105 protein-coding genes and 1 pseudogene (1 of these 106 running past the window's edge) are annotated in these 112765 nt (G+C 63.0%); 56 read left to right on the top strand and 50 right to left on the bottom strand.

All coding sequences use genetic code 11. From position 1 onward, the window contains the following. Both AC0L17_RS09615 and AC0L17_RS09610 read right to left on the bottom strand, forming a co-directional pair. Positions 1-297, bottom strand: the 5' portion of a protein-coding gene (locus AC0L17_RS09615; RefSeq protein ID WP_473515631.1) for a dimethylarginine dimethylaminohydrolase family protein. It extends 636 nt beyond the left edge of the window; 297 of the gene's 933 nt are visible here — the first part of the coding sequence; the start codon lies at positions 295-297; its stop codon lies beyond the left edge, outside the window. Between the two features lie 23 nt (positions 298-320). After that, positions 321-1916, bottom strand: a complete 1596-nt coding sequence (locus AC0L17_RS09610) for a zinc-binding metallopeptidase family protein (RefSeq protein ID WP_473515630.1) — start codon at positions 1914-1916, stop codon at positions 321-323. Between the two features lie 75 nt (positions 1917-1991). On the opposite strand from AC0L17_RS09610, the gene AC0L17_RS09605 reads away from it, so the two are divergent. The 5 genes from AC0L17_RS09605 to AC0L17_RS09585 all read left to right on the top strand — a co-directional run bounded on the left by AC0L17_RS09605 (position 1992) and on the right by AC0L17_RS09585 (position 7025). After that, entirely contained in the window at positions 1992-2888 is an 897-nt protein-coding gene (locus tag AC0L17_RS09605; protein ID WP_473510472.1) for a LysR substrate-binding domain-containing protein, read from the top strand. A gap of 179 nt (positions 2889-3067) precedes the next feature. Continuing rightward, positions 3068-4159 carry an ABC transporter ATP-binding protein gene (locus tag AC0L17_RS09600; RefSeq protein WP_287070095.1) on the top strand — a complete coding sequence of 364 codons (1092 nt, stop codon included), beginning with the start codon at positions 3068-3070 and terminating at the stop codon, positions 4157-4159. A gap of 89 nt (positions 4160-4248) precedes the next feature. Next, on the top strand, positions 4249-5361 hold the full coding sequence (locus tag AC0L17_RS09595) for an ABC transporter substrate-binding protein (RefSeq protein ID WP_473515683.1): 1113 nt from the start codon (positions 4249-4251) through the stop codon (positions 5359-5361). A 24-nt stretch (positions 5362-5385) separates the two neighbouring features. Then, the gene (locus tag AC0L17_RS09590; protein ID WP_091599360.1) at positions 5386-6219 is read left to right on the top strand and encodes an ABC transporter permease; all 834 of its coding nucleotides are present in this window, start codon (positions 5386-5388) and stop codon (positions 6217-6219) included. Continuing rightward, positions 6219-7025, top strand: coding sequence for an ABC transporter permease (locus tag AC0L17_RS09585; RefSeq protein WP_091599363.1), 807 nt, complete (start codon positions 6219-6221; stop codon positions 7023-7025). The genes AC0L17_RS09590 and AC0L17_RS09585 overlap by 1 nt, the downstream gene beginning before the upstream one ends. 234 nt (positions 7026-7259) lie before the next feature. Here the strand turns inward: AC0L17_RS09585 and AC0L17_RS09580 are convergent, their stop codons facing one another. Next, positions 7260-8324 (bottom strand): glycosyltransferase family 2 protein, encoded by a 1065-nt coding sequence (locus tag AC0L17_RS09580; protein WP_473515629.1) that lies wholly within the window; start codon positions 8322-8324, stop codon positions 7260-7262. Positions 8325-8856: 532 nt separating this feature from the next. Then, positions 8857-10188 carry a dicarboxylate/amino acid:cation symporter gene (locus tag AC0L17_RS09575; protein WP_027155097.1) on the bottom strand — a complete coding sequence of 444 codons (1332 nt, stop codon included), beginning with the start codon at positions 10186-10188 and terminating at the stop codon, positions 8857-8859. 224 nt (positions 10189-10412) lie between these two features. On the opposite strand from AC0L17_RS09575, the gene AC0L17_RS09570 reads away from it, so the two are divergent. The 4 genes from AC0L17_RS09570 (at position 10413) to AC0L17_RS09555 (ending at position 16121) form a co-directional block, all read left to right on the top strand. Then, positions 10413-12287, top strand: a complete 1875-nt coding sequence (locus AC0L17_RS09570; protein ID WP_473515628.1) for a sensor histidine kinase — start codon at positions 10413-10415, stop codon at positions 12285-12287. Between the two features lie 13 nt (positions 12288-12300). After that, positions 12301-13656: a sigma-54-dependent transcriptional regulator gene (locus tag AC0L17_RS09565; protein WP_473515627.1), complete on the top strand. Its 1356-nt coding sequence runs from the start codon at positions 12301-12303 to the stop codon at positions 13654-13656. A gap of 211 nt (positions 13657-13867) precedes the next feature. Further along, the gene (locus AC0L17_RS09560) at positions 13868-15178 is read left to right on the top strand and encodes a tetratricopeptide repeat protein (protein WP_473515626.1); all 1311 of its coding nucleotides are present in this window, start codon (positions 13868-13870) and stop codon (positions 15176-15178) included. 217 nt (positions 15179-15395) lie between these two features. Then, positions 15396-16121 carry a 3-keto-5-aminohexanoate cleavage protein gene (locus tag AC0L17_RS09555; protein WP_473515625.1) on the top strand — a complete coding sequence of 242 codons (726 nt, stop codon included), beginning with the start codon at positions 15396-15398 and terminating at the stop codon, positions 16119-16121. Positions 16122-16171: 50 nt separating this feature from the next. Here AC0L17_RS09555 and AC0L17_RS09550 read toward each other — a convergent pair. Beyond that, positions 16172-17001 (bottom strand): annotated as a pseudogene (locus AC0L17_RS09550) (NAD(P)H-dependent oxidoreductase). Between the two features lie 92 nt (positions 17002-17093). Here AC0L17_RS09550 and AC0L17_RS09545 point away from each other — a divergent pair. The 7 genes from AC0L17_RS09545 (at position 17094) to AC0L17_RS09515 (ending at position 22999) form a co-directional block, all read left to right on the top strand. Beyond that, the gene (locus AC0L17_RS09545) at positions 17094-18017 is read left to right on the top strand and encodes a LysR family transcriptional regulator (protein ID WP_473515624.1); all 924 of its coding nucleotides are present in this window, start codon (positions 17094-17096) and stop codon (positions 18015-18017) included. 168 nt (positions 18018-18185) lie between these two features. After that, complete coding sequence (locus tag AC0L17_RS09540; RefSeq protein WP_473515623.1) at positions 18186-18722, top strand: Lrp/AsnC family transcriptional regulator; 537 nt, start codon at positions 18186-18188, stop codon at positions 18720-18722. After that, positions 18719-19882 (top strand): saccharopine dehydrogenase family protein, encoded by a 1164-nt coding sequence (locus tag AC0L17_RS09535; RefSeq protein WP_473515622.1) that lies wholly within the window; start codon positions 18719-18721, stop codon positions 19880-19882. The genes AC0L17_RS09540 and AC0L17_RS09535 overlap by 4 nt, the downstream gene beginning before the upstream one ends. A 112-nt stretch (positions 19883-19994) precedes the next feature. Continuing rightward, positions 19995-20783, top strand: coding sequence for an ABC transporter substrate-binding protein (locus AC0L17_RS09530; RefSeq protein WP_023799181.1), 789 nt, complete (start codon positions 19995-19997; stop codon positions 20781-20783). 115 nt (positions 20784-20898) lie between these two features. Further along, positions 20899-21570 (top strand): amino acid ABC transporter permease, encoded by a 672-nt coding sequence (locus AC0L17_RS09525; RefSeq protein ID WP_473515621.1) that lies wholly within the window; start codon positions 20899-20901, stop codon positions 21568-21570. Then, positions 21567-22241 carry an amino acid ABC transporter permease gene (locus tag AC0L17_RS09520; protein WP_473515620.1) on the top strand — a complete coding sequence of 225 codons (675 nt, stop codon included), beginning with the start codon at positions 21567-21569 and terminating at the stop codon, positions 22239-22241. Before AC0L17_RS09525 ends, AC0L17_RS09520 begins: the two co-directional genes overlap by 4 nt. A gap of 29 nt (positions 22242-22270) precedes the next feature. Further along, a complete protein-coding gene (locus AC0L17_RS09515; protein WP_473515682.1) occupies positions 22271-22999 on the top strand; it encodes an amino acid ABC transporter ATP-binding protein in 729 nt (242 codons plus the stop codon). An 898-nt stretch (positions 23000-23897) separates the two neighbouring features. Here the strand turns inward: AC0L17_RS09515 and AC0L17_RS09510 are convergent. Then, positions 23898-24059: a hypothetical protein gene (locus AC0L17_RS09510; protein WP_473515619.1), complete on the bottom strand. Its 162-nt coding sequence runs from the start codon at positions 24057-24059 to the stop codon at positions 23898-23900. Positions 24060-24284: 225 nt separating this feature from the next. Between AC0L17_RS09510 and AC0L17_RS09505 the strand changes: the two genes are divergently transcribed. Together AC0L17_RS09505 and AC0L17_RS09500 are read left to right on the top strand one after the other, a co-directional pair. Continuing rightward, complete coding sequence (locus AC0L17_RS09505; RefSeq protein WP_091600388.1) at positions 24285-24956, top strand: Crp/Fnr family transcriptional regulator; 672 nt, start codon at positions 24285-24287, stop codon at positions 24954-24956. A gap of 154 nt (positions 24957-25110) precedes the next feature. Then, positions 25111-25422, top strand: a complete 312-nt coding sequence (locus AC0L17_RS09500) for a tyrosine-type recombinase/integrase (protein ID WP_473515618.1) — start codon at positions 25111-25113, stop codon at positions 25420-25422. Between the two features lie 187 nt (positions 25423-25609). Here AC0L17_RS09500 and AC0L17_RS09495 read toward each other — a convergent pair whose 3' ends face one another. The 8 genes from AC0L17_RS09495 to AC0L17_RS09460 form a co-directional block, all read right to left on the bottom strand. Then, complete coding sequence (locus tag AC0L17_RS09495) at positions 25610-26311, bottom strand: molybdate ABC transporter substrate-binding protein (protein ID WP_473515617.1); 702 nt, start codon at positions 26309-26311, stop codon at positions 25610-25612. 321 nt (positions 26312-26632) lie between these two features. After that, the gene (locus AC0L17_RS09490; protein WP_287174071.1) at positions 26633-27679 is read right to left on the bottom strand and encodes a glutathione synthetase; all 1047 of its coding nucleotides are present in this window, start codon (positions 27677-27679) and stop codon (positions 26633-26635) included. 14 nt (positions 27680-27693) lie between these two features. After that, positions 27694-29562, bottom strand: coding sequence for a flavohemoglobin expression-modulating QEGLA motif protein (locus AC0L17_RS09485; protein ID WP_473515616.1), 1869 nt, complete (start codon positions 29560-29562; stop codon positions 27694-27696). After that, entirely contained in the window at positions 29559-30386 is an 828-nt protein-coding gene (locus AC0L17_RS09480) for an N-formylglutamate amidohydrolase (protein WP_473515681.1), read from the bottom strand. The genes AC0L17_RS09485 and AC0L17_RS09480 overlap by 4 nt, the downstream gene beginning before the upstream one ends. 129 nt (positions 30387-30515) lie before the next feature. Then, complete coding sequence (locus tag AC0L17_RS09475; RefSeq protein WP_473515615.1) at positions 30516-30917, bottom strand: GFA family protein; 402 nt, start codon at positions 30915-30917, stop codon at positions 30516-30518. Between the two features lie 22 nt (positions 30918-30939). Beyond that, positions 30940-31998 (bottom strand): Gfo/Idh/MocA family protein, encoded by a 1059-nt coding sequence (locus AC0L17_RS09470; RefSeq protein ID WP_473515614.1) that lies wholly within the window; start codon positions 31996-31998, stop codon positions 30940-30942. Between the two features lie 78 nt (positions 31999-32076). Then, positions 32077-32862 (bottom strand): ThuA domain-containing protein, encoded by a 786-nt coding sequence (locus AC0L17_RS09465; RefSeq protein WP_473515613.1) that lies wholly within the window; start codon positions 32860-32862, stop codon positions 32077-32079. Positions 32863-33044: 182 nt separating this feature from the next. Then, positions 33045-34559 (bottom strand): DUF2778 domain-containing protein, encoded by a 1515-nt coding sequence (locus tag AC0L17_RS09460; RefSeq protein WP_473515612.1) that lies wholly within the window; start codon positions 34557-34559, stop codon positions 33045-33047. Positions 34560-35060: 501 nt separating this feature from the next. Between AC0L17_RS09460 and AC0L17_RS09455 the strand changes: the two genes are divergently transcribed. Further along, a complete protein-coding gene (locus AC0L17_RS09455; protein ID WP_287054532.1) occupies positions 35061-35483 on the top strand; it encodes a cupin domain-containing protein in 423 nt (140 codons plus the stop codon). A 153-nt stretch (positions 35484-35636) separates the two neighbouring features. On the opposite strand, the gene AC0L17_RS09450 is transcribed toward AC0L17_RS09455, so the two are convergent. Beyond that, on the bottom strand, positions 35637-37076 hold the full coding sequence (locus AC0L17_RS09450) for an FAD-binding oxidoreductase (RefSeq protein WP_473515611.1): 1440 nt from the start codon (positions 37074-37076) through the stop codon (positions 35637-35639). A gap of 272 nt (positions 37077-37348) precedes the next feature. On the opposite strand from AC0L17_RS09450, the gene AC0L17_RS09445 reads away from it, so the two are divergent. Both AC0L17_RS09445 and AC0L17_RS09440 read left to right on the top strand, forming a co-directional pair. Beyond that, positions 37349-37612, top strand: coding sequence for a hypothetical protein (locus tag AC0L17_RS09445; RefSeq protein WP_473515610.1), 264 nt, complete (start codon positions 37349-37351; stop codon positions 37610-37612). 377 nt (positions 37613-37989) lie between these two features. Beyond that, positions 37990-38289: a hypothetical protein gene (locus tag AC0L17_RS09440; protein WP_091600377.1), complete on the top strand. Its 300-nt coding sequence runs from the start codon at positions 37990-37992 to the stop codon at positions 38287-38289. A gap of 59 nt (positions 38290-38348) precedes the next feature. Here the strand turns inward: AC0L17_RS09440 and AC0L17_RS09435 are convergent, their stop codons facing one another. From AC0L17_RS09435 to AC0L17_RS09425, 3 genes are read right to left on the bottom strand one after another with little or no spacing between them, the layout of a single operon-like run. Beyond that, entirely contained in the window at positions 38349-39638 is a 1290-nt protein-coding gene (locus AC0L17_RS09435) for an NAD(P)/FAD-dependent oxidoreductase (RefSeq protein ID WP_473515609.1), read from the bottom strand. Further along, positions 39635-40348, bottom strand: coding sequence for a methyltransferase domain-containing protein (locus AC0L17_RS09430; RefSeq protein WP_473515608.1), 714 nt, complete (start codon positions 40346-40348; stop codon positions 39635-39637). The genes AC0L17_RS09435 and AC0L17_RS09430 overlap by 4 nt, the downstream gene beginning before the upstream one ends. Beyond that, positions 40345-41373: a type III polyketide synthase gene (locus tag AC0L17_RS09425; protein WP_473515680.1), complete on the bottom strand. Its 1029-nt coding sequence runs from the start codon at positions 41371-41373 to the stop codon at positions 40345-40347. The genes AC0L17_RS09430 and AC0L17_RS09425 overlap by 4 nt, the downstream gene beginning before the upstream one ends. Between AC0L17_RS09425 and AC0L17_RS09420 the strand changes: the two genes are divergently transcribed. Both AC0L17_RS09420 and AC0L17_RS09415 read left to right on the top strand, forming a co-directional pair. Then, complete coding sequence (locus AC0L17_RS09420) at positions 41263-41529, top strand: hypothetical protein (RefSeq protein WP_473515689.1); 267 nt, start codon at positions 41263-41265, stop codon at positions 41527-41529. The two genes, AC0L17_RS09425 and AC0L17_RS09420, sit on opposite strands and share 111 nt — an antisense overlap. Positions 41530-42304: 775 nt before the next feature. Continuing rightward, entirely contained in the window at positions 42305-42973 is a 669-nt protein-coding gene (locus AC0L17_RS09415; protein WP_473515607.1) for a phytochelatin synthase family protein, read from the top strand. A 32-nt stretch (positions 42974-43005) separates the two neighbouring features. Here AC0L17_RS09415 and doeB read toward each other — a convergent pair whose 3' ends face one another. The 10 genes from doeB to ehuR form a co-directional block, all read right to left on the bottom strand. After that, positions 43006-44007: a N(2)-acetyl-L-2,4-diaminobutanoate deacetylase DoeB gene (gene doeB / locus AC0L17_RS09410; RefSeq protein WP_473515606.1), complete on the bottom strand. Its 1002-nt coding sequence runs from the start codon at positions 44005-44007 to the stop codon at positions 43006-43008. A 5-nt stretch (positions 44008-44012) separates the two neighbouring features. Then, positions 44013-45203 carry an ectoine hydrolase DoeA gene (doeA, locus tag AC0L17_RS09405; protein ID WP_473515605.1) on the bottom strand — a complete coding sequence of 397 codons (1191 nt, stop codon included), beginning with the start codon at positions 45201-45203 and terminating at the stop codon, positions 44013-44015. Between the two features lie 38 nt (positions 45204-45241). Further along, on the bottom strand, positions 45242-46234 hold the full coding sequence (gene eutC, locus AC0L17_RS09400; protein ID WP_473515604.1) for an ectoine utilization protein EutC: 993 nt from the start codon (positions 46232-46234) through the stop codon (positions 45242-45244). Then, a complete protein-coding gene (gene eutB, locus AC0L17_RS09395) occupies positions 46231-47223 on the bottom strand; it encodes a hydroxyectoine utilization dehydratase EutB (RefSeq protein ID WP_473515603.1) in 993 nt (330 codons plus the stop codon). Before eutB ends, eutC begins: the two co-directional genes overlap by 4 nt. Positions 47224-47227: 4 nt before the next feature. After that, the gene (eutA, locus tag AC0L17_RS09390; RefSeq protein ID WP_473515602.1) at positions 47228-48004 is read right to left on the bottom strand and encodes an ectoine utilization protein EutA; all 777 of its coding nucleotides are present in this window, start codon (positions 48002-48004) and stop codon (positions 47228-47230) included. A 37-nt stretch (positions 48005-48041) separates the two neighbouring features. Next, positions 48042-48701 carry an ectoine/hydroxyectoine ABC transporter permease subunit EhuD gene (ehuD, locus tag AC0L17_RS09385; RefSeq protein WP_091600368.1) on the bottom strand — a complete coding sequence of 220 codons (660 nt, stop codon included), beginning with the start codon at positions 48699-48701 and terminating at the stop codon, positions 48042-48044. 16 nt (positions 48702-48717) lie between these two features. Then, on the bottom strand, positions 48718-49377 hold the full coding sequence (gene ehuC, locus AC0L17_RS09380; RefSeq protein WP_287174034.1) for an ectoine/hydroxyectoine ABC transporter permease subunit EhuC: 660 nt from the start codon (positions 49375-49377) through the stop codon (positions 48718-48720). A gap of 172 nt (positions 49378-49549) precedes the next feature. After that, positions 49550-50401 carry an ectoine/hydroxyectoine ABC transporter substrate-binding protein EhuB gene (ehuB, locus tag AC0L17_RS09375; RefSeq protein WP_023797848.1) on the bottom strand — a complete coding sequence of 284 codons (852 nt, stop codon included), beginning with the start codon at positions 50399-50401 and terminating at the stop codon, positions 49550-49552. Positions 50402-50495: 94 nt separating this feature from the next. Then, complete coding sequence (gene ehuA / locus AC0L17_RS09370) at positions 50496-51281, bottom strand: ectoine/hydroxyectoine ABC transporter ATP-binding protein EhuA (RefSeq protein ID WP_023797847.1); 786 nt, start codon at positions 51279-51281, stop codon at positions 50496-50498. A 122-nt stretch (positions 51282-51403) separates the two neighbouring features. Beyond that, positions 51404-52789, bottom strand: coding sequence for a MocR-like ectoine utilization transcription factor EhuR (gene ehuR / locus AC0L17_RS09365; protein WP_023797845.1), 1386 nt, complete (start codon positions 52787-52789; stop codon positions 51404-51406). A gap of 90 nt (positions 52790-52879) precedes the next feature. Between ehuR and AC0L17_RS09360 the strand changes: the two genes are divergently transcribed. From AC0L17_RS09360 to AC0L17_RS09345, 4 genes are all read left to right on the top strand, one after another. Further along, positions 52880-53362, top strand: coding sequence for an Lrp/AsnC family transcriptional regulator (locus AC0L17_RS09360; protein ID WP_473515679.1), 483 nt, complete (start codon positions 52880-52882; stop codon positions 53360-53362). A gap of 306 nt (positions 53363-53668) precedes the next feature. Next, entirely contained in the window at positions 53669-55162 is a 1494-nt protein-coding gene (locus AC0L17_RS09355) for an NAD-dependent succinate-semialdehyde dehydrogenase (RefSeq protein ID WP_473515601.1), read from the top strand. Positions 55163-55197: 35 nt separating this feature from the next. After that, entirely contained in the window at positions 55198-56577 is a 1380-nt protein-coding gene (locus AC0L17_RS09350; protein WP_473515600.1) for an aminotransferase, read from the top strand. 158 nt (positions 56578-56735) lie between these two features. Then, the gene (locus AC0L17_RS09345) at positions 56736-57839 is read left to right on the top strand and encodes an alcohol dehydrogenase family protein (protein WP_473515599.1); all 1104 of its coding nucleotides are present in this window, start codon (positions 56736-56738) and stop codon (positions 57837-57839) included. 440 nt (positions 57840-58279) lie between these two features. Here the strand turns inward: AC0L17_RS09345 and AC0L17_RS09340 are convergent, their stop codons facing one another. Further along, positions 58280-59647: an aspartate aminotransferase family protein gene (locus tag AC0L17_RS09340; RefSeq protein ID WP_473515598.1), complete on the bottom strand. Its 1368-nt coding sequence runs from the start codon at positions 59645-59647 to the stop codon at positions 58280-58282. A 144-nt stretch (positions 59648-59791) separates the two neighbouring features. Between AC0L17_RS09340 and AC0L17_RS09335 the strand changes: the two genes are divergently transcribed. The 4 genes from AC0L17_RS09335 to AC0L17_RS09320 all read left to right on the top strand — a co-directional run bounded on the left by AC0L17_RS09335 (position 59792) and on the right by AC0L17_RS09320 (position 61850). Further along, complete coding sequence (locus AC0L17_RS09335) at positions 59792-59917, top strand: hypothetical protein (RefSeq protein WP_287174024.1); 126 nt, start codon at positions 59792-59794, stop codon at positions 59915-59917. Positions 59918-59919: 2 nt separating this feature from the next. After that, positions 59920-61041: an NAD(P)/FAD-dependent oxidoreductase gene (locus AC0L17_RS09330; RefSeq protein ID WP_473515597.1), complete on the top strand. Its 1122-nt coding sequence runs from the start codon at positions 59920-59922 to the stop codon at positions 61039-61041. A gap of 116 nt (positions 61042-61157) precedes the next feature. Further along, the gene (locus tag AC0L17_RS09325; RefSeq protein ID WP_473515596.1) at positions 61158-61376 is read left to right on the top strand and encodes a hypothetical protein; all 219 of its coding nucleotides are present in this window, start codon (positions 61158-61160) and stop codon (positions 61374-61376) included. 114 nt (positions 61377-61490) lie between these two features. Further along, a complete protein-coding gene (locus AC0L17_RS09320; protein WP_473515595.1) occupies positions 61491-61850 on the top strand; it encodes a YybH family protein in 360 nt (119 codons plus the stop codon). 182 nt (positions 61851-62032) lie between these two features. On the opposite strand, the gene AC0L17_RS09315 is transcribed toward AC0L17_RS09320, so the two are convergent. Then, on the bottom strand, positions 62033-62470 hold the full coding sequence (locus tag AC0L17_RS09315; RefSeq protein WP_473515594.1) for a CBS domain-containing protein: 438 nt from the start codon (positions 62468-62470) through the stop codon (positions 62033-62035). 221 nt (positions 62471-62691) lie between these two features. On the opposite strand from AC0L17_RS09315, the gene AC0L17_RS09310 reads away from it, so the two are divergent. Continuing rightward, a complete protein-coding gene (locus tag AC0L17_RS09310; RefSeq protein WP_473515593.1) occupies positions 62692-63129 on the top strand; it encodes a hypothetical protein in 438 nt (145 codons plus the stop codon). A 101-nt stretch (positions 63130-63230) separates the two neighbouring features. Next, complete coding sequence (locus AC0L17_RS09305) at positions 63231-64421, top strand: NADH-quinone oxidoreductase subunit D (protein ID WP_473515592.1); 1191 nt, start codon at positions 63231-63233, stop codon at positions 64419-64421. A gap of 15 nt (positions 64422-64436) precedes the next feature. On the opposite strand, the gene AC0L17_RS09300 is transcribed toward AC0L17_RS09305, so the two are convergent. Continuing rightward, positions 64437-65189 carry a metallophosphoesterase family protein gene (locus AC0L17_RS09300; protein WP_473515591.1) on the bottom strand — a complete coding sequence of 251 codons (753 nt, stop codon included), beginning with the start codon at positions 65187-65189 and terminating at the stop codon, positions 64437-64439. Then, entirely contained in the window at positions 65182-65994 is an 813-nt protein-coding gene (locus AC0L17_RS09295) for a nucleotidyltransferase family protein (protein ID WP_091600389.1), read from the bottom strand. Before AC0L17_RS09295 ends, AC0L17_RS09300 begins: the two co-directional genes overlap by 8 nt. Before the next feature lie 163 nt (positions 65995-66157). On the opposite strand from AC0L17_RS09295, the gene AC0L17_RS09290 reads away from it, so the two are divergent. Beyond that, positions 66158-66442, top strand: coding sequence for an acylphosphatase (locus AC0L17_RS09290; protein ID WP_473515590.1), 285 nt, complete (start codon positions 66158-66160; stop codon positions 66440-66442). Positions 66443-66669: 227 nt separating this feature from the next. On the opposite strand, the gene AC0L17_RS09285 is transcribed toward AC0L17_RS09290, so the two are convergent. Next, the gene (locus AC0L17_RS09285) at positions 66670-67104 is read right to left on the bottom strand and encodes a hypothetical protein (protein ID WP_473515589.1); all 435 of its coding nucleotides are present in this window, start codon (positions 67102-67104) and stop codon (positions 66670-66672) included. A gap of 296 nt (positions 67105-67400) precedes the next feature. Here AC0L17_RS09285 and AC0L17_RS09280 point away from each other — a divergent pair, with 296 nt between their 5' ends. Beyond that, positions 67401-67580 carry a hypothetical protein gene (locus AC0L17_RS09280; protein ID WP_077374092.1) on the top strand — a complete coding sequence of 60 codons (180 nt, stop codon included), beginning with the start codon at positions 67401-67403 and terminating at the stop codon, positions 67578-67580. Positions 67581-67763: 183 nt separating this feature from the next. Here AC0L17_RS09280 and AC0L17_RS09275 read toward each other — a convergent pair whose 3' ends face one another. Next, positions 67764-68696 (bottom strand): GntR family transcriptional regulator, encoded by a 933-nt coding sequence (locus tag AC0L17_RS09275; RefSeq protein ID WP_236377224.1) that lies wholly within the window; start codon positions 68694-68696, stop codon positions 67764-67766. A gap of 140 nt (positions 68697-68836) precedes the next feature. On the opposite strand from AC0L17_RS09275, the gene AC0L17_RS09270 reads away from it, so the two are divergent. Genes AC0L17_RS09270 through AC0L17_RS09250 form a run of 5 tightly spaced genes read left to right on the top strand, consistent with a single transcriptional unit; the run spans position 68837 to position 74213 of the window. After that, complete coding sequence (locus tag AC0L17_RS09270; protein ID WP_473515588.1) at positions 68837-70033, top strand: C45 family autoproteolytic acyltransferase/hydolase; 1197 nt, start codon at positions 68837-68839, stop codon at positions 70031-70033. Continuing rightward, positions 70015-70956, top strand: a complete 942-nt coding sequence (locus tag AC0L17_RS09265) for an ABC transporter permease (protein ID WP_128166591.1) — start codon at positions 70015-70017, stop codon at positions 70954-70956. Before AC0L17_RS09270 ends, AC0L17_RS09265 begins: the two co-directional genes overlap by 19 nt. After that, complete coding sequence (locus tag AC0L17_RS09260; RefSeq protein WP_473515587.1) at positions 70953-71780, top strand: ABC transporter permease; 828 nt, start codon at positions 70953-70955, stop codon at positions 71778-71780. Before AC0L17_RS09265 ends, AC0L17_RS09260 begins: the two co-directional genes overlap by 4 nt. 41 nt (positions 71781-71821) lie before the next feature. Next, positions 71822-73453 (top strand): ABC transporter ATP-binding protein, encoded by a 1632-nt coding sequence (locus AC0L17_RS09255; RefSeq protein ID WP_473515678.1) that lies wholly within the window; start codon positions 71822-71824, stop codon positions 73451-73453. Between the two features lie 7 nt (positions 73454-73460). After that, positions 73461-74213: an MOSC domain-containing protein gene (locus tag AC0L17_RS09250; protein ID WP_473515586.1), complete on the top strand. Its 753-nt coding sequence runs from the start codon at positions 73461-73463 to the stop codon at positions 74211-74213. A gap of 327 nt (positions 74214-74540) precedes the next feature. Here the strand turns inward: AC0L17_RS09250 and AC0L17_RS09245 are convergent, their stop codons facing one another. The 3 genes from AC0L17_RS09245 to AC0L17_RS09235 form a co-directional block, all read right to left on the bottom strand. Continuing rightward, positions 74541-76478: an adenylate/guanylate cyclase domain-containing protein gene (locus AC0L17_RS09245; RefSeq protein WP_473515585.1), complete on the bottom strand. Its 1938-nt coding sequence runs from the start codon at positions 76476-76478 to the stop codon at positions 74541-74543. A gap of 633 nt (positions 76479-77111) precedes the next feature. Beyond that, a complete protein-coding gene (locus AC0L17_RS09240; protein ID WP_473515584.1) occupies positions 77112-78698 on the bottom strand; it encodes an ABC transporter substrate-binding protein in 1587 nt (528 codons plus the stop codon). A gap of 28 nt (positions 78699-78726) precedes the next feature. Continuing rightward, the gene (locus AC0L17_RS09235) at positions 78727-79572 is read right to left on the bottom strand and encodes an alpha/beta hydrolase (protein ID WP_473515583.1); all 846 of its coding nucleotides are present in this window, start codon (positions 79570-79572) and stop codon (positions 78727-78729) included. Between the two features lie 238 nt (positions 79573-79810). On the opposite strand from AC0L17_RS09235, the gene AC0L17_RS09230 reads away from it, so the two are divergent. The 5 genes from AC0L17_RS09230 to AC0L17_RS09210 all read left to right on the top strand — a co-directional run bounded on the left by AC0L17_RS09230 (position 79811) and on the right by AC0L17_RS09210 (position 84423). Further along, positions 79811-80311, top strand: coding sequence for a hypothetical protein (locus AC0L17_RS09230; RefSeq protein ID WP_473515582.1), 501 nt, complete (start codon positions 79811-79813; stop codon positions 80309-80311). A 274-nt stretch (positions 80312-80585) separates the two neighbouring features. Further along, positions 80586-81443: an aldo/keto reductase gene (locus AC0L17_RS09225; RefSeq protein WP_473515677.1), complete on the top strand. Its 858-nt coding sequence runs from the start codon at positions 80586-80588 to the stop codon at positions 81441-81443. Between the two features lie 87 nt (positions 81444-81530). After that, positions 81531-82208, top strand: coding sequence for a DUF6064 family protein (locus AC0L17_RS09220; RefSeq protein WP_236473715.1), 678 nt, complete (start codon positions 81531-81533; stop codon positions 82206-82208). A gap of 216 nt (positions 82209-82424) precedes the next feature. Next, a complete protein-coding gene (locus tag AC0L17_RS09215) occupies positions 82425-83492 on the top strand; it encodes a methyltransferase (protein WP_473515581.1) in 1068 nt (355 codons plus the stop codon). A gap of 319 nt (positions 83493-83811) precedes the next feature. Further along, the gene (locus tag AC0L17_RS09210; protein ID WP_091596573.1) at positions 83812-84423 is read left to right on the top strand and encodes a LysE family translocator; all 612 of its coding nucleotides are present in this window, start codon (positions 83812-83814) and stop codon (positions 84421-84423) included. 112 nt (positions 84424-84535) lie between these two features. Here the strand turns inward: AC0L17_RS09210 and AC0L17_RS09205 are convergent, their stop codons facing one another. The 3 genes from AC0L17_RS09205 to AC0L17_RS09195 are packed head-to-tail and all read right to left on the bottom strand — an operon-like array spanning position 84536 to position 86766. Then, complete coding sequence (locus AC0L17_RS09205) at positions 84536-85177, bottom strand: LysE family translocator (protein ID WP_473515580.1); 642 nt, start codon at positions 85175-85177, stop codon at positions 84536-84538. A gap of 23 nt (positions 85178-85200) precedes the next feature. Next, positions 85201-86121 (bottom strand): dihydrodipicolinate synthase family protein, encoded by a 921-nt coding sequence (locus AC0L17_RS09200; protein WP_473515579.1) that lies wholly within the window; start codon positions 86119-86121, stop codon positions 85201-85203. Positions 86122-86133: 12 nt separating this feature from the next. Next, the gene (locus tag AC0L17_RS09195) at positions 86134-86766 is read right to left on the bottom strand and encodes a LysE family translocator (RefSeq protein WP_473515578.1); all 633 of its coding nucleotides are present in this window, start codon (positions 86764-86766) and stop codon (positions 86134-86136) included. 170 nt (positions 86767-86936) lie between these two features. Between AC0L17_RS09195 and pdxR the strand changes: the two genes are divergently transcribed. Continuing rightward, on the top strand, positions 86937-88445 hold the full coding sequence (gene pdxR, locus AC0L17_RS09190) for a MocR-like pyridoxine biosynthesis transcription factor PdxR (protein WP_473515577.1): 1509 nt from the start codon (positions 86937-86939) through the stop codon (positions 88443-88445). Between the two features lie 180 nt (positions 88446-88625). On the opposite strand, the gene AC0L17_RS09185 is transcribed toward pdxR, so the two are convergent. From AC0L17_RS09185 to AC0L17_RS09175, 3 genes are all read right to left on the bottom strand, one after another. Further along, complete coding sequence (locus AC0L17_RS09185; RefSeq protein ID WP_236473713.1) at positions 88626-88961, bottom strand: hypothetical protein; 336 nt, start codon at positions 88959-88961, stop codon at positions 88626-88628. A 107-nt stretch (positions 88962-89068) separates the two neighbouring features. Then, complete coding sequence (locus AC0L17_RS09180) at positions 89069-90241, bottom strand: acetate/propionate family kinase (protein WP_473515576.1); 1173 nt, start codon at positions 90239-90241, stop codon at positions 89069-89071. After that, positions 90241-92652: a phosphoketolase family protein gene (locus AC0L17_RS09175; RefSeq protein WP_473515575.1), complete on the bottom strand. Its 2412-nt coding sequence runs from the start codon at positions 92650-92652 to the stop codon at positions 90241-90243. The genes AC0L17_RS09180 and AC0L17_RS09175 overlap by 1 nt, the downstream gene beginning before the upstream one ends. A 260-nt stretch (positions 92653-92912) precedes the next feature. Here AC0L17_RS09175 and AC0L17_RS09170 point away from each other — a divergent pair, with 260 nt between their 5' ends. After that, on the top strand, positions 92913-94907 hold the full coding sequence (locus tag AC0L17_RS09170; RefSeq protein WP_473515574.1) for a protein-L-isoaspartate(D-aspartate) O-methyltransferase: 1995 nt from the start codon (positions 92913-92915) through the stop codon (positions 94905-94907). A 201-nt stretch (positions 94908-95108) separates the two neighbouring features. Beyond that, positions 95109-95315, top strand: coding sequence for a hypothetical protein (locus AC0L17_RS09165; protein ID WP_027151394.1), 207 nt, complete (start codon positions 95109-95111; stop codon positions 95313-95315). A gap of 21 nt (positions 95316-95336) precedes the next feature. Here the strand turns inward: AC0L17_RS09165 and AC0L17_RS09160 are convergent, their stop codons facing one another. From AC0L17_RS09160 to AC0L17_RS09145, 4 genes are all read right to left on the bottom strand, one after another. Continuing rightward, positions 95337-95927 carry a DUF1772 domain-containing protein gene (locus AC0L17_RS09160; protein ID WP_473515573.1) on the bottom strand — a complete coding sequence of 197 codons (591 nt, stop codon included), beginning with the start codon at positions 95925-95927 and terminating at the stop codon, positions 95337-95339. 562 nt (positions 95928-96489) lie between these two features. After that, positions 96490-98112 (bottom strand): SpoVR family protein, encoded by a 1623-nt coding sequence (locus tag AC0L17_RS09155; protein WP_091596597.1) that lies wholly within the window; start codon positions 98110-98112, stop codon positions 96490-96492. A gap of 9 nt (positions 98113-98121) precedes the next feature. After that, positions 98122-99432, bottom strand: a complete 1311-nt coding sequence (locus AC0L17_RS09150; protein ID WP_027151392.1) for a YeaH/YhbH family protein — start codon at positions 99430-99432, stop codon at positions 98122-98124. Between the two features lie 19 nt (positions 99433-99451). Next, a complete protein-coding gene (locus AC0L17_RS09145) occupies positions 99452-101401 on the bottom strand; it encodes a PrkA family serine protein kinase (RefSeq protein WP_027151391.1) in 1950 nt (649 codons plus the stop codon). 469 nt (positions 101402-101870) lie between these two features. Between AC0L17_RS09145 and AC0L17_RS09140 the strand changes: the two genes are divergently transcribed. Beyond that, a complete protein-coding gene (locus AC0L17_RS09140) occupies positions 101871-102050 on the top strand; it encodes a hypothetical protein (RefSeq protein WP_027151390.1) in 180 nt (59 codons plus the stop codon). A 35-nt stretch (positions 102051-102085) separates the two neighbouring features. On the opposite strand, the gene AC0L17_RS09135 is transcribed toward AC0L17_RS09140, so the two are convergent. Further along, entirely contained in the window at positions 102086-102523 is a 438-nt protein-coding gene (locus AC0L17_RS09135; RefSeq protein ID WP_091596603.1) for a DUF2267 domain-containing protein, read from the bottom strand. 151 nt (positions 102524-102674) lie between these two features. On the opposite strand from AC0L17_RS09135, the gene AC0L17_RS09130 reads away from it, so the two are divergent. From AC0L17_RS09130 to AC0L17_RS09100, 7 genes are all read left to right on the top strand, one after another. Next, the gene (locus tag AC0L17_RS09130; RefSeq protein WP_473515572.1) at positions 102675-103145 is read left to right on the top strand and encodes a nucleoside deaminase; all 471 of its coding nucleotides are present in this window, start codon (positions 102675-102677) and stop codon (positions 103143-103145) included. Between the two features lie 259 nt (positions 103146-103404). Next, positions 103405-104394, top strand: coding sequence for a cytochrome c oxidase subunit II (gene coxB / locus AC0L17_RS09125; RefSeq protein ID WP_473515571.1), 990 nt, complete (start codon positions 103405-103407; stop codon positions 104392-104394). Continuing rightward, positions 104391-106904: a cytochrome c oxidase subunit I gene (gene ctaD, locus AC0L17_RS09120; RefSeq protein WP_473515570.1), complete on the top strand. Its 2514-nt coding sequence runs from the start codon at positions 104391-104393 to the stop codon at positions 106902-106904. The genes coxB and ctaD overlap by 4 nt, the downstream gene beginning before the upstream one ends. Positions 106905-106911: 7 nt before the next feature. After that, positions 106912-107292 carry a hypothetical protein gene (locus tag AC0L17_RS09115; protein WP_128166553.1) on the top strand — a complete coding sequence of 127 codons (381 nt, stop codon included), beginning with the start codon at positions 106912-106914 and terminating at the stop codon, positions 107290-107292. Then, positions 107289-107912 carry a cytochrome c oxidase assembly protein gene (locus AC0L17_RS09110; RefSeq protein WP_473515569.1) on the top strand — a complete coding sequence of 208 codons (624 nt, stop codon included), beginning with the start codon at positions 107289-107291 and terminating at the stop codon, positions 107910-107912. Before AC0L17_RS09115 ends, AC0L17_RS09110 begins: the two co-directional genes overlap by 4 nt. Further along, positions 107912-108997, top strand: a complete 1086-nt coding sequence (locus AC0L17_RS09105; RefSeq protein ID WP_473515568.1) for a c-type cytochrome — start codon at positions 107912-107914, stop codon at positions 108995-108997. The genes AC0L17_RS09110 and AC0L17_RS09105 overlap by 1 nt, the downstream gene beginning before the upstream one ends. A gap of 64 nt (positions 108998-109061) precedes the next feature. Beyond that, positions 109062-110381: a PQQ-dependent sugar dehydrogenase gene (locus AC0L17_RS09100; protein ID WP_473515676.1), complete on the top strand. Its 1320-nt coding sequence runs from the start codon at positions 109062-109064 to the stop codon at positions 110379-110381. A 92-nt stretch (positions 110382-110473) separates the two neighbouring features. Here AC0L17_RS09100 and AC0L17_RS09095 read toward each other — a convergent pair whose 3' ends face one another. Both AC0L17_RS09095 and AC0L17_RS09090 read right to left on the bottom strand, forming a co-directional pair. Next, positions 110474-111604 carry a GNAT family N-acetyltransferase gene (locus AC0L17_RS09095; protein WP_473515567.1) on the bottom strand — a complete coding sequence of 377 codons (1131 nt, stop codon included), beginning with the start codon at positions 111602-111604 and terminating at the stop codon, positions 110474-110476. Continuing rightward, complete coding sequence (locus AC0L17_RS09090; RefSeq protein ID WP_473515566.1) at positions 111601-112590, bottom strand: sterol desaturase family protein; 990 nt, start codon at positions 112588-112590, stop codon at positions 111601-111603. Before AC0L17_RS09090 ends, AC0L17_RS09095 begins: the two co-directional genes overlap by 4 nt. Between the last annotated feature and the right edge of the window lie 175 nt (positions 112591-112765).

Genomic DNA, 112765 nt, shown 5'->3' with positions numbered 1-112765 from the left:
CAGCTCCGGCGTCGGCTCGTGCCAGTGGATGTTGACGCCGAAATGCTCGTAAGCGGCAACCAGGTCCTTGTGCTGGGCCTGCGCGATCTGGACGTTGCACGGCGCCTCGCGCAGATGCTTGCGCGACAGCGAGCTGGTCGAGAGATGGCGCAGGAAATTCGGCGAACCGAGCAGCACGTCGGTCAGGACATCGGTCTCGTTGGCAAAGCCCCAGGCGGTCAATGGCTTGGTGCCGCCGGCCGGATTGCGGCGCTGCAATGAAAACGGTTCTGCTACGATGCGGTCATGAACGGGCATGGCATTCTCCTGGCTTCGAGTGATCACGCGGCTTGCGGGTTGCCTGGTATCCACCAGTCCCGTCCGCGCGGGGTGGTGACATATTCCGGCCAGCGGAAATGGATCGGCGGTTCGTAGTCGCAAAGCGGCGCCAGCCAAGTGCTGCCACCAATGCCGCCGCCGGTGCGGGCGACGAATTCGTCCATCGCCGCATCGCGGGCCGCCTTGTCTTCCAGCAGGCGAAGAGCTGCCAACGCAATCGTTTTCGACGCGCAGGCAACCATCGGATCGATGGTGGCGGAAATGCCGCCCAGCGCATTCATCGCCCAGGACGGATACGCCTGGCCGTTTTGCGAACGCAGCGCCGGCCGGGCGACATAGAACCGCGCCGTCGGCGTCTGCCACGACATGTCGGTGTAATCGTCGGAGGTGGAATTCAGCTGCGACGGCGGCAAGTCGCGGCGCAGCAACGCCTCCGCCTCCTCAGGCGCAATCAGCTGCTCCAACTCGGCGATGAACGGCTCGTCGGTCGCCGCGCCGCCGGCATTGACCTGGATTTCACGGGCAATCGCCTTGGCCGTCTTGTCCCAGCGCGGTGGCCCAACCGTCGACAGCGCATCGTAGGCAATGTCAGCCATGGCATGGTTGGCAAGCCCCGGCCGCGACTTCGACACCCAGTGCCGCTCATGGCGGCAGCCGCTTATCTTCGCGGCGGCCTCCGCGTTGCGCTCGAGCACGGCGGTGACCTGCTCGGCCATGGCAAGCGTCGGCACGCGGATCATGTACTGGATCTCGGCCAGACCCGCCGGCAGATTGTCGGCGGTCGCCTGCCCCGCGGTCAGGATCGCCTCGCTGATCGACCAGCCGCCCTGATGCGGCAGCATGGAATCACGCAGCGCCTTGGAGGCCATGTACATCATGACAAGTGCGTCGTTGGCGCCGGGCGCCCGCACCGCCGAATGCGCCTGCGGGATCGGAGCGCCATCGCTTGCGCGAACCCAGTTTTCGGGTTCGTCGCAGACAAAGCGATAGATCATCGCATAGGCCGCGCCGCAATGCGTGTCCCAGCGCGCCGTGTTGCAGAGTGGCAGCATGTAGAAAGGATGGAAGGAGATCATGCCGGCGAGGCCATCGTAGTAGCCTTTTGCGGCATGGATCGGCTTCGACCCCCGCACCTTCTCCGCCGGCTCGCCGGTGAAGCGCAGCGTGCCCGATATGCCGTGGCGCTGCATCGCCGCCTTGGTCGCCAAAAGCCCGCCCAGGCTGGCAATGCCGAGGCCGGAATGCGGATCGGTGTGGCCGCCGGCCTCAGCGCCTAGACCCGGACGCGGTCGCTTGACGGTCGCCGCGTCCTGGCAATTGCCCGGCACCCCGTCATACTCGGCATACATGCCGATCGTCGGCCCGGCGCCGTTGGTCCAGTGGGCGCAAAAGGCGGTCGGCATCCCGCCGGAGCCTTCCTCGACCGAAAAGCCCTCGTGCTTCAGACGCTCGACATACCAGGCGGCCGACTGGTATTCGCGCCAGGCGGTCTCGCCGAAATCGAAGATCGTCCGCGTCCACGCCGACAGCGACGGCTGGATGTCGTCCAGACAGGCAAGCGCGGTCGCTTGGGCCGAGGTGGTCACCGGATCCTCCATCGGTCAAAGAAAGCAGTGAAGCGCCTCGCCAAAAAGTGATATGTTTTCCCGGCTCATGCAAATTCGGTTCACCTCTTGAGAATTCCCTCGACTCAGGCGCTGCGCGCCCTCGACAGTTTCGCCCGCCACGGCAGCGTCTGGCGCGCCGCCGACGAACTGCATCTGACCCGCAGCGCGGTCAGCCATCAATTGCGGCTGCTCGAACGCGATCTCGGCTTCGACCTGCTCGAGCGCATCGGCAAGGGCGTGGCGCTGACGCCGCGCGGCCAGCGTTACGCCAGCGACGTGCGCAAAGCGCTGACGGTGCTCGGCGATGCGGTAACGCGCCATGCCGGCACCGGCGTCGGCGGCTCGTTCAGCGTCAGCTGCACGCCGGGCTTCGCCTCGCTGTTCCTGTGCACGCACATCGGCGAATTCCGGCAGATGTACCCCGATGTCGCGCTGCGCATCCTGACGCCGCGGCGGCTGGACGACGTCAGCAATGCCGACGCCGACGCCTTCATCGCCTTCGGCGTCGGCAACTGGCCGAACCGCGCGGTCGAACTGTTGTGCGAGATCTCGTTCACGCCGCTGTGCAGCCCGACGCTGCTCAACAAGATCGGCGGGTTTTCCAAGCCGGCCGACGTGCTGCGCGCCAATCTCCTGCATCTCGGCGACACCGAGGACTGGGCGCGCTGGCTGGCGCTGTCGAAGGTCGAGAATCCCGACACCGAGGGCGGCATCTTCTTTTCCGACATGAACCTGGTTTTTTCGGCCGCCATCGCCGGCCAGGGCATCGCCATGGGCGACGAACTGACCAGCCGCCGAGCGCTGAGCGAAGGCCGGCTGGTGCGCCCCTTCGACATCGCAATCAGTTCGCCACGCTCGTATTTTCTCGTTTCCGAACATGCCAAGGCGGCGCATCCGGTGCTGGAGGCGTTCGGGAGGTGGCTGAGGTCGAAACTGTCGGAGAATAGAATCCATCCGTATTGAGCGGGACGATGAAGCGCCAATCTTCCCCCCTCGTGGGGGAGATTGGCAGCTCGAGCGTCCCGCTCGCCTCTCCCATGTGAACAACAGATGAATCAAATTTGCCGATCAGGCGAAAACTATTCGGTTGCGGTGAGCCGCGGGCCTGCCTACGATTTCAATCACATTGAGGACAAGGCAGGATGCAGCAACCCGGCCGTGCCGCAGAGATCAAGGCAATCGGGATCGGCAAGAGCTTCGGCTCGTTCCGTGCACTGGACGATCTGACGCTCGATATCGGCCGCGGTGAGTTCCTGACTCTGCTCGGGCCGTCGGGTTCGGGCAAGACCACCTTCCTGATGATCCTTGCCGGTTTCGTGCAGCCGACCGACGGCCGCCTTTACAGCGACGGCGTCGACATCACCGAGCGGCCGGCCGAGCAGCGCGCTGCCGGCATGGTGTTCCAGGGCTATGCCCTGTTCCCGCACATGAGCGTCGAGGCCAACATCGCCTTCCCGCTCAAGGTGCGCAAGAAGTCGGCGGCCGAGATCAAGCGTCGCGTCGGTGAGATGGTCGAGCGCGTCGGGCTGAAGGGCCACGAGAAGAAACTGCCGTCGCAATTGTCCGGCGGCCAGCAGCAGCGCGTGGCGCTGGCGCGCGCGCTGGTGTTCGAGCCGGGTGTGCTTTTGCTCGACGAGCCGTTCTCGGCGCTCGACAAGGGCCTGCGCGGCCAGATGCAGGCCGAGATGAAACGGCTGCACCAGGAAACCGGCACCACCTTCGTCTTCGTCACCCATGATCAGAGCGAGGCGCTGGCACTGTCGTCGCGCGTCGCCATCTTCAACCACGGCAAGTTGCTGCAGGTCGGCGCGCCTGACGAGGTCTACGACCGGCCGGCCAACCGCTTCGTCGCCGAGTTCCTCGGCGAGATCAACATGCTGCCGCTGAAGGGCGTGCGCAACGCCGACAACGGCGCCACCGGCCTGTGCGAAGACCGCACCATCACCCTGCGCGGCAATGCAAGCGCCGTCGGCAGCAACGCCATCCTGGCGATCCGGCCAGAATACATGTCGATCGCCCCCGAAGCGACAGCCGGCGAGAACGGCATCGCCGCGACTGCGGTCGCCTCGACCTATCTCGGCGCTGCGACGCGGCTCGATCTCACCACGCGCCAAGGTGCCAAGGTGACGGTCTCGGTGCCGAACGAGGTCGCCGCTTCGGCACTCAGCAAGGGCAATTCCGTATGGCTGACATGGCCGGCGGAAAAAGGTTTCCTCCTTCCGGACGGAGGATGACGACCAGAGTGACGAATGCAAATTCGTACCGACTACCGGGATAAAAACAACGACAAAAAAGGGGAACTGACATGACAAACAATTCAAAGATGAGCGAAACCAGGAAACACTCCATCGAGACACTGTCCGCCAGGGCGGTGCGCGGCGAGATCTCGCGCCGGCAGTTCACGCAGTTGGCCGCACTCGTGCTGGCCGGCACGCCGATGCTGCTGCGCTCGACCGGCGCCTTGGCGCAAGCCAAGGAACTGGTGCTGGTCAACTGGGGCGGCGACGCCATCACCGCCTATGACGCGGCCTATGGCCAGGCGTTCACCAAGGAGACCGGCATCACTGTCAAGATGGACGGCTCCGGTCCAACCGAGGGTGCGATCGCCGCACAGTTCAAGAGCGGCGCTCCGACCTGGGACCTGGTCGACGTCGACCCGTTCTCGGCGATCACACTCGGCGCGCAGGGCATGCTCGAGCCGATCGACTATTCGATCGTCGACAAGAACAAGATGCGGCCTGGCTTCGGCTGGGAACACGCCGCCTCGACCTATTTCTTCTCCTATGTCATCGCCTATGATTCCGAGAAATTCGGCAGCCAGGCACCGACCGGCATGGCCGACTTCTTCGACGTGACGAAATTCCCGGGCAAGCGCTCGCTCTACAAATGGGGCGTGTCGAGCTGGGAAGCGGCGCTGCTCGCCGACGGCATCGCGCCGGCCTCGCTCTACCCGCTCGATCTCAAGCGCGCGCACGACAAGATCGCCGCCTTCAAGGAGAATGTCGTTGCCTATTGGGGTGGCGGCGCCGAGAGCCAGAGCGTGCTGCTCGACGGCGAGGCTTCGATGGCGATCGTCTGGTCGACCCGAGCCTCGCTGATCGAGCAGGATTCCGGCGGCAAGATCAAGTTCATCTGGGACCAGGGCCTGATCTCGCCTGGCGCGCTCGCCGTGCTCAAGGGCAATCCCGGCGGCAAGGACGCGGCGATGAAGTTCATTGCCAGCGCCCAGGATCCGGAGAAGCAACTGATCATGTTCGACAAGCTCGGCCAGGGCCCGGCCAATCCGGCCACCGACGCGCTGATCCCCGCCGACAAGAAGCGCATCAACCCGGTCGACCCCGAAAACATGAAGAAGCAGATCCCGCTCGACATGGAGTGGTACGCCAAGAACTACGGGGCCGCACTCGACGAATACACGAAGATCATCTCCGCCTGATAGACCGGGATAACCGGGGCCGAGATGAAAGCATATCTCTCCGACAGGATGGGCGCGGCGCTGCTGATGGCGCCGCTGCTGCTGTTCCTTGGCGCCGCCTATGCCTGGCCATTCTTCGGCGTCGTCAACTGGAGCTTCACCCTGCCCGAGCCGGGGCTCGGGCAGTATGGCACGCTGCTAAGCGACCCGCTGGTGCAGTCGGTGTTTGTCCGCACGCTGCGCATCGCTGCGATCGTCACGATCGTTTCGGTTGCCGCCGCCTACGCCATCACGCTGGTGTGGGTGCGCGGCACGCCGGCGCAGCGGGTGATCGCCGAGTTCTGCATCCTGGTGCCATTCTGGATCTCGGTGCTGACGCGCGCCTTCGGCTGGGTGGCGCTGCTTTCCAATCGCGGCCTGTTCAACACCTGGCTGCAGGCGATCGGCTTCATCTCGGAACCGCTGACGCTGGTGCGCAACGAATTCGGCGTCATCGTCGGCATGACCCATTTCCTCATTCCCTTCGCCGTGTTTCCGCTGGCGTCTTCGATGCGCAGCCTCGACGACCGCGTGCTGCTGGCGGCGCGCGGGCTCGGCTCCAGCCGCATGCGCACCTTCTGGTCGGTGTTCGTGCCGATGACCCGCTCCGGCATCATCGGCTCGGCGCTCATCGTCTTCGTCTTTTCGCTCGGCTTCTTCGTGACGCCTGCGATCCTCGGCGGCGGCCGCAGCGTTATGGTCGCCGAGCTGATCTATCTGCGCATCTTCCAGAGCCCGGACTGGGGCCTGGGGGCGGCGATCAGCGTCGTGCTGGTGCTGTTCGTCGGTACGCTGATGGCGCTGCTGTTCCGCTATGTCAGACCGAAGCAGCTGATCTGATGCCGACCTACCGCCCCGGCCCCGTCTCGCTGGTCCTCGCCGCACTGGTGGCGCTGTTCCTGCTGTTGCCGCTGCTTGCCGTGATCCCGGTGTCGCTGACGCCGACCCGCATGCTGGCGATGCCGTCCGGCGAATTGTCGCTGCGCCACTACCGGGCGCTGATCGAGGATCCGCGCTGGATCAATTCGATCCTGCTCTCGATCAGGATCGGCGTCGTCAGCAGCGCCTTTTCCACCGTGCTGGCGCTGTGCTTCAGCCTCGGCGTGTGGATGTTCCAGCCGCGCTTCACCGCCGCGCTGGTCGGCTTCGTGCTGCTGCCGATGGTGGTGCCGCCGGTGGTCTCGGCGATCACGCTCTACTTCCTGCTGACCTCGATCTCCGGCGTCTCTTCGTTCTTCGGCTACGACACCTGGCTCGGTGTCGCCATGGCGCATGCTGTGATGACGGTGCCCTTCGCCACGGTGCTGATCCTGGTGTCGCTCAGCCAGCTCGACCGGCGCATCGACCTTGCCGCGCGCGGTCTCGGCGCCACCGTGTGGGAACGCGCCACCCGCATCATCATGCCCAACATCAAATTCGGCATCGTCACTGCCGCCCTGCTGTCCTTCGTGCTGTCCTGGGAAGAGATCGGCGTCACCCTGTTCATCACCTCGGTCAACGCCATCACGCTGCCCAGGCTGATGTGGATGGGCCTGCGCGACAACATCGACCCGGCGATCGCCGCCCTCTCGGTGATCCTGATCATCATCACGGTGCTGGTGCTGGCGGCGCGCAGTGCCGTGGTCAGGCTGCGCGCGGGGCAGTAGGGCGACCAAAGCGGTGCGCATTTCCGCTCGATAGTTGGCGGGACAGCGCCCCCCTCTGGCCTGCCGGCCATCTCCCCCACTTGGGGGGAGATCGGCAGCTTTCGGCGACGGCTCCCTCCTTCGGCGGTAGTGATTGGCGAAAGCGGAGATGACGGCCAATCTCCCCCCAAGTGGGGGAGATGTCCGGCAGGACAGAGGGGGGCGCGAAGGATTGCCAACCTTTGAAAGCTTCTTCTACCCCATTGCGTGGCGAATGGTCTTGGACAGACGGCTCAGGAATGCCGGTCGAGACGATGCGTCGAGCTTCCACGACAGCACCGCCGTCGCCAGGTTCCGCGGCAGCACCCCGACCGACAGGAACCAGGCGGCAAGGACGGCGCGCCGGCGCAGCGACGCGGTCATTTCGAGGCTGGCGACGGCGCCCGCCGCCCCAAGCGCCAGCCGGGAATCATTGGCCACGGGGTGCCGGCGCCTGTCCGCGCACAGCGACGCCAGCCGCTCTTCCAGGTGGACCGGATCGTGGCGGACAGCCTCCGACGGAACGATGGTCAGGCCGATCCCGGAGGCTTGGTCCGACAGCGCCTGCATGCGGCGGAAGTCGTGGGTTACCCGCCAGCGTGCCCGCTCGGCGAGCTTTTCACCGAACACCGAATGGTTGGCGCCGTGGATCCGGTAGGCGCCGACGCATTCGTCGATGGACTGGACGTGTCCGTACATGGGCGCCAGCGTTACAAGGTAGCCATCGGCGCCCTGGCGGAACTCCGCCTCCGGTATAGGCATGATCGATTCGAGGGTTGTGCGATCAAAGGCAAGCCCGCTGGTCACAGTCGTCTGATAGCGGCCCTTGTGCAGGAGTTTCGGCATGACGTCACCGCTGTCGAAGGGCAGTTCGGGCGGCGGAAAGACGTCCTTGATGCGTTGTCGTTCGTCGACGATATGCAGCCTGGACTGCACCTGGGCGGTTGCCGCATCCCAAGTGTCGACGATCCTGGAAACGGCGGTCGGATAAAGAAAATCGTCGGCGTCGAGGAACAGGACGATCTTGCCCGAGCTTGCCGCGAACCCGGTGTTGAACGCCGCCGCATGCCCGCCATTTTGCGCGCGCGGGCAGGCTAGGATCCTGTCCCCATATGATTTCATGATTGTCGTGGAATTGTCCTGCGAGGCATCATCGACGACGATGACTTCGACATCCGCGTAGTCCTGCTCGAGGGCGCTATCGATGCTGCGTTTGAGGAAACGCGCGTAATTGTAGTTCGGAATGATGATGGATACTGGAATCCTCGGGACAGACTGCATCGCATTTGACCTCGCATCTTGCTTTGGTTTCAGCAAACCCGCGCGCGGGCCTGGTTCCTCCTCAAGCGCGTCCCACGAATTCCTGGGAGAAGGCTGGCGCCTTTCGTCAGGACGGGTCACGTCTCTTGCTTTGCGACTTCATGCTGAGGCCGCCATTGCCTTCAAGAGCTGCCGCCGAGATCATGGTCGACGGCAGCAAGGGCTCCGACGGTTCGGCTCGGATGACACGACAACCGAGCCTGACGGAAAGGCTTGGGTCGCGATCAGGTCGGGACCGAAGCGGACAGGCACCTTGAAGGCATGGCGCATACTGGCCTTCAAATGCGGCTGGAGCAAGCCCCACGCCAAGACCAAAGGCTCACAAGCCTGTTACGTCTCAGGCAGCATGCAGCGTTGGAATGGCGCTGACATCCACTTCGCGCTCCGCGTGCCAGGCATCATACGCGGCCGCGACCATCGGCTTACAAGGCCAATCGTCTTTTCCCGGAGCCGGCGAACCGGCTCCGGGCCGTATGGGGGCAGGCCTGATCAGTCACGCAGCCTGCAGCCCCGGCAGCGACAGATCGGCTTCCTCAGGCAAGTCGCCGGCCATCGCGGCAGCGAACCTGGTCTGGTCGAGTTCCCCTTCCCAGCGCGCCACGACCACGGTCGCCACCGCATTGCCGATGAAGTTGGTCAGCGCCCGGCATTCCGACATGAAGCGGTCGACGCCGAGGATCAGCGCCATGCCGGCGACCGGCACTGCGGGCACGACCGAGAGCGTCGCGGCCAGCGTGATGAAGCCGGCGCCGGTGATGCCGGCGGCGCCCTTGGAACTCAGCATGGCGACGGCGAGCAGCAGGATCTGGTCGCCGAGGGTGAGCGGCGTGTCGGTCGCCTGGGCGATGAACAGCGCGGCCAGCGTCATGTAGATATTGGTGCCGTCGAGGTTGAAGGAATAGCCGGTCGGGACGACCAGCCCGACCACCGAGCGGTTGCAGCCGGCGCGCTCCATCTTGGCCATCAGGCCCGGCAGTGCCGCTTCCGACGACGAGGTGCCGAGCACCAGCAGCAGCTCTTCCTTGACGTAGCGGATCAGCGCCAGGATCGAGAAGCCGTTGTAGCGGGCGACCGCGCCGAGCACCACCAGCACGAACAGCAGCGAGGTCAGGTAGAATGTGCCGATCAGCATGGCGAGGTTGGCGATCGAGCCGATGCCGTATTTGCCGATGGTGAAAGCCATGGCGCCGAAAGCGCCGATCGGCGCGGCCTTCATCAGGATGGCGACGAGGCGGAAGATCGGCGTGGTCAATGCCTGCAGGAAATCGACGACCGGGCGGCCGCGATCGCCGACCGCGGCAAGTGCGAGCCCGAACAGCACCGAAAAGAACAGCACCTGCAGGATGTCGCCCTTTGCGAAAGCGCCGGTGATCGTGTCGGGGATGATGTTCATCAGGAAACCGACGATGCTGGTGTCGTGGGCTTTTTCGGTGTAGGTCGCCACTTTTGTGGCATCGAGCGTGGCCGGATCGATATGCATGCCGGCGCCCGGCTGGACGACGTTCGAGACAACAAGGCCGACGACAAGCGCCAGCGTCGAGAAAGCCAGGAAGTAGATCATCGCCTTGCCGGCGACGCGGCCCACCTTCTGCAGGTCGGAAACACCGGCGATGCCGGTCGCCACCGTCAAAAAGATCACCGGCGCGATCACCATCTTCACCAGCTTGATGAAGGCGTCGCCGAACGGCTTCATCGCCTCACCGGTTTCGGGATAGAAGTGGCCGAGCAGCACGCCGGCGGCGATCGCCGCCAGCACCTGCACATAGAGATGCCGGTAGAACGGAAGTTTGCCGCGTGGCGCGGCGGCAGCGAATGCTGTCTGCATGACGTCCTCCATTGTGCTCCGATCGAAAGCTCGACCTCCCGGAGCGTTTGCATTTGACCCAGCAGCCTCGCGACCGCTGAAGTCGTGTTTGCAACTGCCGTGCCAAGTGCGCGGAAAAGAGCCTCTCCCTTTGATTTTATTGAGTATTCCAGAACTGGCAGTTCGTTTCGCACACACACAAAGTGCGGATGTTCGCATGGCCGAATTGTGCTTTGTGCGAAATCATGCACAAATGGGCGATGCTGCAACGCCCCGCCGCTGCCTTGCCGTCGACGCCCGAGCAACTCGGCAGGCGAGCGCGCCGTGCCTGGCTGCTGTTTGCGGCCATCGCCCTTGCGACGGCCACGGCCGCACTTTACGGCGCTGGTCTCTATGGCCGTACCACCGAGCTCAGGGGACTGGCGGCGCAGGGCCGCACCGACGCCAATCTGAAGGTCGCGCTATTGCGCGCCGTTCTGGAAAGCCCGCGCGCCCTGCCCCTGCTTTTGTCGGAAGACCAGCAGGTGCGCGACGCGCTGGCGCAGAAAAGTGCTGCTGCAATCGATGTGCTGAATCGCAAGCTTGAAGGGCTGGTCTCCGGCACCAAGGCCTCGGTGCTCTATGTCATCGGCACCGACGGGCTGGCGATCGCCTCCAGCAACTGGCGCGACCCGAGCAGCTTTGTCGGCAACGACTACCGGTTCCGCGACTATTTCTCCGCGGCGATGCAATCTGGAACCGCCGAATATTTCGCGCTCGGCAATGTCAGCAAACGCCCAGGCCTCTACATCTCGCGGCGCGTCGGCAACGCCGCCGCACCGCTGGGCGTCGTCGTCGTCAAGGCGGAGTTCGATCAGCTCGAGGCCGACTGGCACGAGGTGAACCGCCCGGCCTATGTCAGCGACGAGCGTGGTATCGTCCTGATCACCAGCGTGCGGTCCTGGCGCTTCATGACGACGGCGCCGCTTGCCGCGTCTGATCGTGCCGCCATCCAGAACAGCCAGCAGTTCGGCGATGCACCGCTGATGCCGTTGCCGATCACGCGCCCGCAGGCGCTCAGCCCGGACGTGTCGATCGTCCACGCGGTGACGCCCGGCGGCAGCGACGCGGAATATCTGAGACTTTCAGCCCCGGTTCCTTCGACCCCCTGGCGGCTCGACTATCTCGTCCCGGCCGAGGCGCCGATCGCCGCCGCGGCCCGTGAAATGCGGCTCCTTGCGCTCGGCGTCTTGGTCCCGTTGCTCGGCCTTGCTGCGTATCTGTTGTGGCGCCGGCAGTCGGGACAAATGCGGATCGCCGCCGAACAGGCGGCGCGCACCGAACTCGAGCGCCGCGTCGTCGAACGAACCGAGGATCTGAGCCGTGCCCGCGACCGGCTGCAGGCGGAGATATCAGACCATCGCAGCACGGAAGCCAAGCTGCAGGTCGTGCAGCAGGATCTGGTCCAGGCCAACCGCCTCGCCATCCTCGGCCAGGTCGCCGCCGGCGTCGCCCATGAGATCAACCAGCCGGTTGCCACCATACGCGCCTATGCCGACAACGCCCGCGTCTTCCTCGACAGGAAGCAGACTGCGCCCGCCGGGGAAAACCTCGGTGCCATCGCAGCACTGACCGAGCGCATCGGCACCATCACCGAAGAATTGAAGGCCTTTGCCCGCAAGGGCCGCACCGCCGCCGAGCCTGTCGCATTGCGCGGTGTCATCGAGGGCGCCGTCGTGCTGTTGAGAAGCCGCTTTGCCGGCCGGCTCGACGCACTGGCGATCGACCTGCCACCGCCGAGCCTCAAGGTCATGGGCAACCGGGTCCGGCTCGAACAGGTGCTGATCAACCTCTTCCAGAACGCGCTTGAAGCGCTGGACGGCCGCAACGACGCTCATGTGCGGGTTGCGGTCGAGGAGACCGCGGACGGCGTGATGGTCGGCGTGTCCGATAACGGACCTGGCATTCCGCCAGGGATTCTCAAATCGCTGTTCACGCCGTTCAATACATCCAAGGAAAAAGGCCTCGGTCTTGGCCTTGTCATCTCGAAGGATATCGTCGCCGACTACGGCGGACGCATCGAGGTTTCGAGCGACGGCAGCGGCACCCGCTTCGCCATCCATCTCTTGAAAGCAGCATAGTGGCCAAGGCAGCATGACGAACGACGACGCAGCGCCGGTCATCTTGGTCGATGACGACAGCGATCTCCTCAAGGCCACCGCGCAGACGCTCGAGCTTGCCGGCTTTTCGGTCTCGGCTTTCTCGGTGGCGGCCGAGGCGCTGGCCAGGCTAGACACCGGTTTTGCCGGCGTGGTGGTGTCGGATATCCGCATGCCTGAGATTGACGGCTTGCAGCTTTTCAACCGCATCCTGCGGCTGGACCCGGACATCCCGGTCATCCTCGTCACCGGGCATGGCGACATCGCGGTTGCCGTCAAGGCGATCAAGGACGGTGCCTACGACTTCATCACCAAACCCTTCGCCGCCGACCGGCTGGTGCAGAGCGTGCGCCGCGCCGCGGAAAAGCGCCGCCTGGTGATGGAGAACCGCGCCTTGCGCGAGGCGGCCGGAGAGGCGCAGGACGGCCTGCCGCTGATCGGACAGACGCCGGCGATGGAACGGCTGCGCCGCACGCTGCGCCAGATCGCCGACACCGATGTCGATGTGCTGGTGACCGGCGAGACCGGTTCCGGCAAGGAAGTGGTGGCCAGCCTTTTGCATCGCTGGAGTCGCCGCGCCAAGGCCAATTTCGTCGCGCTGAATTGCGGCACGCTGCCCGAGACGGTCATCGAGAGCGAATTGTTCGGCCACGAGGCAGGCGCCTTCACCGGCGCGCAGAAGAAGCGGATCGGCCGTATCGAGCACGCCAGCGGCGGCACGCTGTTCCTCGACGAGATCGAAAGCATGCCGGTCTCGACACAGGTGCAGATGCTGCGCGTGCTGGAAATGCGCGAGGTCACCCCGCTCGGCACCAACGAAATGCGGCCGGTCGACCTGCGCGTCGTTGCGGCCGCCAAGGTCGATCTCGGCGATCCGCGCCAGCGCGGCGCTTTCCGCGAGGATCTCTATTACCGGCTCAACGTGGTGACGATCTCCATTCCGCCGCTGCGCGAGCGCCGCGACGACGTCGCACTGCTGTTCTTCTACTTCGCCGAGCGCGCCGCCGCCCGCTTCCGGCGTCCGCTGCCGGCGGTGCCGGCCGCGGTGCACCGCCATATGAGGGAGCATGACTGGCCTGGCAATGTACGCGAGCTCGCGCATTTCGCCGAACGCTTCGTGCTTGGACTGGAGGAAGACGCAGGAGTAGCATCCCCTGCCCCAGCCCAGCGGGATGCCGCCATGAAACTGCCGGAACGGCTGGAGCGCTACGAGGCCGACATCATCCGCGAGACGCTTAACCGCAACGAGGGCGACGTCAGGCGCACCATCGAAGCGCTGGGGATTCCGCGCAAGACCTTTTATGACAAGCTGCAGCGCCACGGCATCGTGCGCAGCGAGTTTTCGAGGTAAGGGGGCCGATCGCTTGTGCTGCCCTTCGGGGCGGCCAGATCATCCCTGCCCGTTCGGCGCTGACGGACCCTGAGATTGACGACATCGTCGCCTTCCTCGGCACGCCGACGGATGCGGATCAGGCAAGGCAGTGAGGCGGCCACGCCAGCCGCCACTCGATGACCGATTCACGGCGCAACCAGTGATTGCTCTCTGAAATCGGTTGGTTAGAATGCGCCACGCGTCGCTTGCGGCGGCGCCGAGGGCTTCGATTGGCGGGGTGGTGAAATTGGTTCGAGTGTGGCTCAAGCCCTCATGGTGGGCGCTGGCCGCCGCAATCGTCCTGACGGTTTCGGCCTTCCCGGCGTTCGCGGCCAGCAGCGATTGCATCAGCGATGACGAGGTCGAACTGGCGGTGCGAATCGCCGCCTGCACGCGCATGATCGAGGATACGACGGAGCCGGCCGGCGATCGACAAATCGCGTATGGCAAGCGTGGCAACGCTCTGGTGGAACTTGGCGACTACGACCGCGCCATGGCGGATTTTGATCAGGCGATCAGCCTCGATCCGAACCAGGCCAGAGCCTACAATGGTCGAGGCTGGGTCTGGTTCAGCAGGGGCGACTATGACCGCGCTATCGCCGACTACAACACGGCGATCAAGCTCGAACCGAAAAAGGCGGCGATCTATGTCAATCGAGGACTCGTCTGGAAAAGCAAGGGCGACCTCGACCGTGCTATGGCCGATTTTGACCAAGCGATCCGTCTCGATCCGAAGCTCGCCAGTGCCTACATCGGTAGAGGCATAGCGGGGGCCGGCAAGGGGGACAATGACCTCGCCATGGCCGATTTCAACCAGGCGATCAGCCTCAATCCCAAAAATGTGGATGCCTACAACAGTCGAGGCGTCGTGTGGGCCAGGAAGGGTGACTTTGACCGTGCCATCGCCGACCATAGTCAAGCGATTGCCCTCGATCCCAAGAATACGCTCGCATATTCTAACCGAGGCCTCTCTTGGGCCGCCAAGGGCAATGAGGCGCTTGCGATAGCCGATTGCTCGCAGGCAATCAGCCTCAGTCCGAACGTCGGCCACACCTATGGAGACCGGGGGCTCGTGGAGTTGCTTTTCGGCTTGCTTGCGAAAGCACAGGCCGACATCGAAAAAGCTGCGGCGCTCGAGCCTGGAAATGCCTACCTCGCGATCTGGAGGCACATCCTGGAGCGCAGCAGTGGCGATGACGGCCATTTGCGCGAAGCAGCCAAAACGCTCGACATGACGAACTGGCCGGCACCGGTAGTGCATATGTTTCTTGGTGAACAAACACCCGCCGAGGTGCTGGTAGCGGTTGCCGGAGCGAGCATGGCCACGAAAATCGGGCAGCGCTGTGAGGCGAATTTTTTCGTCGCCGAATTCAACCGACTACAGGGACACAACGAAGGCGCATTGCCGCTTTACCGGCGCGCGGCCAGCGAATGCCCTCAGGACCACATCGAGCGCCATCTCGCCGCCGCCAGATTACGTGCGCTGGACGTTATGCCGTGACAGAAGAATGAGTCCCAGCCGAGACTTGGGATCGGAAAGACAGACGCATCTCCTGCAAGGCGCGCAAGCGCATTGAAGTCCGGGCCGTGGTGCTTGCCTGGCACATTCTGTCACATTGGTTCAGGCTTGGCCGCCCATCTGTCAGGATGATCGCGCGACCAATTACAGTCTTCGCGGCCCTGCGCTAGACTGAGCAACCGCAACCGGGCGCACGTCCATGATTGTCCAGACCTGCATCAATGGCGCGCGCAGCGCCGATTTCCATCCGCAGCTGCCGCTTGACGCGGACGCCATGGCGCGTGACGGCGCGTCCTGCGTGGCCGCCGGTGCGGCCGAGCTGCATATCCATGCACGCGGGCTCGACGGCCGCGAAAGCCTTGCCCCGGCGACGATGGACCGGACCGTGTTGGCGCTGCGCGGCGCCTGCCCGGGAACGCTGATTGGCGTGTCGACCGGCGCGTGGATCGAGAATGATGACGAGCGCACACTTGCGGCGATCGCCGGCTGGAGCGAATTGCCCGACTATGCGTCGGTCAATCTGAGCGAGAAGGCAGCGCCCGAGGTCATGCAAAGCCTGCGGCAGCGCGGCATCGGTATCGAGGCCGGGCTCGCCTCCGTCGCTGATGCCGAGCGCCTGGACCGCCTCGACCATGGCAACCAGGTGCTGCGCATCCTGATCGAGATTTCCGAGCAGGAATTGGACGAGGCGCTGGAAGCCTGCGACGGCATCGCCGCCGTGCTCGACCGCGCCGGACTGCGTCGCGCCATCCTGCTGCACGGCGCCGACGCCACGGTGTGGCCGTTCGTGCACCGGGCGGCGGAACGCAACTGGTCGACGCGCGTCGGGCTGGAAGACGGCAAGGCGCTTCCGGACGGCACTACGGCATCAGGCAATGCCGCGCTGACGGCTGCTGCGGTTGCGATCTTCCGGGCCGGTCGTTGATTCATCCCGTAGGTTTCGGGCGCCTTGCCCGATCTTCTCGGGATGCTGCGTCAGGCCACGTCCCGCAAAGTCGAACGCGGCGTCGCCGATTTCGCGGTTGCGCGATCCTGGTGAAGCGCGAACCCTGCTGCGCCCGGGTCGCCCAGTTCAGAGCGGAGCTGCATGCTCGGGATGTGGTAGTCGCCGCCATTCTGCTGCCGATAGGGAATCGGTCGGTTGTCTCGAGCGTCCGCATCCTTTCGCGCAGCCGCTCCGCGACAGGCTCGAAATCGGCCTCGCCGAAACGATCCACTCTGTAGACAACGAAAGGCGGAAGCACGTCGTAGCCCGGATAATAAAGGATCCCGTGATTGATCGGGAACAGCAGGTCGTCGATCGGGCCGTTGACGCCGCGGGCGGAATAATGCTCCTCCCAGCCGCCGGCGGTCACGATCAGCATCGCGCGCTTGCCGGCGAGCGTTCCCTCGCCAAAGCGGTCACCCCACCGCTTGTCGCTATGCTCGCCGACACCATAGGCGAAGCCGTAGGCGTACACCCGGTCGACCCAGCCCTTGAGGATTGCCGGCATGGCATACCACCACAGCGGGAACTGGAGGATCAGTGTGTCGGCCCACAGCAGCTTGTCGATCTCTGCTTTAACATCTTCGGTTAGCGTGTTGGTCGCAAAAGCATTTTTGGATGCCACAGCCGGCAGGAAGCGTTCTTCGGGCGGCCACGACGGAAAATCGGCACGGTCCACCTCGGATTTCCAGCCATCGGCATAGAGGTCCGATATCAGCACTTCATGGCCCTGGGCCTCGAGTTCCCTGATGGCGACGTCACGCAGTGCTCCGTTGAGCGAACGCGGTTCAGGATGAGCAAAAACAAGCAGGACTTTCATGGGGCCACTCCGATGAAGGATGATGGCACTGAAGGTAGCTAGGCCAGAGATGATCCGCTACATCTTAGCAATGCATAAGATTATGCCGAATAATGGATAGATCTGATGTGACCCTCGAGCGCATGCGCACCTTCGTTCGCGTCGCCGAGCGCGGCAGCCTGTCGGCGGTGGCGCGCGAGCTCGGGGTTGGGCAGTCGACGGTCACGCGGCATTTGCGCGAGCTCGAAGACGCCGTCGGGGTGCCCTTGCTCAGCAGGACCACCCGGCGTGTCACGATGACCGATGAAGGCAGTCGTTACTATGCCGACAGCGTTCAGATCCTGCGCCTCGTCGAGCAGGCCGGCGACGAGGCACGGGGCACGCGCGGCACGTTGGCCGGCACGATCCGGATATCCTGCACGGCGGCGCTCGGGGTCTTGCACGTCAGCCGGCTGATCTTCGCCTTTCAAGACCGCTATCCCGACATCGGTGTCGATCTCAGCCTCACCGACGAGCGCATCGACCTTGTGCGGGAGGGCGTCGACATCGCGCTTCGCCTCGGTCCGCTCACCGACAGCTCGATGAAACTTCGGGCGCTCGGTCAGTCCCGGCGTCTGCTGGTGGCGGCACCGGCCTATCTGGCGGCGCGGGGCAGACCGGCCGTCCCACAGGACCTGCCTGGCCACGAAGGCATCCGAATGTCGAACATCGCGGGAAGCGACACGCTCGCCCTGGAGGGGCCGGGCGGCGAACGCCACGCGGTGCCTTTTGGCGGCCGGTTTCGGGTCGACCATGGGCTTGCCGTGCGCGAAGCCCTCGTCGCCGGTCGCGGTATTGCACCTGCCCATCACTGGCTTGTCGACGATCTCCTCGCCGCCGGCCGGCTGGAAGTGATCCTGCCGGACTACGCCCCGCCTCCCATTCCGCTGAGCATGCTGATCGTCCCGGAGCGCGCCGGCATTGCCAGGGTCCGGCTGCTGGTCGATTTTCTCGCCGAGCGAATCGGCGGCATTCCAGGGATCGAGAAACCGCGTTAGTCGGCATGCCCTCGGTCGGCTGCGGCTGGCAAAACCCTTCTGTCTTCCAGGATGCGGCCTTGTTGACGGCGCCGAACGCTCTTGCGATTTAAAAAGATACACCCTAAGCTGTTTTCATATCAGAAAGAAAATTCGATAAATTCTTTCCATTTATGAAAGCCTGAGTTTTTGCGGGAACATCTCGATCAGACCGACCGGCGACTGGTCAAGCTGCTGTCGCAGGATGCGCAGCTTGGCGTCAATCGCCTCGCCGAGAAGATGGCCGTCTCGGTGCCCACGGTGCGCATGCGGCTGCGCAACCTGCTTGACCGCAACCTGCTCAAGATCGTCGGGCTGCTCAACCTGACCGAGCGCCCAGAATTGATCTCGGCGATCGTCGGCATCAATGCGCAGGGGCGCGGCCGCGCCCGGGAACTGGCGCAGCGCATTGCCGAACTGCCTTTCGTGAACTCGGCCTCCGTGGTCACCGGACGCTTCGACATCATCGTCGACGTGACGGTGGCCGGCGATGTCGCCGATCTCTATCGCGTCACCAGCGAGCTGATCCCCGGCGCCGGCGAGCCGGGGGAAGTCGTGCGCAGCGAGACGTTCGTCGTCATGGCCTCCTGCAACAAATGGGTCAGCCTGCCGGAAGGCTGCTGGTCGGACGAGAGCAAGCGCGACGAAACTGGGCGCGACGAAACTGGGAGAAAGGAAATACCATGAAGATCGCGGTTCTCGGCGGCCTCGGCCTGCAAGGCCGGGCGGCGATCGCCGATCTCGTCGCCAGCGCCGATGTCGAAGAGGTCGTCTGCGTCGATACTGCGCCGAATGGGGCAGCCCGGCTTGGCGGCCTGACCGACCTTGCCCGCGTGCGTTTCGTCGTGCCCGAAGGCGCGATCGCCCCTGTGTTGGCGAATGTGGTGGCGGGTGTCGACGCCGCCATCGATCTGTTGCCGCAGCCGCTGATGCGCGAGGCGGTGCAGGCCGCGATCACGACGCGCACGCCGCTGGTCACCACCAATTACGGCAAGACGATCGCCGACCTTGCCCCCGCAGCGGAAGCGGCCGGCGTTTCGATCATGACCGAATGCGGGCTCGACCCCGGCATCGACCTTGTGCTCTACGCGCGCGCCGCAAGGCAGTTCGACGCCATCACCGCGATCGATTCCTATTGCGGCGGTATCCCCGAGCCGAAGGCGATGGCCAAGCCGCTGTGCTACAAGGTGAGCTGGAATTTTGACATGGTTCTGATGAGCCAGAACCGCGACAGCGTGCTGGTCGAGAACGGCAAGCGGGTCGATGTGCCGGCCGGCCAGCAACATGAAAATCGGTTTATCCATCAGATCGAGATCGCCGGGCTCGGCAGGCTGGAAGCCTTCCCCAATGGCGATGCGCCGCATTATGCCGGCATGCTTGCCGCCGCCAAGGGGCTGCAGCGCTCCGGCCGCTATTCGTTGCGCTGGCCGGGTTGGTCGGCGTTCTGGGCGCCGCTGAAGGAGCTTGGCTTCCTTTCCGAGGACAAGGTGCCCGGCGTTGGCGCCAGCCCACGTGAATTTCTCGGCCGGCTGCTCGGCCCGCAACTGCAATACGGCGCCGGCGAAAAGGACCTGTGCGTGATGCGCAATGTCTTTACCGGCACCCAGGATGGCCGCCGCAAGACGGTGATGTCGGACCTGGTCATCGAACGCGACCTCGCCTCCGGCCTGTTCGGCATGAGCCTTGGCGTCGGCTATCCCGCCAGCATCGTGGCGCAGATGCTGGCGCGGGGCGAAATTACCGAGCCCGGCCTGCTCAACCCGCTGTTGCATGTGCCGGACGGCCGCTTTCTCGATGAACTGGCCAGACGCGGTATACGGGTATCCGAAACGATCGACTGGGACTGAAGGATTTTCGAACGGTGGTCGCCGCCGGCAACGGCGCTGCCGCTCAAAAAGCACCCCAAAGGGGTGGAACAACAAAGTGAAAATAACAAACGACAACAAGGAGGAATGCCCAATGACTATTGCCAAGCTTTTCATCGCCGGCCTTGCGCTCGCCGGTCTCACTGCCGCGGCCAGTGCCGGAACGCTCGACGAGATCACCAAGCGCGGCGAGTTGCGCGTTGCCGTGCAGACGCAGGGACCGCCCTTCTCGCTGGTCGGCGCTGCCGGCGAGCGCACCGGCAGTTCGGTCGAGCTTGCCGAACTGATGGCCAAGGAAATGGGCGTCAAGATCACCTTTTTGGATTTCGATTGGGACGGCCTGATCCCGGCGCTGCTGTCGGGCAAGGCCGATCTTCTGGTCGCCGACATGACGCCGACGCTGGCGCGGGCGATGAAGGTCGCCTTCACCAAGCCCTATATGTACACGGGCAGCACCGTCTTCACCAAGGCCGACGGCAAGTTCAAATCCACCGAGGATTGCAAGGCCAAGGGCACCAAGATCGCCGTGCTGCTCGGCGCCACTGGCGAGAAGGAGGCCAAGAAGGCTTTCCCGGACGCCGACATCAAGAGCTACAAGGGCGGCGGCCCGCTGCTGCTTGACGCCGTCAACAACGGCCAGGCCGATTGCGGCGTCAACGACGTCTCGGCGGTCAAGGGCCAGTCGACCGCCTACCCGGCCGGCAGCTTCACCATCATGCCGGACATGCTGTCGAAGGAGCCGCTGGCCTTCGCCACGCGCTATGACGAGCAGGACCTGCTGACCTGGATGAACCTGTTCCTCGACCAGGTCAGCCTCGACGGCCGCCTGCAGAAGAACCTCGACTACTGGGTCAATTCCGACGACTGGAAGAAGGATCACTGAGCATAGTGAATAGTGAATAGTGAATAGTGAGTAGTAAATCGCTACTCGCTATTCGCTAATCCCTATTCACCATTCACTAATCCCTATTCACTATTCACCATTCACCGCCCCACCCATGCTCGAAAATTTCAGCTTCCGCACCATTGTCGAATATCTGCCCCTGTTCGGGCAGGGCCTCGTCACGACCGTGTGGCTGTCTGTCCTCGCCTTTGCCGGGGCGCTCGCCGTCGGCATCGTGCTCGCCGCCATGAACCTGCAGCGCGGCTGGCTGTTTCGCATCCCGGCCAAGGCCTATATCGACGCGGTGCGCGCCACGCCCTTGCTGGCGCAGCTCTATTTCCTCTATTTCGGCCTGCCCCGGCTCGGCATCATCCTGCCTGAGCTCGTCGTCGGCATCCTTGCTCTGTCGCTGAACAGCGGCGCCTATGTCGCCGAGATCATCCGTGCCGGCATCCTGTCGATCCCGCGCGGCCAGGTCGAGGCAGGCGTCGCGTCGGGGATGACCTATGTCCAGCGCATGCGTCTGGTCATCCTGCCGCAGGCGTTCAAGGTGACGATCCCGCCGCTACTCGGCCAGGCGATCGTGCTGGTCAAGGATTCCGCTCTGCTGTCGCTGATCGCGGTCGCCGAACTGACGCGCGCCGGGCAATTGCTCGCCTCCGACCGCTTCATGCCGGCGGAAGGTTTTATCACCATCGCCGCCTTCTACCTCCTGCTCTATTACGGGCTGAAGGGACTGGCGGCGCTGTCCAGGCGCTGGCTCGGCCTCGCGGGGGCACGGACATGATCTGGCAGCAGCTGCAAAGCCTCGCCGGCAGCTATCCCCTCGCCTTGCGCGGCCTCGGCATGACCGTGATGCTGTCGCTGGTCAGCCTGGTGCTGGGCACGCTGATCGGCTTTGGCCTCGGCATCCTGCGGACCGGCGGCAACCGGCTGATCAGCGGCGTGATCGGCGCCTGGGTCGACCTGATCCGCGGCACGCCGTTCCTGGTGCAGATCTTCCTGATCTTCTTCATCCTGCCGGAACTCGGCATCGAGCTCGACGCCTTAACTGCCGGCATCATCGCGCTGACCAATCTGGCCGCCTGCTTCATCTGCGAGATCGTCGTCGCCGGCATCCGCTCGGTGCCGACCGGCCAGGTCGAGGCGGCGCTGGCGTCCGGTCTGTCGCGCTGGCAGCGCATGCGCCAGGTGGTGCTGCCGCAGGCGATGCGCATCGTGCTGCCGCCGCTGGTCGGGCAATATGTGCTGCTGATCAAGGATTCCTCTGTCGTTTCGGCCATCGGGCTCACCGACCTCACCCGCGTCGGCTGGCTGGTTGTGCAACGCGTGCCGAACGGCCTGCTGGTCTTCTTCCTCGTCGGCCTTGGCTATTTCATCGTCTGCTATCCGCTGATCCTGCTGGCGCGCCGGCTCGAGCAGCGCATGGGTGCGGCCCATGGCGAGGTGCAGTTGTGACGTTGAACCTCAGCAAAAATGGTACCGGCATGATCGAGTTTCGCGGCGTCAACAAATGGTTCGGCACGCTCAATGTGCTCAAGGACATCACGCTCAGCGTCGAGCCACGCGAAGTGGTCGTTGTCTGCGGCCCGAGCGGCTCGGGCAAGAGCACGCTGATCCGCTGCATTAACGGGCTGGAGACGATCCGCGACGGCGACCTGGTGGTCGACGGCCAGCGCCTCGGCGACCCCGCCACCAACATGACGCGGCTGCGCACCGAGATCGGCTTCGTCTTCCAGTCCTTCAACCTCTACCCGCACAAGACAGCGCTCGAGAACGTGACGCTGGCGCCGATCCATGTCCGCAAGGTCCCGCGCGCCGAGGCCGAGAAGGCCGGGCGCGAGCTGCTTGCCAAGGTCGGCCTTGCCGACAAGGTCAATGCCTATCCCGCACAACTCTCCGGCGGCCAGCAGCAGCGCGTCGCGATCGCCCGCTGCCTCGGTATGCGCCCCAAGATCATGCTGTTCGACGAGCCGACCTCGGCGCTCGATCCAGAGATGATCTCGGAAGTGCTCGACGTCATGGTCGCTGTCGCCGAGGAGGGCATGACCATGATGGTGGTGACCCACGAAATGGGCTTTGCCCGCAAGGTCGCCCAGCGCGTGGTGTTCATGGATGCCGGCGCCATCGTCGAGAGCGGCACGCCGGATGAATTCTTCTCGCACCCCAAGACCGACCGCAGCCGCGCCTTCCTGAGCAAGATTCTGCGGCATTAGAGTCAAAACTCAACCAGCTGGCTGTCGCCAATGGCCGAGACGGGTGGGATGCTGCCATTCGTCTCGTCGATGGGAACGAGCAATTAGCGCCATGTTCAGACATTCGCGGTGCTTCTCCAGAGCGGACGTTAGCTCATCGGTAGGAGGCGACCTGCGGACCATGCCTGATGGCAGATGTAGGGAACGGCGTGACCCCCATGCGATGAAGCGGCGGTAGGCCGCCGCTCCGAATTTGAGCGGCCCGTCCGGCAACGCTATAATTGACCGGCAGGGGACGCCTACCCGTTCGCAATCCAAATAGACGTCTTTCAGCTGTTTGAGTGGCATGTCAGCGTGAGCGAGCGCGAGGGACTTGACAACTGACATGATCATTTTGAGATCCTCCCCAGTTCCCGTCGGTCGACATTCAGTCCTTGGGGTCGCAGGTGTAGTGCCGTTCGAAGGTCCGGTCCGCGCGCCGCTGCTTGTCGAAGCCGCGATGTAAGGCTCGATCGCGCGCTCGTGGACCAGCCAAAGGGGATCTCGGCCGAGGCGTAGCTACTGCCGGCGGCCAACCGTTTCGGGATCGAGGCCGAAGCGATCCTGGTGCGCTCGATCATCGTGCCGGCCGCGCCTGCCTCCGCATGACGGATGGCGCGGCTTCGCAAAGCGCACATGATTTCGTCACGTGAGATGCCGATGTCGCCAAGAACGTCATCGGGTAAACGGCTCAACTGGTCCGTTGCCGACAAGAGAGCTTTTCGCTCGGCGCGGAGGCGTAACCACCTGCGAAATGGACCAATGGCGGCAGCATGAATTATAACCATGATCAGATCGTACCTTCATTGATCTGAATTGACCGGTACGGAACGGCGCGAACGGCACTCCGGGCGAGAGCTTCAGCCGTCCGCGAGGCAAGTTAGGCGTAGTGGTCGATGGATTGGTTTTGCCGCGGCGTGCCCATACGGCGGGCGGTGGCTGGCCCCGGGCCACGCATGTAATAAAGCTCCGGGCGGTAGCGCGGCGCGGCGAATTTGCGAAACGCCGCAGCAAGTTTTGTGACGGGAGCCAAGAATTTCATGACCGTCCCCTTTCCCTTCGCCGGCTTGAACACGAGTCGGCGGGCCTGGATGTTGCAAACAAGGATATGCCAGTCGAACCAGGCTCGGCTGTGGGAATTCCCACACCCGGGAGAACATTGGCGAAATCCGCTCCCAGTTTGCATCCCGGAAACGGGGCCTGCGGCCATCAAATTTCCTTGGATAGGGAGTAAGGTGAAGTACACTTGATTGAACAAGAGGCTGTTGTGACAGGCTCTCCGGCCTTCATCTCAAGACTTTGCGATGCCGACCTCGCCGCGCTGACCAAACGGTGGCACGAGCGCAGCTATCGACACAACGAGCTAATCATTTCCCACGGCGACACTGGTCGCGATGTCTTCTTCCTGCTGGAAGGACGGGCTCGCGTGACACTGGTTTCAGCGGACGGCAGGGAGATAGCGTATCGCGATGTCGAACCGGGTGACATTTTCGGGGAGCTCGGAGGCATTGACGGGATTGCACGCTCTGCCAGCGTAGTCGCGCTGGAGGCAACCCGCGCTGCACGGCTGTCCGGCACAGCATTCCGGGATATCGTGATGACCCACCCGACTTTTGCCTGGATGCTGCTTGAGCATCTGTCTGCCCAGCTCCGGCGCATGACCGAGCGGGTATTCGAATACAGCACTCTGGTCGTGCGAAAACGGCTGATCGTCGAGCTCCTGCATCGGGCGGAGAAAGCCGCACTCGTGGACGGCGAGGTGTCCATAAGCCCGGCACCGACGCATTCCGAGCTGGCGGCAACGATGAGCACGCACAGGGAAGCGGTCTCGCGCGAAATGAGCGACCTCGCCAAGAGAGGCCTGATCGAAAAGCGCGGCAGCAGGTTATTGCTGCATGACGTCTCGGCACTACGGGCGCTGGTCGACAAGAAGGAATAGCGAAGGCTGTCGCTGCGGCGGGGGCACCGCACGTTTCATACTCCTCGGCCGCAAGCGATTATTCCTTCCGGCAAACTGCGCAACCTAGCGTGCCAGTGCGCGGGTCGGGCTTTGATCGCTTCACCCGTTGCAAGAATCATGACTCGGCTTCTCGATGCGGGCACGGAACGTCGATCGACCCGATCTCTCTCGTCGTCTCGCGATAGTCCACCAGCCACGCAAGCTGCCGCTGGTGCTGAGCGCCGAGGAGGTAGCGCGGCTGCTCGAAGCGGCGCCGGGGCCGAAATACAAGGCGGCGCTCGGCACGGCCTATGGCGCCGGGCTGCGGGTTTCCGAGGTGGCGGCGCTCAAGGTGACCGACATCGACTCGGCGCGCATGCTGATCCGCGTCGAACAAGGCAAGGGCCGCAAGGATCGCCACGCCATGCTGTCGCCGCAATGTGACGAGCATACCATTTCGCATTGAACCGGGCGACCTGCAGCCGCGATACATCACTGAACGCGAACGGCCTCCGCAAAGAGGCTGTTCGATGCATGGGCTGCTTTTCCGCGTTCCACCCGGCTGAGATGTTGAACGCTCTTTGCCTGCGCGGCTTAGGCGAATGCCTTGGCCGGCTCGGTAGCGCCATATGCGGACGTCGCTCAATGCCGGATTAGGTCTGCTTAGGACGCCGTTCGATGCCTGTGGCCGCGAGGGACTCATCAAGGTTGGGCGAGGACAGGAAGTTCAGCAACTGTCTAGCGGCGCCTGTGTTCGTGGCGGCACTTATGGCGAGGTCGAAGTCGACGTGGCTCTGGAGTTGCACAGGGAAAGGACCAATGAGAATAACGTCAGGGGCGGCAGCGAGGATGGAGGTTACCGGAACAACTGCCAACTCGGCTTCGCCACGAGCCACGCTGGTCGCCGTCTGCCCTCCCAATATAGGCACTAGTTTTGGCCTCACCTCAGCCGCCAGTCCCAGCCGTTCGAGGAGGCCGGTGAAGTAGCCACCGCTGGTTCCGTCGCTAGCGTAGGCGATCGACTTGGCATTCTTCAGGGCGTGCTCGAACGCTTCGATGGAGTCGACGCGGAACTCACGGCCGCCCGCCTTTGCCGCCACGCCCATGCTGATCCGGCCAAATGGCACTTGGCTCCCCGCCAGCACCCATCCGGTTGCAGTCAGGTCCCGAACTAGATTCGGATTGGTGATGACCAAGTCGAAGGGCTGTCCCAGTTCGATCTGAGCCTTCACCGTCGGGTTGAGTTCCCACTTGTTCGCTACGCTGAGCCCAGTCGCCGTTTCGAACGACGCGATGATAGGGAGGACTGCCGGCCGGACCGCAATGGCTCCAAAGAGCTGGATCTCATCGCCCATTAACGCGCCCCTTCTGCGCTGGATGCTCTCTCACCATATACGGAATGTCCGCATCGGGTCATCAGTGCTGGTTGCCGCGAATGTCGGCTATCGGGTAGCAAAACGGGTTGATGAAGGTCGGCTTGGGGTCAGAACTTGCCGTAGAAGTTCTCCGAACGAAGGGCAGACAAGGATTGAACTCGGTCGTTCAGAGTGATTGGATTCTGCCCTAGTCTGGAAAGAGCCGGCCGGCGTCTTCAGCCGAATGTCGCCAGAGGCTCAGTGCGAACCTCAACCCACTTGCCGTCCTAGTTGGCCTGCTAGCCGGCCTGCCTGCATCCCTCAGAGCGTCGCCAGCCGCGAATTTGTCATTGCCGTTCCATAGGCTTGCCGCAGCGTCCGCTTCTCCTCCAGCGCAATGATGACGCTTGTGGCAAAATCCGTCTTGTACATGACGGCGAGCCGTGTCAGCCCGCCTGGCGTGAAGACGTTGATCTCCAGAAGCTTATCCCCGACGATGTCGAGCCCAACCAGAAACATGCCGTCATTGATCAATTTGGGGCGCACCATCTCGGCAATGCCCAACATCGTGCCTGTTACCTTGACTTTGCGGGCTGTTCCGGCGGCATGGATATTGGACCGGACGTCTCCCTTGGCTGGAAGGCGGCGAAAGGCTGCGTAATTGCCGTCGCGCACCAGCGGCAGACCGTTCATCAGGAAAAGACGCACGTCACCAGCCTTGGCCTCCGGAATGTAGACCTGCGCGATGAGATAGCCGTCACCGCTGGCCGCTTCGAAAATCTGGTTCAGGTTGGAATCGGTGGGCGTTGCAATATGGAAGACGTTCTTGCCACCCGATCCTTGGAGAGGCTTGACGATGCAGCCCTTCGAGTGTTTGTCGATAAATGCGCGGATCTCGGTAATGCTGCGCGATATCAGGGTAGCCGGCCTGACCGCCTCGGGAAAAGACTGAAGGTAGAGCTTGCTCTGCGCCTGTCCCAGGCCATCCGGATCGTTGACGACAATCGCGCCGCGAGCCGCCGCGAGCCGCCCGAACATAACGCCTGCGTTGGCGGCCCATGGCCGATCGGTGGCGTCCAGCGATGGATCGTTGCGCAGAAACACAATGTCGATATCGCTTATCGCCAAAGTCTTTTTCTGCTTCGCTGCATCCTTCAGGGCAGCATGCAGTCTGTCGGACGTCTTGTAGGAAGCATCCGGCAGAACCGCTACGCTGACAGCCAGACCGTCATCCGGACGCAGTATGAAGTCGCCTGGTTCAACATAGACAACGGAATGGCCGCGCTGGACGGCGGCCAGCGCCAACGCTGTCGTCGTGTAGGCGGGCGTCTCGCTCTCAATGGAATTGACAAAGAACGCAATGCGCATCGAGGAGACTCCGCTCAAGTTTCAACCATATCGATCGGACCGATTCCCGCCATCGCTTTCTTGAGACGCGGACGCGCCGCGTCGGAAGAGAGGAACGCGGGCTCGAGGCGCGGCGCCCGCAGCAAGCCGCGCGCGTTGAGTTCCTGGATCGCTCCGAAATGCGCGGCGGAGATCTTGCCGATCCAGAACGGCGTGAGGCTGCCGCCGTCCTTCAGATGATCGAGGATCTGCACCATGCCCCGCAGATAGATGGCGTCCTTTGCAAGGCCCCCGCCTCGATAGACACGCAGAACGACGTTGAAGGCGCCGCGATCATCGAGACCGAAATCCCTGTGGAGGATGCGGAAGGTCTCCTCGAATGTTGCTCCGTCGAGCATCGCCTGACAGGCGATAACCCTGGCCGCGATCAGCCTCAACCGCGCTGCGGTCATGCCGCCGACCAGATATTCCGCCAGCACGGCCAGTCCCTCCTGCATGCCCTCATAGCCGGCGAGTCCGTTGCGGAAAATGGCGAGCCCCTGCGCATCGCCGTTGAAATAGGTCAGCAGATGGACACCGATCTCGTGACTGAGCAGCGCAGTCAGACGCTCCGGTGGAAGGTTGGTATCGCGTGAAACCAGCAGCCGGTTTCGAGAGACGAGGAGGCCGGCCGGCAGGTCGCCGCGGATCTCCACGGAGGCATCGAATTCGGGATAGGCTGCCCGGTAGCCGGCGATCATGTCTCGCGCGGCCGCGGCGACAGCGTCGGCGCCCAGGCCCTTCTGCCGGGTGGCCGACGCAACGCTAGGCGCCTTTTCGAGAATGGCGCGTGCTCGCGCCGCCAGGCTCGGCTCGACGCTACCATAGAGAGCTCGTCCGAGTTCGACGAAGCGGGGCGTTTCGCGCGCCGCGAGCATCGACAGCTGGAGATCGAGTTCCTGCTGCTTTTGCGAGAGCAGCGTGGTCAGCAGCGGATCTTCCAGATGATCGAGCGAGACCGAATAGAGCTTCCGTTTCTGGCCGGCGACCTCGAACTCGAGCGGCCTGTAGAGCAGTACGGGCACACGCTCGAAGGCGCCTGCCTGGAATTCCAGCCAGGCTGGTTCGGCATTGATCGGTGTGACGGCAAGCAGAAAATCGAATGTCGACGCGACGTTGTCGATCGCCCGATCAGCGCGCACCACCGCGTCGATATAGGCGCGCCGCCCCAGCGAACGATGGGTTGCCGGCTGTTCCAGCCTTGATGCCTTCAGGAAGGCGCTGACGGCCTGAAGCGCGGAATCGACCATGTTGGCGACGACAAGGTCGTGGAGTTCGGGGTAGACGCGTTTGGTGCCAGGCACCCGGTAAATCGGTGCGAAACGTACCGTCAAGCACGCCGCATCGCCGAGATCATCCAGAAGCCGTGCTTCGGCGCGTGTCGTGGGGTTGAGTTCGTCGACGCGGGGCGTGCGGTATTTTGCTTCGCGTGCGGACGCAGCGGTGGCGAAGCGCTTCAGTGCCGCCTTCTCCGCCGCCGTGTCGCCGCAGGCCAGCGCAATCTCGAAGGGCGGCAAAAACGGAACATCTTCGGTCAGGAACCGGTCTTCGGCCAACTCGCCGATGTCCAGCATGAGGAAGGCGCCGCAGTGCTCGCGCAGCCTTCGCACCACCAGCCGCGCGGCCTCGCGGGCGAGGCCGATGTCGGCCGCGATCAGATAGGACGCGTTGGCGGAGACGGCATGGAATGCCGCATCCTGATGCGACCCAACATGGACACACAGAAAGGGCAGCGGCCGATCCATGTGCAAACGGTTGCCATTGCCGAAATCGCGGCGGATTGGCTTGCCGTCCCGCAAAAGCGCGTCCAGGTCCGATTCGATTTGCGCCAATGGAGGCGCGGGCTCAACGAGCTTGGGCTTCATCGCATGGCCCGCAGCGCCGACTCCAGGACGGGCACCGTAGACGCCAGCATGGCGCGCAGCCGCTCGATTGTTCCCCAGTCGGGTTCGCCACTCCATTCGTCCATGAAAATCTTCTTGAACTCGACGGCGATGGCACACCCGGTTTCCGGAAAATTGGCATGGACGAAACGGGTCTGTTCGCCCTTGCCCTGGAAGGACACATTCTCGCGCACATCAATCGGCTCGCCGTTGAGACGCTGGCCGCGAAGCGTCTCGATGAAAGCGTCGACGACCGGTGCCCAGCGCTCGCGGTCCATGGAAGACGTACCGATGTTGATGTCGGGCGCGACGTCACGGGACGTAGGCATAGCCTCCCGTCCGTCGCGCCGGTGATTATAACTATGGACGTCGATGAGAACGAACCTGCCATGGCGCTTCTCGATACCGGCAAGGACACGGTTCAGCTCACTGTAGAAGGCGTCGTGAAAGGAGAGAGACTCCGTAACGATGTCCTCGTCCGGCTGCTCTCGCCAGACTTTCAGGCCCCAGGACTGGTCCGGCGACCGGTAGACCGCAGCGTCTCGCGCACGGTTCAGGTCCACTTGGAAGCGTGACCGATGAACGATGATCTGGGTAGGAAAATCGGCGATGAAACGCTCGGTGAACGGGTCCTCTTCTCGACGCCGGTCGGGATCGGAGAGACACATGAGCGATCGACAAGCCCTGCCAATGTCGGTGCCGCTGTGGATAGCTGTACCGACTATAGGCGACTCTCCGAGCTTGATCGTCCAGCCTGCCGGTGATCCACCCGGATCATTGTTGCCCGGATCATTGTTGGAAGTCATCGTGTTCACAGTCCATCGAATGCGTGGAGAGTGTGGACGGTTCCAGTTCATCGAACAAGCGATCGTTGGCTCGCCCTGGATCAGCAGGCTGAACCGTCCAAAAACGTCAGCCGAAGGTGGCCGATGGCTTCAGCCGAACGTCGCCAGAGGCTCAGTGCGGACCTCGACCCACTCGCAGCGCCGGCTGTCGTGATAGAAGGACAGGAAGGGCGGCGGGAACGATGGGTCGGCGAAAGCCCCCATCGGAATGGCGATCAGACCGGGCTGGACATCGATCCGGTAATGGACAGTGGTGCCGCAATCCGGGCAGAAACTATAGATGACACGGCCGCCTTCGTCGCCAACGCGCGTGAACTCCGCCGCTCGTCCCTGGATCGACACATCATTCTCCGCAAACCGCGCATTGAAGCTGAACGCGCTGCCGGTGCGCCGCTTGCAGGCCAGGCAATGGCAGACAGAGACGCGTACAGGCTCGCCCGAACAGGTGGCTGACAGCTGACCGCAGGAACATTGGGCGCGGCGCGTGACCATGGCTGGCCCCTTTCAGCGAACATCAATGGGTTTCGGCATGGGTCCTGAGCTCAGCCCTCTTCTCGTCGGAGACGACGGCAAGGTCGAGAACCTTCTGCAATTCGGCCGCGTGGCGGAACGACGGCTCGGCCTGGACGCGGTTGCGCACAGCATCGACGAAGCGCTGGTAGTTGGTCGGCACCGTTCCGGCATCGAGAACCTGCCATTTTGCGTTCTCGATGTCCTCGCCCATGCACGCTTTCAGTTCCGAGTTGGTCAGATTGTGCACGACCTCAATCCCACCCTTGTCACCATAGATGCGCAGCCGCAATTCGTTGAGGTGGCCGGTTGCCCAGCGGCTGGCATGGACGACGCCAAAAGCGCCGTTGCTGAAATCCAGCGCCATGGTGAAACTGTCATTGGCGTCAAGTTCATACTCGCCGATCCGGTTGCCGGGCGCCTTGTCGAAGGACCTGAGGCGGCAGAACACATGGTCGATGTCGAGCGCCGCGCCATAACTGGCGAAATCGAGTATGTGGATGCCGACATCGCCCAGCACGCCATTGGAGCCGTGGCCGCGCGACAGCCGCCACAGCCATTTCGGATCCGTGCGCCAGTCGCCCCAGAACTTGGAGACCAGCCAGCTCTGCAGATAGGATGCTTCGACATGCCTCACCTGGCCGATCTCGCCGGCAAGCACCATGGTGCGCGCCCGCTGCAGCGGGGCGACGTTGCGATAGGTCAGGTTGACCATGTTGATGATGCCGGCTTGCTCGGCGGCATCGGCCATTTCACTGGCCCGCTGGTAATTTTCGGCCAGCGGTTTTTCGCACAGCACCGGCTTGCCCGCCGAAATCAGCATCATGGTGGTCGGATGGTGGATGCGGTCTGGCGTCACGTTCGCCACCGCGTCGAACTTGTCCCATGCGAGCGCGTCTTCCAGCGACGCGAACCGGTTGGGGATTGCGTAGCTGTCCGAAAACTTTTCGACACGCGCGCGGTCGAGATCGACGGCGCCGACCAGTTCGACGCCTTCGATCCTGCTGAACTGCCTGGCGTGTTCCTCCGCCATCCAGCCGGTGCCGAGTATCAGGAGACGCATGATTCTTATCCTTAGGATGAGGCCTTATCTTCTTGTTCGATCATGGATTTTTCAGAACCGAAGCTTCGCGATAGCGGTCTAGCGAAACCCGGCTTCGCCCGCGGCATGGAGCTTTCCGCCGCGCTCGACGACCGGCTCAAGCGCCTTTTCCACCGGCACGTTCGGCGCATCGAGGATGGCTGGATTTGAGCCCTGCGGGTTGTGCGCCCACTTCACCGCATTGCGCAGCACTTTTTGGACATTCGCGTTGTGATAGGTCGGATAGGTCTCGTGGCCGGGCCTGAAATAGAAGATGTTGCCGGCGCCGCGGCGCCAGGTCAGCCCCGACCGGAACACTTCGCCGCCCTGGAACCAGGAGATGAACACCGTTTCCAGCGGTTCCGGCACGGCGAACTGCTCGCCATACATCTCCTCGTTCTCAAGCTCGAAATACTCGCCGATCCCGGCAGCGATCGGGTGGTTGGGGCTCGTCACCCAGAGCCGCTCGCGCTCGCCGGCCTCGCGCCATTTCAGCGTGCAGGGCGTGCCCATCAGCGTCTTGAAGATCTTCGAGAAATGGCCGGAATGAAGCACGATCAGCCCCATGCCTTGCCAGACGCGGCGCGCCACGCGCTCGACGACTTCGTCGGCGACGGCGCCATGGTCCTTGTGTCCCCACCACACGAGGACATCGGTTTGCGCCAGACGGTCGGCCGGCAGGCCATGCTCCGGTTGCTCAAGCGTCGCCCACGATACGGAAATTTCGGGGTCGAGCTTCAGCGCGTCGGCGATCGTTGCATGCATGCCCTCGGGGTAGATCCCCGCCACCACCTCATTGGTCCGCTCATGGATATTCTCGCCCCAAACGACAGCGCGTATCGTCATGACATTCCTCTTGATCGGTTGAAGCCGCCGCCCCGGTCAGGTCAGTCATAGTATCCTCGGCCGGGAATGAAAACGGTTTCGAGGCTGGCTGCTGACAATTGGCTGGAATTCCGGCGGGACAGCGCTCCCCTCTGTCCGGCAGGACAGAGGGGGCGCGAAGGATCGCTACTTCAGCAGCTTGCTTAACCGCGCACGACGAGGCGTTTGATCTTGCCCTTCTTGAACGCGGCGAGGAAGCTGGCGTAGTCCTTGAAGACGACGCAGCCGCTCGATTCCCCGCGGCGGCCGCGCAGCAAGTAGGTGTGCGCAAGAAAGCCGTCGCGGCCAAATTTGTTCTTGCCGTCGATAGGAGTGAGACGCAGCGCCTCCACCCCATGGAAGCGCGATTCACGCAGCCTCAGATCGTAGGTGTGGGGCGGCGTCGGGCCGGCATTCTTCCGGTTGGCGTAGCGCGCCTGGTCGGCCATCGAGCCCAGTCCCGAATGCGCCTCGAGCCGCGAGCCGTCCGGCATATAGACGGTTTTCGCCGAGATGTCGTAGACGGCGACGCCGCTGCCGGGCTTGGTGAACAGGTTGCCGAAGACCCCGCCGCCGCCCGCCGGGCTGTCGGGTTTGGCATAGGCCAGCGTGTCTGCGGCCTTCGACCGCTTGGCCGGCTTGCCCTGGCTGCTTTGCATGCCCCGGCTGCCCTGCATGCCCGGGTTGCCCTGCATGTCCTCTTGCATGCTTGGTTTCGCCGCCGGTGACGAACTCCTCGGCGACAAGGCTGGCGCCCGGGGCATCTCGACCTGCGGCGCGGCGGCGGTCTCCACCCTGTTGGCTTTGGATGGCTGAGACTGGGCTTTGGCGGCCTTCGATGCCTGGACCTTGGGCGCATTGGCCTTGGGTGCCCTAACCTCGGGTGCCTCGACCTCGGGCGCCTCGTCTGACTGGTCGATTTCCGCCTGCGGACGCCAAGTCGGCAAGGGAACGCTGCCGGGCATTGCGTCCTGCGGCGGCAGCGACGCCATCTGCACCTCGCCCTCTTGCGTGGCAGCATGATCGGCCGTCGTCGCCTGCGGCAGCACGTCGATCATCGCTTCCGGCAATGCATTCGCAAGCGCCAGCGCCAGCCGGGAGGATCGGTCGCTTTCCGCAATCTCGGGCCCGAAGCGCACTGATGCGGGACCATGCTGATCGGCCAGGCGCACCGGCTCCGCAAAGCGCTGGTCCGTTGGCAGACTGACGACCGCAAACGGCGCGGCCCCGCCGGAGGCGCGGGCAAAGGCAGCAGCAATCTTTTGCGGCGACAGCGCCGCTTTCGCCACCACGCTGTCGAAGCGCGATTGCGGTGAGATTTCGGCGACAAGCTGCACAGCATCCGGCCGCGCTAACGGCTTGAGACGCGCTACCTTGCCTTCATGCTCGAAGCTCGCGGCGGCGTGCGCGCAGTCGGCATTGCATCGGCCGAGCAGCGACGCCTGACGCTGCCGGCTTGCCAGTGACGGCGCCCACGAATTGGCCCGTGGGTTGACAAGTGTGTGTCGGGGATCGGCGAGCGCCATGGAGCGCGGCGCGAGCAGGTTTTGCGGAAGACTGCTGGAGGCGGCGGTGAGCGAAGTTCCCACCGAATGGAGGCCGGCCACGGTCGCAGCCGACCACAGCGCGATCGCAGCGCCAACAACGGGAATCGCGACCCAGCGCAGGCCGGGCCTCATCGAGGGCAATCCACTATCAGGATTGTCACCCCGGTTATTCAAACGCATCAACGCCATACAACCAAACCTCAATCGGCCTTGCGGCATGCGGGCTCGCAGCCGTCACAATCACAGTCGCCTGGTGCCCCCCGGCACGCTTCACGTCTGTTGCCGATTGAATCAAAAGATGGACAAACTTGGTTAACCAATCCCTCTACCGATCGCCGATCAGGCGAAGGTCTATGTCAAAAAAGGCTCCCTCCAAAACTATGAAAATAGCGGAAATGCCCTCTGTATCAGGCTTTGCTGCCCGTTTTTGCCGGCCGAGTCAAGAAACCGAAAGGACTAGGCCGTGCCTGGGCGGGCCTCAGTTAAAGGCTGTTTCGAGTTCGAAAGCGTCGCATCACCCGTGATCGTCTGCGCGCAGGCTGCGTTGCCGGCGCTGCCTTACAGGTAAATTCGTTTGTGCTAATATACCTTAGTCATGCACATTTGTGCGCGACCAACAAAAGGGAGGATGCGATGGAAACCATGAATCGCAGGTCTGCAATAGCGCTCGGCGTCACTGCCGCCGCGGTAGCGCCTCTATTCGCTTTGGCGAGATCCGCAACGGCCAAGGAGTACGGCCCGAATGAAGGCAAGGAGATTGCGCCCGGCGTCAGACTGGTGGAGGTCGGCACTGGGACCTCCGACATTCCCGCTTACAAGAGCATCTCAATTGTCGACATTGTCTTTCAGCCCGGAGCAGTGGCTCCTGAAGAGGTCATGGACAACGACATGGTCTGCACGATCGCTGCCGGCGAATTCACGATCAAGAAAGCGGACAAGGAATTCAAACTTAGAGAAGGCGACATGTACACTTGCGCCAAGGGCAAGACCGACGGTTCCACCAACACAAGTGCCGTGGTCGGCGTACATCGCATTGCGATCTTGATACCTGCCTAGAACAATTCCAGGAAAAGTGTGCAACGGTTTTCCGCCCGGAATTGCGCAAAAAACAAATAGCTAGAGCGGTTCAGCGAACGGCTCTAGCGCATGACCCGAAAATGAGGCCCGCGTCCTCCGTCGGAGGCGCGGGCCTTGTCATGCCTGCGCAGCCTATGCGGCGCGCTGCGCTTCCATCGGCCGCAAATTCTGGTTCATGCGGAACAGGTTCAGCGGATCATATCGCTGCTTGATTTCCAACAACCGCCGATAGTTGCCGCCATAGGCTGCTTCGACCCTGTCGACCTCGTCCCCGGGCATGAAGTTCACATAGGCCGTGCCGGCGGCATAGGGCTTGGCTGCTTCATAGAGACCCCGCGCCCAGTCGATGCAGGCCTGGTCCATTTCGGGTTCGCGCCAGCGGGCGTGGACATTCATGACGTAATGCGCGCTGCGTTGCGGAAACGCCGTTGCATCCGCTGTCACCCGGCCCGCCGCACCGCCGACATGGCCGATGAAAATCTCGCATTCGGGGCCGGGAAGCCTGGGTATCGCCGCCGTGACGACCTCCACCGCGCTGTCGGAAAGCTCGGTGAAGTCATGGCTCTTCCAATAGTTGCGGGCGCCAGGCGTCAGCAACGGATCGAATGCCTGCTGCCAGCCGGTGAACGGGTTGGGACCGACCACGTCTTCAATCGGTGTGCCGATGGCGCGAAGCCTCTGTGTCGCCTTCTCACCCTCCTGAAGGTCGCCGCAATAGCACATGGCCAGGACCAGCACCTCCTTGCCATGCCATTCGGCCGGCAGGAACGGCAGCGGCGGCGCCTGCCGCATGACCGCCCAGCAGGTCAGCTCATTGGGCGCTGCTTCGAGCGCCGCTCGGTATTCCCGCAACACGTTTTCGGCATCGGCGAAGGGATGAACGACAAGCCCCGACAGCACCTGCGGACCGACTTGGTGGAGCTTGAACTCGAAAGCCGTGACGATGCCGAAATTGCCGCCGCCACCGCGCAGCGCCCAGAACAGGTCCGGATTTTCGGTCTGGCTGGCGCGCAGCAGCTTGCCGTCGGCGGTAACCACATCGGCGCAGAGAAGATTGTCGATGGTCAGGCCGAATTTCCGCGTGATCCAACCGAAGCCGCCGCCCAGCGTCAGGCCCGAAATGCCGGTGGTCGAGTTGATGCCGGTCGGCACCGCCAGTCTGAAGGCCTGTGTCTCCGCGTCGACATCGGCGAGCGTCGCGCCAGGTTCCACCCATGCCCGCCGCGTCGCCGGATCGACCCGCACCGACTTCATCGGCGACAGATCGATCATCAGGCCGCCGTCGCAGACGGCGCTGCCGGCGATGTTGTGGCCGCCGCCGCGAACCGCGACAAGCAGCCTGTTTTCCCTGGCAAAATTGACGGCGGCGATAACGTCGGCGGCACCGGCGCAGCGCACGATCAGCCCGGGCCGCCGATCGATCATGGCGTTCCAGATGCTGCGTGCCTCGTCATAAGCGGCGTCGCCTTCCCTCAGCACGGTGCCGCGCAATTGTGCCGAAAGCGCCTCCAGGGCCGCGGCATCGACCGTCGTCTTGCCGCGATCAAGCGTGGTGAGGCTCATGCTATCCATGGCTTTCCTCCCGATTGTTTTTGAGCCGTTTTCCCTCCACCCGTTTCCAAGTCTGCCTCTATATTAGAAGTCGCGCAAGTTCCTGATCGCTCGCTGGCCGGCATTGCGCAACCCGCACAACGGTCAGCTCTCATTGAGGTAAAAAGCCGCCGGCAGGCCGAACCGAGATGAGTGCTGGATCGCTGCAGACGATCTCGTCGGTTCGATCGGAGGAACTACGCAGCGGTCCGCGGAGTTAGGCATATGAGCAACCAGTGCAGAGGAGAGCTCTGATGGCACCGCGCAGAAAACCCGACGATCCATCCGAAGGCCCGACCATCGAACAGCAGGATTGGGACGCGATCAAAGGCGGTAAGATTCTGCCAGACAGCGTGCCGGGAAACGGCGACATCCGTTACGACCTCGAGAAGGAGGCTGAACTGCCCGAGGAAGACGACGACAATCCGTACCAGGAGAGCGACGAGGCGCTGCCGGACGACGAAGAGGAACGCGCCCTCTCGCGCAACCCCTCGAAGCAGGATATCGACGAGCCGTGAACGGGGCAACATTCAATAGCGCGGCCAGCCGCGCGGTTCCGGTCCAAATTCCGTGAAAGTTCGCTCCAGCGACAGAAAAGGCCCACGGGGAGGAAGCGCGGGGCCTTTGTCCGAATGCCGGTGCGAACGGCATTCACAGTCGCTGGAGTAGAACGACTGCGCTTCCAACCGTGGCCGGCGGATGTTTGTTCCATCGAAACCGAAAAGAGATGGTGCTCGTTCGCTGTTTCGCCAGCATTGCTGCCCAGCATTGCTGCTTGGATTGCCATCGGCCCCGACCCGTCGATCACGATTTCTGTCTGACGGAACAACTCCAAAAAAAGCTCGTTGGATAATCATGATCGCGCCCAGCGATGCAACTCCAATGGAGAGCCACCATGATGAAAAAAATTCTTTCTGCAACCGTACTCAGCATCGCCCTTGCCACTTCCGCGATGGCGCAATCAGACGGCACTGGATCCGGCACCACCGATCCGGGAGCGGCCACCGGGACAGGCACTGGCACCATGGCTCCCGGCACCGATAATGCAACTCCTGCCGATCCGAACGTAACCGGTTCAACAACCGACGGCGGCGACGGCATGGGTGATCGGTGCAAGGAAACCGCAGGCGCCGATGCGAATACAAACTCCGCCAGTGGCACTGCAACTGCGGACATGGAGAATTGCCCCAAGTGAGCTAGCGCTGTTGAGGTCGCGACTACCCTTGGGAGCGGACGAACGCGCCGCACCACCTGTCAGACAAAGCCGGGAACCGGCTTTGTCTTCCCGCTCAGTTGCGCGCCTAAGGTCAGCGCTTGCGGGAAATTCCGGACAATCGCCGCCATCCAGGTTGCGCTGCCTGGACTAACGGCAATCCCGGCAAGTGCGGCGGCGGCGTAGACCCGAGTTGAAAACAGACTTTTCCAGGCCGCCTCGTAGCGTCTGCCGGCCATCTCGCGCCCTGCGCGGCCGTCTGGCGCGCAAGAGAGTTCGCAAGCCAGCAGCCAGCCGGACTGAAGCGCCATCGAGATGCCCTCGGCGATGACAGGATGAGACTCTCCGGCTGCATTGCCGACGCGAAAGATGTCGCGTTCGTAGCAGGAGCGAACTCCCGGCCGGATCGGACCTGCGGCAAGCCACGGCCCGTCGGCGTCAGCTGACTCTAGCGCATCCCTCACGCCCCGACATGATTCCATCAGATGACGGGAGACCGCCTCGGCGGCCGACAAATGGCTCTGGTGTCTGGGGTGTTTGCGCAACTGTGCGAGCATATCGCGCCGAATGCAGCACGAGATCGACAGCCGGCCATGATCCGCCGAAACCATGCCGCCATAACCGCCAGGAAATATCAGCAGGGGCATCAAATCAGGCGCCAGGGACGACCCGGTGAAATGCGCCTTGAAGCCGAACAGGTCCGAAGGGCGGTTGGTCTTTCCGAGCTGGCTGGGCAGCGGTCCTGGCTCCCAGGAGCCGTGTGCGGCGACAATCACCGGCGCGCGCAACATCGTCGTTTCGTTTCCGGCTTGAATTCGCACCAATTGCGCCTCGCCATCTGGGTCGATGGCGACGGCGCGGCAAGGCTGAAAGATCTCGACGCCCGCCGATCGCGCCGCCTGCAAAAGCAGACAGTCGAAAACATCCCGGCCGAGCGCCCGGCCGAAACCATCTTTTTTCGCGCGGCGCCCATCTTTTGCGGGAGGCCCGTCTTTTGCAGGAGGCCCATCCTCTGCGGGAGGCCCATCTTTTGCGGGAGGCCCATCTTTTGCAGGAGGCATTGCCGCCTCGGCGCAGGTCTCGCCGGAAAACAACCCGACGCGGCGGATTTCGGGGCCGGCATTGGCACGCCAGGCATCGCCGATCTCCAGCTGGTCCAGAAGCGCAAGATTGCTTGCCGATATATATTCGCCGCAGACCTTGCGGCGCGGGAATACGCTCTTTTCCACAATAGCCACGGCCCATCCGTGCCGGGCAAGCGTCAGCGCGACGGATGTGCCCGCCGGGCCGGCGCCTATGATGATCGCGTCATGGGTCGACAATCGCGTCATAGGTCATGACCGACGCTGGCGCCGACGAAAATGTGGGAAAAAAGGCCGGCGCGCCGCTCCTCGACCGGTTTGCCGTTTGCCGCGAGCCAGAGACCGGAAAGCTCGCTGCCGCGAAAGCCGGCACGCACACTTTGAGCCGCGTCGTTTCGTGTGACGTCATTGGCGCCGATCGCCGGGAGAAGGCGGGTCGCGGCCAATGCGAATTTGGCCCGCAACGGCTCTGTCGCCAACAGCAGCGGAGCCTTCGGCGCCATCAGCGAAAACAGACGCACGAGTTCGGCATCGTCGAAATGATGCAGAAACAGATTGACGGTGATCGCGTCGAACCGCGTGCCCTCATTCTTTCTCGCCCAGTCGAAGACATCGGCGGCGACGCCTTCGACCGTCCATCCCAGCCTGTCGAAATCACCACGCAATTGCGCGGTGATGAGGTCGACGCGGTCGAGCATTACCAGTTCGACCCCAGGCCAATGCCCGGCCATGCGCCGCGCCAACGCCAGCATGAAGGAGCCATCGCCGGCGCCGATCTCCAGAATCCGGCGCGGCGGCCCTGGCACGAATTTCTGCAGCAGCGATGCCATGATCCTGGCCTGAAACATCAGCGCGTTGATGCGACGGAGGTCGCGCCGCGCCGCAAGCGCTCGCGGATCGTCGCCCGCAAGCCCGTCGAGGATTTCCGGCGCAAGCTGGCGGTGCTCCAGGCTGCTCATGACGCCGTTCGGAAAAGCATGGTTTCGGCCGCCAGCCCGGGTCCGAACGACATGCCGCAGCCGAGCATGCCTGGTGGCGCCTTCAACATCTCTTTCATCACGAACATGACGGTCGCCGACGACATGTTTCCATATCGGCGCAACACCTCGCGCGATGGCTCCAGCGCGGTGGGCGCGAGTTCCAGGGCCCGTTCGACGGCGTCGAGCACCGAACGTCCCCCCGGGTGCACGGCCCAGAGGTCGATCGCCTCGCTCGGCCGACCGCCGAGGATGGCGTCGTGATTGCTCCGCAATGCTTCCTGGATTGCTGCCGGGACCTGGCCGGAAAGAACCATTTCGAAGCCGTGGTCACTAATGCTCCAGCTCATCAGATCCCGCCGCTCGTCCGCCACGATGCCGTAGAAGCTTTCGAGCTCGATGCCGTGCGGCTCGGCGGTAACGAGCGCAGCCGCACAGCCATCGCCCCAGAGGCAGAACGACAGCAGCTTTTCCAGTTCGCCGGTTTCCCGCAGATGCATCGTGCAGAGTTCGATATTGACCAGCAGGACCCTGGCCTGCGGATCGGAGCGGACGATGTGGCGGGCAAGCTTGAGGCCGTTGATCGCCGCATAGCAGCCCATGAAACCGATCATCGTGCGTTCGACCGTGTCCGGCAGGCCGCATCGCGCAACCAGCTCCAGGTCGATGCCTGGTGCTGAAAAACCGGTGCAGGTGGTGACGATGAGATGGGTGATGCGGGAAGCGCCGCCACCAAGCTCCAATCCGTCGACGGCTTTTTGCGCGAGAACAGGTGCGGCATGACAGAACATTGCCATTCTCTCGGCCGTTCCAGGAAAAGCGCCCCGGATGAACCTCCCGGCCAGATCTGCTGATGGTCCTTCGGGGTCGCCGGCAGGTGCAAAGCAGGAGTAGCGGTGCTCGATGCCGGCAACGTCAACCATGCGTTCGAAAATTCTTCGGCGATCGGCCGCAAGCATGGAGGCGGCGAAACGCAGATAGAATTGATGAACCTCGTGCTCCGGCACTGCTGTCGCGATCCGGTTAATATACGCTTTGGCCGGCATATTCGGTCTCCACGGCGTCGCGCACGGTATTTTCTAAAACCACCGCCGGAGGCTGTTTGGTCATCGGCACCAGGTGTCGGGCAGCAGGCATTGAGTGTTGTTGATGAACGTTTCTGAGAACTGATTTCATCCCACCTGTGCTGTTGCCAGGCGATGCTGCGGTTCGCCGGCATGCAGGAACATAGGCTCCATCACCGAGGCGTCCACCGAAGTGCCCTCGCTTCGGGCCGCGGCGCCATTGCTTCCGGCCCTCGGTAGGCGCGGTATTTTTCTGAGCGATGGAACATTAGCGAATACTAACGATTGTAGGATGACAGCGAGTATCTCCCGGATATTGGCTGCTTGATCGGGCCCCCGGTCGGCCCGCGCTCCTCCAGAGGCGCGGGCCTCCAGTCCAAAGAGTAATTGGCGGCTTAAGGCTCAGTTTTGGAACGAGAATGCCGTGAGGGCGTTCGCCATAATTATCGCGAGCTGCCACAAGGCTCGCGGCAAAGAGAAGGAGAGCTGTCATGAACAATATCATCTGGCTGGTCGGGGCCGTCGTTATCGTAATTGCGATACTCAGCTTCCTTGGGCTTCGTTAGGTTTCGCCTTTAGCGACGCCTACGCCGAGCAAGTCGTAATTTGGGTCGTCTCTGGAAGCCTGAGATTTGCAGGCGCAGCAGCTATTGGCGCTAACGAAACGACCCCGCTCTTTCACCGGCGAAGTTCCCTGCCCGATCCATACTCTCCCAGACCCAGCGCTCACGGCGATGAGCGGCGGCAGCCGGCTTGGCAAGCGGCCGGTTACGGTTGCTGCAGGACCAGATTGCGACTGGCCGGGTGCGGCGCCGATTGACGTTGCGGTGCCTTTTCTTCATTCTCCTGTTGCTGCCTGCTCCGAGATTCAGCAATGAAGCGCCGTCTCGCTTTCGGTGTGATTGTGATCGCCGTCGTCGGCCTGCTGGGCGGCGCCGCACTTTTGATTGCCGGCCAGTCCAGAGTTTCGCAAGACGCGATCCAGTCGTCGGTTACCCGCACCGCTGAATTGATCGACAGCGCTTGGAAGCTGCCCGTGGCTGCCACGTTCAATGCCGACGTCACATGGCAATCAAACGGATCAAGGTGCGGCCCGGCAAGTGTCGCAAACACATTCCGCTCAATCGGCGAGGAGGAGACAACCGAAGCCGAAGTCCTCGCTGGAACCGGAAAGTGCTGGACCGGCTTCTGCATCATTGGCCTCACGTTGGACGAGCTTGCCGAGGTCGCTCGAACGAACACCAAGCGGAAGGTCTCCGTGCTTCGGAATCTGAGCGCCGATGCATTTCGCGAGCACATGAAGCGCGCCAACGATCCCGACCGCCGTTACATCGTCAACTTCACCCGCGAGAAGATTTTCGGCGCCGGCGCTGGCCATTTTTCCCCGGTCGGAGGATATCTGGAGGCCGAGGACATGGTTTTCGTCCTCGATGTAAACGAGGACTACAAGCCCTGGCTGGTCGAGCGAGAGCGCCTGTTCTCAGCCATGGACACAATCGATAGCGATGGCGACAAGAAACGCGGCTTGCTGCTGATCGAGTAGCATTGTCGCAAGCAGTTTCGATTGCCTTGCCTTCAATCGACCAGCACGGCGACCACGGCGGTGCAGTCGCCCGCCTTGACCAGTCCGGGGAAATGGCGGGCAGCCAATAGACCCGACATCCTTGCCCTGATCTCCTGAGGTGCGGCACCGGTGCGGCCAATGGAGTGGATGCGCGCCAGGACCTGGCCCTCCTCGACAGGCTCGCCGAGATCGATCATCGTTTCGATCATCCCGTCGTCTTCGGCAAACGAGAAGCAATCGCCCGACGGCATGTCCAGCCAGCGGGTCGGCTGCATCTCGACCGCACCGGCGACGATGCCGGCATGGCGCAGCACGTTGAGCACGCCGCGACGGGCGATCCGCACCGTCTCTGCACGGGCAGTCCCACCGCCGCCAAGCTCTGTGGTGATGAACAGCTTGCCCATCTCTTCGGCGGCAGTGTCGAACATGCCGACCGCATCGATCTCCAGCATCTTCATCGACCAGGGTGCCGAGAACGCTTCGACGGCGGCGAACCCCTTCGCCTCCAGCACCTTCTCGGGCCGGATATGGGCGGCGCAGAACGGCACGAAGTCGAGCGTCTTGCCGCCGGAGTGGAAGTCGAGCGCGATGTCTGCGCGGGGGAGCAACTCTCGTTGAAAATAGTCCGCGATCTTCTCGGTCACCGTGCCGTCGGGCCGGCCGGGAAAGCTGCGGTTCAGATTGCCCTTGTCGATCGGCGAGGTGCGTGTGCCGGCGCGGAACGCCGGATAGTTCATTGCCGGCACGATGATGACCATACCGCTGACTTGCTTGGGATCGAGCGTGCGGGCGAGATCGTAGAGCGCCAGCGGCCCCTCATATTCGTCGCCATGATTGCCGCCGGTGAGCAATGCGCTTGGCCCGCTGCCGTTGCGGATCACGCAGATCGGGATCATCACCGATCCCCAGGCCGAATCGTCGCGGCTGTACGGCAGCCGCAGGAAGCCGTGCTGCACACCGTCGCGGTCGAAATCGACGGTCGGCGTTATTGGCGATGGACGAAGGCTGGACATCGGGCTCAATTCTTCACCACCAGCTTGCGCGGCACATTGGCCAGGCACTCAACGCCGGTCTCGGTGATCAGGATGGACTCGGTGATCTCGAGCCCCATCGTCTCCAGCCACAGGCCGGTCATGAAATGGAAGGTCATGCCGGGCTTCAGCTCGGTGCGGTCGCCGGGGCGCAGGCTCATCGTGCGCTCGCCCCAATCCGGCGGATAGGAAAGCCCGATCGGATAGCCGGTGCGGTTGTCCTTGACGATACCGTATCTCTTCAGCACCGCGAAGAAGGCGTTGGCGATGTCCTCGCAGGTATTGCCGGGCTTTGCCGCCGCAAGCCCGGCCTCCATGCCTTCCAGCGTCGCCTTTTCGGCATCGAGGAATTCCTGCGTCGGTTTACCGAGGAACACAGTCCGCGAAAGCGGACAATGGTAGCGGTTATAGCAGCCGGCGATCTCGAAGAAGGTGCCCTCGCCCGATTTCATCGGCCGGTCGTCCCAGGTCAAATGCGGCGCCGACGCATCGGCGCCCGACGGCAGCAGCGGCACGATCGCCGGGTAGTCGCCGCCAATCTTTCCCTCTGGCCCGTCGACGCCGCGCGTGCCGGCATCATAGATCTCGGCGACCAGATCGCATTTGCGCATGCCGACTTCGATCTTGTCGACGATGCGTTGGTGCATCGCTTCGACGATGCGGGCGGCCTTTCGCATATAATCGATCTCGGTCGGGCTCTTCACCGCGCGCTGCCAGTTGACGAGTGCCGTAGCGTCGACGAAGCGGGCATTGGGCAGATGTTTCTGCAGCGACGCGAAGGCAGCGGCCGAGAACCAGTAATTGTCCATCTCGACACCGATGCTGAGCTTGCCCCAGCCGCGATCGGCCAGCACCTGCGACAGAAAATCCATCGGGTGGCGTTCGGTCGACTGCACATAATGGTCGGCATAGCCGACGATGTTGTCGTGCGCGAGATAGGCAGTGCGCTTGGCGCCGTTGGCGTCCTGGCCGCGCCCGTACCACACCGGTTCGCCCGACGGCGGCACGATGACGGCCTGGTGCACATAGAACGACCAGCCGTCATAGCCGGTCAGCCAGGCCATATTGGACGGATCGCTGACAACAAGCAGATCGACGCCCTTGGCCTCCATGGCTTTCCGGGTCTTGGCGAGGCGATCCGCATATTCGCCGCGCGAGAATTTCAAATTGGGCTGCATTGTTCTTGGTCCTCGTTTGTTGGGCCTTGCGGCCGGTATCAGCTTTCGAAAATTGTCCCGGTGTTGGCCGCCTGGGCGCGGTCGCGGGCGAGCGTGGCGATCGCCGTGTCCTGCACGCCGGTGCCGGTGAGGTCGGCGATGGTGATGTCGCTGTCCGAACGGCGGCCATGTCTATCGCCGGCGATGATCTGGCCGAGCTCTGTGATCTCGGCATCGGCCGCCATCACCCCCGTCGCGATGGCATGATGCAGTTCGCCAAGCACCCGCGACTGTTTCGCGCTGTCGGCGACGTAGAGATCGGCCATGCGCAGGATCGCCGGCGCGATCTCGTTCTTGTGCTCGGCGTCCGAGCCCATAGCGGTGATGTGCTGGCCGGCGGAGACGAAGCCGGCCTTGATCAGCGGTTCGGTCGACGGCGTCGTGGTGACGATGATGTCGGCGCCGGCCGCCGCCTTTGCCGCGTCGGGCTCGGCGCGCACGACGATGCCCAGTTTTTCGCGCAATGCATCCGCCGCGGTTTCGGCCTTGGCGGCGTCCCTGGCCCAGATGCGGGCCTCGGCGATCGGCCGCACCAGCATAAGCGCCTCGAGCTGCAGTCCAGCCTGGACACCGGCGCCGAAGATCGCGGCGACAGAGGAGTCGGTTCGCGAAAGATGTTTCGCCGCGACCGCTCCGGCCGCCGCGGTGCGGATGTCGGTCAAATAGCCATTGTCGAGCAGCAGCGCCTCGACCAGCCCGGTTTTTGACGACAGCAGCACCATCATGCCGTTGACGCTGGGCAGGCCGAGCTTCGGATTGTCGAAGAAGCCGGGACTGATCTTGATGGCAAAACCGTCGATCCCAGGCACGTAGGCGGTCTTGACGTCGACCTCGCCGCGATGCTCGGGAATGTCGAGCCGCAGGATCGGCGGCATCGCCACCGGCAAGGTGGCAAGCGCTCGGAACGCGTTTTCGACGCAGGCGACGGCATCGAGATCGAGCTTCACGATCGCGCGCAATTCGGCTTCGGTCAGTATCGTCATCCGGCTCATGCGGCGCTCTCCTTAAATGCTTCGCCACAAACGACTTTCCTGTGCAGCGTCATGTCGATGTTGCGGCCCGACACAATGAGCACAGTGGGGCCGCTCGCCCTGACCTTGCCGGCAAGCACGGCGGCGATGCAAACCGCGCCGGCGCCTTCGACGATCTCGCGCTCCTGTTCATAGGCGTGGCGGATGCCGGCGGCGATCTCGTCCTCGCTGAGCAGGATAACATCGTCGAGCAGGTCGCGGCACATCGAGAAGGTCAGCCGGTTGTCGAGGCCGATGCCGCCGCCGAGCGAATCCGCCAGCGTCGGCAGTTCCTCGACCAGAACCGGATGTCCGGCATCGAGGCTTGCCTTCATCGCCGCACCCCGCGTCATCGAAATGCCGATGACTTTCGTGCCGGGGCTGACGGCCTTCACGGCAGCGGCGACACCCGCCGCCAGCCCGCCGCCGGACAGCGGCACCAGCACCAGGGCAGCGTCCGCAACCTGCTCGATGATTTCCAGCCCAAGCGTGCCTTGCCCGGCGATGATATCGGGATGGTCGAAGGGCGCGAGCATGATCAGACCGTCTTCCGCGACCAGCCGGTCGACCTCCTGCTGCGCATCGTCCTGGCTGTTGCCGACGATGCGGATCTCGGCGCCGAGCCGGCGGATTTCGTCGAGCTTGTTCTGCGGCACCAGTCGCGACATGCAGATCGTCGCGCGCATGCCTTCGAGCTTTGCCGCATGAGCCAGCGCCCGGCCGTGATTGCCGGTCGAGGCGGCGACCACGCCGCGCGCCTTCTCCTCGGCGTTCAGCGAAGCGATGGCGTTCGAGGCGCCGCGCAGCTTGAAGCTGCCGGTGGTCTGCCGATGTTCGAGCTTGAGATAAACAGGCGCACCCAAGTGCCCGGAAAGACTCGGGGAAAGCACGGTCGGCGTGCGCTCGACCTTGCCTGCGACGCGCTCGTGCGCCGCGCGGATGTCGGAGAGGGTGATGGGCGCAGGTGTCATGGCCTCATTGTCCCAAAGGCAGCGTCATCAGACGGCCGAATTCGGCGCGCCGCTCGTCGTCGCCGCAAAGCCGCAGGCAGTTCCAGGCGGTTGCCTGATTGCTGGTGACGACCGGGCGGCCGATCGCCTCCTCCATGCCGACGACGGCAAGTGCTGCCCGCAGCGCCGTGCAGGAGACGAACAGTGCGTCCGCTTGCGCGTCGGTCGCCTCGGGCGCCAGATCGACCAGCGTGGCCGGTGCAATCCGCGCCATCTCGCGGTCGTCGTCGAAGCCGAGACAGGTAAAACTGGCGATCTCGAAACCGTGCGCCGCGAAATAGGCGGCCATCGGCCGGCTGGTCTCGACAGTATAAGGAGTGAGAATACTGATCGTCCTGGCGCCCAGCGCTTTCAAGCCGCGCACCCCTGCCATCGGCGGCGTAACCACGGGTACGCCGGGCTTGGCCGCCTGCACCGCCGCCTCGATCTCGGCATCGCCGATGACGACCGAGGCTGAGGTGCAGGAATAACAGACCGCGTCGAGCGGCTCATCGGGCAGGATGAGCGCGGCGCCCGCCGTCAGCGACGGCTGCATCTTGCGCAAATTGTCCGGCGTCGTCGGATTGGCATAGGGGATGCGCGCGACATAGACGCCCATCCGGTCGCTTGCCACCATGCGGCGAAAATCCGGTTCGGTCGTATGGTCGGTGGCAAGGATGATCAGGCCGACGCGCTTTTCCAGCGGACGCGCGTCGAGCGCCGGCCGTGTCGAGTGCAGGCGGATGTCGACTGGAGCGGTCACCACGCGCTCCTTGCTAACGATTTGGTCGAAGGAACTGTCATTTTTCAATGCGCCCGTAGCGGCGTTCCAGCCAGCGCAGCAGCACGACCGAGAACAGGCTGATGACGAGGAAGAAGGCGCCGACCAGGGTCATCGGCTCGACATAGCGGTAATAGGTGTTGGCGACGCTCTTGGCCTGGTTCATCAGTTCCAGCACGGTGATCGCCGAAAGCAGCGGCGTCTCCTTGAACATGGCGATAAAATAGTTGGCAAGCGCCGGGATCATCGGCGGGATAGCCTGCGGCATGATGATGTGGGTCCAGGTCTGCCTAGCGTTGAGATTGCAGGCCTTGGCGGCTTCCCACTGGCCGCGCGGCACATTGTCGATGCCGGCGCGATAGACCTCGGCCGTGTAGGTGCCGTAATGCAGCCCGAGGCCGATGACGCCCGCCACCAGCGGCGGCAGCAGGATACCGATATCCGGCAGCACATAGAAGATGAAGTAGAGCTGCACCAAGAGCGGCGTGCCGCGAATGAACTCGGCGAGGAAGCCGACGCTGCGCGACAAACCCTTGTTCGGCGAGCGCCGCGCCAGCGCGATAGCCAAGCCGACGATCGCTGCCAGAACCGAGCCGAGCAGTGTCGCCAGGATGGTGATCTTCACGCCCTCGATCAGGGTCGGCATGATCTCCCAGACGAAATTCCAATCCCATTCCATTACGAGGCCCGATCCATCAGACGCGCACCCCGTCGAGGCCGCGCGCCATGCGGCGTTCCAGCGAACGCACACCCCACGAAATGATCAGCGCAAGGGCGAAATAGATGACGAGAATGGTGGTGAACGGCACCAGCGTGTTGCCGGTCTGCGAGCGCACCACCTGCGCCTGGAAGGTCAGGTCGGTGAGCGAGATCAGCGAAACCACGGCGGTGGCCTTGAGCAATTCGATGGCGTTGTTGCCGAAGGTCGGCAGCATCACCAGCAGCGCCTGCGGCAGGATGACATGGCGCATGGCTTGCCAGCGGCCGAGATTGACCGCGGTGCAGGCCTCGTACTGTTCGCGGCCGATCGACTGGATGGCGCCGCGCACCACCTCCGCGCCGTAGGCGCCGACATTGAGGCCAAGCGCCAGCACGCCGGCCTGCAGCGGCGTCAGCGAAATGCCGATGAACGGCAGCACGAAATAGGCCCAGAACAGCTGCACGAAGATCGAGGTGCCGCGGAAGAATTCGATATAGGCGGTGGCCAGCGCCCGAATGGCGAAAAAACGCGACAGCCGCCCCAGCCCGGCGAGAAAGGCCATGATCAGGGCAAGCACCGACCCCATCAGCGTCAGCTCGATGGTAACAAGCGCTCCCTGCAATATCAGGCCGAAATAGCCGGACCATTGGGTCATGAAGTTCGAATTTCCAGCGTTTTGCGGTTATAGTCTTGGCATCTTCTCCCCGTTCACGGGGATGCCGGCAGGCAGATGAGGGGCAGAGCCAATTTGGCAGAACTGGCGCTGCCCCTCATCCGTCACTTCGTGACACCCTTCTCCCCGTGAACGGGGAGAAGGAAAAAGGCGCCTATTTTGCCGAGCAGAGCTTGTCGCGGCTCGTCGACATCGCCGCCGCGGCCGAAAAACCGTAGGGCTCAATGATCTTGGCGAATTCGCCGGACTCCTTCAGCTTGGCCAATTCGACGTCATAGGCGTCGCGCAGCGCCTCATCGCCCTTCTTGAACGCCGCGCCGTCGCAATAGACCGGCGCGCCGACCACCGGGGCGACGACTTCGAGGTTCGGATCGTTGGCCTTCTTGACCAGGTCGTTGATCGACAGCACCGGCAGCGAATAGGCGTCGATGCGGCCGTCCTGCAGCATCTTCAGGCCGCTCTGGCCATCCGGCACGACGATGACGCGGTCACGCGGCACGCCGGCAGTGAGCGCCAGCTTCTCCTCGGTGCCGCCGCCCGGCGCCCCGATCGTTGCGGTGGCATCCTTGGCGACATCCTCATAGCTCTTGAAGCCCTTCGGGTTGCCCTTCTTGACCAGCATTGCCTCGGCGTCGCACAGCACCGGCTCCGAATAAGCGACTGCCGCGCAGCGCTCCGGTTTCATGAACAGGCCGGCGGTGACGACGTCGAAACGGCCGGCCTGCAGGCCGGGGATCATCGCGCCATATTCCGAGATCGAGGCGACGATGTCGTTGACACCAAGACGCTTGAAGATTTCACGGGCCACATCGGGCGCCGCACCCGAGACCTTGCCGTCGGCAGCAACCGCCGTATAGGGCGGCTCGTTGGCGATGGCGACACGGGCGAAGCCCTGTGCCTTGAGCTCTTCGAGCTTGCTGTCGTCGGCCGATCCCGCGGTCGAAGCGGCCAGGATTGCGGTCAGCGCAACACCGGCGACGCCGGCCAGAATGCCAAGTTTCTTCATTGTTCCCAACTCCTTGTTTCTCTTTTGGTTTGGTCGTTCCACGGGACGGATTCGCCGCCCTGGGAGGACGGCGCTGCCGCCCGGGGCATGGCAGTCAGACGCGATGTCCGGCCGCGATGATCTTCTTCAGGAAAGCTTGCGTACGCTCCTGCTTGGGGTTGCGGAAAATCTCGTCCGGCTTGCCTTCCTCGACGATCTTGCCGCGGTCGAAGAACAGAACCCGGTCGGCGAAATCATGGGCAAAACCCATTTCGTGTGTGACCAGCAGCATGGTCATGTCGGTCTCCGAGCAGAGCCGCCACAACACGTTCAGCACCTCCTCGACCAGTTCCGGATCGAGCGCCGATGTCACCTCGTCGAACAGCATGATCCTGGGCTGCAGCGCCAAGGCGCGAGCGATGGCAACGCGCTGCTTCTGGCCGCCGGAAAGCTGCGCCGGCATCGCCTTCGCCTTGTCGGCCATGCCGACCATGTCGAGCAGTTCCATCGCCCGTTTTTCGGCGGCGGCGCGCGGCATGCCCTTGGTCAGGATCGGCGCCAGCGTGACGTTGTCGATGACGCTCTTGTGCGGAAACAAGTTGAACAGCTGGAAGACCATGCCGATCTTCTGGCGCATTCTTGCCAGATGCCGTTCGTCGGCGGGCAGCAACTGGCCGTTGCGCTCCATGTGGTAAAGCTGCTCGCCGTCGATCTGGATGTGGCCGCTGTCGATCCTCTCCAGCGTCATCAGGATGCGCAGGATCGTCGTCTTGCCGGAGCCGGATGGGCCGATCAGCGCCAGCTTCTCGCGCGGCATGACCTGCATCGACAGTCCGTCCAGCACCTTGAAGGTGCCAAAGCTTTTCGAAATGGCGTCGATCTTGATGATGGGCGCGGACAAAGAATTCCCCCGTGCTGGAGAAGCTGTGCCTTAACGATGCGGAACGCGCCAAATCATGTCAATCAGGAAAATAAACTCATGACAATGTTTCTGACTCCGCAGAATTTCGCGGCAATGCTTGCCTAGATCGCCAGCAGCAGATGCTCCGGGTCGCCGAGCAGAAGCTTGGTGACAACACTGAGGCCGGCGCGCAGTTCCCCCTCGGTTGTCGAGCCCAGCGAGATGCGCACTGCCGGTTGCCAGGGCGCCGCCGAGATGCGGAACGATGTGCCCGGTGCGATCGCCACGCCCTGCAGGCGGGCCTGTGAGACGAAGCCCTCCTCGGCGCGGTCGCCGGGCAGTTCCAGCCACAGATGCAGCCCGTCGCGATGAACGCGGTAGTCGACCCCCGCAAGCACCTGGGCGGCAATCTCCTGCCGCCGCCGAAGCGCCGACCGTTGCCAGCGGACGAGTTCCATCGCCGTGCCGTCGGTCACCCATTTTGTCGCGATCTCTGCCACCATCGGCGTCGCCATCCAGTTGGAGACGAGATGCCGGTTGGCGACGGCAGCGACATAGCGGTCGGGCGCCGCGAGATAACCGATGCGCAGGCCTGGCAGCACGATCTTGGTGAAGGAGGTGACGTAGAGCGTGCGCTCGGGCGCGAAGGCGGCGACCGGCGGCGGACGGCCCTCGACCAGCGGCCCGAGCACGTCGTTCTCGATGATGGCGATGTCGTGCCTGCGCGCCACCGCAGCGATCTGCTCGCGCCGCGCGGCATTCATCAATGTCGCAGTCGGATTGATCACCGAGGGCTGCACGAATACGGCGCGGATGTCGGAAAGCCGGCACGCCTCGTCGAGCGCCTCCGGGATCAGGCCGTTGTCGTCGATCGGCAGGCCCTCGAGGTTGAAGCCGAGATAGCGCGCCAGCGGGATCAGCGTGTGATGGCCGATCGCCTCGGTGGCGACGGTCGAACCCGGCGGCGCCACGCTCATCAGCGCCACCGTCATGCCGGCCGTGGCGCCGTTGGTCAGGCTGACATTCTGCGCCGACACGTCGAGACCGCACAGCCGCAGCCATTCGACCGCCACTGCACGGTGGCGCGGAAACACCATGTTCGGCCGGAACGACAGCGCCGAGGTCGACGGCAGGTTCTCGGCGAGCCAGCCCAGCGCCTGCTTCAGCCGCTCCAGATGCATCGGCTCGCAGACCGGCTTCAGGATCGACAGGTCGATGACCTCGCCAAGGCGCTCCGGCAGATAGGGCGGCTCCGGCTCGCGGCGCTGCGTCTGCACGAAGCTGCCGCGGCCGATCTCGCCGGAGACCAGGCCCCGGCGGATCAGTTCCTCATAGGCGCGGCTGACTGTCTGCACCGAAAGCTTCAAATCGTCGGCCAGCCGGCGATGCGTCGGCAGCCGCGCGCCGTTGGCCAGCCGTCCGTCATGAATGGCGCGCGCGAACTGGTCGGCGAGCGATTGATAGGCCGGCCGCCGGATAAGCGCGGGATCTGGACGCCACAATGTCATGACATATTAGAGATCGAAATCAGTGCAATTGACAATCGAAATAATGCGCCGTCATGGTGTCGCGGAAAAAAGTGGACGCTCATGGCCGCATTGAAACTGGATCAGATCGACCTGAAAATCCTCGACGCGGTTCAGCGCGACGGGCGCATCACCAAGCTGGCGCTCGCCGACAAGGTCGGCCTGTCGCCGACGCCGTGCTGGATGCGGTTGCGCAAGCTGGAAAAGGCCGGCATCGTCTCCGGCTATCACGCCAGGGTTGCAATGCGCGCCGTCGCGCCGGTCGCCACCGTCCTGATGGAGGTGACGCTGGCCAGCCACCGCCAGGCCGATTTCGACCGTTTTGAGCGCGTCATCCGCGACGTCCCCGAAATCGTCGCCTGCTGGTCGGTGGGCGGCGGCGTCGACTATCTGCTGAAAGTGATGGCGCGCGACATCGACGCCTATCAGCGGCTCGTCGACGCCCTGCTCGAACGCGAGATCGGCATCGACCGTTATTTCACCTACATCGTCACCAAGACGGTGAAGGAGGAGGTCGCCTTGCCGGTGGCCGATCTGCTGCCGGCACAGTCGTGAGGTCTAGGGAAACTGACATCAGGTCGCCGCGACGATGCGGAATTCTGCTCCGCCGCATTTCTCGGCTAAGGTCACGGAATGGATCCCAGGGTCTTCGCGACGGAGCTTCGCTCCTGCTTCGCCCGGGGATGACGAAGTTGGAGAAGGTTCAGCCAATCTCCACTGTCTGCTACAGCCTCGGAGAGACTGTCCTGTGTTTCGGCCCAATAGAGACAATCTCTCTACGCGTGCGCTCCGAAACAGCCTCTCTGTCTGCGCCGCGCGCATAGTCTCTCCGCATCATTCCGAAACCGGGAGACCTCGAACATGTCCGCGCATTTTGCTCGCCCACAACGCCACGAAGCGCTTGACCGGCTCGCCGACCGGCGGCTGCTGCGCCAACTCGCCTATGTCGACGGCCACTGGACGGCGAGTGAAGCCGCCGAGAGTTTTGGGGTGGCCGACCCTGCTACAGGCGCCACCGTTGCCTGGGTTGCCGCGCTCGATGCCAGGCAGACGAGCAAGGCGATCGACGCGGCGTCGCGCGCCTTTCCCGCCTGGCGCGCGGCTCTCCCACAGGAGCGCGCAAGAATCCTGCGAAAATGGTTCGACCTGATCATCGCCGCGAAAGAGGATCTGGCGCTGTTGATGACGCTCGAACAGGGCAAGCCTCTCAAGGAATCGCTTGGCGAGATCGACTACGCCGCCTCCTTCGTCGAATGGTACGCCGAGGAGGCAAAGCGCCTCAACGCCGAAAGCGTCACCAGCCATTTGCCAAACGCCGAGATGATGGTGCGGCGCGAACCGCTCGGCGTCGTCGGCGTCGTCACGCCGTGGAATTTTCCCGCAGCCATGCTGACCCGCAAGGCGGCGGCCGCCCTTGCCGCCGGCTGCACCATCGTCGCGCATCCTTCGTCGGAAACGCCGCTGTCGGCACTGGCGCTGGCCGAGCTCGGCGAACGCGCCGGCCTGCCGGCTGGCGTCTTCAACGTTCTCACCGGCAAGGCCTCGACCATCGTTGGGCGGATGTGCGAAGATCCGCGCGTCCGCGCCATGAGCTTCACCGGCTCGACCGAGATCGGCAGGCTTATCGCCGCGCAAAGTGCGCCGACGATGAAGCGGCTGGTCATGGAGCTTGGCGGCCACGCGCCGCTGATCGTCTTTGCCGACGCCGATCTCGACAAGGCGGTGACGACAGCCGTCGACGCCAAATTCGCCACTTCCGGCCAGGATTGCCTTGCCGCCAACCGCATCTATGTCCAGCGCCCGATTTATGATCGTTTCTGCGCCGCCTTCGCCAGGCGCATCGAGGCACTGCGGACCGGCAATGGCCTGGCCGATGACATCGACATCGGGCCGTTGATGCACGAGCGCGGCGTCAAGAAGGTCGAGGAGCAGGTCGCCGATGCGCTCGCCCATGGCGCGCGCTGCCTAACCGGCGGCGGCAGACATCCGGCCGGACCGCTGTTCTACCGGCCGACCCTGCTCGCCGATGTCACCGACGATGCGCTGATCATGCGCGAGGAAACTTTTGGTCCGGTCGCCGCGGTGACGCCCTTCGACAGCGAGGACGAGGTCATCGCCCGCGCCAACGCCACCGAATACGGGCTCGTCGCCTATGTCGTCACCGAGAACGGCGGCCGCCAATTGCGCATGGGCCGTGCACTCGACTACGGTATGGTCGCCATCAACCGCGTCAAGATCACCGGCGCGCCGGTTCCGTTCGGCGGCGTCAAACAGTCCGGCATCGGCCGCGAGGGCTCGCGCCACGGGCTCGAAGCCTTTACCGATCTTAAATATCTCTGCCTGGACGTAGCGTAAGCCGCGCCGGAGACATTTCCTTAGGAGTAAAAAAAATGCTCGACCAGTCCAACGAACTCGCCGCCTGGGACCGCGACCACTTCTTCCATCCCTCGACCCATATGGGCACGCATGCGCGGGGTGAATCGCCGACCCGCGTCATCGCCGGCGGCGAAGGCGTCACCATCTGGGACAATAACGGCCGCAAGAGCATCGATGCCTTCGCCGGGCTCTATTGCGTCAATGTCGGCTATGGCCGCCAGAAGATATCAGACGCCATCGCCGCCCAGGCCAGGAACCTTGCCTATTATCATGCCTATGTCGGCCACGGCACCGAGGCGTCGATCACGCTTTCCAAGATGATCATCGACCGCGCCCCGCAAGGCATGTCGAGGGTCTATTTCGGCCTCTCCGGCTCCGACGCCAACGAAACCAACATCAAGCTGATCTGGTACTACAACAACGTGCTCGGCCGTCCCGAGAAGAAGAAGATCATCTCGCGCTGGCGCGGCTATCACGGCTCTGGCGTCATGACCGGATCGCTGACCGGGCTCGACCTGTTCCACAACGCCTTCGACCTGCCGCGTGCGCCGATCCTGCACACCGAGGCACCATACTATTTCCGCCGCGCCGACCGCTCGATGAGCGAGGAACAGTTTTCCCAACACTGCGCCGACAAGCTCGAAGAGATGATCCTGACCGAGGGCCCCGACACGGTCGCCGCCTTCATCGGCGAGCCGATCCTCGGCACCGGCGGCATCGTGCCGCCGCCCGCTCTGTACTGGGAAAAGATCCAGGCGGTTCTGAACAAATATGATGTGCTGCTGGTCGCCGACGAAGTGGTCACCGGCTTCGGCCGGCTGGGCACCATGTTCGGCTCCGACCATTACGGCATCAAGCCCGACCTGATCACCATCGCCAAGGGACTGACCTCGGCCTATGCGCCGCTGTCGGGCGTCATCGTCTCGGATAAGGTCTGGCAGGTGCTGGTGCAGGGCTCCGACAAACTCGGCAGCCTGGGCCATGGCTGGACCTATTCGGCGCATCCGATCTGCGTTGCCGCCGGTGTCGCCAACCTGGAACTGATCGACGAGATGGACCTGGTGACCAACGCCGGTGAGACCGGCGCCTATTTCCGCGCCGAACTGGCGAAAGCCGTCGGCGGCCACAAGAATGTCGGCGAGGTGCGCGGCGACGGCATGCTGGCGGCAATCGAATTCGTCGCCGACCGGGACGACCGCGTGTTCTTCGATGCCGCGCAAAAAATCGGGCCGCAGGTCGCGACCGCGCTTGCCGAGCTTGGCGTCATCGGCCGCGCCATGCCGCAAGGCGACATCCTCGGCTTTGCGCCGCCGCTATGCCTCACCCGCGAAGAGGCGGACATCGTCGTGTCGAAGACGGCCGATGCGGTGAATGGCGTGTTTGCCAGCATCTAATTATCGACCTTGGTGCCGCCGCTCATCCGCCTGTCGGCACCTTCTCGGTAGAGAAGGGTCAAGCACTCGGCGCCGGCTGACCCCCTCTCCCCATTGTTCACGGGGAGAGGGTAAGGGTGAGGGGCAGCGCCAACCTGGAATATCTGGAAGCAACATCAATGACCTCCATAGCCCTCCCCGCCACCATGGCAGCCGTGCTTCTGACCGGTCACGGCGGGCCGGAAAAGCTTGTCTATCGCATCGATGTGAAAGTGCCCTCTCCCGCCCCGGGCGAGGTTCTGGTCAAGGTCACGGCGTGCGGCATGAACAACACCGATGTCTGGGTGCGCCAGGGCGCCTATGGCACGGAGGAAGATGCTGCCGCCGTGTCGACCTGGCGGCGTCAGGGCAATACGCTGACCTTCCCGCGTATCCAGGGCACCGACACGGTCGGCAACATCGTTGCTGTCGGCGAGGGTGTTTCTTCGGCCCGCATCGGTGAGCGGGTGATGGTCGATTTCTCGATCTACAACCGCGACGATGATTCACTCGCCGACATCGACTATATGGGCCACGGCCGCGACGGCGGCTATGCCGAGTACCAGACCGTGCCGGCCGAGAATGCCCATGTCGTCGCCACCGACCTGACCGACGTCGAACTCGCCACCTTCTGCTGCGCTTATCTTACCGGCGAACAGATGCTCGAACGCGCCGCATTGAAGGCCGGCGAGCGTGTGCTGGTCACCGGCGCGTCGGGCGGCGTCGGCTCCGGCATCGTGCAGTTGGCGCGGGCGCGCGGCGCCATTCCCTATGCCGTCGTCGGCAAGGGCAAGGAACAGGCGGTGCTCGACATCGGCGCCGAGGCGGTGATTACCCGTGGCGTCGCCGATCTGCCCGCCGCCGTGAATAACGCGACCGGCGGCCAGCCGATCGACGTGGTTGCCGACCTCGTCGGCGGCGGCATCTTCAATGACCTGTTGCGCATCCTTCGGCCCGAAGGCCGCTACACCACCGCCGGCGCGATTGCCGGCCCGGTCGTGCAACTCGATCTGCGCACCATGTATCTCAAGCAATTGCAGCTGCACGGCTCCAGCCAAGGCACGCGACACGATTTCCGTCGTATCGTCCGCTACATCGAGGAGAAGAAAATCCAGCCGCTGGTCGGCGGTGTCTACAAGCTGTCGGATTTCCACCGCGCCCAGGCGGATTTCATCGCCAAGGATTTTGTCGGCAAATTGGTGGTCGTTCCGGACGCCGTTGCGGACCTCGCTGCAACGCGTTGACAACCAAGACTAGCAAGGCAATTGCCGCCTCCGAAGCTGCCGATCTCCCCCCTTGCGGGGGAGATGCCGGCAGGCAGAGGGGGGTGCTGTCCCTCCGACCTGTCAATCGATCGCAGCCACGCCCTCAAGCTGGGTTGGCAAGGCTGAAGTCGAAGTTGCGATCCTTCCCACCCCCCTCTGTCCTGCCGGACATCTCCCCCGCAAGGGGGGAGATTGGATGTCGCTTCGGCTTTCGCCAATCACGAGCGTCCTCCGGCCAAAGCCAAATAAGTCTCAGGTCGGGCAGAGATTGGCTTTGCTGATCTTGATGAGCAAAACCATTCTGTGATTTGGCTGCAAACAAGGATTCCTGATCCTCTCCTGCAGCGTTATAAGTTTTTCGCAATTTTCTTATAACGTCGCTTGCGTCGCTCGAGATCATGCCGTTACGCGCGCGCCAATTACGGGACCAGCTTGACCGCGGCTTCAAGCGATCTTTCAAACGCGTCGATCACCTGGTCGACCTGGGGCTCGGTGATGATCAGCGGCGGGCAGAAGGCCAGTGCATCGCCCATGTTGCGCGAGATGATGCCGTTCTGCTGCATGAAACCGTTGACGAGCCCGCCCAGCGCGCCGGCCGTCTCCCACGGCGTCTTGTTCGCCTTGTCGCCGACCAGTTCGACCGCCGCGATCAGGCCGACGCCGCGCACCTCGCCGACAAGCGGGTGCGAAGCGAGCTTGCGCAGCCGCTTCTGCATATGCGCGCCGACCGTGCGCGCATTGCCGACGAGATCGCGCTCCTCGATCAGCTTCAGGTTCTCCAGCGCGACCGCCGCCGCAACGGGATGGCCGCCGCCGGTGAAGCCGTGGCCGAAGGTGCCGATGCGATTGCTTTCGTCGGCAATCGGCTCGAAAACCTTCTCGTTGATCAGCAAGGCCGAGATCGGCAGGTAGGACGAAGAGATCTGCTTCGACAGCACCATGATGTCGGGCCTGATGCCGAAGGTCTGCGAGCCGAACATTTCGCCGGTTCGGCCAAAGCCGCAGATCACCTCGTCGGCGACGAGCAGGATGTCGTATTTCGACAGCACCGCCTGGATCTTCTCCCAGTAGCCGGCCGGCGGCCCGATGACGCCGCCGGCGCCCATGATCGGCTCGCCGAAGAAGGCAGCGACGGTTTCCGGGCCTTCGGCCAGGATCAGCTTTTCCAGATCGTCGGCAAGCCGGCTCGAAAACTCTCCTTCGCTCTCATTCGGCAGCGCCTCGCGCCAGTGGTGCGGCGTCGAGGTGTGCAGCACATTGGCGATCGGCAGGTCGAAGGAAGTGTGGTTGTTGGGCAGCCCGGTCAGGCTCGCCGAGGCAATGGTGACGCCGTGATAGCCGCGAATGCGGCTGATGATCTTCTTGCGCGCAGGCTGGCCGAGTGCATTCGACCGGTACCAGATCATCTTCATGGCCGTATCGTTGGCCTCGGAGCCGGAATTGGTGAAGTACGCCTTGCTCATCGGCACCGGCGCCATCTGCACCAGCTTCTCGGCGAGATCGATCAGCGGCGAATGCGATTTGGAACCGAAGTCGTGATAGTAAGGCAGCCTGGACATCTGGCGCACCGCAGCGTCGACCAGCCGCTTCTCGGAGAAGCCGACCGCGACACTCCAAAGCCCGGCCATCGCCTCGATATAGCGGTTGCCGGCGAGATCCTCGACATAGATGCCGTCGCCCTTCTCGATGACCAGCGGCCCTGCCTCTTCATGCTTGCGGGCATTGGTGTAGCCGTGCATGTGGTAGCTGATGTCGCGGGCTTCGGGGGAATTCGGCCGAGCGTCCATGATGGCTCCTGTCCTGCATGCCGGGACGTGCGTCCTGCCGCCGTTCGGCGCGCGCATCGGCCTCTGGATTAATGCTGTTTGCTGCATCCGTTTCTTGTAAGGGTGTCAAGCCCTTTCGGAAGGGCCGGCGGATGGACGGAAGACATGCAGAATTTCAGCTTCGAGGCTGCTGAACGCGGGAACCTGCGCCAAGCCGGCTGTGCGCAAGGCCAAGACTTGGTTCCCGAACGGCTCACCAGCAGGCACAACAACAAGGCTGAGGTGGCCTGATCGTGGACCACGTCGACTGCATCGTCGCCGGCGCCGGCGTCATCGGCCTCGCGATCGCGCGAAAGATGGCGCGGCGTGGCATAGACACCCTGATCCTCGAGGCCGAGAACGCCATCGGCACCGGGACCAGTTCGCGTAATTCCGAGGTCATCCATGCCGGCATCTACTATCCGGCCGGATCGCTGAAGGCCCGGCTCTGCGTGGCAGGCCGCGAAAGGCTCTACCGTTATTGCCAGGAGCGGGCGGTGCCGCATGCGCGCTGCGGCAAGCTCATCGTTGCAACAAATGCCGAACAGGAGCCGATGCTCGCTTCGATCCTGACCAATGCCGCTGCTTGCGGCGCGGGCGATTTGACGCCCTTGACCGCAGCAGAGGCGCGCAGGCTGGAGCCCAAGCTGCGCGGCACGGCCGCGCTTTTGTCTCCCGCCACCGGCATCATCGACAGCCACGCGCTGATGCTTGCGCTGCTGGGCGACGCCGAGGAGCACGGGGCAGCGCTCAGCCTCAACACCCGCATCGTCTCGGGCCGCGTTGAAGGTAGGCGCATCGTGCTCGACACGGTCGACAGCACCAGCGGCGAGCGCTTTGAAATCGCCACCGCGCGCTTCATCAACGCCGCCGGGCTCGGCGCCACGGCACTTGCCGGCTCGCTTGACGGGTTCGATCGGCAATTCGTGCCAGAACTTCGCTACGCCAAGGGCAATTACTTTTCGGTTGCCGGCCGGGCGCCGTTCTCGCGGCTGGTCTATCCCGTGCCCGAGCCCGGCGGGCTCGGCGTCCATCTGACGCTCGACCTCGACGGCGTCGCCCGCTTCGGGCCTGACGTCGAATGGACCGATCAACTCGACTATCGCGTCGATCCAATACGTGGCGAGCGCTTCTACGACGAGATCCGCAAATACTGGCCGGACCTGGCCGATGGCAGCCTGCAGCCGGCCTATAGCGGCATCCGGCCGAAGCTCTCCGGTCCCGGCGAAGCCAATGCCGACTTCGTCATCCAGGACGCGGCGGTGCACGGCGTGGAGGGCCTGGTCAATCTGTTCGGCATCGAGAGCCCTGGCCTGACCTCAAGCTTGGCGATCGCCGACCATGTCGCGCAGCGCCTCGCGCCGAACGCAAACTAGCCGAGGCGACATCGAGCGAGCGCGCCCGCTGCCAAAAGCATAATCCAAAACGCCCGTAAGCCATCCGTAAGCCCGGGTCGCAGAACCTCGGTCCGTCGATCACCGGGGCCATCGATATGAAGATCCGTTTCGAAGCCATACCGAACCCAAGCTGCCGGTTCGAGATCTGGGACAATGAGACCGGCGAGCCTGTCGTCCATCACGATCGGCTGCTCACCTTCGCCTCGGCGAAATCGGCGGCAAGAATCGCCGACTTCCTCAACGACAGCCACCGGCGCCGCGCCGGCGCCGCCGAATGGCGCGTTGCGGATCGCGATCTCGGCTGGGGAGAATGATCGCCAGGCTGCTCCACCTTGCGATCAGCATGGCGGAGCTTCCGCGGCTCGTCTTCCAACGAAACTTGGCGCAGGATCGAACGCTTTGCTACCGAGCGTCGGAGGAGTTTCGCCATGACCGATGAAGCAAGCCGCGAGCCGGCGCGTGATCCCCAGGATCTGGAGCGCCTGCTGATCTCCCGGCAGTGGGTGGGAGACATCGACGGCATGGCCGCGCTTTTTGAGCCGCATGCCGTCGTCGACAGCGGTGACGGGCGACTGACGCGTGGCCGCGAAGCGATCCGGGCACTCTTCGCCGACATCACCGCAACTGGCCAAAAATTTGCCGCCGGAAATCAGACTCCGGCTGTTGTCAGCGAAGATCTGGCACTGACGTCAACCCGTCTTCCCGATGGCACCGTAACCACCGAGGTTGCCCGCCGCCAGGGCGACGGGACATGGCTGTGGGTCATCGATCGATTCTCCGTTGCGTAGCGTCGGCCCGGATGACCCCGGAAATCGATTTTCGCTGGGAATCATGCGCAAACCAAGTGCTCGCGCCTCCGGGCGTGCGGCCCTGTAGCGCAAAGGAGTGACTCCAGTACGGTTGTGGATTCGAAGTTCCTGAACGCCGATGCCGTCGATCGAGCAGGAACTTCAAATCTGTTTATGATGCATCAATGCTCCGTCTGCGAATGGTCGCCGCCCGGCTGCGAGATGCCGCCCAGCGCTTCGCCGGCCCATGCGGGTTCGCCATTCGTGGCGAGGTCGCCGAGCGAGACAATGCCAACCAGCCGCCGGTCGCGGCTGATCACCGGCATTCGCCGCACTTTGAGTTCGCGCATATTCTGAAGAACATCGCCGACTTCCTGGTCGTCATAGCAGCACTGTACCTCCGCGCTCATCACATCCCTGATCTTGGTGTCGGGACCTCTGCCCTCCGCGATGCCACGGACGGCAATGTCGCGGTCCGTGATCATGCCGACCAGCCGCTCATTCTCACCCACGGGCAGAACACCGGCGTCAAGATCGGCCATGACTCGTGCGGCATCCCGCAAGGACTGGTCCGGACTGGCGACCTGAACTTTCCGTGTCATGCACTCGCTGATTCTCATGGCTTTCTCCTCGAGCTGCAGCGCCCCGCCGATCCTGTGATGAAGGTGTGATCAGGGGAGAATGAACGCCTGTCGGAATCGTTCCATCGTTCGACCGCTCGCGCCAGGATAGGCTCCACCATGGCCATATCCGTGACGGACGGGAACCATAATCCGGGACAATGGTTGTGTGGTCACCAGGTGATCCTCCTCGAGCCAAACGAAAAACGGAAGGAACGATCATGCGCATGTTGACGACAATTGCCGCCCTTTCGGGATTGGCCCTGGCGCAGCCGATTCACGCGCAATCCACCGACCCGCAGCTTCCCCAGATCGCACCTCCGGCTCCGGAAGCCCTGCCCGATCCAAGCTTGCCCAACCAAACGCCTGACCAGACCCTGCCTGATCAAGCCCTGCCGGATCAAGGTTTCACCGACCAGAATTTTACTGGCATTGCCATTGTCGCCCTCGAGGATTTGCCGCCGGAACTCAAGACGCAAGCCGAGGCCGTGATCACCCAGACCAGCGTTGAAGATCTGCTTACCCTGCAGAGCTCGATCGATGCCTCGCCACAGGCGGCATCGGTGCTGGCGGCGAACGGGCTGGACTCCTCGCAGGTTGTTGCCGCCAACATCGACGGCGACGGCATGCTGACTCTGATCATCCAGACAACCACGTGATTGGCGGGCACGTGATTGGCGGGCACCTGATCGGTGGTCCGGGCGTGGCGGGCCGGAACACTCGGCTTCGGCCCTGAAACCCGGTACAGCGGAGCAGCGTCATGGTCGAAGCCGCAGTTCGCAACTTCACCCTCAACTTCGGACCGCAGCATCCCTCTGCTCACGGCGTGCTGCGGCTGGTGCTGGAACTGGACGGCGAGGTCGTCGATCGCGCCGATCCCCATATCGGCCTGCTCCACCGCGGCACCGAAAAACTGATCGAGTACAAGAACTATCTGCAGGCCCTGCCCTATTTCGACCGGCTCGACTATGTCGCGCCGATGAACCAGGAGCATGCGTTCTGCCTCGCCGCCGAGAAGTTGTTGGAAATCTCGGTCCCGAAGCGCGGACAGCTCATCCGTGTCCTGTTTTGCGAAATCGGCCGGCTCTTGTCGCATCTCCTCAACGTCACGACACAGGCCATGGATATCGGCGCGCTGACGCCGCCGCTCTGGGGTTTTGCCGAGCGCGAGAAGCTGATGGTGTTTTACGAGCGCGCCTCCGGCGCCCGCATGCATGCGAATTATTTCAGGGTCGGCGGCGTGCACCAGGACCTGCCTGAGAAGCTGCTGGACGACATCTGGGCTTTCTGCGATCCGTTCCTCAAGGTTTGCGGCAACCTCGACGAATTGCTCACCGAAAACCGTATCTTCAAGCAGCGCAACGTCGATGTCGGCGTAATCGGCCTCGATGACGCCTGGGCCTGGGGCTTCTCCGGCCCCATGGTGCGCGGGTCGGGCGCGGCGTGGGACTTGCGCAAGGCACAGCCCTATGAATGCTACCCCGAGATGGATTTCGACATTCCCATCGGCAAGAACGGCGACTGTTACGACCGCTACCTCGTCCGCATGGAGGAAATGCGCCAGTCGGTGCGGATCATGAAGCAATGCCTGGAGAAATTGCGATCGCCGGAAGGCCAGGGGCCGGTGGCAATTCCGAACCACAAGATCACCCCGCCGCCGCGGGCGACGATGAAACGCTCGATGGAAGCGACGATCCACCATTTCAAACTCTACACGGAGGGCGTTCGCGTGCCCGCCGGAGAGGTCTATGCCGCGGTGGAGGCGCCGAAGGGCGAGTTCGGCGTCTATCTGGTTTCGAACGGCGGCAATACTCCCTATCGGTGCAAGATCCGCGCGCCGTCCTTTGCCCATCTGCAGGCGATGGATTTTCTGTCGCGCGGGCACATGATCGCCGATGTCGCCGCGATCATCGGCTCGCTCGATATCGTGTTCGGCGAGATCGATCGCTGACGAGGCGCGGGGTGTTCAGATTTCGAGCAGGGCGTAGGGACGGCCGGTCGGCTTCGCCACGTGCATGGCGACGTTGTAGACCGGGGCGCCGCCGGGCGTGCGACCTTCATAGACGCCGCGATGCGCGTGGCCATGCACCACGGCGCTGACCTTGAACCGGTCGATCGTCTCCGCCAGGCGCGACGAGCCCAGGAACGGAAAAATCTCCAATGGCTCGCCGGCGACCGTCTCGACCACCGGAGCGTAGTGCAGGACGACAAGCGTGCGCTCGGTGCGGACCTGCCGCATTGCGTTTTCGAGGCGCATCGATTCGCTGACGCTTTCGGCGACCATCGCCTTGATCGCCGGCTCGCCGAAGGAGCCGAGCATGCGCGATCCAAAACCGCCAATGAACCCCTTCACGCCGACAAAGCCGACGTCCTTGATTTCCGTGGTCTGGCCGTCAAGAAGATGGACGCCCGCCTGCCGCAGGATGTGGGCAACGTCCTCGACCGCGCCGGATTCATAGTCATGGTTGCCGAGCACGGCGACGACCGGGATTGCGCAGGCGCGCAAATCCTCCGCAAGGATTTCGGCCTCACGCGGCTTGCCGAGATTGGTGAGGTCGCCAGTGAGCACGAGGACGTCCGCTTCGCGCGAGACCTCGCCGAAGAGATCACGGCAGGAGGCCTGCGCGTCTTCCCGCACATGCAGGTCGCCGACAGCCGCAATCCTCACGGTGCCGCCGTTCTCGACCTTTGCCGTAGCAGCCTTGTTCCTCTCAGCCATCGCGAAATTCTCCTGTTCCGCCGACGCCGGCAAAGCCCCATTCCTTGACGTCGATCTCGTAGTCGGTCGGCGAAAGCAGGCGCCCGCGGCAGATCTTCATTCGGGGCGTAGGCAACTCCCTCTGCTTGGCGAGCCGGTCAAGCAATTCGTCGAGCAGCCAGGCGGGAATGTGATCGCGCTCGCTCGGATAGATCCATCGAAAATTCAGAAGCTGCATCAACAGCACCTCCCAGTGAACTTCGAGGTAGGAAAGCAGCCGGCGCCAATCGATCTGATCCTGCGCCTTGAGGATGGTGTGAGCGATGTCGGCGCCGTCGTGGCGGCCCCTGTCCTGGATGAAGCATTTGGACCAGATAAGCTCGGTCGGACCGACGATCCGCACCTGACTGCCCAGCAGCTCGATCTGCCGAGCATGCTCCAGCCACTCGTCGCCGACCGGCATGGTGCCGTTCGCGGATGCGAATATGACGTCAAAGAAATGCGTGCTCTTGAAGACCTTGCCAAGCCACCGGTCGTCCACGATCTCGACCGCAAAACCGGCCTGCTTGAAATGGGCGAGGATGCGGGCAAAGTCGCCGGCCTTGCAGAAAATGTCGAGGTCTTTGGTCTGGCGCGTGACGCCCGTATAGGCGCTCACCGCGTAGGTGCCGGCGACAAGAAAGGGGATGTCCGTCGCGGCGAGTTCGCGGATCGCCTCTGTATAAAAGACCTCGGCCTCGGCGTGTTGAAGCGTCGGCGCGGCTTTCGGATCGATCGTCGGAACGGATGCCGGGATGGCGCCTCCCGTTGGAGAATCGTTGGTCATGAAATCGTGGCTCCGAGGCCCAGCAACCTGCAGCTGTCCGTCTTTTAAACAAAGCCGCCGCCGCATGGTTCCGTTGCCGAGATCATGCGTAAATGTGATGGCGGAGCCTTTTTCGCCGCTGGTGAGTTGAAGGTGTGAACAAACCAACTGCACGGAGGTGACCATGGAGAACGGGCGCAAGGCGGTACGCGTCAGACTGAGGGGAAGGGTGCAAGGCGTCTCGTTTCGCGTGTGGACGCGGACCGAGGCCGAGAGGCTCGGTCTGTCCGGGTGGGTTCGCAATGAGGAAGATGGATCCGTAACCGCACTGATCGTCGGAGCCGACGGCGCGGTTTCGACCATGTTGGACCGGTTGTGGAAAGGGCCGACCGGAGCGTCGGTCTCCAGCGTGACATCCCACGACGTCGATGCCGGCCAGGAGCCGAACGGATTCAGGATCATCGGCTAGGAGTGTGTACAGGGCGCCCGCCGACTGAAATCCGCCCATCCCTGTGGTATCGAGCCTATGGTTCGAGCTTCGCCGATGGCGGATCGCCGCCGAAACGGCCTATCCGCTCATCAACCACCACTGATGCGAGGCGTGGAAATCACTTCGCCGCCCCCATCACCCGAACATGCCGGCCCCCAACATAAATGCCGGCAGCGTGAATGCCCGTAGCGTCAATGCCCGAATCGTCAGTGCATGAATATTCCTCGCAGCCAGGCGAAGAAACCAAACCTCTCGGACATTGCCGCGCGGACGCGAGAGGCAGCCCATCGCGCTCGTATCGAGGCGCCGACATGGCAATGGCAGACGATTTCGTGCAGCTGCCAGTCGGTCAGCTCGAAGAAGCGCTTGGCTTCACCGTAGGTGTCATCTCTCAAGCCTTGCGCGCGAAAGATCGGGTCCTCGAAGGCAACCGTGAGAGGCGAGTCGTTGTAACGCATTTTCTCGCGTATCTCAGGGGACTTGTATTCGGTGCCGGTCAACGCTTCGAGACGTCGATCGGGATTTTTCTCCAGCAGTTTCGCCCAACGTTCGAGACGCTGGCTTCGAGTCGTTACGAGGTCTGTTGCTTCAGCGTGAACGTCGGCAACGGTATGCAGTTGGTCAAGTGTTTGGTGCTTCACGGCCGCCTCCTATTCAGCAGGTGAGTTCGTCCCACCCTGAAATGGAAATTATGTCGCTCCACGACGCCGGCAAGGCCCTCATGGGCGGACCGTTCGATCACTTTTCTGACGGCCCCGTCCGGCCACGAATGCCGATGCCTGCTGGATCATCGGAGTTCGCGTCGGAACCATAGGCATGCGTGGTCGTTCTGCGTGCGTCAGCCCGAGCGAAAACCGATCGAAACGGGTGGCTTCAAAAATCCCAGCCGACGTCGGCGACCCGCCAAGGCAGAGTGCGAGCGGAAGGAAATCACACCATGGCCATTCTTCCCACTCCCGAACCAACGCCCACTCCCGCGCCCACACCGCCGCCGTTTCCTGAACCGAAGCCGGTGCGTGAGCCGGACCCGGACAGACTTCCCGACGAAGCTCCTGTTCCCAATCCGGATGAAAATGATGCGCCGCTGAAAATCGGTCCCAAAAATCCCGGCATTTGACGGAGCGGAGACGCTCGTTCCAGATCGGCCAGTCCCGCATCGATGCCGGATGGCGTCAGCGCATTGGCTCACTGAGCGGCCAGCATGCGGGCTGCGGTCGCCGTCGTCTCGGTGCTGTCAGCGGTGATCAGGCGGCGCGGAAAATGACGACGGAAATGCTCACCGTCGCGGACATCGCAGGCATCAGATCGAGCGCTGCGGCGAAGCGAACTCGGATGCCTGCCTTAGATGCTGGCGCAGCAGCGCCTCGGCCCATTCGATCTCGCCCGCCTCGACGGCATCGAGGATGGCCAGATGTTCCCGGCAGGACTGCTCGATGCGTTCCGCCGGCAGTTCCTCGAAACCCGCCGACTCCTGCAACCGGCGCAGATTGTTCTGCTGGCGCACCGCATCCGCCAGGAACCGGTTGCCGGAACAGGCCGCAAGCCCTTCGTGAAAGGATGCGTTGATCCGGAACCATTCGTCGCCGCCGATCAACGTCTTGCCCGTCGACACGATCGCCAGGATACGCTGGTGAGCGCGGCGGACCGGCGCCAGCTGCTGAGGATCCGCATTGAACATGGGCGACCGCAGCGCCGCGCATTCGACGGCCGTCCGGAATTCATAGCTTTCCCGGTAGGCGTCCTCGCCGACCAGTGTGTCGGCGAAACGCCAGCCATGCCCCGGCAGGCGCTGCACCAGCCCTTCGGCGGCAAAGCGGAGCAAAAGCTTGCGCACGACGCCGCGCGACACCTGATAGCGCGGCATCAGTTCCGCCTCGGACACCTCCTGCGGCAGCTGGCCGAGCGCGCGCTCGCGCATCATCCTGCGGTAAAGCTCCTCGAGCGGTGAACTGGGCAGGATATCTTCAGGGTCGAGGTCGGCGACCTCGCGCGCCAATTGCAGCCCCCTCGTCTCGAACGGGCTCAAGATGCCTTGGGCGACCAGCAGCTCCAACGCCGCGCTGATCGGAGAACGCGAGACGCCGAAGGTGCGGGCAAGGTCGGGCACCGAGACGCGGGTTCCAACCGTCCAGCCCGAATCCCTGATCCGCTCCAGGATCCGCCGCGCCAGATCGATCTGCAGCGGACTGGCCGCCTCGCCGCGCGCCGGCCGGTCGATGATCGTTTCATTCATAGGCACTTCCTCAGGCGTACGCATCTTCGCATTATAGATATGCGCCACGCAGTTCGAACTGGCAATCTATCGAATTTTCCTGCTTTTCATTCAATCAAAATGCATTAGTATCCGAACTCAACGAGTTGAGGCTTCCCTTGATGACAACAGTCGCACCTTTTCCGCTTGTCGAGATCGAAGGAGCGCCGAAAGCGCGCGGCATGGCCTATGGCGAACAGGCGCGCGGTCGCATCGGCGCTTCGGTGGCGCTCTACGCCGGGCAACTCGACCGGTTCGGCTTCGGGCGGGACGATGTCGCGCGGTTTTCCGAAATCTTCCTGCCTCGCTTGCGGCAATGGGCGCCCGATCTCGTCGAGGAAATGCAAGGGATCGCGTCAGGCGCCAATCTCGACCTGTCATCGATCGTCCTGGTCAATGCGCGTACCGAAATCCTGCAGCTCGCCCGGCGCGAGAAGGGCATTTCCGACGACGAGCCCGACGGCTGCACGGGCGCTGTGATCTTGCCGGAGGCAGCCCGCAACGGCAGGCTCATCCATGGCCAGAACTGGGACTGGAAGGCCGAATGCGCCGAGACCTCGGTGGTGCTGCGCATCCGGCGAACGGACGGGCCGGACCTCCTGACCTTCACCGAAGCCGGCGGACTGGCGCGCAGCGGCTTCAACGCGGCCGGCATCGGCATCACCGCGAACTATCTCGAATCGGATCGCGACTACCGCGACATCGGAATTCCGCTGCCCTTCATCCGGCGCCGGGCGCTTGAAGCGCAGCATTTCGCCGACGCCATCAAGGTGGTGGCGACGACACCGAAATCCGGCTCCAACAACATGATGCTCAGCACCGCCGAGGGCTTCACGGTCGATTTCGAATGCGCGCCGGACGAGGCCTTCGCCATCTATCCGGACGACGACATGATCGTCCACGCCAATCACTGGCAGAACCCGGTGGCGTTGTCGAAGCTGCGCGAAACCGGGCTTCGCGACGTGCCGGACAGTCTCTACCGGGACCACCGCGTGCGCCGTCGCCTGTCGGCGCGGCATGGGGACGTCACGGTCGACGATTTGAAGGAAGCCCTCTTCGACGATTTCGCTTCGCCGTTCAGCGTCTGTCGTCCGCGGATCAGGAAGAAAGGCGGCAATCTCTCGGCGACGGTGGCGATGATCGTCTTCGAACCAGCCGCCGGCGTCATGGAGATCGCACCGTTGCCGGCCGAGAACCGCGAATTCACCCGCTACGAACTCACCCTCGACGAGGAGGTCCGCGAGCGCGCCGAGAAGGCGATGTCGGCACGGGCGAGACCTTCGATATCACAGGAGAAACGATGGTCCGCTTTGTCCTGACCCGCATCGCCAGCGCCATACCGACCCTGATCCTGGTGTCGGTTGCGGTCTTCGTGATGATGCGCTTCATCCCCGGTGACCCTGCGACGCTGATGCTGGGAGACCTCGCACAGCCCGGACAGGTCGAAGCCATGCGGCATCGGATGGGGCTCGACCAGCCCGTGGTGGTGCAATATCTGATCTGGGCCGGCAACGTCCTTACAGGCGATTTCGGGCGCTCGATCGGCAGCGGGCAAGAGGTGCTGCCGCTGATCCTCGACCGTTTTGCCGTCTCCTCGATCATCGTCCTCCTGGCCGTGCTTGTCGCCTCCGCCATCGCCGTGCCGGCCGGCATGCTGGCCGCCTGGAGACAGGACAGTCTTGGCGACATCACTGTCGTCGCCACCTCGACCATCCTGCTCTCGATCCCCAGTTTCTGGCTGGGTCTGATGCTGATGCTGATCTTCGGTCTCTATCTCGGCTGGCTGCCAATTGTCGGCTACGTGCCCTTCAGCCGCGACTTCGCGCAAGCCGCTCTCTATGTGATCCTGCCCGTGGTCACCCTGGTGCTCGTCGAGTCCGGCCCGATCGCGCGCATGGCCAGGGCCAGCACGATCGAGGTGGCGCGGCTGGAATACATCACCCATGCGCGGGCAAAGGGACTTTCCGAAAGCGCTGTGATGTGGCGCCATGCTTTCAAGAACGCCTTCGCGCCCACCTTGACCCTGATCGGCCTGGTGCTCGGCAGCCTGCTTTCCAGCATCGTCGTCATCGAGACCGTCTTCACCATTCCCGGCCTCGGCCGGCTGCTGGTCGACGCCATCTATGCCCGCGACTATCCGGTGATTCAGGGAACGATGCTGTTCATCGCCTTCATCTATGTCGTGGTCAACCTTCTCGTCGACCTCGTCTATCCGCTGCTCGATCCGAGGGTCGCCGCATGATCGCCCGTGCGCTCGGCCGGCCCGGCCTGAAATTCAATGCGACCTTCGGGATCGCCGTCACTGGGGCATTGATCCTTCTGGCTGTGTTCGGCCCGTGGATCGCGCCCTACGATCCGCTCAAGCTCGATCTGCCGTCGCGGCTCAACGGGCCGTCGCCCCAGCACCTGCTCGGCGCCGACGAGTTCGGGCGCGACGTGCTCAGCCGCCTCGCCAGCGGCGCGCGGACCAGCGCCTGGATCGCTTTTGCGACAGTCGCCTTCGCCTTGATCCTCGGCATCGTGTTCGGCGTTCTCGCCGGTTTCCTGCGCGGCTGGGTCGATCGCGTCGTCATGATGGTCAACGACGCCTTCCTCGCCTTCCCCGGCCTGCTTCTGGCGCTCGGCCTGATGGCGGTGATCGGCGCCAGCCGCGAGGGGATCATCGTTGCGCTCGGGCTTGCCTACATGCCGATCGTGGTGCGCGTGGTGCGGGCCTCGGTGATGTCCATTCGCGAGCGGGAATATGTCGAGGCCTCGCGGGTGATGGGCAACAGCGAGATCATCACCATGGCGCGGCACGTGCTGCCCAACTGCGTCGCCCCGATCATCGTGCTCGCCACCACAATGTTCGGCTGGATCATCCTGTCGGAGAGCGCGCTGAGCTTCCTTGGACTGGGCGTCCCACCTCCAGCGCCGAGCTGGGGCAACATGCTGTCGACGGCTCGGCCCTATATCGGCCAGGCGCCGCATCTGATCATCCTGCCGGGTCTCTGCATCTCGATCACGCTGCTCGGCATCAACATGCTGGGCGACGCGATGCGCGACTGGCTCGACCCGAAAATGTAGGTCCTGGAAACATGCTCGTGCCGACCGCGGACAACAACACGATGCTTTCAGTGCGCAATCTGTCGATCTCGGTCGGGCCATCGGGAAAGCGGATCGTCGACGGGCTGAATTTCGACCTCGCCCCCAGTGACATGCTGGCGCTGGTCGGCGAATCCGGTTCGGGCAAGACGATGGCGGCCCGCTCGATCGTGAGCTTGCTCCCTGCCCCGCTGGTCACGACGCCGGACAGCAGCATCCACTTCGAAGGACAAGAGCTCACCGGCCTCGCTCCAAAGGCGCTGCGCCAGATACGCGGTGCGCGGATCGGCATGGTTTTCCAGGAGCCGATGGTCTCGCTCAATCCCGCCGTCACCATCGGCGAGCAGATGGCGGAGGGTCTGCGCCTGCATAGCGCCCTGTCGCGCGCCGAGATAAAGGACCGCTCGCTGGCAATGCTGGAGCGGATCCAGATCAAGGATCCCGGCAAATGCCTTGCGGCCTATCCGCACGAATTCTCCGGCGGCATGCGCCAACGCATCATGCTCGCATCGGTCATGCTGCTCAAGCCGCGCCTGCTGATCGCCGACGAGCCGACCACCGCGCTCGACACGCTGGTGCAGCGCGACGTGCTTGACCTGATGGTCGAGCTGACGCGGGAGAACGGAACCGCCGTCCTGCTGATCAGCCACGACCTCGGCATGGTGTCGCACTATGTGAACAACGTGACGGTGATGTGCGAAGGCAAGGCGGTCGAACAGGGAAGCAGCACCCAGGTGCTTCACACACCGCAGCACGATTACACGAAGCGGTTGGTGGATGCGCTTCCCAGGCGCAGTGCCGGCGGATCGAGAAAAACCGTCGACGGCCCGCCCCTGGTCGAGATCAGCAATGTCGTCATCGACTATCCGGGCCGTCCAAGGCTGTTTGGGCGCGCGCAGCCGAAGCGCGCCGTCGACGGCGTCGACCTGACCATCCGGCGCGGCGAAACCCTGGCGCTGGTCGGCGCGTCGGGCTCCGGCAAGACGACCCTCGGGCGCGCCATTGTCGGTCTCGTCAGGCCGGCCAGTGGAACGATCTCGTTTCTTGGCACGGCGATTGCAAACGATCGATCCGCTGATGCGCGTGTGCAGCGTCGTGGCATGCAGATCGTCTTCCAGGACCCCTATTCGTCGCTCGACCCTCGCCAGTCGATTGCCAAGATCATCACCGAGCCACTGAAGCTCGACACCGAATTGGGCCGCAAGCGGCGGACCGCGCGCATGGATGAGGTCATCGAGGAAGTGGGGCTGACGCGCGACCTTCTCGAGCGTTTCCCGCATCAGCTTTCGGGCGGCCAGCGCCAGCGCGTCGCGATCGCCCGGGCGATCGTCAGGCGACCGGCCTTCGTCGTCGCCGACGAGCCGGTCTCGGCGCTCGACATGACGGTGCAGAAACAGATCCTGCTTCTGATCCGGTCGTTGCAGGAACGCTACGGGTTCGCCTGCCTGTTCGTCTCGCATGATCTGGGTGCGGTGGAGCAGGTTGCCGATCGGGTCGCCGTCATGCAGGACGGAAGGATTGTCGAGATCGGCGACCGCGACGACGTCTTCGATCGACCGCGCCACGCCTACACACGCGCCCTTCTCGATGCGGCGATGCTGATCGATCGCCATTTCGCCGATGGCGCGGGCGCACGCAAGGCAGTGGCTCGATGAGGGCGGCATGGCTCGTCGCCGCACCATGACAGCGTTTGGCCGTATCACGGAGATCTGGCGATACCCCATCAGTTCGATGGGCGGCGAACGGCTGGACGGGACTGAGCTTGCGCAGGGCGGGATTCCGGGTGATCGGATCTGGGGCATCATCGACCGGCGCGACGGCGCTGTTGCCGCGCCGGAGAAGCGAAAACACTGGCGACCGCTGCCCAACCTTGTTGCAAGGCTGAAGGGCGACCGGCCGGAAATCGGCCTGGGCGGCTCCTGGATCGATGCCGGCTCCAGCCTCGCAGACGAGCTGGTTTCGGCCTTCCTCGATTTCCCGGCGGCGCTGCACCCACATGTCCGCTTCGGCTCGGAAGCCCGGGATCATATCGCGCCACGCTATCAGCGCGCCGACATCCATATCGTCACGTCAGCCTCGATGAACAGGCTCGCTGGCCTGCTTGAGGATCCTTCGCAAGTGGATTCCAGGCGGTTCCGGCCCAACATCGTGATCGAAACCGACGCTTCGCGGGAAGGTTTCGTCGAGCAGCAGATCATCGGGAAAGTGCTGGCGATCGGCAAGGCGCGGATCGTGATCTCGGAACCGTGCGCGCGCTGCACCTTCACGGCGCTGGCGCAAGGCGATCTCGCCTTCGAGCCGGCAGTGCTGCAAACCATAGCGCGCCATGGCGAGGGCGGCTTCGGCGCGCTCTGCCAAATCATCGAACCGGGCAAGATCAGGCTGGGCGACCAGGTCACCTTGAACGAAGCCTGACCTTTGTCCAGCTTTCGACGCCGGACGGCGGCACGTCGTGACGCTGGTGATGAACATCCAACGCTTGGTGCCGGGGGCGAATACAGCTCACGACCACTTTTCTCCCCTCCGCGGGAGAGTCCGAAGGGGAAGTGGTGACCCAAACCGGTCCTTGCTGGGCCGATTTGGCGGCTCGTAACCGGACGTTCCCCGGAACCAGCGACTTTGCACCGTTCCTGCCGTTCCAATTGAAATCAGCTACGGCGCTAGGTGACCCGGCTCCAATCATTCCCAAAGCCGTCGGCTTCTTCAAGCCGCCGATCAGCGGCATGGAAGTGGCATGTTACCTCAGCCCGCTTGGGCGCGGTGAACGTCCATAGGGGGCGATGCTGACGTCGCGACTTTGCCAAGCTGGAAGACCTCCGTCGCCTCGCCGCGGCCGCGCAGTCGGTGCTTGCCCGCCGGGATCCTTTCGAACCTTTCGTCGAGCCGCGACGCGGTCTCGCCGGAAATGGCGATTGCGGCGGTAGCGCCCGGTTCGAGCTGCTTGCCGAGGTCCTGCAGCCGCTGGCTGACGTTCACGGTGTCGCCGACGATCGTATAGTTGACGCGGTCGGATGCGCCGATATTGCCGACGATGACGGAGCCCGTGTGGATGCCGATGCGGACATGAAGCGGAGGCCGGCCTTCGCCAGCCGCTTCCAGATTGTCCTTGTCCAGTTCCTCGCGGATGGCTGCGGCTGCGCGGACGGCCGCAGCGGCATGGCCCTTCAGACGATCCGGCGCGCCGAAGAACGCCAGCATGCCGTCGCCCAGGAACTTGTCGACAGTACCGCCATGTGCATCGACCGCGCCGCACAGGATCGCGAAGTGGTGGTTCAGCAGCCTGGCCGCGGCGGCGGCGTCCATCTGCTCCGACAGCGTGGTGAAGCCGGCGATGTCGGTGAACATGACGGTGACGACCGCTTCGCGCGGTTCGGCGATGCCGATCTCTCCGGTGCGCACCAGCTTGGCCACCAGCGAGCGCGGAATATAGGTCGAGAATGCACGCAGACCGATCAGCATGGCATTGAACGCCGAAGCCTGGTTGTCCAACTCCAGCACCCTGCTGCGCGGCAGGGGGGTCACGCCGTCGAGATCGAAATCGGCGACGCGCGTGGCCTGGCCGGCAATCGCCTGGATCGGGCGCGACAGGCGCTTGCCGAGAAGAATCGCGACGATGAACGCCACCGCCATCGCGCCAAGTCCAAGCATGGCCGATCCCATGACGCGCTCGATTTCGTCACCGATCTGACTGGTCTTGAAATATGCGCCGAGCGTCCAGGGCCGGTCGCCATAGCCGGTGATCTCACGGGTAATAGCGACGTAAGTGTTCTCTCCGTCCCATGACGTCGAACCGTTCTTGTCGTCAACCTGGATTTCGGCAACCTCGATATCGCGGGTACGCTGCGTGCCGAACTCCGCTTCCGGTTTGCGCGCCTCATATCCGGCGAGAACCGGATCGCCGAAATTGGCGAGCGGCGTCAGCGGCAGGATGCCGTTCTTCAGCGCATCCGGGGAAGCCAGCCGCTGGTCCGCCAGGATGGATCCGTCGCCATCCAGAATGAAGGCATGCGTGCCGAAGCGCGACGACAGTTCCTGCGTGATTTTGGACAAGTTCTGCAGTTCCACCGCGGCGATCACCCAGGCCTTCGTGGCGCCATCGCGTGACAGCGGCGCCGAGACGTTGGCGAACAAGCCATATTCGTTGGCCACGAAGGCGCCCCACCGGCGTCCGCCGACCTGTTGGCGCTCTTCAAGAACGGCGCGCACTTGCGGCGATTTCTCGGTCTCGGCGGGGAGTTTCCGGATCGTTCCGGCAGGATATTTGGCGTCGTTGTCCCCGGTCACCGCCGCCCCCCTGCAAATCAGGTCGGGTGTGCAGATCAACATTGCGTTCACCCCCGGCGCTGCCGCCAGCGCACTGGCAAGTGCCGCCGACATCGCCTCGTCGTCGATCTGGAACTCGCCCTGCTTGTAGAGCTGCGCGACGCCATCCACGGCGCTCTCGGCGCGCCCCATCTCGGCGCGCAGCAAATCCTCCATCGCATCGATCAGGAGCGTCGACTGGGCGCCGAGCAGGTCGAAAGTGTTGCGAAGGTTGGCGCCGACCGACAATGCGAGCACGCCGCCGACCGACAGGAACACGAGGCTGCCGAAACTCATCGCCATGATGACTGCAATGGGGATGCGACGCCGCTTCTTTTCGGAGCGGACCAGACGCACTGGTTGTGCGGACGTGCTCATGCAGCCAACGTCATAATGCGTCACCGCATTGCAAGCCCGATGACGGCTTTAAGGAGAGGACGCGCCGAAGCATTCGCACCAATGTGGCGCCGATGTTTCCAGCGCCGATGATTCCGATCCTCATAGGGGTGTTCCTTTCGTATGGAAGAGCGCCCGCCTCAGTCGCGGACGCGGGCGCCTCGAAGATGCGCCCCTTTCTCGCGCAGTGTCGAGAGTGTCAACTCCCGGAAAGGCGCATGCACGACATGATCGTCGCCGCCATGCAGGAGAACCGGGCGATCATCAAGTCACATATCGAGCGAATGGTGACGATCTTTGAGCCGATCATTCGCGAGGGGGGACCGAGGCGGGCGAACTCAAGGTCGAGGACCGGCAGAGCCGGACTGTGCGGTCAACACCGCGTTCACGCCGTTCTTCCACCCGTAGCGCGAACGTCAGGTTTGGAGGAGGGCTACGAATGACTGGAATTGGCGTTGGTTGCTCGTTCTAATTGCGAACGTGAAGGCAAAATCCTACCCAGAGAGGTCTTCCATGACGGGTACCAACCGTCAGGTTTTCACCACCAGGTACCTTCAAACGAAAGATCGGAGGGCAATACGCCTCCGATCTTTCGGCGACAGGAGAACCGCCGGCCTATTCGCTTTTCCAGACACCCCATACATGGGGGTTTGCCGCGGGCCATACCGAATAGCCCTTTACTTTCGCCGACACGGCATCGAGGGACGGCTCGTAATAGAGGCCAAGGATCGGCACATCCTTTGCCATCAGTGCATGGAGCTGCTTGAACAGTGCCTTGCGTTGCCCGGCGTCGGTCGTGGCCATCGACTTCGTGTACAGATCGAGGGCCTCCTTGCAGTCCCACTGCGCCGTCGGGTCGGTCGCCTTGTCGCCAAGGATGACGCCATACATCAGCGACGGATCGAGACGAGCCGAATAGCCAAAGGACTGGATCTGGAATTTGCCGACAAGGTAGTTGTCGAGCTGTGCCGCCCAATCCAGCACTTCGAGCTGGGCGTTGAAGCCCGCGGCCGTCAACATCGCCTGCAGCAGCACGGCGTTCTCGTACATGCCCTGGTAGCGGGTGTTGGTCTGGATCTTGATCGGCTCGCCCTTGTAACCGGCTTCATCGAGCAGGGCCTTGGCCTTGGCCGGGTCGTATTCCGGCCATTTGAGGAAGTCGTCGTCGAAGAACGAGCTCGCCTGGGCGACGGCCGAGGGACCTCCCGTGGCGGCACCGCTGGTGCTGGCGGCGGCGATCTGGTTGATGTCGGCGGCATGCGCCAGCGCCTCGCGTATTTTGACGTTCGACAGCAGCGGGTCCTTGGTCTGCAGCAGGATCACCGTCCACGACAGGCCTTGCGTCGACAGCACCGTCATGCCGCGCGACTTGGCTTCCTCGGCACGCGATGATTCAAGATCGGGCAGGACATCGAGTTCGCCGGCAAACAGCGCGGTTTCCGCCGCCGCCGTGTCGGGGATGACCATGAAGCGCACCTCGTCGACATAGGCCTCACGGCTGCCGGCAAAGCCGCTCGGCGCCTCCTTCACCGGCTTGTAGTCGGCAAAGCGCTCGAGCGCCAAATACTGGCCCTTGACCCATTCCTTCAGCGTGAAAGGGCCGCTGCCGATGGCGGAATCGGCGAGCCACTTGCCGTCGGCGCCGACATTCTTCGGGCTGGCGACCCAGCCATTGCATTGGACACTGGCGAGTTGCGCCAGAAAGAGCGCATTCGGCGCCTTGAGCGTGAAGACCACGGTGCGTGGATCAGGCGTCGCCACTTGCTCGACCTTGAGGCCCTGGCTGCCGTCGAAGAAGGGAATGCAGAACCACTGATTGGCCGGGTCCATGCGGCGGTCCCAGTTCCATTTGACGTCGGACGAGGTCACGGCGTCGCCATTGTGGAAAACCGCGCCGTCGCGCAACGTGAAGGCATAGGTCTTGCCGTCGTCCGATACTGTCCAGGATTCGGCCAATGCCGGGCCCACCGTGAGATCGGCGCGATAAGCCACCAGCGTCTCAAAGATATGGTGCAGCACAGTGTCGGTGTTTGCATCGCGATTAAGACCGTCGGTGGCGCGGATGTCTGCGTTGATGCGGACCTTGAGCGTGCCGCCGGTTTTCGGCTGCTCCTGCGCCATCGCCGGCAGTGCACAAATCATCACCGCGATTGTCGCCAGCACCTGGAGCAATCGTCTTCCCATCATCAATCCTGTTCCCATTTTTTATCTCCAGTTTGACTGCAGTCTTTCAGGCGGGCCCCGCATTCAATGTCCGCGCAAAGAACTCCTTGACCTTGGCGATGAGCGCGCCGTCGTTGTGAGCGATGCCAGGCACGACATCCAACTGCACCTCGACGCCATGTCTCTCCAGGCTGCCCTTCAACGATCTGATCCGGTCGTTGCGGGTCGCGCCGGCGAGATCGGCGCCGGACATCCACCAGTCATCCTCCGGTTTGATTGTGATCTCCCAGGTTTGGAGATCGTCGCCACCGATCACCATCTGCACGGCGACCTTGCGCATGGCGTCGAGGTCGATGGCCTTGCCGAACACTTTCTCGAAGTCGCGCACCCCGACCCAGAAATCGTGATCGAAGTCGAGCAGGGTCACGACGCCCGGCGCACCGATCGATGCCGCCAGCAGACGTTCGGGATGGAGGAACAGGAAACGATGGGTGAAATGGCCGCCGCCGGAGAAGCCGTACATCAGCACGCGGTCACCGCGGATGCGATAGCGCTCGCGCATCTCCTCGACCATGTCGAGCAGCACGGCATCGTAGTGGAGGTCGCCCTGGCGCAGCATCTTGTAAGAGGAAAGATCGCCCGGAAAACAGATATTCGCCGGGAACAGCGGGGCGAGCACGATCACGCCGTTCTGTTCGGCGAAGTCGGCGAAGGCGTCCCGGTAGGCGAGCATGCCTCGCTCGGTGCCATGCACGATCACCGCCAGCGGATAGGTCTTGTCGCCGTCCTCGTCATAGTCGTCGGGGACATAGGCGCAATAGGGGAAGCGCTGGTCGAAGCGGGAAGCGTACACCGTCGTGTGCCCGAAATCGTAATAGGACAGGCGCTTGCCATGTCCGCTGACGTTGCGCATCGAATTTTCCCCGATCTCAATTTCATTGTTTCATCATTTTGTGCGACTGAAAAGCATTTGTTTATTCACATCGTCAGGAAAGTACGTATTTTACATCGCGTAACGCCTGACATCATCGGGCAAGCGTGAGAAGCTATCCGGGCCGTCGCGCGTCAAGTCCAGCCGAACGGCACGACCAACGACATCGTGAAGTTGTGCAGGTTGACTCGGTTGTCTGCTCGCCTAACTTCGCGGTCACATGATATTTTCCCGCATCCGCAAGCTTGTCCCTCTTGTTCTCCTGGCCGGCAGTTCGATCGTGTCCTCCTGCGTCGCGCCTGACGACACGTCGAACCTCCCGAAGGAAGACGCCACAACGTCGGCAGCCCGCAAAGAGATGGTCGGTCTCAGCGAGGCGGACGTTCGAATGTGCGCCGGCTTTCCGACTGCCACCGCTGATGCGGGGGGAAGCCAGATCTGGACCTATCAGCGTACCGTTCAACGCGGCAATCTCAACGTGGTGATCCCAACCTTGGCCGTGGGCGCGATCCCGACGGTTGGAGGATCGCTCAATGTCGATCCTGGCGGCTATTGCAACACGCAAATCCGAATGGTCGACGGCCGTGTTGCCGAGGTTGCCTACGCCAGCGACAACAACACGCCGAACCACCGCGATGCGCTCTGCGTCAGCACGGTAGACGGCTGCGTGGCCTATGCCCGCCAGCGCCATCAAGTCAGGACAGGAGCCAGCCCCAGGTAACCGGCCAGGTAATCTGGCTCCAGCTAATCGGGCAGGCTGGCGCAACCCAGGCCCTGCAGAATTCGTTCCTGTTTCAGGCAGACGTTCCATATCCGAACCGTCGCCAGGGACCGACCGCCGGCTCCCTGCCGATCGGCCTTGCGAAAAGCCGGTCGGCCGGAACCATTCTTGGGATCGGGAGTACAAGAGGTCGAAGGGACAGGGATGGCAGACGATGATCATCACCCGCAGGACATTCGTGAAGACTGCCGCCGCTTCCGGAGCGGCTCTGGTGATGCCGGCAGCCGCACCCGGCGCGCCGCCTGCGCCGGCGATGCGCGCTGTCCCCTCCTCGGGAGAAATGCTTCCCGCTGTCGGCCTTGGCACCTGGATCACCTTCAATGTCGGCGACGATCCGGTGCTGCGCGACGAGTGCGCCGAGGTGATGGCGGCCTTCTTCGCGGCAGGCGGCCGCATGATCGATTCCTCGCCGATGTACGGCTCCTCGCAGCCGGTGATCGGCTATGGCCTCGAAAAGCTCGGCCGGCCCGAAGCGCTGTTTTCCGCCGAGAAGGTCTGGACCTCCTCCGCCGCCGACGGGCCCGCGCAGATCGAGCAGTCGCGCCGCTTCTGGGGTGTGCCGCGCTTCGATCTCGTGCAGGTCCACAACCTCGTCGCCTGGGAGACGCATCTCGAAACCCTGTTCGCCATGAAGGCGGTCGGGCGGATCCGCTATGTCGGCATCACGACGTCCGAAGGACGGCGGCACGATTTGTTCGAACAGATCGTGCGCGCGCATCCGCTCGACTTCGTGCAGCTCACCTATAACGTCGTCGACCGAGAAGCGGAGGAACGGCTGCTGCCGCTGGCGGCCGAGCGCGGCATGGCTGTCATCGTCAACCGGCCGTTTCGGCAAGGCGCGCTGACGCGCCAGCTCCAGGGCGAGCCGCTGCCGGACTGGGCGGCCGGGATCGGTGCCGCGACCTGGGCGCAGTTCATACTGAAATTCATCGTTTCGCATCCCGCCGTCACCGTCGCCATCCCCGCCACCACCCGCGTCGACCACGTGCGCGAGAACCTGTTGGCAGCGACCGGACCCCTCCCCGACGCGGCCATGCGCGAGCGGATGGCGGCCTACGTCCGGGACCTCTAGGCAGGCATTCGTCGGCTGGCCCACGAATGCCTGCCTGGATTCTGTTGTTTGTCGCAGGTTCTTGTCGCAAAACCGTGGGAGGCTTTTGTGGAACCTGCTTGGATGTCGGAATGGTGGACCTACCGGCTGGAGGATTTCCTGCTCTTCTCGCCGCGCGTCTATTGGCGCATGTTCGAGTTGGCCAATGCCGCGTTCTGGCCGCTGCATCTCCTGACGCTCGCCGCCGGCCTCGCCATTGTCCTGCTCGTGCTTAGGCAGCCGCGTCGCCATGGTCTGTGGATTGCGCTCGTCCTCGCCGCGCTCTTTGCCTTCGTCGGCTGGTCCTTGCTGTGGAGCCGCTATGCCGCGATCAACTGGGCGATCGCCTATGTCGCGCCGGCCTTCGGCCTGCAGGCGCTGCTGCTGGTGATCGGCGGTGCGCGCGGCGGCCTCGCCTTTGACCGGCGGGACATCGCAGGGCGGCTCGGGCTGCTGATCGCGGTCGCTGGCCTCGTCGTTTATCCCCTGCTGCCGCCGCTCTTCGGGCGGCCATCGGCGAGTGCCGAGGTCTTCGGCATCGCGCCGGACCCGACGGCGATCGCAGCGCTCGGCGTGCTGCTTGCCGGGAGCGGCGGGCTTGTGCCGCTGCTGTTGGCGATCCCGCTGCTGTGGCTGCTGCTCAGCGGCCTGACGCTGCATGCCATGGGCGATCCGCAAGCCTGGCTGCCGCTTCTTGCAGCGGCCACCATTCTCGCTGCATTGACCCTGCGCCGCATCGCTCGGTGATGCCAGCACGATCGAGAAAGTCAGCCGGCTCCAGCCAGATAGTACAAGTTTCAGATGTAACCGAATTTTCTCCTTCTGAAATCGTAGCGTAACGCCGCACCGCCAGATTCGCACTTCAGCAGACCGCAGCCACACGCTCGCCGCGTGGATTGTCACAAGCCAGCCGGTTGCGCCAGCCGGTTGCAGTCGTGACTTGCTCTGAAAGAGGAGGTGACCATGGTCAGTCAACTTTCGCGGACAGCGCCAACCGTCCAACCAATAGCCGCCACGCCGGAACTTCCTTCCGCCGTCCCGCTGATGGCGCTGTCGACCGGTTTCTGGGCCTTCAAGACCTTGGCGGCTGCGCATGAGCTGGACCTGTTCAGCCGCCTTGCGGGCGGCGCCGGCACCACGGTTGCCGAGCTGGCGGAAGCGCTCAGCCTGCATCAACGGCCGGCCGAGATGCTGTTGACCGGCTGCGCTGCACTCGGGCTCCTGGAGAAAACCGGCGGCCGCTATCGCAACACGCCGTTAAGCGAAACCTATCTCGTGCGCGGAAAACCGTATTACTTCGGCGGCTTCGTGCAGATGCTCGACAAGCGGCTCTATCCCGGCTGGGGTAGGCTTGCCGAAGCGCTGCGCACGAACCGGCCGACCACGTGGGACCCGGCGGTGCAATCCTCGGTGTTCGACGGCGAAGATCCGATGATGCTGGCGCTGTTCTGGGAGGCGATGCATTCGGTCTCCACGATGACCGCGCGCAAGCTCGGCGAAGCGATGGATTTCGGACATTTCCGCCGCCTCCTCGACATCGGCGGCGGATCGGGGGCGTACGACATCGAGCTTTGCAAACAGTATGGGGCGCTGCGTGCGACCGTGTTCGACTTACCGCATGTGGCCGCGATCGCCGCGGGAAAGATTGCCGAGGCCGGTTTGACCGACCGGATCGAGACCGCAGGCGGCAACTTCTTCGAGCAGCTTCCCGGGGATCACGATTTGCATCTCCTATCGATGATCCTGCACGATTGGGACGAGGCGAAGAACCGCGCCCTGCTGCGCCGGTCGTTCGGGGCTTTGCCGAGCGGCGGCGCAGTCGTCATCAGCGAGCTTCTCGTCAACGACGAAAAGACCGGACCGGCGCCGGCGGCGCTGATGAGCCTCAACATGCTGATCGAGACGGAAGGACGAAACTACACGCCGGCCGAATATTCGGCGTGGCTCGAGGAAGCCGGATTCCGGGACATCGAGACGGTCTGGTTCGAGGCACCCGGCGCGAACGGCGCCGTGATCGGCCGCAAGCCGTAAGGCGCAAAACGCAGTGGAACAGGCGCCCCGCAGTTCAACCCCGCCGACAATGATGATGGAGGCCGAAATGGCTCACACGCAAACTCGCGTCGATCGTCACCGTCTGCTTGGACTTGTGCTGAAAACCACAGCAACCGCAATCGCGGCTCTCAAGACCTGGCAACGGACCGTCTCAAGACGTCGGGCAATCGCTGGTTTGACCCCCGATCGGTTGCGGGACATCGGTCATGCCGAGGCGCCCGCGCCGGTGCTTGAGGTCAAGGCAGGTCTGGTCACGAACTTGATGTCGATGAGGTAAGCGAAAATTCGAACCGATAAGATGGACTGGAACAGTCTTGCCCAATTCTCGGCCGCGACACTTTTGATTCTCATCACGCCCGGCCCGATTATGCTGATCATTGCCCATAATACGCTGCGGCACGGGGCGATGGCCGGTTTCTCGACCGCAATTGGTGTAGAGTTCGGAGAGGCGTGTCTGCTCGGGGCGATTTTCGTCGGCCTGTCACTTTCCGGTGAACTCTTGCCAGTGCTGTTGCGATGGCTTTCGCTGGCCGGAGCTCTTTATCTCATCTGGCTCGCTGCGGGCGCGTTGCGCCTCCGCCACCGGCCTTCGCGCTCTCCGAATTTGTCTCGCGCTCGTCCGCCCGTCCTCGACGGGCTGGCGATCGCCTTCGCAAATCCCGCAGCTCTTCTGTTCTATGCCGCCTTCTTTCCGCAATTCATAGATCCGGATCATTCGATCTCTATGCAAATAGCCTTGCTTAGCGCGATGTATGTTTGCTTGCGCTCGGTCTCCGCCTCGGCTTGCGTCTTGACAGTCGCGCGGCTGCGGCTACCTGTCGGCTGTGCACAGGTCGGCAGATTTGCAAATCTGGGCTGCGCCGCAGTCTATCTCTCCATCGCAGTCATCACCGTCCTCAGACTTATGTGAAATCGCACCGAACGGTGACCAATGTCGCCACCTTCGGCGGCAGTGCGGCCGGCCGTCATCGCAGGTTTCGCCAAGGCAGCGGCGGTCATCCATCTCTCTTCTTCTCACAACGTCACGCAACCGGGCGCTTTGCCAGCAGCAGCCCGCATCCAAGCATGATCATGGCGCCGCCCGAGCCTTCACGAAGACGGCGAACGAGATTCCCACGCGACGCCGCGCCATCGCGAAGTCTTCCGGCTGCAAACGCCACGACAATATCGGCGAGCGTGTTGAAGACAACCGAGATGGCGCCGAGGATCAGGAACTGCAGAACGACGTGATCCGACGATGTATCGACAAACTGGGGAATGAAGGCGAGGAAGAATGCGGCCGTCTTCGGGTTCATCACTTCGACAAGAACGCCATCCCTGAAGGCCCGCATCGTGCCGACGGGCGGTTCCGAATGACCCAGCGACTTGTAGTCGAGCCTGGCATGGCGAACGGTTCGGTATCCCATCCAGACCAGATAGAGCGCGCCGACCACCTTGAGTGCCGTGAACAATTCGGCGCTTGCCAGCACGATCGCCGAGACGCCAAGGCTGCCGGCCACGACATGAAACAGCCCGCCGAGGCCATTGCCAAGGCTCGAAGCGATTCCTTCCGAGCGACCGCCGGAAAGGGTTCGGGCGGCGACATAAAAAATCCCCGGACCCGGGGTAATCGCCAGCAGGAATGCCGTGAACAGGTAGACGGTGAAGGCGTTGGATTCCAGCATGGAAATATCCTGATTAAGACTGTCTATCGAGCTTGCATACAAACAGCGGAGAAAACCGCATCGAGATGGTCGAGAGCGGCGGCGACGCGCTGCCGTGCCTGGTCCTTCAGAGGGAGGACGGGGCGTGGCGGATCGACGTCGCAGAGGTTCAGAAGACTGGCGACGACATACATCACCCTGAAACTGCCGAATTCCTTGAACAGCGCCCAAAGCGGTCCGAAGGCGGCGTCAAGTCGCTCGACGGCCGCAGCGTCCCCGGCTTGCGCCGCTCGCGTCAGGGCCAGGGCCGGTGACGGCAGAAGTCCTGCGACGACGGAATACCAGGCGTCGCTCCCGGCGAGCAGCGCAGGCGCGCCGCCCCAGTCGCCGCTGTAGCCGATCCTGAATGCCGACCCGGTCGCAGACCGGAGGGAGGCAAGTTCGGACGCGAAGTCACCACCGGACGGCAAAGGCATCTTCACGGCTTCGATGTTGACCACCTTCGACAAGCGGGAAATGAGGTCCAGGCTGAAGGTGAACCTGGTCGTGCCGGGATTGTTGTAGATGCAAAGCGGGAGCTGCCCCGCGTCGGCGACTGCGGTGAAGTGTTCGAAGACCTCGTCGTCGACAAGCGGCGTATAGGAAACCGGAGCGAGAAGCAGGCCGTCGGCGCCGGCAGCCTTCGCGTCACGGGCAAGGTCCACGGCATCGCTGGTCCGGATCGCTCCGACGCCGACCATAACCGGTATTTTGCCACCGACCGTGCCCATTGCCGTTTCGACCGCCCGTCGACGCTCTTGTCGCGTGAGGAAAGCATAGGCGCCGGTACTGCCGAGCAGTCCGATGGAGTCCGCTCTCGCCTCCTCGATGTTCCTCAGAAGGCGCGCGAGGGCGACGGGGTCGAGCCTGCCGGAAGCGTCCGCCGGGGTGATCGGGAATGCTGAAAGGCCTTGGAAGAGTGACATGAAGGAACCTTTTCAGATGCGGGTCAGGAGAAGCTTTAGCCCGGCAAATCCGAAGAATACCGCCAGCGTGCCTTCGATCCAGCGCCGCGCCCGCCGATACAGGGCGATCATGGGAGCGGTCGAAAAGACGATCGCGTAGCCGCAGAAGATGGTGACGCTCAGCACCGCGCAGCCCGCGAGGATCACCAGAACCGTATGCGATGACGACCCGGGCCCGAGTCCCAGCGTCATCAGCGCGATCCATGCCAGGATCGATTTCGGATTGGTGAGATGCATCAGCAGTCCGCGCTTGTAGAGAGTGGCCGCCGTCGCCTTCCGTTCGTTGGTCGGCCGAAGCTGATCCTTGTCTGAAGAAAGCGCAGCTTTGCCCGCCTTGAAGGCGAGATAGAGAAGATACAGGCCTCCAACCAGCTGCAGGACCACAAGTGCGTGCGCGTATCGACTGAGGATCGCCGAGACACCTGACGCCGCCATCAGGCCCCAAAAGATCGAGCCACTGACGACGCCGGATGCGATTGCCAGCGCGGCCCCGCGGCCGTCGTTCATGGCAACGGCCATGATACGCATATTGCTCGGCCCGGGACTGCCGGCAGCGATGACGTATGCGGTAAAGACGATGATGAATTGGTGGAACTCGGCCAGCATTTTACTTCCCAGGAGGTGCAATCTGGCGTCATCAATACAAGCACAACTGGCCCTGACATAGAACCAGTTTTGAATAAAAAGCGCTGGTCCAGTTGGCCTCAGGCCTTTGCCTGGCTGATTTTCCCGGTAATGTCTGGATCAACGAAACGTCTTCATTTGGGTAATCGCGAATGGTCCAGTCCCGCAAGCAGAATTCGTCGTCGGGAAGTTCGTCGTCGGGATTGGGCGCCCGCGGGATCTATGAGAACCTGCGGGAACAGATCGTGGCGGAGGTCTACGGGCGCGGAGACGTGCTTCCGTCGGCTCGTGCACTGGCGGTCGAGCTTGGCGTCTCGCGAACGACCGTGACGTCCGCTTACGAACAGCTCGCCGCCGAGGGGTTCGTGGTCATTCGACATGGCGCTCGGCCACGGGTGGCCATCAAGGTCGCGCACAGCGAGCCGGGAGACCTCGTTCATACAGCCGCAGAGCCACACAGCCTCTCCGCTTTCGGAGAAAGGCTTCGATCCCGAGCCATCCCGATGCGGGTTGCGTCGGAGAAGCTCGTCGCCGACTTCCGCTACGGCGACATGTCGGCCTCTGACTTCCCGACCCTTGCCTGGCGAAAGGCCATGAACGATGCTGCGCTGGGACGGCCGCTCAAGCTGTCCTATGGCGACCCCTGTGGCTTGACCCGCCTGCGTGCCGCCCTGCAGGGCTATCTATGGCGAGCGCGCAGCATCCGCTGCGAGGTGAGCGAGATCGTCGTCGTCAACGGTTCTCAGCAGGGACTGGATCTCTGCGCCCGCCTGCTTCTCGATGAGGGCGACGGCTTCGCCATCGAAGAGCCCTGCTACCCGATGGCACGGAGCGTCTTCGAGATGACAGGAGCCATCGCCGCCCCGGTGGAGGTCGACGCCGAAGGCATCAGGGCGGACTTGCTGGCGGATGTTGGCGCGCGGCTGGCTTACGTCACGCCTTCACATCAGTTTCCCCTGGGAAGCGTAATGTCGATGGGTCGACGCCAGCAACTGCTAGGATGGGCGAAAGAGAAGAGGGCCTACATCGTCGAGGACGACTACGACAGCGAATATCGTTTCGACATGAACCCGATACCGCCGCTTCGCGCGTTGGGAGGCGCGTCGAGCGTCATCTATATCGGTACGGTCTCGAAGACACTGTCGCCGTTGCTGCGGATCGGCTACGTCGTCGTTCCGCGTGAGTTGCAGGAGGTTTTTGCCCACGCCAAGCGGCTGACGGACAGGCATGCCCCCAGCCTCGAACAGGAGGCGCTCGCGACTCTGGTGGAATCCGGCGCCTACGAAGGCCACGTGCGCAAGGCCAGGCGTCAAAATGCCCGCCGACGTGCAGCACTGCTCGACGCTCTGCAGACTGAATTCCGCGATCTCGTTCGGGTCGAAGGCGCTGAGGCCGGTCTGCACGTCGTCGTCTGGTTTCGCGACATGCCGCCCTCTATGGCGGCATCGTTCATCGATAAAGCCGCCGCGCTCGGAGTTGGCATCTATTCGATATCGCCGCATTATTTCGACCAGACATTGGATTTCGACCAGACATTGGATCGCAGCTGCCTCGGCCTGGTGATGGGATACGCAAGTCTGACCGAGAGCCAGATCCACAGAGGACTAAAGCTCCTTCGACGCGCTTACGAGGAGGCAACAGGCAGCGGCGACGTATCGTAGGTGCTTTACGGCCTGCCTGACGGATCAGGCGCGCGCGACGCCGAAGGCAGCCTCGGCATCGCGCGGGTGGTGATCTGCCGCTAGAGCGCTTTGCGTTTTGGTGGACCAAAACCGCGCTCTAACTCCTTGTTTTACGCATTTTGTCGGACGCCAAACCAAGATTTTTGGCTGCAAAATGCTCTAGAACCACCGCCGTTCAGGCTCGGAGCTCTTTGCAATCACAATTCCCAAGAGAACGCCGAGCACGCCGCCAAGCATCATCGCCGTAGAGATCGTGCCTGGATTCTGCTGGACGGTTTCGGTCACGGTGTGTGCCTGGCTACGCAATTGCCGGGCTGCGCGCGAGGCTCGTTCGGCGGCGCTCTCGTACCAGCCCTGTGCCTCCTCGGCACGGTCGGAAAGGGTCCGGTTTATTTTGGCGATTTCGCGACGAAGCTCGGCGATCTGTTTCTTCATCGCTTCCTGCGCGTCGTTTGCCGCCTTTGAGGTGCCTGCCATATTGGTGGTCTCCGCCATTGGATTTCTCCCTTTGGTAATCATATCCCCCAAGGTCATCAGATAGGGGAAACGGTCGCGGACGCGCAGGGTTCCTTGCCCCAGAAAACGCGCCGCAGATTGCGTTATCAAGCATCCCCTTGCACCCGCGCGTGGCGGGCAATGATGCTCTCCTCGTCGGTCGCGACGACGCGTATTTCGACCTTGCTGTCGGGTCGGCTTATGATCCCGGCATGGGCGGCATTGGATGGCTCGTCGATCGCCACGCCAAGCCAATCAAGCCTTTCGCATATTGCCTTGCGGACCGGCGCCGAGCGCTCGCCGATGCCGGCGGTGAACACCAGGCATTCGAGGCCGCCCAGCGTGTTGGCGAGCGCGGCAGCTTCCCGTGCCGCCCTGAAGGCAAAAAGCTCTACCGCTTCGCGGGCGTGGGGGTCGTCGCTCGCTTCCAGCGTGCGCATGTCGCCCGAGATGCCGGATACTCCAAGCAGCCCGGATTGCTCATAGAGCATATGCTGCAGAGCCTCCCCGGCGATGCCTCGTTCCAGGACGAAGTACAAAAGCACGCCCGGATCGATAGCGCCGCAACGCGTGCCCATGACCAGCCCGTCGAGCGCGGAAAAGCCCATCGTCGTGTCGAAGCTTCTCCCGTCGCGCATGGCGCACAGGCTCGCCCCGTTGCCGAGATGGGCGACGATCGTCCGCTTCGCTGCAAGCGCCGGCGACATGGCCTTGAGCCGCCCGGCGATGTACTCGTAGGAAAGTCCGTGAAACCCGTAGCGGCGGATTCCGTCCGCATCGTATTTGCGCGGCAGCGCGAAGCGGCTGACGATCGGATCGATCGTCTGATGGAAGGCGGTGTCGAAGCAGCCGACCTGCGGCAGATCCGGCCGCAGCGCCGCAAGTGTGCGGATCGGCGCGAGACTGCGGGGCTGGTGCAGCGGCGCAAGCGGCGTCAGCCTGTCCAGGGCCTCGATCACGACCGGCGTCAGGCGGACGGGTTCGACGAACTCGCGCCCGCCATGCACGATGCGGTGACCGGCGCAGACCAGTTTCCTGCCGCCAAGTTCGCTCTCGATCCAGCGCAGCAAATCGCCGATGCCCGCATCGCGTGCGTCTCCGGCAAGCGGCCGATCACACTGCATGGTTCCGTCAGCCGCTTTCGCGCTGAGCCTCGGCGCATCGCCGAGATCCAGATTGCCACGCGAGACAAGCTGCAGTTCGGCGGAGGGTTCCAGATCGTATAATCCGAACTTGATGCTGGAGGAGCCGGCGTTCAGTGCCAGAATTGCCTGTCGCATCAATCGCCAGCCTTCGTCGCGCTGTTCTCGGGCCAGTTCCACTCCTGGATCTCGGGCATGTCTTCGCCATGCTCGCGGACGTAAGCCTTGTGTTCGGCAAGCTTCCCGTGAAGTTCGGCGGCAAGGTCTTTCGCCCGTTCGGCGAGCCCAGGCACGTGTTTGATCGCCGCGAGCGCCAGGTGGTAGCGGTCGAGCTCATTGAGCACGACCATGTCGAACGGCGTCGTCGTGGTGCCTTCCTCGCGAAAGCCGTGCACATGCATGTTGTCATGGTTGGCGCGCCGGTAGGTCAGGCGGTGGATGAGATAGGGATAGCCATGATAGGCGAAGATAACCGGCCTGTCCTTCGTGAACAGCGCGTCGAAATCCTCGTCCGCCAGGCCATGCGGATGCTCTGAATTCGACTGCAGCGTCATCAGGTCGACCACGTTGACGACGCGTACCTTCAGGTCCGGAAGCGCCGAACGCAGAATGTCGGCGGCAGCGAGCGTCTCCAGTGTCGGCACGTCGCCGGCGCAGGCCATGATCACATCCGGATCCTCGCGCTCCGCAACCGTCCCGGCCCACTCCCAGATCCCCGCCCCCGCCCTGCAGTGCATTTCCGCGGCGTCGACGGACAGAAATTGCGGCGCCGGCTGCTTGCCGGCGGTGATGACGTTGATGCGGTTATAGGTTCTCAGGCAATGGTCGGTGATCCACAGCAGCGTGTTGGCATCCGGCGGGAAATAGAGCCTGACGGTGTCGGCCTTCTTGTTGGCGACGAAATCGGCAAAGCCCGGATCCTGGTGGCTGAAGCCGTTGTGATCCTGCCGCCAGACATGCGAGGTCAGCAGGTAATTGAGGGAAGCGATCGGCTCGCGCCAGGCAAGCTCGCGGGATGTCTTCAGCCATTTCGCATGCTGGTTGACCATGGAATCGACGATGTGGATGAACGCCTCGTAACAGGAGAACAGGCCATGGCGGCCGGTCAGCAAATAGCCCTCCAGCCATCCTTGGCAGAGATGCTCGCTGAGCACTTCCATGACGCGGCCGTCACGGGAGAGTTTTACGTCATAGGGCTCTATCCGCTGCATCCAGACCCGGTCGGTAACCTCGAATACCTCGTCAAGCCGGTTGGAGGATGTCTCGTCCGGCCCCATCAGCCGGAAATTCCCGGCCTGCGCATTCAGGCTCATGACGTCGCGAAGATAGCCCCCGAGAACCCGCGTCGCCTCGGCCTTGGCGCCACCCGGACGCGACACATCAAGCGCCAGGCTTTTCCAATCGGGAAGCACGAGGTCGCGCTTCAGCAGTCCGCCGTTGGCATAGGGGGTTGCGCCCATGCGCTTGGATCCGGTTGGCGCAAGCGCCGCCAGCTCTGGAAGAAGATGCCCGCTGTCGTCGAACAGCTTTTCCGGTTCGTAGCTCCGCATCCAGTCTTCGAGGATCTTGCGGTGTCCCGCATTGCTGCGGGCGTTCGACACCGGCACTTGATGCGAGCGCCAGAAATCCTCGACCTTCTCGCCATCGACCTCCTTCGGCCCGGTCCAACCCTTCGGGCTGCGCAGCACGATCATCGGCCACAGCGGACGCTCTCCTTGCCAGGACGGCGTACGGGCGCGCTCCTGGATCGAGCGGATTCTGTCGAGCACGGTGTCCAGCTTGATGGCCATCAACCGATGCATGGGAACCGGCTCGTGACCTTCGACGAAAAAAGGTTCGTAGCCATAGCCGGCGAACAGGGCTCGCAATTCCACGTCATCCATGCGGGCAAGGATCGTCGGGTTGGCGATCTTGTAGCCGTTGAGATGCAGGATCGGCAGGACAGCGCCGTCGGATGCCGGGTTGAGGAACTTGTTGGAGTGCCATGCCGCCGCGAGCGGACCGGTTTCCGCTTCGCCGTCGCCGACGACGCAGGCGACCACCAGATCGGGATTGTCGAAGGCCGCGCCGAAAGCATGGACCAGCGCATATCCCAGTTCCCCGCCTTCATGGATCGAGCCGGGCGTTTCCGGAGCAGCGTGGCTCGGCACTCCGCCGGGGAACGAGAATTGCCGAAAAAGTTTCCTCAACCCGTCTTCGCCCTGGCCGATTTCGGGATAGATTTCGCTGTAGCTGCCCTCGAGCCAGGTGTTCGCCACCATCGCCGGGCCGCCATGACCCGGGCCGCAGATAAACAGAACGTCGAGACCGCGTTGACGGATGACGCGGTTCAGGTGGACGTAGATGAAGTTGAGGCCAGGCGTCGTGCCCCAATGGCCAAGCAGCCGCGGCTTGACGTGTTCGGCTTTCAGCGGCTCGCGCAGCAGCGGATTGTCCATCAGATAGATCTGGCCAACCGAAATGTAGTTCGCGGCCCGCCAATAGCGGTCCATGAGATCGATCTGATAAAGGCCCGTTGTGGTCGCAGCTTTCTGAGCCTCGTCGTTCATCGAAAAATCTCCAGAATGCGTTCGCCCGTCGATATCTGGAGTGAGATCGCCCCGGAGAAAGGATTCTTACGGAAATAAGTTCGGCTGGAGCCGCCATTTTCGCCCGCCAATCGCTCTTTTGCAGGAACCTGGAAGCTCGCCAACGGTTAAGGAGACTAGCCGCCCGACATGAGTTGCCGAGGCCGAGCGCATACCCGAGAAGCCGTCGGGCACGATCAGGGGACAATCGGGGGCTGTCAGCTCGCAAGAGGAGCAAAAGGATGCTCGATCTTTCCCACGCACGCAACCGAATGGTCGAAGTCCATCTCAGCCGCCGTGGCATCCATGACCGCGAGGTGCTGGAAGCGATGCGCGAGGTTCCGCGCGAGGCATTCGTCGCTCCCGGCTTTGAAGAATTCGCCTATGAGGACGGGCCGCTGCCGATTGCCGAGGGTCAGACGATATCGCAGCCCTACATCGTCGCCTTGATGATCGAGATGGCGGAAATCGGACCGGGCGACCATGTCCTGGAGGTTGGCACCGGTTCGGGCTACGCGGCTGCCGTGATGAGCCGGATCGTCGAACGCGTCTACACGATCGAGCGCCACGCCGGGTTGGCCGAAACGGCGAGACAGCGGTTCCAAGAGCTTGGCTACGACAATATCGAAGTCCGCACCGGCGATGGCACCAAAGGCTGGCCCGACGCGGCGCCCTTCGACGCTATTCTGGTCGCCGCCGGCGGACCCGGTGCGCCGCTTGCGCTTCAGGAACAGCTCGACGTCGGCGGCAGGCTCGTTATCCCGGTCGGCGACGATCCGCATGATCAGCGCCTTCTCAAGGTCACCCGAACCGGCGCTGCGACTTACAGCGAGGAGGATTTCGGCGGCGTGCGGTTTGTCCCGCTCATCGGCGAGCAGGGCTGGCCCGAGAGCGGCAACCGTATCGCGAATGATCGTCCGTCCGGACGCGCACGCACGCGCAGCCTGCCGGAGATGATCGCGGCGGCGGCCGAACCGCTGCCGGATTTCGACGATCCGGCGTTCGGCGCATTGTTCGACCGGTTTGGCGACCGGCGCGTCGTCCTGCTCGGTGAAGCGAGCCACGGCACGTCGGAGTTCTACCGGGCCCGCGCCGCGATCACCCGCAGGCTCATCGAGAAGCACGGCTTCACCATCGTCGCTGTCGAGGCCGACTGGCCTGATGCAGCGGCGATCGACCGCTACGTCCGCCATCGGCCGCCACGCGCCAACGCCGATCCGCCGTTCCAGCGGTTTCCCACCTGGATGTGGCGCAACACCGACGTTGCGGCGTTCGTCGACTGGATGCGACATCACAACGAGCGCATCAGGCTATCGTCCCGGCTGGCCGGGTTCTATGGCCTCGACATCTACAATATGAGCGGATCGATCGCCGCGGTTCTGCAATATCTCGACCGGGTCGATCCGCAGGCAGCAAAGATCGCGCGTGAACGCTATGGCTGCCTGACGCCTTGGCAACATGAACCATCCACCTACGGCCGTGTCGCGCTCACCTCCGGCTACGAGAAATGCGAGCAGGCCGTGCTCGAACAATGCCGCGAACTGCTTGCCAGGCAGCTCGACTATGCCCAGCAGGACGGCGTCGATTTCATGGATGCCACCCAGAATGCCCGGCTGATCGCTTCCGCGGAACGCTACTACCGGATCATGTACTATGGCGGCGCGCAGTCCTGGAATTTACGCGACACCCATATGTTCGAGACGCTCGAGCATCTGCTGGAAGCTCGCGGGCCGAACGCCAAGGCGGTCGTGTGGGCGCATAATTCCCATATCGGCGATGCCCGCTACACCGAAATGGGGATTGTCAGGGACGAAGTGAACATCGGCCAGTTCTGCCGCCAGCGCTTCGGCGACGAGGCAGCCTTGATCGGGCTCGGCACGCATTCCGGGACAGTCGCCGCGGCCTCCGACTGGGACAGCGAGATGGAAATCAAGCGGGTGCGGCCTTCCCATAGCGATAGCTACGAGCGGCTTTGCCATGATAGCGGCGTCCCGCGTTTCCTGCTCGATATCAAGCGCGACGATACGTTGCGCGAGCGGCTTCTGGAGCGTCGGCTGGAGCGCTTCATCGGCGTGATCTATCGGCCGGAAACCGAACTGCGCAGCCATTACGCGGATGCCTCTCTTGCCCAGCAGTTTGACGCGTTCGTCTGGTTTGACGAAACCGTCGCGGTGACGCCGCTTGGGCCGGAGCATGTCGGAACCGGCGTTCCCGACACCTATCCGTTCGGGCTCTAGCCGCCTCGCGGACAAGGCCGCGTCAAGGTGAGTTTCGGCGGAACATTCATCGCGCCGTGCTGTTTCTAGTGCATGTCGCCCAAAAGTGCGCAGCGGTTTTGGGACAACGACATGCATAAAAACAAAGATTTAAGCGCGTCGATTGAATCCGTTTCAACGCGACGCGCTTTAGAACAGGACCCTTTTCGAAGGAGTTGTGCCATGAGCGGAACCAAACATCCAAAGTGGAAAAAGCCGAGCGATGCCGATCTGAGGAACAATCCCGGTATCGGCACCTCGAAGGGCACGATCAAGGAAGGCGACGAACTCGTACTCGAAGGCGAAAACACCATCGAGGGCGATGTCGAGAACGACACGAACGCCCTTGGCGGGATCAATCCAAGGCAAAAGATGCGGACGAACAAGTAGCGTCGCTGCGCATCCCACGCGCTATTCACTCCCAGCATAAAATGTCGCGGCGACAGCAATCGAGATCAGGCTCAGCATCGCCAGGCCTGCCCTGGCGACGTGCGAGGCTTCCCAAACATCGCGCAAGTCTTTCCAGTCGCCGCTTTGCTTCCGGCGGAGCATTGAAAAAAACGTCGCGGCTGGTTTCGACACTGCGACGTCCTCCACCCAGAAATTGTTGACGGGATGTGTTACCAGCCAATAGGTCGCATGTTCCGCCACCAGGAAGACAAGGGCCGCCAAAGTCCACCAGAATCGACCGCCTGGATAGGGCGTGAGGTAAAGCAGGATGGCGAGTGCAATGATGCCGCCGATCTCGGCAAACCCGCCGATCGTGAAGCCGGGATAGTAGATCTCCTGCACAGATTTGTAGGTGGCCTCCTTGAGGCGCAACTTGCCGGGCAACTCCAACGCGTGTGCGAGCGACAGCGCCATTGCGATTGCGACCAGAAGAAGGGTGACAATCATGAACGCGCGCATGCTGTTCCTCCCTGAACCGTCTTGGCAATACGCGGCGTACATAGCGTGCTCGCCGACACGGTAAAGGCGACGAAGGTGGAGCCGCCGCTCCATTATTCAACGCCGCTGGCATTGAGCCCCACCGCCAAGGCAGGGAACCATCGTTCGGCGCGATGGTTGTCACGCTGGATGACCCTCCTCCGAGCAAACGGAAGGAGACACATGCCGCTGCGAACGACCCACGTCTAGGCCGGGGTCGAGAGCGAGAACGAGCTATTCATTGGCGCCGGAGCTGTTGAGTGGAAACACATTGGCGCCGAGGAGATGTGAAGCAAGCTTCGGGGAGTCTCCGATGACCGATCCTGATCCAGACCCGAACAATCCCGTGCCGATACCGGATAATCCCAATCCTGAGCCGGCCCGGCCTCCTGCTCCGCCGGAGACTCCGCCTGGTGAGCCTCCGGGCGTTCCTCCGCCTTCGCCTGATCCCGTTCCCAGCCCCGAAAGGCAGCCCGTCGAAATTCCTCCCGATACACCATCGGAGATTCCTACGGAACCGACCTTTCCGGGTCCGACGGCCAGAGCATTGGACCCGGAGCATTCGACCCCGGAGCATTGGACCCAGGAGTAAAAACCCGGCAGTAGAACGATGCCGTCGCCGGCCATTCCGGTTTGGTCATTCCCCGATTTGGCTGGTCGAACGTTCGTTGAGCGTCCCGCCGGTTTGCGCATCGATCGCCGCCAGGCTGACCTCATAGCCCCACAGGGTCCGGATATGGCGCAGCGTGGCGTCGCGACTGGCCTCCTCCAGCATGATGCCGTTCTTCACCTTGTGCTCCAGTCGCAACTGCCGGTCGCCGAGCAGATCGACATCCACCACCTGGATATCCGGCCGGCTCGCGCCGATGTCGTAGCTCTGGGCGAGCCCGGCGCGTATCTTTTCGTAGCCACGCTCATTGTGTATCGACGCGACTTCGTAATGCGGCTCGCTGGCGGCGTCGGCGAGGACAAAGAACCGCCACTTCCGCATCAGGGCGGGGCTCAGATACTGGCGGATGAAAGATTCGTCGCGATGGTTCGCCCACGCGTCGAGCAGGGTTTCGCGCCAGTCGCCGTTGCCGGCGATATCGGGGAACCAGTCACGATCCTCGGCAGTCGGCTCGGTCGCTATGCGCTGGATGTCCTGCATCATGTCGAGGCCCAACGCATAAGGATTGATGCCGGAAAACCGCGGGTCGTCGAAGCCCGGCTGAAAGATCACGTTCGAATGGTTGCGCAGGATTTCCAGCATCGCGCCTTCGCTGATCAGGCCACGATCGAACAGCATGTTCATCAGTGTGTAGTGCACGAAGGTGGCGCAGCCTTCGTTCATCACCTGCGTTTGCCGCTGCGGATAAAAGTATTGCGCGACGACGCGGACGATCCTGACGATTTCACGCTGCCAGGGCTCCAGGACCAAGCTGTTTTTTTCCAGGAAGTAAAGCAGGTTCTCCTCGGGCAGCTTGAGCGTTTTCTTTCGCTCCGCGATGTCGGAATTCTTTTCCCCAACATTGTCTCCACCCTTCGAAGGCGGCAGCGTGCGCCACAGATCGTTGTAAGAACGCTCTTCGTACTCCAGGCGCTCACGAACGCCTACACGCTGCCGCTCCGACGACAGCTTCGGCGGCCGGCGATATCTGAAGACCCCCTGTTCCATCAGCGCGTGGGCCGCATCGAGGATCGCCTCCACCGCGGCAACGCCGTGCCGCTCCTCGCAACGGGCAATGTAACCCTTGGCAAAGTCCAGATAACTCAGGATCGCGCTCGCGTCCGTCCATTGCCGGAACAGATGATTGTTCTTGAAAAAATGATTATGGCCAAGCGCTGCATGAGCTGTCACCAAGGCCTGCAGGGCCATGGTGTTTTCCTCCATCAGGTAGACGATGCAAGGATTGGAATTGATCACCAGCTCGTAGGCGAGCCCCCGCCCGCCTTTGCGGTAGAGCAATTCCTGGTAGAGAAAATGCTTGCCGAAGGACCAGTGGCGATACATCAGCGGCATGCCGACCGAGGAATAGGCGTCGAGCATCTGCTGGGACGAGATGATCTCCATCTGCACCGGATAGATGTCGAGATGAAGCTCTTCGATGGCGATCGCCTCGATCGCTTCGTAGGCGCGCGACAGTGTCTTGAAATCCCAGTCGGACCCCGAAAAGAGCAAACCTGATTTGCTGGTTTGGCCTGGTTTGCCGGTTTGGCCTGATTTGCTGGTTTGGCCCGACTTGCTGGTCTGGCCCGACTTGATGGTCTGGTTCGCCATCGGCTCCCCTCAAGCGCTTTTCTGCAAGACCGGCTGCCTGGCAAAGAGCTGGCGAAAGACCGGATAGATGTCGGCTGCGTTGGCGATACGGCTCATCTGGAAATTCGGCCATCGCTGGTTGACAACGCTGTAGGCGCGCCAGAGCGAGGTTCCATTGTCGGTGGTGCCGAAAATATGGCTCTCACGCTCGTCGATGATCTCGACATAGGCGAAATACTGGCACAGGCGCATGATCTGGCCGTCCATCAGGCCGATGCAACGCTCAGAATCGGTGACGAAATTGTCGCCGTCCGACGCCTGGGCGGCATAGATGTTCCACTCGTTGCTGGGATAGCGTTGCGCGATGATGCGGTGCATTTCCTCGAGTGCCGTGGAAACAACCGTGCCGCCGCTTTGCGTATTGTAGAAGAAGGTTTCCTCGTCCACCTCCTGCGCCTCGTGCGTATGGCGGATGAAGACGATTTCGGTGCGGTCGTAGCGCCGTTTCAGGAACAGGTGCAGCAGCACGAAGAAGCGCTTGGCCAGATCCTTCTCGCGTTCGCCCATCGAGCCGGATACGTCCATGAGACAGAACATGACCGCATTGGCGTTCGGTACGGGCTGGGCGTCGAAACGGTTGAAGCGGATGTCGACGGGATCGACATAGGCGATCCGCTTGCGGCGGCGCTCAAGTCGCTCAAGCTCCTCCCGCAACGCTGCAATGCGCTGGCGTGCCGGCGCCGCGCTCTGCGGCTCGGCCTCCAGGATTGCGAGTTGCTCCGCAATCGCATCGAGTTCCTCCTGCTTGGGGCGCCTTAGCGCAATACGGCGACCATGGCTGTTTCGCATCGTGCGCCCGACATTGATGTTGGTCGGCGAACCGGTCGCCGCGAACCCGGCGCGGCGCGGTTTGAAGGATAGTATCTCCTTGAGGTTGAGCTTGACCATGTCGGGAAGTTCGAGATCCTCGAAAAAGAGGTCGAGCACCTCCTCGCGCGAAAGCACGAAACGAAAATCGTCCTCCGAGACCGTTTTCCCGGGAGATGAGCCGCCGCCGCCCTGGCCGGGCTTCGGAACCCGGTCGCCCGGGGCGAAATGCTTGTTGCCCGGCAGGATGTGCTGCCGCCTGCCGCTGTCCTTCGCGTCGCTGAAGCTCGGCTCAGCTGTGCCCCTCGCTGGCATCGAGACGGCGTGCTCGCTGTCGACATCGGCGATCTTGCCGGTACGGATCCGATCCCGGATGCTTCGCTTCAGCTCTTCGCGCGCACGCTTCAGGAAGCGCTGGCGGTTGCCGAGGCTCTTGTCCTTTGGGTTCAGTCGGCGATCGACAAAGATCGGCATGGAACCATCCCGGCCGGACTCAGCCCGCCTTGTTCACCCGCATGTACCAGTCCACCAGTCGGCGGACCTGGCGTTCGGTGTAACCGCGTCCGACCATCCGATGCACGAACTCGGTATGCCGCTTCTCCGTTACGCTGTCCTGCTTGGAGCCGAAGCTGATCACCGGGAGCAGATCCTCGACCTGGCCGAACATCCGCTTCTCGATGACTTCGCGCAGCTTTTCATAGCTCGTCCACGAAGGGTTGCGGCCATGGTTCCTCGCCCGGGCGCGCAACGTGAACTTCACGACCTCGTTGCGGAAGTCCTTGGGGTTGGCAATGCCGGCCGGCTTTTCGACTTGCGACAGTTCGTTGTCGAGCACCTCGCGATTGAGGATCTGGCCGGTATCGGGGTCTTTGTAGTCCTGGTCTTCGATCCAGGCATCGGCATACGCGATGTAGCGGTCGAACAGGTTCTGGCCGTATTCGCTGTAGGATTCCAGATAGGCCTTCTGAATTTCATGGCCGATGAACTCGGCATAGCGCGTGGCCAGTTCCGACTTTATGAAGTCGAGATAGGCGGCTTCCGTTTCCTTGGGGAACTGCTCGCGCTTGATCGCCTCCTCCAGAATGTACATCAGATGCACGGGATCGGCGGCCACTTCCTTGGTGTCGTAGTTGAAGGTCTGCGACAGGATCTTGAAGGCAAAGCGCGTGCTGACGCCGGTCATGCCTTCATCGACCCCGGCGGCATCGCGGTATTCCTGAACCGACTTCGCCTTGGGATCTATGTCCTTGAGGTTCTCGCCGTCATAAACGCGCATCTTGGTGTAGAGCGGCGAATTGTCGTGCTCGGCCAGACGGGTCGAGACGGTGAACCGGCTGAGAATGTCGAGAACCTCCGGTGCACAGGAACTGGAGGCCAATTCGCTTTCGCGCAGCAGCTTTTCGTAGATCTGCCTTTCTTCGGTGACCCGCAGGCAATACGGCACCTTGACCACCAGGATACGGTCGAGGAATGCCTCGTTGTTCTTGTTGTTCTTGAACTGCAGCCATTCCGATTCGTTGGAGTGGGCTACGACGATGCCCTGATACGGGAAAGATCCGAAGTTTTCCGTACCGTTGTAGCTGCCTTCCTGGGTAGCGGTCAGCAACGGATGCAGGACCTTGATCGGCGCTTTGAACATCTCGACGAACTCGAGCAGCCCCTGCGTGGTCCGGTTCAGGCCGCCGCTGTAGGAATAGGCGTCCGGATCGGATTGGCTGAAATGCTCGAGCTGTCTTATGTCGACCTTGCCGACCAGGGCCGAAACGTCCTGGTTGTTCTCATCGCCTGGCTCGGTCTTGGAGATGCCTATCTGGCGTAGCCGCGAAGGCATGAGCTTGACGACGCTGAACTTGGAGATGTCGCCGGACAGTTCGTCGAGGCGCTTGGCCGCCCATGGCGAGATAAGACCGTTCAGCCGGCGCCGCGCGATGCCGTATTTGTCCTCCAAAAGGTCGCCCATGCGGTCAGGATTGAAAAGCCCGAGCGGCGATTCGAAAACCGGACTGATCTGGTCGCCGACCTTCAAAGTATAGATCGGACGCTCCTCCATCAGCTTCTTCAGCCGTTCGGCGAGCGAGGACTTGCCGCCGCCGACAGGGCCAAGCAGATAGAGAATCTGCTTGCGCTCCTCGAGCCCCTGAGAGGCATAGCGGAAATAGCCGGCTATGCGCTCGATCGTGTCCTCCATGCCATAGAACTCGGCGAAGGTGGGATAGACCTTGATTGTCCTGTTCGAGAAAATGCGGCCGAGCCGCTCATCCATGCTGGTGTCGATCAGGGTGGGCTCGCCGATCGCCTCGACCATCCGCTCGGGCGCCGAAGCATACATCGATTTATCCTCGCGGCAGGCAAGGAGATATTGCTGGATGCTTATCTCCTCCTGCGCCGCATTGGTGTAAATCTCCGAAAACAGATCGAAGACGTCGGAGTGGTTCTCGCGCATGGTATTCCTCGCCCCGGCCGGTCTGGTTGCTGTCGCCTCTTCACTCAACTGTCGGAAAGCCTTTGTGGTTCCCTATTACACGTAGTGCGTCTGCGACCGGATGTTAGGGGTCCAGACAGATATCGTGAACGCCTGGAAGTCAGCCAGCGAATGGCTCGCACAATGGAACGTTTCCGAGGGAAGTCCATTCTTCCACCAGCGCTTGCCGAGCGCAACAGCCCGCTGGGTACAAGTTGCCTTTCTGAAGCAATAAACCGCCCGCGCTCAGCAGTTGCCCGCGCTCAACGGTTGCCCGCGCTCAACAGTTGCCCGCGTTCAGCAGTTGCCCGCGTTCAGCAGTTGCCCGCGTTCAGCAGTTGAATGGCGAATCACTGGCCATTCGGCGAAGAGAGTTGCACTGCGGTGTCCAACCCTGCACCGGGAGCAACGGTTTCGCTCCTGATGGGTAACGCGGGAAAGGAGATGTCCCATGTTCGAGAACAGCATGTGGTTGATCGTGGTTGCTGGCGGCCCGCTACTGCTGGCAATCCTGCTCGCCTACGCACTCCTTACGCGGCGACGCCGTGGGCCTGCAGAGCGCAGAGAAAGCGATCGGGCCACCGAGCGACTGTATCGCGAGGAAAACGACCGCGCGGGCGGAGGCGGTTGAGAACCGCATCGGCAGGCCCGACTTTGGTCTTGCTGCTAGACTCCAACACTTTCGGGCCAAAGCGCCCGGATCTGCTTCGGCAACGCGTCCCGCACCTTGGCCGACTGGCCGAGGTCGACATGCCTGGCGAGTACCTTGAACACGGATCTCGTCGCATCCTCGGGATTCACCGGTCGAGTGGATTTCATCTCCTCGGCCACCCGCTGCAAAAAATCCTCCAACGAACGGCTGCTCGTCGGCAGATCACGCGGCCGATACCGATCATAGTAGGCTCCGCGCACGAGAAGCGGCAGTTCAGCCCCCAAATTGGCAGCCAGTTCAATCTGCAGCCAATCCCGCAAGGTGCGTAGAACGGCTCCCAGCATATGCCAGGCCACGCGCCTGTCGGGCCCGTGATCGGCCATGATCTCGTCCAGCCAGATGTTTGTCGTCTGCAGGGTTTTGTCAAAAACTTCCAAGCCGGTTGCGCTCATCGTCGCCTCCTCTGGGCAATCCAACACCCGCCCAAAATGCCCGTCATGACGCGCAAACGGCGATCGAGCGCAATTGTTTCGTCACTCGTTGAAAATTGTCCAAGAGGTCTTTACGCGTACAGTTACGAACGGGCACCCCAAGGAGGCGGCCATGAAGAGCGATACCGAATATCTACGTCTCGCCGTGGAGATCGCCACCGAGAGCCGGGCGAGTGGCAATCATCCTTTCGGGGCGCTCCTGGTCGGGCCGGAGGGCGACGTGCTGCTTTCATCGGGCAACACCTACGCGCGGGATCGCGGCGTTGGCCACGCAGAGGCAAACGTGGCCCGCGCGGCTGCGCAGCAATACGACCCGACCTTTCTCGAGCGATGCACGCTGGTGACCTCGGTCGAGCCGTGCTGCATGTGCGCCGGGGCCTGTTACTGGGCCGGCATCGGCACCGTGGTCTACGGACTCAGCGAAAGGCGGCTGGCCGAGCTGACCGGAGACAATTCGGAGAATCTGACCCTCGATCTGAGCTGTCATCAGGTGTTCGCCGCCGGACGGCGCCATGTAGCAATCCGTGGCCCATTCCCTGAACTCGAAGAACAGATCGTAACCGGCCACAAGGATTTCTGGTGACAGAAACCAATCATAAAAGGACTGCTGTCGGTGAAGAATTCGTAGCCTCTGCGGCGCCATGAGCTCCGGCCACTTCTGGCCCAAAGGTTTGACACGCGAGGCCCGCGTCTTGTTGCAGAAAGCCATCGACTCGCGCGCAAAACCGCCGACACGCAAAACCGTCCACTGACTCGACCGACACGTTCATTCCACCAGTTCGAACGCTCAGTTGCCCGGAACCTTCCGCCCCTCTCGCCGGTTTACCGCGGAGGGGTTGCAAATGGGTCGATATTTCAGCCTGTCAGCTGCGTCATTGTTGCTCGCGAGCGGCTCTGCCGGCGCCCAGACGAGCACTCAGTCGGCACTTGAGCCCGCGGGAGCGGAAGCGCAGCAGATAGAAATGCTGTTTTGGATCATGCTAAGCGGCGGCGCCGTTATCTGGCTGGGCGTGGTCGGCCTGCTTCTTCATGCAGCCCTCGTCAATCGCCGCAGGCTGGCCGAAAAGTCTGCCAGCAGCATCATCCTTTGGGGCGGCGTAGTCTTCCCCTCGGTCACGCTTTGTGCGCTGCTCGCCTATGCGCTGTGGCTGATGCCTGGCCTTCGGCCCTTCGCCCAGGCGAGCCCCGCCGCCCTGCGGATCGAAGTCACCGGCAGGCAGTTCTGGTGGGAAGTTGTCTATCACCCTCCTCTGGGACCGCCGGTCGCGTCTGCCAACGAGATCAGGCTGCCGGTCGGCGAGCGGGTCGAATTGACCCTGAAAAGCGCCGATGTGATCCATTCCTTCTGGATCCCACCGCTCGGCGGCAAGATGGACATGATCCCCGGCCGCACCAACAGGCTTTCGATCATGGCCACGAAACCTGGTATATTCCGCGGCCCGTGCGCGGAATATTGCGGCACGTCTCACGCGCTGATGGCGCTCTCGGCCGTCGCCATGGCGCCCGAAGCCTTCCAGTCCTGGCTTGCCGCCCAGGCAATTCCCGCGGAAGGGGCTGGCGCAAGCGGCGGCGCGCTGTTCCTGCGCCATGGCTGCGGGTCCTGCCATGTCGTCGCGGGCACCGATGCGCGCGGCCTGATCGGCCCGGATCTTTCGCATATCGGTTCCCGCGCCACCGTCGCAGCCGGAATCCTGCCCAACACCGAAGACGCCGTCACCCGCTTCATCGCCCGGCCCGACCTGATCAAGCCTGGTTCCGGGATGCCGGCCTTCGACATGTTGCCGCCGGGCGACATTCGCGCTATGGCCGCCTGGCTGAGGGGCCTGCGATGAGCGCTGTCAAGGAGCGTTCGCCGGAAGAATACAAGGCGCAGGAACAGCGGCTGCGCGCCGTCTGGGCCAATCCAACCGGCTGGCGCTACTGGACCTCGGTGAACAATTACCAGATCGGCCTCTGGTACGGCTCGGCGGCCTTCGCCTTCATGCTGTTTGCCGGCGTGCTCGCGCTCCTGGTGCGGCTACAGCTCGCCGCGCCCGACAACGACTTCCTCTCGGCCGACTTATTCAACCAGGCTTTCACCCTGCACGGCACGGTGATGATGTTCCTGTTCGCGGTGCCGATCTTCGAGGCGGTCGCGATCTTCCTGCTGCCGCCGATGCTGGGCGCCCGCGAAATGCCGTTTCCGCGCCTCGGAGCCTTCAGTTTTTGGAGCTTTTTGCTCGGCGGTATCTTCGTCTGCGGCTCGATCTTCTTCAATGCGGCGCCGTCGGCAGGCTGGTTCATGTATCCGCCGCTCGCCACCGACAAGGAGTTCTCCGGCATTGGCGCCGACATCTGGCTGCTCGGCCTTTCCTTCATCGAAGTCGCCTCGATCGCGGCCGCCGTCGAGCTCATCGTCGGCATCATGAAATGCCGCGCGCCGGGCATGCGCATCAACCTGATGCCGCTCTTCGCCTGGTACCTGCTGATCGTTGCCGGAATGATCCTGTTCGCCTTCCCGCCGCTGATCGCCGGCGACCTCCTGTTCGAGATGGAACGGATGTTCGATTGGCCGTTCTTCGACGCAGCGCGCGGCGGCGACCCGCTGCTGTGGCAGCATCTGTTCTGGATATTCGGCCATCCGGAAGTCTACATCATCTTCCTGCCGGCGATCGCGCTGATGGCCATGATCGTGCCGACTTTCTCCCAGCGTCCGATCGTCGGTTACTCCTGGATCGTGCTCGCGGCAGTGGGGACAGGGTTCCTTTCCTTCGGCCTGTGGGTGCACCATATGTTTGCCACAGGCCTGCCGCAGATCTCGCTGGCCTTCTTCTCGGCGGCCTCAGAGGCGGTGGCGATACCGACCGGCGTGCAGATCTTCGTCTTCATCGCCACCATGCTGGCCGGCCGGGTGATCTTCTCGACCCCGATGCTGTTCGGCACCGGAGGGCTTGCCATCTTCGTCATCGGCGGACTGACAGGCGTCATGGTGGCGCTCGCACCGTTCGACTGGCAGGCGCACGACACGTATTTTGTCGTTGCGCATCTCCATTATGTGCTGATCGGCGGCATGCTTTTCCCGGTCGTGGCCGGGCTCTATTACTATTACCCGCTGATCGACGCGAAGAAGCTCTCAGACGGGTTGGGGCGGCTCGCCTTCTGGCTGATGTTCTGCGGCTTCAACATCTCCTTTTTCCCCATGCATCTGAGCGGCTTGCGCGGCATGCCCCGCCGCGTCTTCACCTATCCAGCCGAAATCGGCTGGAACTGGCTGAACCTGATCTCGACGGCCGGAGCCTTCATTTTCGCCGCGGGCGTGCTGGTGGTCGTCTTCGACGTGCTCAGGCCAAAGCACCGGCAGCCGCGCGGCGAATTCAACCCGTGGAATGCCGGCACGCTGGAATGGATTTCCGAGCCGGAGGAGAACTGGGGCGTCCGCTCGATACCCATCGTGCGCAGCCGCTACCCCTTGTGGGACCAGAAGGACCTTGCCCGCAAAGTCAATGAAGGCCGCTATTATCTGCCCGACGCGGAAGAGGGATGGCGCGAGGGACTGGTCACCAGCGTGCTCGACGCCGAACCCGTCCAGGTGCTGCGCGTCGGCGGCACCTCCCATGTCACCATCGTCTCGGCTCTTTCGCTCGGAGGCGCCTTCATCGCGCTTACCTTCCACTGGTGGATCGCGACGGCGCTGGCCGCAATCATCTGCTTTTGCGCAGTCATCTACTGGCTCTGGACGGGCACTGGCGAAATCCCCGAGAAACCGGAAAAGGATGTCGGCCTGGGCCTCAGCCTGCCGCTTTATGCCTCCGGCTCCGATTCGGTCGGCTGGTGGGCGATGTTCATCACCATGGTGGGCGATGGCACCGCGTTCGCCAGCCTCGTCTTCGGCTATTTCTTCTACTGGACGATCCATGCCAACTTCACCGCGGGGATTGCCGGGCCCGATGCGGTCTGGTCGCTGGTGGCTGCCAGCCTGTTCGCTACGGCGTGGGGCCTGATGGTGGCGGCACGCACGGTCAACAGGCGCGGCGCTACGGCCACTATGCGCGGCTTGCTGGTGCTGTCCCTGCTAACGACCGTTGCCGCGTCCGCCACAGGCCTGGCCGCGCCATTGTCTCCAGGCATGGACCCGACGCGCCACGTCTATCCCGCAATCGTCTGGATCCTGGTGATCTGGGTGCTCGCCCATGCAGCGCTCGGCACAGTCATGCAGGCCTATTGCCTGGCCCGCTCGCTGGCCGGCCGACTGACGCCGAAGCATGACCTGGATCTAGGCAATGTGGTGCTCTACTGGCATTTCCTGCTGATTGCCGCCGTCACCACCTTCGCCATCATCGGGCTCTTTCCGGCAGCGATGTGAGGCGCCGATGTGGCTTGTCCCAAAACAGATCGAAACACTGTGGACGCTGTTCACTGCGCCGGTGGTGTGGGCTGCGCATTTCCTTGTTTGCTACATCGGCGCGGCGATCTATTGCGCCAAGCCCGAGCTTGTCGGGCTGAGTTTCAGCGCTGTGCGCGCCGGCATCGCCGCCGCCACCGTGATCGCCCTCTCGCTGATCGCCCTGTCAGCATGGCTCGCCTGGCGGCAATGGGGCTTCGGCACAGACGATCCGCCGCACGACGATCCGACGAGACGCGACCGGACCCTGTTCCAGGGCTTTGCGACGCTGCTGCTCTCGGGTCTCAGCTTCATCGCCGTGATCTTCACCGCGATGCCTGCATTGTTCCTGACGGAGTGTATCCGGTGAGACGCGCCTGCCTCATCCTCGGCATCCTCGTCCTTGCCCTGGTCTGGCTCGGGCCGCTGCTCGATGGCTTGCGGGATTCGTTTTCGGCGCACATGCTGGCGCATATGGGAGTGGTGGCGATCGCCGCGCCGCTGATGGCGATTGGGGTCCCGCTCGGCCCGACACCAGGTGCGAGCCGGTCGTTCACCCTCGCCCTCCCCGCCTCCCTCGTCGAACTCATCGTCGTCTGGTCCTGGCACGCACCGGCCTTGCGGGCTCTGGCGCAAAGCTCGCTGTTTATCACCGCTGTCGAGCAGGTCACGTTCCTTGCCGCCGGGCTGTTCCTGTGGCTGGCCTGCCTGCCGCGCCGCGGCTCGGACACCACAGGCTATGCCGCCGGCGCCTTCGCCCTGCTTCTGACGTCCATCCACATGACCTTGCTCGGCGCGCTTCTGGCGCTGACCCCGCGGCCGCTTTATGGGACCGGCGAGACAAGCTGCTTCGGCATCGCGCTTTCCGCCCAGCAGGATCAGGAACTTGGCGGCGTCATCATGCTTCTGGTCGGCGCCGCGGTCTACCTGGCCGGCGGCGTGACGCTTTTCGCGCGCATCCTCGCCACACCACCGCGGAAGACGGTCTGATGCATATCAGCTGGAAGAAGCTCGCCATAGGACTTGCCATTCTGCCCTTCGTCGTGGTGCTGGCGGCCTGGATCGGCTTTTTCAATGTCGGTGCCTCGAGCGGCCACTGGAAGATCACGGAATGGTTCCTCCATTTCGCCATGCGATCGGCTGTGCGCACCTATACCTTGGCGGTCGACGCTCCAGAGGCTCTGCCGCGCCATGCGATTCAGCCGGCCGCCGGGCATTTCGCACGCGGCTGCGCCATCTGTCACGGCGCGCCGGGCGAGCCGCGATCTCCTGTCGTCATGAGAATGCTGCCGCAGCCGCCTGACCTTGCCGGGGCCGTCGGCGAATGGTCGGACGCGGAGCTTTTTCGTATCGTCAAGCACGGCGTGCGTTTCACCGGCATGCCGGCCTGGCCGACACAGGAACGCGACGACGAGGTCTGGGCGATGGTCGCCTTCCTGCGCGAACTGCCGTCGCTGGACGAGGCCGCCTATCGCGATCTCGCCTATGGCGAAAGGCTTGCGCCTCCTGCAGGCGCTGCCGAAACCCTGCCGCAAGCGCTGGCGGATTGCGCCCGCTGCCACGGCGAGGACGGTTTTGGACGCGGTCCCGCCATACCCGTTCTTGCCGGGCAGAGCGAGGCGTATCTGCTTGAAAGCCTGCGTGCCTATGCCGAGGAAGGCCGGGCAAGCGGGTTGATGAGCCTGCCCGCCATTGCGGCAGGGCCTCAGTTCTGGCCGGACCTGGCCAAGCATTTCGCTGCCCTGCCGGCGATGCACCCCGGCGGCGGCGGCGATCCAGCACTTGTCCGGCGCGGCAAGGAAATCGCCGAGAGCGGCGTCAGGGAGGCCAATGTGCCCGCCTGTCTCGGCTGTCACGGAAGACACGACCGCAGCCCGCTCTATCCCTCGATCGCCGGCCAGCCGGCGCCCTACATCGAGACGCAGCTTGGGTTGTTCAGGGCGGGAAAGCGTGGCGGAACGCGCTTCGGCCATCTCATGGCAAATGCCGCGAAGGGTCTGACGGACGACGACGTCCGCGCGCTTGCGGCCTACTTCTCCCGATCGGCCGCTGCGTCGGCAACCGCAACGCGATAAGCGCGTTTGCGTTCTTTCGACGTTTTTCGAGGTTCTGGTGAAAAACTTGGCTACCGCCCTTCTCATGCTGATCATTGTTCTCGTAATCGCCGCAGGAGCGATCTTCTTCCTGTCGCGCGAAGAGGCGACCGTTCCGATCGCCGAGACCTATGGCCCCAACCCGACCCTGCCGGAGCCCAATCCGACCTGGCTGCCGACCGTCCATGTCGCCAAGGCCATGCCATGGCCGCAGGGCACCAAGCCGACAGCGGCCCAGGGATTTGCAGTCAACGAATATGCCCGCGGGCTCGACCATCCGCGCTGGCTGTATGTGTTGCCAAACGGCGACGTGCTGGTGGCCGAGAGCAATGCGCCGCCCAGGCCGGAGGAGGGCTTCAGCATACGGCGCTTCTTCGTCAATTTCTTCCAGAGCCAGGCCGGCGCGGGGACGCATAGCGCCAATCGCATCACGCTGCTGAGCGATCAGGACGGCGACGGGGTTGCAGAAACCAGAACCGCCTTTCTCACCGGGCTGTTCTCGCCATTCGGCATGACCCTGCTCAACGGCAAGCTCTACGTCGCCAACGCCAATGCAATTGTGGCCTTTCCCTACCAGGAGGGTGCGACCGAGATCACCGCACCAGCGGAGAAGATCGTCGACCTGCCCGCGGGGAGGAACCACCACTGGACCAAGGACGTGACCGCCTCGCAGGACGGGACGAAGCTCTATGCGACGGTCGGATCCAATTCCAATGTCGGCGAGAACGGCCTGGAGGAAGAAGAGAACCGAGCCGCCGTGCTGGAGATCGATCTCACCTCGAGACAGACGCGTCTCTTCGCCTCCGGCCTGCGCAATCCGAACGGCCTGTCGTGGAACCCGGAAAGCGGTGAGCTCTGGGTCGTCGTCAACGAGCGCGACGAGATCGGCAGCGATCTGGTGCCGGATTACATGACTTCGGTGAAGGATGGCGGCTTCTATGGCTGGCCTTACAGCTATTTTGGCCAGCACGTCGATAATCGCGTCAAGCCGCAGCGGCCCGACCTCGTCGCCCAGGCGATCAAGCCGGACTATGCGCTCGGGGCGCACACGGCTTCATTGGGACTGACCTTCAACACAGGCGACCTGTTCGGTCCTCAATACAGGAATGGTGCTTTCGTCGGGCAGCATGGCTCGTGGAACCGCAGGCCGCGCAGCGGCTACAAGGTGATTTTCGTGCCGTTTTCAGGCGGCAGGCCCTCCGGCCCGCCCCAGGACATCCTCACCGGCTTCCTGAGCGAGGACGACAAGGCATATGGCCGTCCTGTGGGCGTGGCGATAGACCGGCGCGGCGCCCTGCTGGTGGCGGATGATGTCGGCAACAAGATCTGGCGGGTCGTTCCAGCTCAGACGCAATCGGCACTTTGAGCAGTTCGTGCTGCCGGCGGCCCGGAAGCGATATGGCACCGCTTGCCATTGCCGGTCGGACAGGGCGTTCCAGCGCCGATCAAAGCCGAAAATCAAGCTGTCGTTGCCAATCCGCGCCCCCGTGCGTGCCGGACCCTTTGACGCATACGATCGGCAAGGGAAGCGAGCGAGCCTTGCGCCGTGCGCGTCCCAAGGACGGATTGCAGGACAACGCCCTGCGTTGCGAATTTATGCTTGAACGCCTCTGCGCCGCACAGGAAATCGACCGTGCTCAAGCCGTGATCGAACGACCACTGTATGTAGTCCATCATCAGGATCATGCCCGGCGACGCCTGGCTGAAATCCGGATCGAAAGTGGTCACGAACGCCATCATGGTGTGGTGCTGGACGAAGTTGATGGAAACCGCGACCATTGCGCCATCGCATTCAAGTACGAAAATGTGCAGCACGCCGGCACGCGCCAGCGCGTCAACAAGTGCGGCCAGTACCGGCGCTCCCTCTTCGAAAAGTTGCGATTCACGCTTGCGCTCGAACAGCCATCTGCGCTTCAGGGCAGAGAGCCGGTCGAGTACCGGCTGCAGTGGCTCGTCTGGCGCAAGCAGGCGAAATTTCATTTCGCCGGCTTCTTCCAACGTCTTGACGCCGCGCCGATAATTCTGCCGTGTCTTTTTCGACTGCTCCGCGAACCACGCTCCTCCGCTCGCCCACTGTCCGGCGACGCGATAACTGACTTCCTCCCTGTGATTGGGGCGAAGCCTGATCCCGCTGGAGGTATCCGGAGTGAGAATTTTGCGGGCCGCCGCACCCGGCAAGAGACGATTGAGAAAGGCAATATCGAAGCCACCGGCGTCACAGATCCGGGCCCATACTCCCTGCAGGGCCGATAACGAGCATTCCGGAGCAACGAGAATATCGCCGTAATCGGTATAGCTGCTGGCCGCCCATTCGAGAAACCGCAGGCCCTTGCGCTTGCGGATCGCCATGGGAACGACAGCAACGAGCCTGTCACCATTCCAGACCAGGCCGATCCGCAGCGCGCGCTGGTCACGGTCAGCTACGGTATTCCACCAGGCCGAAATCCAGGCATGACTCTGAAAGACCAGCCCATCGGTGCGATGCCAGAGATTCATCCAATCGGCTTCGATCGCAGCCAGGCGATCCGCCGAACGGACAACTTCCAGGCGCTCTGCGCTCGAGGCGTCAATCGAAACAATGGTGTTCATGAAGGGGAACGATCCTCTGCGATGGCATCCGGACGCCTCTGGAACAGTCTGCGGAGATGCCCTCCCATCTTCCTGAGCGGCAGGACGTAAAGCCCAAAGAGCGATTGATAGTCGCGCACATCGCGATCTATCAGGCCAAATTTGAGGTCTTCATCCGGATCCGGGACAAACTGCGTCCCGAAGAGGCGATCCCAGAACGAAAACAGCAGGCCAAAATTCTTGTCGTAGTGGCGAGGGTCGATGCTGTGGTGCACCTGGTGCCAGTGCGGACACAAGATGACGTTGTTCAACGGGCCGAAGGAAATCTTGAAATGGGTATGACGAACAAAGTCCATCATCAGGATGTTGCGGATGACATAGACGTTGATGCCGAAGATGGCGATCTCTACTGGATCGAGCGCGATCAGGCTCCAGATGCCGAAGCAGATCCCCGGGATGACGCCATCCCAGATACGGTTCATCAGGTCGTCCAGCGGATGAACCCGGTCCTTGGTGATTCCCACCATCACCTCGGCCGAATGATGCACTTTGTGCAACTCCCACAGGAACGGGAAGTGGTGCTGGGCAACATGGTAGAGATAGTACGAAATGTCGTAGGCGATCAGCATGGTTGCGGTGAAGATGACGATCGTCACCGGTCCGGCCGGGCCGTCGATGAGCGGCGCCTCAATATCAAGCAGCCAGCCGATTGCGTGGTGCGTCCCATAGCCGACGGCGGCAACGAAGGTGGCGCCGGCAGGGATGAGCAGGAATGGCATCATCGCCCGTTTGGTGACCCAAAATAGGACATCCGCTCGCGCCGACGGGTGCAGGATGACCTCCGCCGGGAAAGCGAAATCGAAGAAGTCCCTGAGGGATTTATGCTCGACAGTCCGCCAGTAAGCGACCACCGCGCTCCCCAGTGCCGTGAAAAGCAGGAGGCCGAGCGTCACCAGATCGACGTTCGAAAGCTTTTCCACAATCAATCCGGCGAATTCAGAAAACATCGGTGCGGTGGCTCCTGGGCCGTAAGATGGCCGTCCGGCGAATTGCTACGCAAGAAACTTGCCAAACCCACTGCATGTTGCCGGCAACCAAATGGCTATTGCGGCTGCAACAAGCAAGAGCATGCCGGATTTGCGCCAGACTAGCAGTTCAACCGTAACAAAACGCTAAAAGTTC

The organism is Mesorhizobium sp. WSM4829, from assembly GCF_055811475.1.
This window is presented reverse-complemented; position numbering and strand designations above follow the sequence as displayed.

Coding starts and splice junctions, on each gene's coding strand:
- AC0L17_RS09205 (WP_473515580.1), bottom strand. CDS start 85,177: ATGCTGGAATCCAACGCCTTCACCGTCTACCTGTTCACGGCATTCCTG.
- AC0L17_RS09585 (WP_091599363.1), top strand. CDS start 6,219: ATGCCGACCTACCGCCCCGGCCCCGTCTCGCTGGTCCTCGCCGCACTG.
- AC0L17_RS09210 (WP_091596573.1), top strand. CDS start 83,812: ATGGACTGGAACAGTCTTGCCCAATTCTCGGCCGCGACACTTTTGATT.
- AC0L17_RS09490 (WP_287174071.1), bottom strand. CDS start 27,679: ATGCGCATTGCGTTCTTTGTCAATTCCATTGAGAGCGAGACGCCCGCC.
- AC0L17_RS09570 (WP_473515628.1), top strand. CDS start 10,413: ATGCACAAATGGGCGATGCTGCAACGCCCCGCCGCTGCCTTGCCGTCG.
- ehuC (WP_287174034.1), bottom strand. CDS start 49,377: ATGACCCAATGGTCCGGCTATTTCGGCCTGATATTGCAGGGAGCGCTT.
- AC0L17_RS09150 (WP_027151392.1), bottom strand. CDS start 99,432: ATGCCGATCTTTGTCGATCGCCGACTGAACCCAAAGGACAAGAGCCTC.
- ctaD (WP_473515570.1), top strand. CDS start 104,391: ATGAGCGCTGTCAAGGAGCGTTCGCCGGAAGAATACAAGGCGCAGGAA.
- AC0L17_RS09455 (WP_287054532.1), top strand. CDS start 35,061: ATGGAAACCATGAATCGCAGGTCTGCAATAGCGCTCGGCGTCACTGCC.
- AC0L17_RS09355 (WP_473515601.1), top strand. CDS start 53,669: ATGTCCGCGCATTTTGCTCGCCCACAACGCCACGAAGCGCTTGACCGG.
- AC0L17_RS09165 (WP_027151394.1), top strand. CDS start 95,109: ATGAGCGGAACCAAACATCCAAAGTGGAAAAAGCCGAGCGATGCCGAT.
- AC0L17_RS09145 (WP_027151391.1), bottom strand. CDS start 101,401: ATGCGCGAGAACCACTCCGACGTCTTCGATCTGTTTTCGGAGATTTAC.
- doeB (WP_473515606.1), bottom strand. CDS start 44,007: ATGTCCAGCCTTCGTCCATCGCCAATAACGCCGACCGTCGATTTCGAC.
- AC0L17_RS09195 (WP_473515578.1), bottom strand. CDS start 86,766: ATGCTGGCCGAGTTCCACCAATTCATCATCGTCTTTACCGCATACGTC.
- pdxR (WP_473515577.1), top strand. CDS start 86,937: ATGGTCCAGTCCCGCAAGCAGAATTCGTCGTCGGGAAGTTCGTCGTCG.
- AC0L17_RS09300 (WP_473515591.1), bottom strand. CDS start 65,189: ATGGCTGAGAGGAACAAGGCTGCTACGGCAAAGGTCGAGAACGGCGGC.
- AC0L17_RS09500 (WP_473515618.1), top strand. CDS start 25,111: ATGCGGGCACGGAACGTCGATCGACCCGATCTCTCTCGTCGTCTCGCG.
- AC0L17_RS09115 (WP_128166553.1), top strand. CDS start 106,912: ATGTGGCTTGTCCCAAAACAGATCGAAACACTGTGGACGCTGTTCACT.
- AC0L17_RS09275 (WP_236377224.1), bottom strand. CDS start 68,696: ATGAATGAAACGATCATCGACCGGCCGGCGCGCGGCGAGGCGGCCAGT.
- AC0L17_RS09200 (WP_473515579.1), bottom strand. CDS start 86,121: ATGTCACTCTTCCAAGGCCTTTCAGCATTCCCGATCACCCCGGCGGAC.
- AC0L17_RS09415 (WP_473515607.1), top strand. CDS start 42,305: ATGAAGCGCCGTCTCGCTTTCGGTGTGATTGTGATCGCCGTCGTCGGC.
- AC0L17_RS09095 (WP_473515567.1), bottom strand. CDS start 111,604: ATGAACACCATTGTTTCGATTGACGCCTCGAGCGCAGAGCGCCTGGAA.
- AC0L17_RS09090 (WP_473515566.1), bottom strand. CDS start 112,590: ATGTTTTCTGAATTCGCCGGATTGATTGTGGAAAAGCTTTCGAACGTC.
- AC0L17_RS09525 (WP_473515621.1), top strand. CDS start 20,899: ATGCTCGAAAATTTCAGCTTCCGCACCATTGTCGAATATCTGCCCCTG.
- AC0L17_RS09160 (WP_473515573.1), bottom strand. CDS start 95,927: ATGGAGCGGCGGCTCCACCTTCGTCGCCTTTACCGTGTCGGCGAGCAC.
- AC0L17_RS09345 (WP_473515599.1), top strand. CDS start 56,736: ATGACCTCCATAGCCCTCCCCGCCACCATGGCAGCCGTGCTTCTGACC.
- AC0L17_RS09315 (WP_473515594.1), bottom strand. CDS start 62,470: ATGAGAATCAGCGAGTGCATGACACGGAAAGTTCAGGTCGCCAGTCCG.
- AC0L17_RS09510 (WP_473515619.1), bottom strand. CDS start 24,059: ATGAAATTCTTGGCTCCCGTCACAAAACTTGCTGCGGCGTTTCGCAAA.
- ehuR (WP_023797845.1), bottom strand. CDS start 52,789: ATGACATTGTGGCGTCCAGATCCCGCGCTTATCCGGCGGCCGGCCTAT.
- AC0L17_RS09560 (WP_473515626.1), top strand. CDS start 13,868: ATGCGCCACGCGTCGCTTGCGGCGGCGCCGAGGGCTTCGATTGGCGGG.
- AC0L17_RS09295 (WP_091600389.1), bottom strand. CDS start 65,994: ATGACCAACGATTCTCCAACGGGAGGCGCCATCCCGGCATCCGTTCCG.
- AC0L17_RS09595 (WP_473515683.1), top strand. CDS start 4,249: ATGAGCGAAACCAGGAAACACTCCATCGAGACACTGTCCGCCAGGGCG.
- AC0L17_RS09280 (WP_077374092.1), top strand. CDS start 67,401: ATGGCCATTCTTCCCACTCCCGAACCAACGCCCACTCCCGCGCCCACA.
- AC0L17_RS09235 (WP_473515583.1), bottom strand. CDS start 79,572: ATGCGCAACGTCAGCGGACATGGCAAGCGCCTGTCCTATTACGATTTC.
- AC0L17_RS09175 (WP_473515575.1), bottom strand. CDS start 92,652: ATGAACGACGAGGCTCAGAAAGCTGCGACCACAACGGGCCTTTATCAG.
- AC0L17_RS09600 (WP_287070095.1), top strand. CDS start 3,068: ATGCAGCAACCCGGCCGTGCCGCAGAGATCAAGGCAATCGGGATCGGC.
- AC0L17_RS09105 (WP_473515568.1), top strand. CDS start 107,912: ATGCATATCAGCTGGAAGAAGCTCGCCATAGGACTTGCCATTCTGCCC.
- AC0L17_RS09580 (WP_473515629.1), bottom strand. CDS start 8,324: ATGCAGTCTGTCCCGAGGATTCCAGTATCCATCATCATTCCGAACTAC.
- AC0L17_RS09265 (WP_128166591.1), top strand. CDS start 70,015: ATGGTCCGCTTTGTCCTGACCCGCATCGCCAGCGCCATACCGACCCTG.
- AC0L17_RS09440 (WP_091600377.1), top strand. CDS start 37,990: ATGATGAAAAAAATTCTTTCTGCAACCGTACTCAGCATCGCCCTTGCC.
- eutB (WP_473515603.1), bottom strand. CDS start 47,223: ATGACACCTGCGCCCATCACCCTCTCCGACATCCGCGCGGCGCACGAG.
- AC0L17_RS09130 (WP_473515572.1), top strand. CDS start 102,675: ATGAAGAGCGATACCGAATATCTACGTCTCGCCGTGGAGATCGCCACC.
- AC0L17_RS09230 (WP_473515582.1), top strand. CDS start 79,811: ATGATATTTTCCCGCATCCGCAAGCTTGTCCCTCTTGTTCTCCTGGCC.
- AC0L17_RS09260 (WP_473515587.1), top strand. CDS start 70,953: ATGATCGCCCGTGCGCTCGGCCGGCCCGGCCTGAAATTCAATGCGACC.
- AC0L17_RS09445 (WP_473515610.1), top strand. CDS start 37,349: ATGGCACCGCGCAGAAAACCCGACGATCCATCCGAAGGCCCGACCATC.
- AC0L17_RS09185 (WP_236473713.1), bottom strand. CDS start 88,961: ATGGCGGAGACCACCAATATGGCAGGCACCTCAAAGGCGGCAAACGAC.
- AC0L17_RS09430 (WP_473515608.1), bottom strand. CDS start 40,348: ATGAGCAGCCTGGAGCACCGCCAGCTTGCGCCGGAAATCCTCGACGGG.
- AC0L17_RS09460 (WP_473515612.1), bottom strand. CDS start 34,559: ATGAGGCCCGGCCTGCGCTGGGTCGCGATTCCCGTTGTTGGCGCTGCG.
- AC0L17_RS09290 (WP_473515590.1), top strand. CDS start 66,158: ATGGAGAACGGGCGCAAGGCGGTACGCGTCAGACTGAGGGGAAGGGTG.
- AC0L17_RS09530 (WP_023799181.1), top strand. CDS start 19,995: ATGACTATTGCCAAGCTTTTCATCGCCGGCCTTGCGCTCGCCGGTCTC.
- AC0L17_RS09535 (WP_473515622.1), top strand. CDS start 18,719: ATGAAGATCGCGGTTCTCGGCGGCCTCGGCCTGCAAGGCCGGGCGGCG.
- eutC (WP_473515604.1), bottom strand. CDS start 46,234: ATGAGCCGGATGACGATACTGACCGAAGCCGAATTGCGCGCGATCGTG.
- AC0L17_RS09555 (WP_473515625.1), top strand. CDS start 15,396: ATGATTGTCCAGACCTGCATCAATGGCGCGCGCAGCGCCGATTTCCAT.
- AC0L17_RS09155 (WP_091596597.1), bottom strand. CDS start 98,112: ATGGCGAACCAGACCATCAAGTCGGGCCAGACCAGCAAGTCGGGCCAA.
- coxB (WP_473515571.1), top strand. CDS start 103,405: ATGGGTCGATATTTCAGCCTGTCAGCTGCGTCATTGTTGCTCGCGAGC.
- AC0L17_RS09485 (WP_473515616.1), bottom strand. CDS start 29,562: ATGAAGCCCAAGCTCGTTGAGCCCGCGCCTCCATTGGCGCAAATCGAA.
- AC0L17_RS09225 (WP_473515677.1), top strand. CDS start 80,586: ATGCCGGCAGCCGCACCCGGCGCGCCGCCTGCGCCGGCGATGCGCGCT.
- AC0L17_RS09465 (WP_473515613.1), bottom strand. CDS start 32,862: ATGACGATACGCGCTGTCGTTTGGGGCGAGAATATCCATGAGCGGACC.
- AC0L17_RS09325 (WP_473515596.1), top strand. CDS start 61,158: ATGAAGATCCGTTTCGAAGCCATACCGAACCCAAGCTGCCGGTTCGAG.
- AC0L17_RS09515 (WP_473515682.1), top strand. CDS start 22,271: ATGATCGAGTTTCGCGGCGTCAACAAATGGTTCGGCACGCTCAATGTG.
- AC0L17_RS09350 (WP_473515600.1), top strand. CDS start 55,198: ATGCTCGACCAGTCCAACGAACTCGCCGCCTGGGACCGCGACCACTTC.
- AC0L17_RS09480 (WP_473515681.1), bottom strand. CDS start 30,386: ATGACTTCCAACAATGATCCGGGCAACAATGATCCGGGTGGATCACCG.
- AC0L17_RS09450 (WP_473515611.1), bottom strand. CDS start 37,076: ATGGATAGCATGAGCCTCACCACGCTTGATCGCGGCAAGACGACGGTC.
- AC0L17_RS09590 (WP_091599360.1), top strand. CDS start 5,386: ATGAAAGCATATCTCTCCGACAGGATGGGCGCGGCGCTGCTGATGGCG.
- AC0L17_RS09575 (WP_027155097.1), bottom strand. CDS start 10,188: ATGCAGACAGCATTCGCTGCCGCCGCGCCACGCGGCAAACTTCCGTTC.
- AC0L17_RS09270 (WP_473515588.1), top strand. CDS start 68,837: ATGACAACAGTCGCACCTTTTCCGCTTGTCGAGATCGAAGGAGCGCCG.
- AC0L17_RS09495 (WP_473515617.1), bottom strand. CDS start 26,311: ATGGGCGATGAGATCCAGCTCTTTGGAGCCATTGCGGTCCGGCCGGCA.
- AC0L17_RS09305 (WP_473515592.1), top strand. CDS start 63,231: ATGGTCGAAGCCGCAGTTCGCAACTTCACCCTCAACTTCGGACCGCAG.
- AC0L17_RS09215 (WP_473515581.1), top strand. CDS start 82,425: ATGGTCAGTCAACTTTCGCGGACAGCGCCAACCGTCCAACCAATAGCC.
- ehuD (WP_091600368.1), bottom strand. CDS start 48,701: ATGGAATGGGATTGGAATTTCGTCTGGGAGATCATGCCGACCCTGATC.
- AC0L17_RS09310 (WP_473515593.1), top strand. CDS start 62,692: ATGCGCATGTTGACGACAATTGCCGCCCTTTCGGGATTGGCCCTGGCG.
- AC0L17_RS09135 (WP_091596603.1), bottom strand. CDS start 102,523: ATGAGCGCAACCGGCTTGGAAGTTTTTGACAAAACCCTGCAGACGACA.
- AC0L17_RS09610 (WP_473515630.1), bottom strand. CDS start 1,916: ATGGAGGATCCGGTGACCACCTCGGCCCAAGCGACCGCGCTTGCCTGT.
- AC0L17_RS09565 (WP_473515627.1), top strand. CDS start 12,301: ATGACGAACGACGACGCAGCGCCGGTCATCTTGGTCGATGACGACAGC.
- AC0L17_RS09435 (WP_473515609.1), bottom strand. CDS start 39,638: ATGACGCGATTGTCGACCCATGACGCGATCATCATAGGCGCCGGCCCG.
- AC0L17_RS09520 (WP_473515620.1), top strand. CDS start 21,567: ATGATCTGGCAGCAGCTGCAAAGCCTCGCCGGCAGCTATCCCCTCGCC.
- AC0L17_RS09545 (WP_473515624.1), top strand. CDS start 17,094: ATGGATAGATCTGATGTGACCCTCGAGCGCATGCGCACCTTCGTTCGC.
- AC0L17_RS09170 (WP_473515574.1), top strand. CDS start 92,913: ATGCTCGATCTTTCCCACGCACGCAACCGAATGGTCGAAGTCCATCTC.
- AC0L17_RS09140 (WP_027151390.1), top strand. CDS start 101,871: ATGTTCGAGAACAGCATGTGGTTGATCGTGGTTGCTGGCGGCCCGCTA.
- AC0L17_RS09245 (WP_473515585.1), bottom strand. CDS start 76,478: ATGAGCACGTCCGCACAACCAGTGCGTCTGGTCCGCTCCGAAAAGAAG.
- AC0L17_RS09240 (WP_473515584.1), bottom strand. CDS start 78,698: ATGGGAACAGGATTGATGATGGGAAGACGATTGCTCCAGGTGCTGGCG.
- doeA (WP_473515605.1), bottom strand. CDS start 45,203: ATGCAGCCCAATTTGAAATTCTCGCGCGGCGAATATGCGGATCGCCTC.
- AC0L17_RS09340 (WP_473515598.1), bottom strand. CDS start 59,647: ATGGACGCTCGGCCGAATTCCCCCGAAGCCCGCGACATCAGCTACCAC.
- AC0L17_RS09470 (WP_473515614.1), bottom strand. CDS start 31,998: ATGCGTCTCCTGATACTCGGCACCGGCTGGATGGCGGAGGAACACGCC.
- ehuB (WP_023797848.1), bottom strand. CDS start 50,401: ATGAAGAAACTTGGCATTCTGGCCGGCGTCGCCGGTGTTGCGCTGACC.
- AC0L17_RS09250 (WP_473515586.1), top strand. CDS start 73,461: ATGGCTCGTCGCCGCACCATGACAGCGTTTGGCCGTATCACGGAGATC.
- AC0L17_RS09180 (WP_473515576.1), bottom strand. CDS start 90,241: ATGCGACAGGCAATTCTGGCACTGAACGCCGGCTCCTCCAGCATCAAG.
- AC0L17_RS09255 (WP_473515678.1), top strand. CDS start 71,822: ATGCTTTCAGTGCGCAATCTGTCGATCTCGGTCGGGCCATCGGGAAAG.
- AC0L17_RS09100 (WP_473515676.1), top strand. CDS start 109,062: ATGCTGATCATTGTTCTCGTAATCGCCGCAGGAGCGATCTTCTTCCTG.
- AC0L17_RS09335 (WP_287174024.1), top strand. CDS start 59,792: ATGCAGAATTTCAGCTTCGAGGCTGCTGAACGCGGGAACCTGCGCCAA.
- AC0L17_RS09320 (WP_473515595.1), top strand. CDS start 61,491: ATGACCGATGAAGCAAGCCGCGAGCCGGCGCGTGATCCCCAGGATCTG.
- AC0L17_RS09475 (WP_473515615.1), bottom strand. CDS start 30,917: ATGGTCACGCGCCGCGCCCAATGTTCCTGCGGTCAGCTGTCAGCCACC.